General features: G+C 44.7%; 89 protein-coding genes and 1 tRNA gene (1 of these 90 only partly in view). 48 read left to right on the top strand and 42 right to left on the bottom strand.

Translation table 11 applies throughout. From position 1 onward, the window contains the following. The 8 genes from FHS86_RS11170 to nadD form a co-directional block, all read left to right on the top strand. Positions 1–149, top strand: partial view of a discoidin domain-containing protein gene (locus FHS86_RS11170; RefSeq protein WP_429413317.1) — the 3' end only. 1,933 nt of this gene lie to the left of the window's left edge; the window shows 149 of its 2,082 coding nt (coding positions 1,934–2,082); its start codon lies off the left edge, out of view; it ends in the stop codon at positions 147–149. A gap of 10 nt (positions 150–159) precedes the next feature. Next, positions 160–2,583 (top strand): glycoside hydrolase family 2 TIM barrel-domain containing protein, encoded by a 2,424-nt coding sequence (locus tag FHS86_RS11165; protein ID WP_429413315.1) that lies wholly within the window; start codon positions 160–162, stop codon positions 2,581–2,583. Between the two features lie 55 nt (positions 2,584–2,638). Further along, positions 2,639–4,405, top strand: a complete 1,767-nt coding sequence (locus tag FHS86_RS11160) for a glycoside hydrolase family 2 protein (protein WP_429413313.1) — start codon at positions 2,639–2,641, stop codon at positions 4,403–4,405. 148 nt (positions 4,406–4,553) lie between these two features. Beyond that, a complete protein-coding gene (gene amrS / locus FHS86_RS11155) occupies positions 4,554–5,567 on the top strand; it encodes an AmmeMemoRadiSam system radical SAM enzyme (protein WP_429413311.1) in 1,014 nt (337 codons plus the stop codon). Between the two features lie 9 nt (positions 5,568–5,576). After that, positions 5,577–6,416: an AmmeMemoRadiSam system protein B gene (amrB, locus tag FHS86_RS11150; RefSeq protein WP_429413309.1), complete on the top strand. Its 840-nt coding sequence runs from the start codon at positions 5,577–5,579 to the stop codon at positions 6,414–6,416. A gap of 53 nt (positions 6,417–6,469) precedes the next feature. Beyond that, on the top strand, positions 6,470–7,342 hold the full coding sequence (locus FHS86_RS11145; RefSeq protein ID WP_429413307.1) for a YicC/YloC family endoribonuclease: 873 nt from the start codon (positions 6,470–6,472) through the stop codon (positions 7,340–7,342). A 26-nt stretch (positions 7,343–7,368) separates the two neighbouring features. Then, positions 7,369–7,935, top strand: coding sequence for a guanylate kinase (gmk, locus tag FHS86_RS11140; RefSeq protein ID WP_429413305.1), 567 nt, complete (start codon positions 7,369–7,371; stop codon positions 7,933–7,935). A gap of 12 nt (positions 7,936–7,947) precedes the next feature. Next, positions 7,948–8,523 (top strand): nicotinate (nicotinamide) nucleotide adenylyltransferase, encoded by a 576-nt coding sequence (gene nadD / locus FHS86_RS11135; protein ID WP_429413303.1) that lies wholly within the window; start codon positions 7,948–7,950, stop codon positions 8,521–8,523. Between the two features lie 131 nt (positions 8,524–8,654). On the opposite strand, the gene FHS86_RS11130 is transcribed toward nadD, so the two are convergent. Further along, positions 8,655–8,843, bottom strand: coding sequence for a hypothetical protein (locus FHS86_RS11130; RefSeq protein WP_429413301.1), 189 nt, complete (start codon positions 8,841–8,843; stop codon positions 8,655–8,657). A 438-nt stretch (positions 8,844–9,281) separates the two neighbouring features. Here FHS86_RS11130 and FHS86_RS11125 point away from each other — a divergent pair, with 438 nt between their 5' ends. The 12 genes from FHS86_RS11125 to FHS86_RS11070 all read left to right on the top strand — a co-directional run bounded on the left by FHS86_RS11125 (position 9,282) and on the right by FHS86_RS11070 (position 26,299). Beyond that, a complete protein-coding gene (locus FHS86_RS11125) occupies positions 9,282–11,156 on the top strand; it encodes a YgiQ family radical SAM protein (protein ID WP_429413299.1) in 1,875 nt (624 codons plus the stop codon). Positions 11,157–11,341: 185 nt separating this feature from the next. Beyond that, a complete protein-coding gene (locus FHS86_RS11120) occupies positions 11,342–12,985 on the top strand; it encodes an alpha/beta hydrolase (RefSeq protein WP_429413297.1) in 1,644 nt (547 codons plus the stop codon). A gap of 66 nt (positions 12,986–13,051) precedes the next feature. After that, positions 13,052–14,722 carry an ATP-binding protein gene (locus tag FHS86_RS11115; protein ID WP_429413295.1) on the top strand — a complete coding sequence of 557 codons (1,671 nt, stop codon included), beginning with the start codon at positions 13,052–13,054 and terminating at the stop codon, positions 14,720–14,722. A 77-nt stretch (positions 14,723–14,799) separates the two neighbouring features. After that, the gene (locus tag FHS86_RS11110; RefSeq protein WP_429413293.1) at positions 14,800–16,500 is read left to right on the top strand and encodes an ArnT family glycosyltransferase; all 1,701 of its coding nucleotides are present in this window, start codon (positions 14,800–14,802) and stop codon (positions 16,498–16,500) included. Between the two features lie 235 nt (positions 16,501–16,735). Further along, on the top strand, positions 16,736–17,911 hold the full coding sequence (locus FHS86_RS11105; RefSeq protein ID WP_429413291.1) for an AAA family ATPase: 1,176 nt from the start codon (positions 16,736–16,738) through the stop codon (positions 17,909–17,911). Between the two features lie 47 nt (positions 17,912–17,958). Next, complete coding sequence (nifJ, locus tag FHS86_RS11100) at positions 17,959–21,516, top strand: pyruvate:ferredoxin (flavodoxin) oxidoreductase (RefSeq protein WP_429413289.1); 3,558 nt, start codon at positions 17,959–17,961, stop codon at positions 21,514–21,516. Between the two features lie 242 nt (positions 21,517–21,758). Beyond that, positions 21,759–22,811, top strand: a complete 1,053-nt coding sequence (locus FHS86_RS11095; RefSeq protein ID WP_429413287.1) for an acyltransferase family protein — start codon at positions 21,759–21,761, stop codon at positions 22,809–22,811. Positions 22,812–22,882: 71 nt separating this feature from the next. Then, the gene (locus tag FHS86_RS11090) at positions 22,883–23,680 is read left to right on the top strand and encodes an ion transporter (protein ID WP_429413285.1); all 798 of its coding nucleotides are present in this window, start codon (positions 22,883–22,885) and stop codon (positions 23,678–23,680) included. A 97-nt stretch (positions 23,681–23,777) separates the two neighbouring features. Continuing rightward, positions 23,778–24,311, top strand: coding sequence for a hypothetical protein (locus FHS86_RS11085; RefSeq protein ID WP_429413283.1), 534 nt, complete (start codon positions 23,778–23,780; stop codon positions 24,309–24,311). Positions 24,312–24,399: 88 nt separating this feature from the next. Next, positions 24,400–25,179, top strand: coding sequence for a Rossmann-like and DUF2520 domain-containing protein (locus tag FHS86_RS11080; protein WP_429413281.1), 780 nt, complete (start codon positions 24,400–24,402; stop codon positions 25,177–25,179). A gap of 4 nt (positions 25,180–25,183) precedes the next feature. Beyond that, positions 25,184–25,714 carry a KdsC family phosphatase gene (locus FHS86_RS11075; protein WP_429413280.1) on the top strand — a complete coding sequence of 177 codons (531 nt, stop codon included), beginning with the start codon at positions 25,184–25,186 and terminating at the stop codon, positions 25,712–25,714. A gap of 3 nt (positions 25,715–25,717) precedes the next feature. Further along, complete coding sequence (locus FHS86_RS11070; protein ID WP_429413278.1) at positions 25,718–26,299, top strand: Maf family nucleotide pyrophosphatase; 582 nt, start codon at positions 25,718–25,720, stop codon at positions 26,297–26,299. A 40-nt stretch (positions 26,300–26,339) separates the two neighbouring features. On the opposite strand, the gene FHS86_RS11065 is transcribed toward FHS86_RS11070, so the two are convergent. Further along, the gene (locus FHS86_RS11065) at positions 26,340–27,338 is read right to left on the bottom strand and encodes a hypothetical protein (protein WP_429413276.1); all 999 of its coding nucleotides are present in this window, start codon (positions 27,336–27,338) and stop codon (positions 26,340–26,342) included. Between the two features lie 57 nt (positions 27,339–27,395). Here FHS86_RS11065 and FHS86_RS11060 point away from each other — a divergent pair, with 57 nt between their 5' ends. Then, entirely contained in the window at positions 27,396–29,075 is a 1,680-nt protein-coding gene (locus tag FHS86_RS11060; protein WP_429413274.1) for an ArnT family glycosyltransferase, read from the top strand. 122 nt (positions 29,076–29,197) lie between these two features. Here the strand turns inward: FHS86_RS11060 and FHS86_RS11055 are convergent, their stop codons facing one another. Together FHS86_RS11055 and FHS86_RS11050 are read right to left on the bottom strand one after the other, a co-directional pair. After that, complete coding sequence (locus tag FHS86_RS11055) at positions 29,198–30,001, bottom strand: PI-PLC domain-containing protein (RefSeq protein WP_429413272.1); 804 nt, start codon at positions 29,999–30,001, stop codon at positions 29,198–29,200. Between the two features lie 112 nt (positions 30,002–30,113). Continuing rightward, entirely contained in the window at positions 30,114–30,623 is a 510-nt protein-coding gene (locus tag FHS86_RS11050) for a nitroreductase family protein (RefSeq protein ID WP_429413270.1), read from the bottom strand. A gap of 171 nt (positions 30,624–30,794) precedes the next feature. Here FHS86_RS11050 and FHS86_RS11045 point away from each other — a divergent pair, with 171 nt between their 5' ends. After that, a complete protein-coding gene (locus FHS86_RS11045; protein WP_429413268.1) occupies positions 30,795–32,903 on the top strand; it encodes an ATP-binding protein in 2,109 nt (702 codons plus the stop codon). A gap of 241 nt (positions 32,904–33,144) precedes the next feature. Here FHS86_RS11045 and FHS86_RS11040 read toward each other — a convergent pair whose 3' ends face one another. Further along, complete coding sequence (locus FHS86_RS11040; RefSeq protein WP_429413266.1) at positions 33,145–33,591, bottom strand: GNAT family N-acetyltransferase; 447 nt, start codon at positions 33,589–33,591, stop codon at positions 33,145–33,147. 120 nt (positions 33,592–33,711) lie between these two features. Here FHS86_RS11040 and FHS86_RS11035 point away from each other — a divergent pair, with 120 nt between their 5' ends. The 9 genes from FHS86_RS11035 (at position 33,712) to FHS86_RS10995 (ending at position 45,962) form a co-directional block, all read left to right on the top strand. Further along, a complete protein-coding gene (locus FHS86_RS11035) occupies positions 33,712–36,156 on the top strand; it encodes a DUF5686 family protein (protein WP_429413264.1) in 2,445 nt (814 codons plus the stop codon). A gap of 99 nt (positions 36,157–36,255) precedes the next feature. Next, positions 36,256–37,827, top strand: coding sequence for an L-aspartate oxidase (gene nadB, locus FHS86_RS11030; RefSeq protein ID WP_429413262.1), 1,572 nt, complete (start codon positions 36,256–36,258; stop codon positions 37,825–37,827). Then, positions 37,824–38,666, top strand: coding sequence for a carboxylating nicotinate-nucleotide diphosphorylase (gene nadC / locus FHS86_RS11025; RefSeq protein WP_429413261.1), 843 nt, complete (start codon positions 37,824–37,826; stop codon positions 38,664–38,666). Before nadB ends, nadC begins: the two co-directional genes overlap by 4 nt. A gap of 10 nt (positions 38,667–38,676) precedes the next feature. Continuing rightward, complete coding sequence (locus tag FHS86_RS11020; protein WP_429413259.1) at positions 38,677–39,423, top strand: type III pantothenate kinase; 747 nt, start codon at positions 38,677–38,679, stop codon at positions 39,421–39,423. A 48-nt stretch (positions 39,424–39,471) separates the two neighbouring features. Next, positions 39,472–41,076 (top strand): hypothetical protein, encoded by a 1,605-nt coding sequence (locus tag FHS86_RS11015; RefSeq protein WP_429413257.1) that lies wholly within the window; start codon positions 39,472–39,474, stop codon positions 41,074–41,076. Next, a complete protein-coding gene (gene lptC, locus FHS86_RS11010) occupies positions 41,066–41,644 on the top strand; it encodes an LPS export ABC transporter periplasmic protein LptC (protein ID WP_429413255.1) in 579 nt (192 codons plus the stop codon). Before FHS86_RS11015 ends, lptC begins: the two co-directional genes overlap by 11 nt. A gap of 5 nt (positions 41,645–41,649) precedes the next feature. Further along, positions 41,650–42,915, top strand: coding sequence for a hemolysin family protein (locus tag FHS86_RS11005; RefSeq protein ID WP_429413253.1), 1,266 nt, complete (start codon positions 41,650–41,652; stop codon positions 42,913–42,915). 103 nt (positions 42,916–43,018) lie between these two features. Beyond that, positions 43,019–45,133 carry a peptidylprolyl isomerase gene (locus FHS86_RS11000; RefSeq protein ID WP_429413251.1) on the top strand — a complete coding sequence of 705 codons (2,115 nt, stop codon included), beginning with the start codon at positions 43,019–43,021 and terminating at the stop codon, positions 45,131–45,133. Between the two features lie 151 nt (positions 45,134–45,284). Beyond that, a complete protein-coding gene (locus FHS86_RS10995; protein WP_429413249.1) occupies positions 45,285–45,962 on the top strand; it encodes a NigD-like protein in 678 nt (225 codons plus the stop codon). 136 nt (positions 45,963–46,098) lie between these two features. Here FHS86_RS10995 and thrC read toward each other — a convergent pair whose 3' ends face one another. From thrC to bcp, 5 genes are all read right to left on the bottom strand, one after another. Beyond that, complete coding sequence (gene thrC / locus FHS86_RS10990) at positions 46,099–47,394, bottom strand: threonine synthase (RefSeq protein WP_429413247.1); 1,296 nt, start codon at positions 47,392–47,394, stop codon at positions 46,099–46,101. Positions 47,395–47,539: 145 nt separating this feature from the next. Beyond that, the gene (locus FHS86_RS10985) at positions 47,540–48,754 is read right to left on the bottom strand and encodes a cofactor-independent phosphoglycerate mutase (RefSeq protein ID WP_429413245.1); all 1,215 of its coding nucleotides are present in this window, start codon (positions 48,752–48,754) and stop codon (positions 47,540–47,542) included. Positions 48,755–48,989: 235 nt separating this feature from the next. Beyond that, positions 48,990–51,416: a bifunctional aspartate kinase/homoserine dehydrogenase I gene (gene thrA / locus FHS86_RS10980; protein WP_429413243.1), complete on the bottom strand. Its 2,427-nt coding sequence runs from the start codon at positions 51,414–51,416 to the stop codon at positions 48,990–48,992. A gap of 157 nt (positions 51,417–51,573) precedes the next feature. Further along, entirely contained in the window at positions 51,574–52,596 is a 1,023-nt protein-coding gene (gene recA, locus FHS86_RS10975; RefSeq protein ID WP_429413241.1) for a recombinase RecA, read from the bottom strand. A gap of 1 nt (position 52,597) precedes the next feature. Then, on the bottom strand, positions 52,598–53,059 hold the full coding sequence (bcp, locus tag FHS86_RS10970; RefSeq protein ID WP_429413239.1) for a thioredoxin-dependent thiol peroxidase: 462 nt from the start codon (positions 53,057–53,059) through the stop codon (positions 52,598–52,600). 106 nt (positions 53,060–53,165) lie between these two features. Between bcp and FHS86_RS10965 the strand changes: the two genes are divergently transcribed. The 4 genes from FHS86_RS10965 to floA are packed head-to-tail and all read left to right on the top strand — an operon-like array spanning position 53,166 to position 56,352. Beyond that, positions 53,166–54,611 carry an SPOR domain-containing protein gene (locus FHS86_RS10965; protein ID WP_429413237.1) on the top strand — a complete coding sequence of 482 codons (1,446 nt, stop codon included), beginning with the start codon at positions 53,166–53,168 and terminating at the stop codon, positions 54,609–54,611. Then, positions 54,604–54,876: an ATP-dependent Clp protease adaptor ClpS gene (locus FHS86_RS10960; RefSeq protein WP_429413235.1), complete on the top strand. Its 273-nt coding sequence runs from the start codon at positions 54,604–54,606 to the stop codon at positions 54,874–54,876. Before FHS86_RS10965 ends, FHS86_RS10960 begins: the two co-directional genes overlap by 8 nt. A gap of 15 nt (positions 54,877–54,891) precedes the next feature. Continuing rightward, entirely contained in the window at positions 54,892–55,362 is a 471-nt protein-coding gene (locus tag FHS86_RS10955) for an NfeD family protein (protein WP_429413233.1), read from the top strand. 3 nt (positions 55,363–55,365) lie between these two features. Beyond that, positions 55,366–56,352: a flotillin-like protein FloA gene (gene floA / locus FHS86_RS10950; RefSeq protein WP_429413231.1), complete on the top strand. Its 987-nt coding sequence runs from the start codon at positions 55,366–55,368 to the stop codon at positions 56,350–56,352. A 61-nt stretch (positions 56,353–56,413) separates the two neighbouring features. Here floA and FHS86_RS10945 read toward each other — a convergent pair whose 3' ends face one another. From FHS86_RS10945 to FHS86_RS10910, 8 genes are all read right to left on the bottom strand, one after another. Further along, positions 56,414–56,581, bottom strand: a complete 168-nt coding sequence (locus tag FHS86_RS10945) for a hypothetical protein (protein WP_429413229.1) — start codon at positions 56,579–56,581, stop codon at positions 56,414–56,416. After that, on the bottom strand, positions 56,581–59,853 hold the full coding sequence (locus FHS86_RS10940; protein ID WP_429413227.1) for a UvrD-helicase domain-containing protein: 3,273 nt from the start codon (positions 59,851–59,853) through the stop codon (positions 56,581–56,583). Before FHS86_RS10940 ends, FHS86_RS10945 begins: the two co-directional genes overlap by 1 nt. Before the next feature lie 56 nt (positions 59,854–59,909). Continuing rightward, complete coding sequence (locus tag FHS86_RS10935) at positions 59,910–60,797, bottom strand: fructosamine kinase family protein (RefSeq protein WP_429413225.1); 888 nt, start codon at positions 60,795–60,797, stop codon at positions 59,910–59,912. A gap of 194 nt (positions 60,798–60,991) precedes the next feature. Next, on the bottom strand, positions 60,992–61,339 hold the full coding sequence (gene rplT / locus FHS86_RS10930) for a 50S ribosomal protein L20 (RefSeq protein WP_429413223.1): 348 nt from the start codon (positions 61,337–61,339) through the stop codon (positions 60,992–60,994). 96 nt (positions 61,340–61,435) lie between these two features. Beyond that, a complete protein-coding gene (gene rpmI / locus FHS86_RS10925) occupies positions 61,436–61,633 on the bottom strand; it encodes a 50S ribosomal protein L35 (protein WP_429413221.1) in 198 nt (65 codons plus the stop codon). Between the two features lie 28 nt (positions 61,634–61,661). Continuing rightward, the gene (infC, locus tag FHS86_RS10920; RefSeq protein ID WP_429413463.1) at positions 61,662–62,159 is read right to left on the bottom strand and encodes a translation initiation factor IF-3; all 498 of its coding nucleotides are present in this window, start codon (positions 62,157–62,159) and stop codon (positions 61,662–61,664) included. Between the two features lie 91 nt (positions 62,160–62,250). Then, a complete protein-coding gene (thrS, locus tag FHS86_RS10915; protein ID WP_429413219.1) occupies positions 62,251–64,200 on the bottom strand; it encodes a threonine--tRNA ligase in 1,950 nt (649 codons plus the stop codon). 136 nt (positions 64,201–64,336) lie between these two features. After that, a complete protein-coding gene (locus FHS86_RS10910; RefSeq protein WP_429413460.1) occupies positions 64,337–67,522 on the bottom strand; it encodes a two-component regulator propeller domain-containing protein in 3,186 nt (1,061 codons plus the stop codon). A gap of 259 nt (positions 67,523–67,781) precedes the next feature. On the opposite strand from FHS86_RS10910, the gene FHS86_RS10905 reads away from it, so the two are divergent. From FHS86_RS10905 to FHS86_RS10895, 3 genes are all read left to right on the top strand, one after another. After that, positions 67,782–69,986 (top strand): S9 family peptidase, encoded by a 2,205-nt coding sequence (locus tag FHS86_RS10905; RefSeq protein ID WP_429413217.1) that lies wholly within the window; start codon positions 67,782–67,784, stop codon positions 69,984–69,986. Between the two features lie 221 nt (positions 69,987–70,207). After that, positions 70,208–72,448 carry a transglycosylase domain-containing protein gene (locus tag FHS86_RS10900; protein WP_429413215.1) on the top strand — a complete coding sequence of 747 codons (2,241 nt, stop codon included), beginning with the start codon at positions 70,208–70,210 and terminating at the stop codon, positions 72,446–72,448. 95 nt (positions 72,449–72,543) lie between these two features. After that, on the top strand, positions 72,544–73,671 hold the full coding sequence (locus tag FHS86_RS10895; RefSeq protein ID WP_429413213.1) for a glycerate kinase: 1,128 nt from the start codon (positions 72,544–72,546) through the stop codon (positions 73,669–73,671). A gap of 14 nt (positions 73,672–73,685) precedes the next feature. Here the strand turns inward: FHS86_RS10895 and FHS86_RS10890 are convergent, their stop codons facing one another. The 3 genes from FHS86_RS10890 to FHS86_RS10880 all read right to left on the bottom strand — a co-directional run bounded on the left by FHS86_RS10890 (position 73,686) and on the right by FHS86_RS10880 (position 77,476). After that, positions 73,686–74,981: a class II aldolase/adducin family protein gene (locus FHS86_RS10890; RefSeq protein ID WP_429413211.1), complete on the bottom strand. Its 1,296-nt coding sequence runs from the start codon at positions 74,979–74,981 to the stop codon at positions 73,686–73,688. 150 nt (positions 74,982–75,131) lie between these two features. Next, a complete protein-coding gene (locus FHS86_RS10885; RefSeq protein WP_429413209.1) occupies positions 75,132–77,237 on the bottom strand; it encodes an endo-1,4-beta-xylanase in 2,106 nt (701 codons plus the stop codon). A gap of 29 nt (positions 77,238–77,266) precedes the next feature. Then, on the bottom strand, positions 77,267–77,476 hold the full coding sequence (locus tag FHS86_RS10880) for a hypothetical protein (protein WP_429413207.1): 210 nt from the start codon (positions 77,474–77,476) through the stop codon (positions 77,267–77,269). Between the two features lie 232 nt (positions 77,477–77,708). On the opposite strand from FHS86_RS10880, the gene FHS86_RS10875 reads away from it, so the two are divergent. Then, complete coding sequence (locus FHS86_RS10875; protein WP_429413205.1) at positions 77,709–78,824, top strand: helix-turn-helix domain-containing protein; 1,116 nt, start codon at positions 77,709–77,711, stop codon at positions 78,822–78,824. Positions 78,825–78,869: 45 nt separating this feature from the next. Here the strand turns inward: FHS86_RS10875 and FHS86_RS10870 are convergent, their stop codons facing one another. From FHS86_RS10870 to FHS86_RS10830, 9 genes are all read right to left on the bottom strand, one after another. Then, positions 78,870–79,175, bottom strand: coding sequence for a hypothetical protein (locus FHS86_RS10870; protein ID WP_429413203.1), 306 nt, complete (start codon positions 79,173–79,175; stop codon positions 78,870–78,872). Positions 79,176–79,447: 272 nt separating this feature from the next. Next, a complete protein-coding gene (locus FHS86_RS10865) occupies positions 79,448–80,722 on the bottom strand; it encodes a zinc-binding dehydrogenase (protein ID WP_429413201.1) in 1,275 nt (424 codons plus the stop codon). A 214-nt stretch (positions 80,723–80,936) separates the two neighbouring features. Further along, the gene (locus FHS86_RS10860; RefSeq protein WP_429413199.1) at positions 80,937–81,611 is read right to left on the bottom strand and encodes an HAD family hydrolase; all 675 of its coding nucleotides are present in this window, start codon (positions 81,609–81,611) and stop codon (positions 80,937–80,939) included. After that, on the bottom strand, positions 81,608–83,236 hold the full coding sequence (locus tag FHS86_RS10855) for a right-handed parallel beta-helix repeat-containing protein (protein WP_429413197.1): 1,629 nt from the start codon (positions 83,234–83,236) through the stop codon (positions 81,608–81,610). The genes FHS86_RS10860 and FHS86_RS10855 overlap by 4 nt, the downstream gene beginning before the upstream one ends. 182 nt (positions 83,237–83,418) lie before the next feature. Then, the gene (locus tag FHS86_RS10850) at positions 83,419–85,380 is read right to left on the bottom strand and encodes an SDR family NAD(P)-dependent oxidoreductase (protein WP_429413195.1); all 1,962 of its coding nucleotides are present in this window, start codon (positions 85,378–85,380) and stop codon (positions 83,419–83,421) included. 191 nt (positions 85,381–85,571) lie between these two features. After that, positions 85,572–86,792 (bottom strand): PHP domain-containing protein, encoded by a 1,221-nt coding sequence (locus FHS86_RS10845; RefSeq protein WP_429413193.1) that lies wholly within the window; start codon positions 86,790–86,792, stop codon positions 85,572–85,574. A gap of 212 nt (positions 86,793–87,004) precedes the next feature. Then, the gene (locus FHS86_RS10840; RefSeq protein ID WP_429413191.1) at positions 87,005–89,473 is read right to left on the bottom strand and encodes an alpha-ketoacid dehydrogenase subunit alpha/beta; all 2,469 of its coding nucleotides are present in this window, start codon (positions 89,471–89,473) and stop codon (positions 87,005–87,007) included. Positions 89,474–89,588: 115 nt separating this feature from the next. After that, positions 89,589–90,959 (bottom strand): dihydrolipoyl dehydrogenase, encoded by a 1,371-nt coding sequence (lpdA, locus tag FHS86_RS10835; protein WP_429413189.1) that lies wholly within the window; start codon positions 90,957–90,959, stop codon positions 89,589–89,591. Positions 90,960–91,046: 87 nt separating this feature from the next. Further along, positions 91,047–92,360 carry a dihydrolipoamide acetyltransferase family protein gene (locus FHS86_RS10830; protein ID WP_429413187.1) on the bottom strand — a complete coding sequence of 438 codons (1,314 nt, stop codon included), beginning with the start codon at positions 92,358–92,360 and terminating at the stop codon, positions 91,047–91,049. A gap of 301 nt (positions 92,361–92,661) precedes the next feature. On the opposite strand from FHS86_RS10830, the gene FHS86_RS10825 reads away from it, so the two are divergent. Continuing rightward, complete coding sequence (locus FHS86_RS10825) at positions 92,662–93,375, top strand: GntR family transcriptional regulator (protein ID WP_429413185.1); 714 nt, start codon at positions 92,662–92,664, stop codon at positions 93,373–93,375. Positions 93,376–93,535: 160 nt separating this feature from the next. Continuing rightward, positions 93,536–95,119 (top strand): arabinan endo-1,5-alpha-L-arabinosidase, encoded by a 1,584-nt coding sequence (locus FHS86_RS10820; protein ID WP_429413183.1) that lies wholly within the window; start codon positions 93,536–93,538, stop codon positions 95,117–95,119. A 238-nt stretch (positions 95,120–95,357) separates the two neighbouring features. Here FHS86_RS10820 and FHS86_RS10815 read toward each other — a convergent pair whose 3' ends face one another. The 9 genes from FHS86_RS10815 to rhaT form a co-directional block, all read right to left on the bottom strand. After that, positions 95,358–96,470 carry a zinc-dependent alcohol dehydrogenase family protein gene (locus tag FHS86_RS10815; protein ID WP_429413181.1) on the bottom strand — a complete coding sequence of 371 codons (1,113 nt, stop codon included), beginning with the start codon at positions 96,468–96,470 and terminating at the stop codon, positions 95,358–95,360. 288 nt (positions 96,471–96,758) lie between these two features. Then, entirely contained in the window at positions 96,759–97,742 is a 984-nt protein-coding gene (locus FHS86_RS10810) for an aldo/keto reductase (protein ID WP_429413179.1), read from the bottom strand. A 105-nt stretch (positions 97,743–97,847) separates the two neighbouring features. Next, positions 97,848–98,885 (bottom strand): zinc-dependent alcohol dehydrogenase, encoded by a 1,038-nt coding sequence (locus FHS86_RS10805; protein ID WP_429413177.1) that lies wholly within the window; start codon positions 98,883–98,885, stop codon positions 97,848–97,850. A gap of 10 nt (positions 98,886–98,895) precedes the next feature. Continuing rightward, a complete protein-coding gene (fucP, locus tag FHS86_RS10800) occupies positions 98,896–100,194 on the bottom strand; it encodes an L-fucose:H+ symporter permease (RefSeq protein ID WP_429413175.1) in 1,299 nt (432 codons plus the stop codon). Between the two features lie 295 nt (positions 100,195–100,489). Then, complete coding sequence (gene fucU, locus FHS86_RS10795) at positions 100,490–100,930, bottom strand: L-fucose mutarotase (RefSeq protein WP_429413173.1); 441 nt, start codon at positions 100,928–100,930, stop codon at positions 100,490–100,492. Between the two features lie 6 nt (positions 100,931–100,936). Next, complete coding sequence (locus FHS86_RS10790) at positions 100,937–101,947, bottom strand: LacI family DNA-binding transcriptional regulator (protein WP_429413171.1); 1,011 nt, start codon at positions 101,945–101,947, stop codon at positions 100,937–100,939. 122 nt (positions 101,948–102,069) lie between these two features. Continuing rightward, positions 102,070–103,428 carry an FGGY-family carbohydrate kinase gene (locus tag FHS86_RS10785; RefSeq protein ID WP_429413169.1) on the bottom strand — a complete coding sequence of 453 codons (1,359 nt, stop codon included), beginning with the start codon at positions 103,426–103,428 and terminating at the stop codon, positions 102,070–102,072. Positions 103,429–103,471: 43 nt separating this feature from the next. Beyond that, positions 103,472–104,740: an L-rhamnose isomerase gene (locus FHS86_RS10780; RefSeq protein WP_429413167.1), complete on the bottom strand. Its 1,269-nt coding sequence runs from the start codon at positions 104,738–104,740 to the stop codon at positions 103,472–103,474. 23 nt (positions 104,741–104,763) lie between these two features. Next, positions 104,764–105,840 (bottom strand): L-rhamnose/proton symporter RhaT, encoded by a 1,077-nt coding sequence (gene rhaT, locus FHS86_RS10775; RefSeq protein WP_429413165.1) that lies wholly within the window; start codon positions 105,838–105,840, stop codon positions 104,764–104,766. 139 nt (positions 105,841–105,979) lie between these two features. Here rhaT and FHS86_RS10770 point away from each other — a divergent pair, with 139 nt between their 5' ends. Beyond that, positions 105,980–106,867, top strand: a complete 888-nt coding sequence (locus tag FHS86_RS10770; protein WP_429413163.1) for an AraC family transcriptional regulator — start codon at positions 105,980–105,982, stop codon at positions 106,865–106,867. Here the strand turns inward: FHS86_RS10770 and FHS86_RS10765 are convergent. Both FHS86_RS10765 and FHS86_RS10760 read right to left on the bottom strand, forming a co-directional pair. Continuing rightward, positions 106,864–108,258, bottom strand: coding sequence for a rhamnulokinase (locus FHS86_RS10765; RefSeq protein ID WP_429413161.1), 1,395 nt, complete (start codon positions 108,256–108,258; stop codon positions 106,864–106,866). The two genes, FHS86_RS10770 and FHS86_RS10765, sit on opposite strands and share 4 nt — an antisense overlap. A gap of 148 nt (positions 108,259–108,406) precedes the next feature. Beyond that, positions 108,407–110,131 (bottom strand): hypothetical protein, encoded by a 1,725-nt coding sequence (locus tag FHS86_RS10760; protein ID WP_429413159.1) that lies wholly within the window; start codon positions 110,129–110,131, stop codon positions 108,407–108,409. 152 nt (positions 110,132–110,283) lie between these two features. On the opposite strand from FHS86_RS10760, the gene FHS86_RS10755 reads away from it, so the two are divergent. Both FHS86_RS10755 and FHS86_RS10750 read left to right on the top strand, forming a co-directional pair. Next, positions 110,284–111,174, top strand: coding sequence for a helix-turn-helix domain-containing protein (locus tag FHS86_RS10755; RefSeq protein WP_429413157.1), 891 nt, complete (start codon positions 110,284–110,286; stop codon positions 111,172–111,174). A gap of 175 nt (positions 111,175–111,349) precedes the next feature. Further along, positions 111,350–111,433: transfer RNA gene (locus FHS86_RS10750), tRNA-Leu, on the top strand. Positions 111,434–111,646: 213 nt separating this feature from the next. On the opposite strand, the gene FHS86_RS10745 is transcribed toward FHS86_RS10750, so the two are convergent. Beyond that, entirely contained in the window at positions 111,647–111,832 is a 186-nt protein-coding gene (locus FHS86_RS10745) for a hypothetical protein (protein WP_429413156.1), read from the bottom strand. Positions 111,833–112,550: 718 nt separating this feature from the next. On the opposite strand from FHS86_RS10745, the gene FHS86_RS10740 reads away from it, so the two are divergent. The 4 genes from FHS86_RS10740 to FHS86_RS10725 form a co-directional block, all read left to right on the top strand. After that, positions 112,551–112,787 carry a transposase gene (locus tag FHS86_RS10740; RefSeq protein WP_429413154.1) on the top strand — a complete coding sequence of 79 codons (237 nt, stop codon included), beginning with the start codon at positions 112,551–112,553 and terminating at the stop codon, positions 112,785–112,787. 425 nt (positions 112,788–113,212) lie between these two features. Next, entirely contained in the window at positions 113,213–113,404 is a 192-nt protein-coding gene (locus FHS86_RS10735; RefSeq protein ID WP_429413152.1) for a hypothetical protein, read from the top strand. Between the two features lie 145 nt (positions 113,405–113,549). After that, positions 113,550–114,314 carry a fibrobacter succinogenes major paralogous domain-containing protein gene (locus tag FHS86_RS10730; RefSeq protein ID WP_429413150.1) on the top strand — a complete coding sequence of 255 codons (765 nt, stop codon included), beginning with the start codon at positions 113,550–113,552 and terminating at the stop codon, positions 114,312–114,314. Positions 114,315–114,851: 537 nt separating this feature from the next. Continuing rightward, positions 114,852–115,343, top strand: a 492-nt coding sequence (locus tag FHS86_RS10725; protein WP_429413148.1) for an AbiH family protein, incomplete at its 3' end; no start/stop codon positions are given.

Below are 115,343 nucleotides of genomic sequence, written 5' to 3'. Positions count from 1 at the left end.
GCGAGTTTTCGAACATCAAAAACAATCCGGTGTGGCAAATTAAAAATTTCAACCCGGTGAACGCCCGTTACATCAAGTTCCGAGCATTGAAAAACACTTGGGGCGACCAGGTTGCAGGATATGCCGAAGTGGAAGTAATTACTGAATAATTCAAAAAAAATGAAACGAACAACAGTCATTGTAATTTGGATGTGCCTCGTAGCATTCACATCTTGCACAAGCCAGCAAACAGCCAGTGACACCAAAATTTTATTCGATTTCGATTGGAAATTTGCACTGAACGAACAGCCTGGCGCCGAACAGCCTGGTTTCGACGATTCGAACTGGCGCGTGCTCGACGTTCCGCACGATTTCAGCATCGAACAACCCTTCGATTCGGCCTTTGCAACCGGGCCCGGCGGCGCTTATACTTTTGGCGGCATTGGGTGGTATCGGAAACACTTTACAACTGATCCTGGTTTTGTAGACAAAAAGCTCTCGGTACTGTTCGATGGTGCGTACCGCAACAGCGAGGTTTGGATCAACGGCCATCATTTGGGTATTCGTCCCTACGGCTATTCGTCGTTTTATTACGACATCACTTCGTACTTGAACCCTGTTGGCCAAAACAATGTGATGGCGGTGAAGGTGAACACCAGCGAGCAGGACAATTCACGCTGGTACACGGGCGCTGGCATTTACCGCCATGTGTGGCTCATTTCCAAAGAGAAACTCCACATCAACCAATGGGGCGTTTTTGCCCGCACCGTTGAGGCCAACGAGCAGGAAGCCAACATCAATGTGAGCATCGAAGTGAACAACGAACTCGAAACCGACCAACAATGCACGGTGCTGACCAAACTACTCGACTCCAACGGCAAAGTGGTCGCCAAGGCCGAAACCAGGCTCGAGGCAAAAACGAATCAGCAACAGCTAGTAGAACAAAGCATCCTGCTCAAAAAACCAAGCCTCTGGTCGGTTGAACAGCCCAATTTGTACACACTTCAGGTTGAAGTCATCTCCAACAAACAGCTTGTCGATGCCTATTCAACAGCTTTTGGTGTGCGTACCTTTCAATTCGATCCCAACAAAGGCTTCATTTTAAATGGAAAACAGGTAAAATTGAAGGGTGTGAACAACCACCACGACGGCGGACCGTTGGGAGCAGCTGTTTTCAACCATACCCACAAACGGCAACTTTCAATTTTAAAAGAAATGGGTTGCAATGCGCTGCGCATGAGCCACAATCCGCCTGCACCCGAACTGCTTGCATATGCCGACAGCATGGGCTTTGTGGTCATCGACGAAATTTTTGACGAATGGATGGACGGTAAAACACCGCACGGCTATGCCCCTCATTTTGAGGAGTGGTACCAGCGCGATGTGGAAAACTGGATCCGCAGAGACCGCAACCATCCGTCGGTCATTGCGTGGAGCATTGGCAACGAGGTAAAAGAACAGTGGGACGAAGTGAACGGCCCCCGAATTGCCAAAATGATGATCGAAGCTTCGCGTAAACACGATACTACCCGCCCTTTCACCGCCGGCAGCAACGGCATTCCCAGTGTAAACGCGAGTGGCCTGGGCGCTATGCTCGATCTGGTGGGTTACAATTACCACGAAGCACTTTATGCCGATGACCATAAAAAGTATCCCAATCAGGTAATTTATGGCTCCGAAACAGTAATGTACCCCTACCACGATTACAATTGCTGGCAAATGCGCACCTACGAGGAGTGGCTTGCTACACAAACCGAAGACTATATAGCAGGTGAATTCCTTTGGACCGGCTTTGACTACTTGGGCGAGGCAGGCATTGGCGATGTAGGCCACGGTTGCGACTTTTGGAAAACCTGGCCCAACTGGCCCTGGCGCGGTGCCGATTGTGGCGTGATCGACATGTGCGGCCATCCCAAGCCCGGCTACTGGTTCCGAAAGGCTTTGTGGACCGACGAACCCATTATTTATCTGGCCGTTCAAACCGACCCATCGGCACGCAACCGAAACGTTTCGTCGTTCTGGAACTGGCCAAAGGTTGAAGCACACTGGAACCATGCAACCATTGGCGATACGCTGGCCGTGCATGTTTACACCAATGTGCCCGATGTAGAACTTCGCTTGAATGGAAAATCGTTGGGAACCCGCAACTGGGACTTGAAAAATGAAGCATTCCTGTTTTGGGAAGTGCCTTATGAACCCGGAAAATTGGAAGCAATCGGTAAAACAGCCGATGGTAAAACCGTGTCGTTTGCTGTGCAAACAGCTGGCGAGGTTGCAAAAATAGTGCTTACGCCCGACTGCAAAACCATCAAAGCCAATAAGCAGGATTTGAGCTACGTTACGGTGCAACTGCTCGATACCAACGATGTGCCCGTTCCGTTTGCCAACAAGCTGATTGAGTTCGAGGTGAGTGGAGCCGGAAAACTGTTGGCCGTGGGCAATGGCAATCAGCAAAGCCACACGTTCTTCAAGGGGGGCAAAATGGAAACACATTTGGGCAAGTGCCTTGCCATTGTGCAATCGACCGATCAAAAAGGCGAAATCATCCTAAGTGCCAAAAGCGGAATGCTTCCTATTGCAAAAACCAAATTGAAAGCCAAATAAACACCATCACCAATTCAAACGAAAGAAAATGAAGTTCCTGAATTCAATCTTAAAAATGAGGATTCCTGTTCTTTTGACAGCAATAGTTCTTACGGGCAACCTGTTGGCCCAAACTGCCATGATCAATATTGACAACCGCAACACCACCAGCCTCAACGGCAGTTGGCAAGTCATTCTCGATCCAACCGGAGCCGGCGATTACAGGCAGGTGTGGCAGGAACGGAAAGCGCAAAGCAAAACCGAATTCGTGGAATATTCCTTCGACGGCGGTCCCTACTTGCAGGTGCCCGGCGATTTTAACTCACAACGCTGCGACCTGACAAACCTCGAGGGCACGGTGTGGTACAAGAAACCCTTTACCCATGTTGCCCGCGAAGGAAAACGAACCTTCGTTTATTTTGGTGCCGTGAACCACAAGGCCGACGTTTACCTCAATGGCGAAAAGCTGGGCAGCCACGAAGGGGGTTTCACCCCGTTTCAATTCGAACTGACCGGCAAGGTGACAAATGGCACGAACACGCTCATCGTAAGGGCCAACAACAGCCGTCAGGGCAACGCATTGCCGGGATATGGCTACGACTGGTTTAATTACGGGGGCATTACCCGCGACGTTTATCTGGTCGAAACCAGCCAAACATTCATTCACGATTATTTCATCCAACTTAAAAAAGGAAGCCTGAACAGCGTGGAAGGATGGGTGAAACTGAACGGAAACAACCTTTCACAAGAAGTTGTAGTTGAAATTCCAGAGCTAAAGTTGAAGCATCGAAGCAAAACCGACGCTACAGGCAAGGCAAAGCTTGAATTCAAATCGAATTTTGAATTATGGTCGCCCACACAACCGAAGCTTTACACCGTAGTTATTTCGAGCGAAACCGATCAGGTAACCGACGAAATTGGCTTTCGGTGCATCGAAGTAGAGGGGAACAAGGTGCTGCTCAACAAACAACCCCTGTTCCTTAAAGCGGTGAATATGCACGAGGAAAATCCGTACAAAGCAGCCCGCGCCTTTTCTTCCGGCGATAATCAGATTCTGTTGAATGCCGCCAAAGATCTGGGTTGCAATTTACTCCGCTTGTCGCATTATCCCTACAACGAAAAAATGATCAAGCAGGCCGAAAAGATGGGTATGATGGTTTGGAGTGAGTTGCCCATATACCAGCACATCGAATTCTCCGACAGCACAGTTCCCTGCAAAATGGAAACCATGCTGAACGAAATGCTTACACGCGATAAAAACCGCTGCGGGGTAGTGGTTTGGAGTCTTTCCAACGAAACCTATCCCGACACACCCAATCGCAACAAGGCCCTCATTGACCTTACACAAAAGTGCAAGGCATTGGATTCAACCCGCTTGATCGTGCACGTCATCAACACCCAAGGGTATAGCAACAATACCTTCAATGTATGGGATCCGCTGTATAATTATTCCGACCTGATTGCCCTCAATGAGTACATTGGTTGGTACATTCCGTGGAAGGGCAAGCCATCGGAAACTAACTGGAATATAGCATTCCCCGACAAACCTGTTTTTATTTCGGAGTTTGGTGGCGAGGCATTGTATGGAAGTAAAGGACCAACTGATGAAGCGGCTTATTGGACAGAAGAATACCAGGCAAATATTTACAAAGATCAGATAGAAATGTTTACTACCATTCCCAATTTGTGTGGTGTTTGTCCCTGGTTGTTGTTCGACTACCGGTCGTTGGGAAGAATGAACCAGCTATATCAAAACGGCTACAACCGTAAAGGATTGCTATCTGAAAAAGGACAAAAGAAAAAGGCATGGTATGTTATGAATGAATACTTTAACGAAAATTAAGGAAAAATTAGAACCAGAAAACAAAAAAAAATTGATGCGCAACGATAGCGTTTTCTTACCCGACATCTGCCTTTTTTTCAATTAAAATGTCCGAAGTCTTGCATTAATTGGATTCGTGGAATAACTTGAGGCTTTAAAGTGATCATATATGCATGAAGCATCGTTTTATTCCAGGCAGGAAAACAGACAGGTTCAATGCCATTTGTGTCCGCGAAACTGTATTATCGAAGAGGGACGGTTTGGAAACTGTCATGCTCGCCGTAACCGAAACGGGATGTTATCGTCAGAGGTCTATAGCCGAATTTCGGCCTGTCATTCAGACCCCATTGAGAAGAAACCGCTCTATCATTACTATCCGGGAAAAGAAATCTTGTCGGTAGGAACAACGGGCTGCAATCTTCATTGTATTTTTTGTCAAAATCACACCCTTTCGCAATGCGACAACCGCAAGCCGGTAATAATTAAAAATATTACTCCCGGCGAACTGCTGACCCTTGCACGAAAAAAAAAGCACAACATCGGTGTAGCATTCACCTACAATGAGCCCGTCATCAACTACGAATATGTATTAGATACTGCACGACTGATTAAAATGGAAGGCATGCATGCCGTTTTGGTTAGTAATGGCTACATCAATTCCGATCCGCTGGAAATGCTGCTGGAATACATCGATGCGTTCAACATTGATTTAAAAGGTTTTACCAATCGTTTTTATCAGAAATACACAGGAGCAACACTGCAAGCTGTTTTACAAAGCCTGAAAAAAATTGCAAAATCGGACAGGCACCTCGAGCTTACGAACCTGGTAATACCGGGTGCCAACGACGACGACGATGAATTCGACAATATGTGCCGCTGGATTGCCAATGAACTGGGAAAAGATAAAGTACTGCACCTTAGTCGCTTCTTTCCACGTTTTGAGCTCAATCAGTATCCGACACCTCCCGAGTTGTTATTTCACTTTTACGATCTTGCAAAAAAACACCTCGATCATGTGTACCTGGGAAACATGGCCACAGAACTGCACAGCAACACCTATTGTCCACAATGTGAGCAACTCCTTATTGAACGAACCTATTTCAACATTGTGATGAATGGAGTAGACGGCGAAGGAAAATGTCAGCGCTGCGGAACGACTGTATTTAAACACTTTCACCTTTAACTATGGTTTATGGATACTTCGATTCGTCAGGCAGTATTTGCCGGTAAATTTTACCCCTCTGATCCTGAGCAACTTAAATTGTTGATAGAAAGTATTCGTCGTTCCCAAAAGAATCGCTTCGAACTGAGCCTTGCTGAGCAGCAGCTCATAGGAGCCATTGTTCCCCATGCAGGCTATATTTATTCGGGCTACCAGGCCATTCATCCCTACGAAATCATAAAAGCTAGTCAACAGAAAATCGACACCTTTGTAATTGTAAATCCCAATCACAGCGGACAAGGAACAGGCGACTACAACCTATCGGGAGCTTCGGGCTGGAGCACCCCCCTTGGAATTATTTATACCGATGATGAATTGGTGACTGCACTTGACATTGAAATTGATAACCGGGCCCATCAAAACGAGCACGCAGGCGAAGTACTGCTTCCCTTTCTTACTTATATGGTTCCACTACCCTTCCGTGTTGTGCTTATCACCATGAACCGACAAACACCAGCAGCCGCTGCCCAGCTGGCCATTGCCATAAAGAATGCTGCAAAAATCACTTCAAGGAAGTTATTCCTGCTGGCTTCAAGCGACTTTTCACATTTTGAAACGCCTGCAAAAGGCTATCAAAAAGATCAGTATGTACTTGATGAAATACTGGCTCTCGATCCTGCCGGAATTTATCGCCAGGTAAAACAGCATCACGTTACAATGTGTGGCTATGGACCTGTTATGACGCTTGTAGAATATGCAAGAATTACATCACTTAAACCGCAAATAAAGTTGCTTAGCAGGGGACACTCCGGCCAGGTATATCCTTCACCAACGGTTGTCGATTACCTTTCGTTGCTATGCTACGAATAATTATGTTTCGCTAATTCGGCCTAAAAAACTAAATTAGTCCCAAAATTATTGATATGATAAAATCGATGACTGGCTATGGGAAGGCAGAATGTGAATTCCCAAGAAAAAAGATTACTATTGAAATCAAGTCGCTAAACAGTAAACAACTGGATATTAATACACGCCTGCCCAATATTTACAAGGCTAAAGACATTGAAATCAGAAAGTTGATCGCCGAAAAACTGGTAAGGGGAAAGGTTGAAATGTCGCTTTATTTCGAACAAATGGGTGAAGAAACCAATGCCAGCATCAATCAGGCCGTTGTTAAAAACTACTACGAACAACTCATGTCGGTATACAACGACCTTGGTCTTGCCCCCGGCGAAAACATGATTCACACCATTATGCGTATGCCCGATGCCGTTAAAGTCGGATACGATGAACTGGATGAAGAAGAATGGGAAATGATTGCTGACAAAATTAATGAGGCACTCGACAGCCTCAACCAGTTCAGGGAACAGGAAGGCCAGTCGCTCGAAGACGATTTACGCAATCAGGTTGCCATCATCCTTCAACTTAAGGAAGAAGTAACGCCATTTGAAGATGAACGTATTGACAGAATTAAATCAAGAATAAGTGATGCGCTTAAAGACATCAAAAACAACGTTCAAAATGACCCCAACCGATTTGAACAGGAACTGATCTTCTATTTGGAAAAACTCGACATCAACGAAGAAAAGGTACGTTTGAGCAACCATTGTAAATACTTTCTCGAAACACTCGAAGAAGACACGCCCGGTAAAAAGCTTGCTTTCATTTCACAGGAAATTGGTCGTGAAATTAATACCATGGGATCAAAAGCCAATCATGCCGAAATACAAAAACTGGTCATTCGCATGAAAGAGGCACTGGAAAAAATTAAGGAACAATCGCTTAACGCACTTTAAATAAGCATTCAAGAGACGGTATATTCATGTTAGGAAAACTGATCATTTTTTCAGCTCCCTCAGGATCGGGCAAAACAACCATCGTTCAACATTTACTCAGCCTCGGTTTAGGACTGGAGTTTTCGGTATCGGCAACCAGCAGGCCCATACGGGGAAACGAGCAGGACGGGAAAGATTATTATTTTTTAAGTGCCGATGAATTCAGAAATAAAATTGACCGGGATGAATTTCTCGAATGGGAAGAAGTGTACAAGGATCGTTATTACGGTACCTTGAAAAGCGAAGTGGAGCGCATCCGGAAGAAAGGGAAACATGTGATTTTTGATGTTGACGTAGTTGGCGGATCTAATATTAAAGCCTACTACGGTGATGAAGCCTTGTCGGTGTTTGTTCAGCCTCCTTCGATAGAAGAACTGGAGAAACGCCTGCATGCCCGTTCAACCGATGCCCCTGAAGTAATTGCCACCCGGGTTGAAAAAGCAGCCTTTGAACTGACTTTTGCTCCAAAATTTGATGTGATACTGATCAATGACCAACTCGGAGAAGCGCTTCATCAAGCTGAAAATATTGTGAAGACTTTTCTTGATCAATAAAAACAATCGTTTATGAGCAACGTGGGACTTTTTTTTGGTTCATTTAATCCCATCCATATCGGACACATGGCCATTGCCAACTACCTGGTTGAATATGGTCCCATCGACGAATTGTGGTTTGTGGTTACCCCGCACAATCCAATAAAAAAGAAACGCGGCCTGCTCGACGATTACCAGCGTCTTGAACTGGTTAACAGGGCCATTGGCGACGATTTGCGCTTCAAGGCATCTGCTATTGAATTCAATCTTCCTCAACCCAACTATACCATCAATACGCTGACTTATCTGAGTGAAAAATATCCTTCGCGGAAATTTTATTTAATTATTGGATCAGACAATTATGTGACCCTGAAAAAGTGGAAAAATTGGGAAACACTGATTGCCCATTATCATTTTTTGGTTTACCCAAGACCCGGGTTCGATCATGCATCGGTCGATTTTAAAGGTGATTTCCAATCACTTGATGCGCCATTGATCGAAATATCGTCCACCTTTATTCGAAAGGCCATCAAAGAAGGAAAAGACATCAGACACTTCATGCCCCCCGCTGTTTTTAAGTACATCGACGAAATGAGCTTCTATCGTTAAAAAGTTCCTGATTATATTATTCTTCCAATTAGAAGTAAAAAACCCGTAAGACAAAGCCAAACGGGTTGTTGCCTGTAAAAAAAATTACAAGCCAATATCTAATTTGTATGAGAAACCTGACAAAAAATAATCTAGTTGGCCAGTCGTTTCCGGCTTAGTTCGAGTATCATTTCCAAACGGTTTATTGCAATAATATCAATGACACCGTCCTTTTCAACATCGTACATTTCACTTTCAAATAAGCCCAGCTGTTCATCTGAAATTATAAATTCAGAAAAAATCTGCTCATCGGTGGCTGCTAATCGTTCCTTTTCCCCCATCACTCCAATTGTTGATTCGAAAAAAAGGTTGGGAAAATTGATGAAAAACTACTTATCTAAACTAAACCCAAATCTACTTAACCCATAAATAAATCTTCTTTCCCCAACCCAAAAATTGCTTAATCTTCAACCATGAAAAATATGCATCAAAAATAAACTTCTCAAATTAGTGTCCCTATACTAAAAACCCTCAATTTCAACAGGAAAAGCATGTAATCGCCATCAGGGAAAACCCCGAAAAAAACAGTACAGTTACACCTTGACGATCGAATTGCCAGGCAGCAATAAAAAAACACATCATGGCCAGTTAACTAGCACCCGAAAGTAAAAAACAAATATAAAACACTGTTATAGTGATGCTTATAAAATTTAATTGAATTTAAATTAAGAGACCTATTAGTCTGTTTTAATTTACTTATCTTTGCAAAAAACAAGCAATTGAGCAAGGTAAATACATATCGTACCAGTGACTGGTTACCCATATCGGCTAAAGAAGTAAAAGCCCTGGGCTGGGACAGCATTGATGTCATTCTATTCAGTGGCGATGCCTATGTTGACCATCCTTCATTTGGTTCTGCTGTTATCGGGCGGGTGCTTCAAGCCGAAGGACTCAAAGTGGCGATCGTTCCACAACCCAACTGGCGCGATGATTTGCGCGACTTCAAAAAGCTGGGAAAACCGAATTTGTTTTTTGCAGTTACTTCGGGGTGCATGGACAGCATGGTGAACCATTATACTGCCAACAAGCGGTTGCGTTCGAACGATGCCTACACTCCTGATGGCCGATCGGACATGCGACCTGACTATGCCACCACCGTTTATTGTCGTATTTTAAAGGATCTTTTTCCCGATGTTCCGGTAATTATCGGTGGAATTGAAGCCTCATTGCGCCGTGTGACTCACTACGATTATTGGAGCGACGAGCTTAAACCAAGCATACTTCACGACACCAAAGCCGACCTGTTGGTATACGGCATGGGCGAAAAACCGCTTACAGAAATTGTACAAAGAGTAAAAGCCGGAAAAAAGCCCTGCGAAATTACTGATGTTCCACAAACAGCCTGGTTGCAAAAGGATCAGCCACTGGCCCTGCAAAAGCTACCCGAAACGCATACCCTCAATGATCACGAAAGTTGTCTGGCCGATAAAATAAAATATGCCAGCAATTTCCGTCATATCGAAGAACAGTCGAACCGATGGATTGGCGGCCATCTGATACAAAAGGTGTACGACCAATGGCTGGTGATCAATCCACAATTTCCTCCCATGGAAGAAGGTGAACTTGACCGGGTATTTGATCTGCCTTACACCCGGTTGCCACACCCTCGTTACCAAAACAAACGGATACCTGCCTACGAGATGATCCGACATTCGATCAATGCCCACAGGGGATGTTTTGGTGGCTGTTCATTCTGCACCATTTCGGCTCATCAGGGTAAATTCATTGCCAGCCGTTCGAAAGAGTCGATTGCAAAAGAAATTGATGCCATCACCCAAATGCCCGATTTTAAGGGCTACATCAGCGATATTGGCGGACCGTCAGCCAACATGTACAAAATGAAGGGCAAGTATGAAAACATTTGCAAAGCCTGCAAACGACCTTCGTGCATCGATCCGGGAATCTGCAAAAACCTCGACACTTCGCACCTGGCGCTTTCCGAAATTTATGAAATAGCCAACCGTCATCCACTGGTTAAAAAAGCCTTTGTCAGCAGTGGCATCCGTTACGACATGATTTTTACGGAAGGCCATGATAGCCCCGAGAACCTTCAATACATGCGAAATGTAATCCACCATCACGTATCGGGCCGGCTGAAAGTAGCTCCCGAACATACCAGCGACAATGTATTATCGGTGATGCGCAAACCGTCGTTTGAACTCTTTAAGAAATTCAACCGCTTTTTCATAGAAGAAAATCAGAAGGCAGGGCTTAAACAGCAACTGATTCCCTATTTCATTTCGAGCCATCCAGGCAGCGAAAAGGAAGACATGGCCCGGCTGATGCTTGACACCAAAAAGCTGGATTTCAAACTGGAACAGGTACAGGATTTTACTCCCACCCCAATGACAGTGGCAACTGTTATCTACTATGCCGGAGTTCATCCCTACACCCTCAAGCCGGTTTATACTGCGCGTTCGAAAGCCGAGAAACTGGAACAGCGAAAATATTTCTTCTGGTACAAGCCTGAATTCCGCAATCAAATTAAAAATGAATTAAAAACAATGGGGCTTAGTGAGGAAGCAACTCAAAATAAAACACTTACTCAAAATAAAGCAGAGAAAAGAAAAAGAAATACAAAGTTTAAAAAATAGGCATCTCACCTACTCAATACTTCATCAGCCGCTTACTACCACCAGCCGGCTCGCTCATACATAGCACGAAAGGTTACATTCATAAAAATTTATATTTAAAAAACTATTTTCTGTTAATTTTATTTCTTCCGGTTTTCTTCTTTATCGCTTTCTTTATAAATTTGACCAAAGTCAAAACAAAACCAATGTACATCCCAACTACCCAACTAAAACTGATGGCAGTTTTTCTGAGTGTTTTTTTCCTGTTTGCCTGTGAATCAACACAGCCATTACTACCCGAAGCAGGAAGTTATGATGGAAATATTGCCGGTCATCCGATTTTGCTTGTAAGCGACAGCACATCCAATAAGCAGGCATTTGGATACTTCCTTTTTAACAACAACCTTCAACTTGAAAAGGCCTGGAACTTTGTTATCGAACAAAGCGACGGGAAGCTGCATTTTCGTTCAGATACGATTAATGGGATACTCAAACTGAAGGCAGATGAAAAAAAACTAAACGGAAAAATAATTCTGCAAGACCGTGGTTTTTCAATCTTTTTCTGGAAGAAACGAAAGAACTTTAGTCTGCATCAAAGAGCAATGAAATCAATCGAAGCGGGAAATCGATACAAAGAGCAGGTTTTCGACAGCATTCGGATAGAAAAAGACATTGTATATGGCAGGGCAAGGGGATACTGGACCGAAACACCTTATCTTGATGATCCATACATTGAAATCCTGGCGCGCGGCATGGTCAATTTATTCAAAGGGGAGAAAGATCTTGATCTCATGCTCGATTTATATCTTCCTCAAAACGACAGCATCCAAAAACGGCCACTTGTTATGCTGATACACGGTGGTGCATTTTACATAGGTAACAAAAGTTCTCAAACCGTCAGAATGTTGGCCGAAGAGCTGGCTCACTGCGGCTATGTGGTTGCTTCGATCGACTACAGAATGGGTTTCAGATTACGAGCCAGTGATATTGAGCGCAGTGCCTATAAAACGCTTCAGGATGCCCATGCAGCCCTGCGCTATCTTTCACATCATGCTGAAGAGTACCACATCGATCCGCATCATGTTTATTTAGGAGGAACCAGCGCCGGAGGCATTGCCTCCATCAGCCTGGCCTTTATCGACCACGACGAGCGTCCCGAAGCAAGTTTTTCAAGCCGTCGGCACGATGACCTGGGAACAGTTGAAACCTCAGGCAATCAACTCACCGACTCTTTTACAATTAAAGGGGTTGCCAATATGTGGGGGGCCATCGACGACACGGCCCATATCGATGTTGATGAACAAATTCCTGTGATATCCTTTCATGGCACCATCGACCAGATTGTCCCCTTCAATTTTGGACATCCCTTTGCCAATACACTGCGCCTTAACCGCTTAATCATGGATGAAGTTTATGGTTCAAAGGCCATTCATGAACGGCTCAGTGTGCTTGGAATTAAAAACCAACTCAGGGCCTTTGAAAACAAAGGACATGAACCTCAGCTCGATCGATTCAAATCAGTCAATGAATTGCTCGATACCATCGGCAACAACATTATTGGCTTTTATCATGGCTTAACGGCACCTGAAATACTTTATGCCGAAGATCAGCAACTTATTTCGGCAAATAAAGCGCTTGTTCCACTTGATATTGAAATCGAAAATGGCACCCTGGCTCAGCTTGAAATTACCGGAGGTGTGAAGGCTTCGGCCCGGCCCGATGATACACGTATCATATGGCTGAGCAATCGCAACGAACACCGGCTAAAAATAATTGCACAAAATGAAAAAGATGCATGGAGCAGCACAACCCTCGAATTTAAAATAGACTCTACCCTGACTGATAAATAATTGGCAAAAAATGTAATTCGCTTAAACATCCTTTACCTTTGGGTGTTTAGAAGAAAAGTGAGCATTTTGCACAAAAAAGAAGGATATAAGATTTCAGACAAAAAGTTTCTCCTGCTTATTTTTGCAGGTTTTTTTTTACTGATGTTATCTGCAGTGAAATTGCATGCTAACAGGCAGGAAACAGACCACGTCATTAAAGTTGGTGTATACAACAATCACCCTAAACTTTTCATCAACAACAAGGGAAAGCCCGACGGTTTTTTTATCGACATCATCAAGGCCATAGCCAAAGAAAGTATGCTGCAAATAGAGTACGTACCCGGTGAGTGGTCGCAACTTTATGAAATGCTGCTCAAGGGCGAAATTGATATGCTGCCCGATGTTGCCTATTCGCCCGAAAGGGATTCGCTTTTTACCTTCTGCCAGCTACCGGTGATTAATTCGTGGCTCGAGGTATTCACGCCCCCCAAAAAAACCATTCACTCGATGCAAGAATTGAACGGTCTTCATATTGGTGTTTTAAAAGGATCGATTCAGGAAGAACTGCTAAATAATCAATTGGCAGCACAGTTTAATCTTCAATATCAGCTACATACATTCAGTGATTATAAAAGTAATGTTGAAGCGCTCGAAAGAGAATTCATCGATGTGATGATTGCTGACCGTTTCTTTTATTTTTCCGATCTTTTTGGAATAGACCTGCACCCATCAGGAATTGTTCTGAGACCTACCGAATTGTTTTTTGTTTTTTCCAAGGAAAGCGACAAGCAACTGACGGTACTATTCGACACGCAGCTGGCAAATTTGAAAAATAATCCCGGTTCGGCCTATTACCGCTCATTAAGCAAATGGCTCGATCGTCATTATCCATTCATCCTACCACTCTATATCCGCATAATAATACTAGGCATTACCGTGGTTCTGCTTGTTGTACTTATTTTCATGCTCCTGTTAAAACAACAGGTAAAAAAACAAACCAGAGACTTAAGTCAACGTAACGAAGAACTGGAAAAGGCCAAAGAACGTGCTGAGCAAAGCGACCAGCTCAAAACAGTATTTCTCCAGAACATGTCGCACGAAATACGAACGCCAATGAACGGCATTATTGGTTTTCTTGAGTTGTTGGAAGAACCAGATCTTGAAGTAGAGCAAAAAAAGGCCTATATAAAAATCATGAACAAAAGCGGTCAGCGCCTGCTTAACACCATCAACAACATCATCGAAATTTCGCAAATCGAATCGAAACAGGTCAATCTGAATCTTTCTCCGGTAAATGTGAAGGAAGTGATAGAATTTCAATTTTCATTTTTTCAACAGCTTGCAACAGAGAAAGGTCTTGGATTTTCAATAAGTACCCAAACCCAAAATGACGAAGCAATCATCGTTACCGATGAACACCTGCTCAGTAGCATGCTTACCAATTTGATCAGCAATGCCATAAAATATACGGTAAAGGGTGAAATTAAGTTTGGAAACTACATCGATAACAACTCATTGGTTTTCTTTGTAAGCGATACAGGCATTGGCATTCCCGAAGACAGAATGGAAGCCATTTACGACAGCTTTGTTCAAGCCGATCTGAATATTACCCGCTCACACGAAGGTTCGGGGCTCGGACTTTCGATCGTTAAAGCCTATGCCGGGCTGCTAAATGGAAGGCTATGGCTTGAATCGGAGCAGAAAGTAGGAAGTACTTTTTATTTCGCACTGCCCATTAAGCCTCAGGAAAAAAGATAAGGGTGTTTAAGTGCTCAGCTTGCATTGCTGTTGTATTATTCAGTACTTTTGCATTAGAAGAAAAGAAATAATTCAGGGTGAATCAGCAAATAAAAAGCAGAAAATTCGACTTTCAGCAAATGGGGCCTTTGGGGCTTTCTTTGCTTTTTCTGTTTATCAACCTGATACAGGCAGCATTTACCCCCTTGTTGAACGATGAACCTTACTATTGGCTTTGGGCCCAACATCCTGCCTGGGGGTATTTCGACCATCCGCCATTGATTGCCTGGCTAATTAAACCCGGTACCTGGTTAATGAATAATGAATTGGGAATTCGGCTGTTCCCGGTTCTGCTTGGCAGTGCCACCCTTTATATCATCTACGACCTGATCAGAGGAGAAATAAAACAAGCAATCGACAAGCGACTGTTTATTCTCTTAATCAGCAGTGCCGTTTTTATGAACCTGTACACCTTTGTTGCCTTACCCGATAATCCATTGCTTTTTTTCAGTGCCCTGTTTTTATGGCAGTTCCGACGCTATCTTCAGAATAATCGACTCAGTGATTCTCTGCTTTTAGGCGCCGTGATGGCCTTATTGCTTTATTCGAAATACCACGGAATCCTCATCATTGCATTTGCCCTTTTGCCCAATTTGCAGTTATTAAAAAGAAAATCGTTTTACCTGGCAGCACTGATTGCCCTGATCCTTTTTAGCCCTCACATCATCTGGCAGCTAAACAACGAACTACCAACGGTCAGATTTCATCTGTTTGAAAAAGGCAATGTCTTCAGGTTCCGGCATGTGGCCAGTTATGCAGGAGAACAACTTCTGCTCACCGGTCCCCTGCTCCTCTTACTGCTTGCTGTACGCTTTCGTCCCGGTACTCCTTTTTTGAAAACCGTAAAATCTGTCACCCTGGGAATCTTTATCTTTTTTCTGCTGGCCTCTTTCAGAGGAATGGTAAATGCCTACTGGACACTGGCGGCATGGCCCGGCCTTTTACTCTTATCGTATCTGGCCATCATCGCCATAAAACAAAAAAAATACATCTTCAAACTGCTTTGGCTTTGTACCTTCATCATCATAGGCCTCAGAATCAACTTCCTGTTCAACATCGTACCCCTTCCCCACTTCAATAACAGGAATCCCGAACAAATGGCCCTCGAGTTAAACCGCCAAAGCGAATACCCGCTGGTTTTTGTCAACATGTTTGTTGAGCCGGCTGCCTGCCTGTTATACCAACCGGGCAACTGCTATGCCATCAACAATGCCAGTTATAAAAAAACCCACTTCAATTACCTCGAAGGAATGGAACTACCGGTTCAGCATCAAACCATAACACTGGTAAGTGTTGAAGCAATTGATGAAAGCAGCCGGCACATAAAAATAAACAAAGGAAAATCGTATTATCTGACAACCAGGCATAATTTCATCAGCTATCAAACCCGCTGGAACATCAATACGACCCTTCCCCCTTCGCTGCCTCCTGCTGTAAGTCATAAGGTACTGGCCAGGGTCCTTCCGGCTGGCGATCAGTCCAATTGGAATTCGTCGCCACCCAATGAAATTGTATTGACCTTCAACATGAAAAACAGAGATTCAAATTTACTGTATACCAGCTATCTTGAGCTGGATGAATTACCCTCCGATTCGTTCTATTTTAATTTTGCAACTCCTGCTGAGGAAGGCAATTACAAATGCTGGTTTTCGCTTAGCAGCGATACAAGCAGAATATTCAATACCTACAACAGTCAAATATTTAATATCGATATACAAAACCAGTTTTTATCACCCTAAATGATGATCTTGCTGTTCATGTAAAGCAAAGCAAAAAATGTAAAATGAATTAACTACGATTTGCATATTGTTGCAAAGTCGCTTGGGATGCAGTCCCCAGAATTAAAGATAATAAAGTCTTATTTAACAAATTATTTTTACCAATTCCAAATTACATTTTGGGCTTCATTTTGCAATCTCCAGATTACAATTATTGTCTTTTATTCCTAAATTTGTAAGCAGTTTATTCAACGAAATGGAACTGTTTAAAGAGGCACATATTAATCTACTAAAACATTCACGCAGTGTTGTACGGCGCGAATTAATCGATGAAATCGACTGGAGTCATCGTTTAATTGGCATTAAGGGCTTCAGGGGTGTTGGAAAAACCTCTTTCCTGCTCGATTATATTCGCGAGAACTACCCCGATCCCAAAGATTCGCTTTACATCAACCTGAACAGTTTTTATTTCACCGGCCGAAAGATTTCGGGTTTTGCCGATGAGTTTTATAAGCGTGGTGGAAAACTGCTGGTACTCGATCAAATTCATAAGTATCCCGAATGGGCCGAAGAGCTGAAGATTTGTTACGAGCAATTGCCGCAGCTTAAAATTGTTTTCACCGCATCGCCGGTATTGCGCATCACCGAAGGAAACAATTTTTCGGAAGACATGGTGAAGGTATATCACCTTCCGGGACTTTCATTCAGGGAATACCTTAACTTTCAAAGTGGTGAAAATTTCCCAAAGTACTCATTCGACGAACTGATTAACAAGCATGTTCAGATTGCTACCGAAATAAGCACAAAGGTAAAACCGCTGGCTTATTTCAACGATTATTTGAAACAGGGTTTTTATCCTTACTTTCTCGACAGGGGAAGCTACTTTTCCGACGACTTACTGAAACACATTAATCTGGCGCTCGAAATTGATGTAACCTATCTGAATCAGATAGAGTTAAAATACCTTTCAAAGTTGCGCAAACTGTTGTACATTGTAGCCAACGAGGTTCCATTCAGCCCCAATATTAGTAAAATAAGCAATGAAATTGCCACATCGAGGGCTACGGTAATGAATTACTTACGCTACCTGAAGAATGCACGCCTTATTAACATGTTGTACACCAACGGTGACGAAGAACAGCAAAAGAAACCAACAAAGATCTATTTGCACAATACCAACATATTAAACACTGTTGTACCGTCGAATAACGACAATGCCACCTATCGTCAGACTTTTTTCTGCAATCAGGTTGGGATGCGAAACAATTTAAAATCGGGCGACAGTTGTGATTTTAAAGTCAACGACCGTTACCAGTTTAATGTAGGTGGAAAATACCTCGAAGCCAGTGGAAGAACCTATGCTGCTTCCGATCGCATTGAGGTAGGAGAAGGTCGAAAAATACCACTGTGGTTATTTGGATTTTTGTATTAGCAATCAATAGAAACGAAAAACAAGAAATAATAAAAATGCTTTAAGTTATGGCTAAAGAAAAAAAATTTGTTGTATGCGATGGTAACTGGGCTGCAGCACACATGAGCTACATGTTTAGCGAAGTGGCCTGTATCTATCCGATTACGCCTTCATCAAACATGGCAGAATATGTCGATGAATGGGCTGCCAATGGAAAAACCAACATGTTTGGTCGTCCGGTGCGACTGGCCGAAATGCAAAGTGAAGGTGGTGCCTCAGGGGCTGTTCACGGAGCACTCCAGAGTGGAGCATTAACATCAACCTACACTGCATCGCAGGGGCTGTTGCTGATGATCCCGAATATGTACAAAATTGCCGGTGAGTTGTTACCCACTGTATTTCATGTTAGTGCCCGTGCACTTGCCGCTCATGCGCTTTCAATTTTTGGCGATCACAGCGACGTGTATGCCTGTCGTCAAACCGGATTTGCCATGCTGGCTTCTGGCTCGGTACAGGAAGAAATGGACCTGGCAGGTGTAGCCCACCTGGCAACACTCAAATCGAGAGTGCCATTCCTGGCTTTCTTCGACGGTTTCCGTACTTCGCATGAATTACAGAAAATTGAAGTAATTGATCAGGAAAGCATCAAACCACTGGTTGACATGGAGGCGCTCAAAGAATTCCGCCAGCGTGCGCTGAATCCCGAGAACCCCGTAACCCGTGGTACTGCTCAAAACCCCGATATTTTCTTCCAGGCCAAAGAATCGGCCAACAAATTCTACGATGCAGTTCCAGCCATTGTTGAGAACTACATGAAGGAAATCAGCAAAATTACCGGCCGCAATTACGAGCTCTTCGACTATTACGGTGCCGAAGATGCCACCAACATTATTGTTGCCATGGGTTCGGTTACTGAAACCATTAAGGAAGTAATCGACAGCATGATGGCCGAAGGTAAAAAGGTAGGTTTAGTAGCTGTTCACCTGTTCCGTCCCTTCTCGTCGGAGCACCTGATGAAAGCCCTGCCTGCCACCACCAAACGCATTGCCGTACTCGACCGTGCCAAAGAACCCGGATCGGTTGGCGAACCCCTTTACCTCGACATCCGCAACTCAATTGGCGAAGCACTCGAAAACGGAAAAGCTCCGTTTAAAGAATGGCCTGTTATTGTAGGTGGTCGTTACGGATTGGGATCGAAAGACACCACCCCGTCACAAATGATTTCGGTTTACAAAAACCTCGAAATGAACGAGCCTAAAAACAAGTTCACAGTAGGAATTGTCGACGATGTTACCTTCACCTCGCTGCCATTGCTGCCCGAGGTAAAAGTTTCGCCTGCCGACGTGGTGGAAGCTAAATTTTACGGACTGGGTTCCGACGGTACCGTTGGTGCCAACAAAAACTCCATCAAAATTATTGGTGATGCCACCGATAAATATTGCCAGGGTTATTTCGAATACGATTCGAAGAAATCGGGTGGTTTTACCTGTTCTCACCTTCGTTTTGGTGACAGCCCCATTCGTTCAACCTACCTGGTAACTACTTCCGATTTTGTGGCTTGCCACGTTCCTGCCTATCTCAACCTGTACGATGTACTAAAAGGTTTGAAAAAAGGCGGCAGCTTCCTCCTCAATACCATTTGGGATGTGGAAGAGACCAAAGAACATTTGCCAGCCAAAATGAAGAAATACATGGCCGAAAACGACATCAATTTCTATGTCATCAAGGCGACCGAACTGGCTGAAGAAATTGGTCTTGGTAACCGCACCAATACCATCCTTCAGAGTGCATTCTTCAAAATTACCGAAGTGATTCCTTACGACCTGGCAGTTGACCACATGAAAAAGGCCATCGTGAAATCATACGGAATGAAGGGTGAAACCATCGTAAATATGAACTATGCTGCAGTAGATGCAGGTGGTAAAAACGTAATCAAGGTAGAAGTACCAGCCGAATGGGCATCGATCGAAATTGCCGGGGAAGACCAATCAACTAACCGTCCTGAGTTCATTTCTAAAGTAGTCGATGTAATCAATGCCCAAAATGGTAACAGCCTGCCTGTTTCTACATTTGCCAATTACGAAGATGGAACCTTCCCTGCCGGAACCGCTGCTTACGAAAAGCGTGGTATCGCTATTTCGGTACCCGAATGGCAGGAAGACAACTGTATTCAGTGTAACCAGTGTGCTTATGTTTGTCCTCACGCAGCCATTCGTCCTTTCCTCTTAACCGAAGAAGAAGTGGCCAATGCACCTGAAGGAACCGCAACAAAAGCAGCTGCTCCGGTCAAGCAATTCGAAGGACTTCAGTTCCGCATTCAGGTTTCACCACTCGACTGTACTGGTTGTGGAAACTGTGCCGATGTTTGTCCGTCGAAAGAGAAATCGCTGATTATGAAATCGCTTGAGTCGCAAACAGCCGAAATCGAGCGTTACAACTACATGGATGGAAAAGTTGGTTACAAAGAAGTAGTTGACAAATTCAAGACGGTGAAGAATTCACAGTTCGCCCAGCCACTCTTCGAATTCTCGGGAGCCTGCGCCGGTTGTGGAGAAACTCCATACATCAAAACCATTACCCAGTTGTATGGCGAACAAATGATGGTGGCCAATGCTACCGGTTGTTCTTCAATTTACGGAGGATCAGCACCTGCTACTCCTTATTGTAAAAACAAGGAAAGCCAGCAAGGACCGGCATGGGCCAATTCACTCTTCGAAGACAATGCTGAATATGGTTTTGGTATGAGCGAAGGGATCAACGCCCAGCGCGACCGTCTTGAGATGGTCATGAAGGCTGCCCTTGGCAACGGTGCCAGCGATGCTGAAAAAGAAGCCTATGCTGCATGGATTGAATCCAAAGACAATGCTCAGGCTTCGAAAGATGCTTCGAAAAAGGTATTGGCTGCCATTGATGGTATTGAGAGCGAAACTGCTGAGATTATCAGGGAACTGAAACAATACCTGGTTAAAAAGTCAATCTGGATCTTTGGTGGCGACGGATGGGCTTACGACATCGGCTACGGTGGTCTCGACCATGTACTGGCCAGCGGCGAAGATGTAAACGTACTGGTAATGGATACCGAGGTGTATTCAAATACCGGTGGTCAGTCATCGAAAGCAACTCCGGTAGGAGCAGTAGCCAAATTTGCCGCTTCGGGTAAACGCATTCGTAAGAAAGACCTTGGTGCAATGGCCATGAGCTACGGCTATGTGTATGTTGCACAGGTTGCCATGGGTGCCAACAATGCACAGTACTTTAAAGCACTGAAAGAAGCCGAGGAGTATCCCGGACCTTCACTCATCATTGCCTACTCACCCTGTATCAACCACGGTTTACGCTCAGGAATGGGTAAATCGCAACTCGAAGAGAAAAAAGCCGTTGAATGCGGATACTGGCACTTGTACCGTTACAACCCGATGGTTGAAGCTGAAGGCAAGAATCCGTTTACGCTCGACAGCAAAGAGCCCAACTGGGATGAGTTCCAGAACTTCCTGAAGAACGAGGTTCGTTACACTGCCCTGATGAAGGCCTTCCCTGCCGAAGCCCAAGAACTCTTCAAAGCATCGCAGGATAATGCACTGTGGCGTTACAATTTCTACAAACGTCAAACTGAACAACAATGGTAGAAGCAAAGAGCCAAACAGTATTGAAAAATACCAACAGGCAGTAAGCTAAACCAGTTAAAAATAAGCAAAGCCGTACTTCGAAAGAGGTGCGGCTTTTCTATTCTTCATACAAAATGTTGCTGACGTGATTAATAAGCAAAAAAAAATTACTATTTTCATGCCGACTTAAACACCTGAATAAAAGCGAAATATACATTACTGCACACTTTAAAAAAAAGATCCCACGAATAGTCCAAAAGAGAATGCAAACAACAAGCGAAAGAAGAAATGACATTGATTGGATAAGGGTAATTGCAATAGGTTTATTATTAATCTATCATCTTACTTTATCGTTCCAACCCTGGGGCATTTTTTTTCAGTTCATTCAAAGCAAAGAATCAATTGAAGCACTTTGGATCCCCATGTCACTAATCAATGTATGGCGAATTCCCATTCTGTTTTTTGTCTCTGGAATGGGCGTATTCTTTTCAATGCGAAAACGAAATTGGAAATCACTACTATTGGAAAGATCGCGCAGAATATTGCTTCCCTTAACCTTTGGCTACTTTTTTATCGTTCCGGTACATGTTTTCATTTTCCAGAAGTATTATCAGGGTGCTCTAAATTATTCAGCCGGTTTTAGCCATTTATGGTTTTTAGCCAACATTATGATTTATGTTATACTACTCACCCCACTTTTTTTTCTGCTGAAGAGAAACTACAAAAGTTTTATTTTTAAGAACTCAAGAAAATTGTTAGCTTACCGGGCAGGCATCTATTTATTCATCATACCCTTTGTACTTGAGGCATTGCTTGTTCAGCCAGAATCATACAGTCTCTACCTTTTTACGAAACATGGTTTTTTTCTGGGATTGCTGGCTTTCTTTTTCGGTTTCTATTTTGTGGCCCTGGGACAAGAATTTTGGAACACGGTTTCCAAACTGAAATGGTTTAACCTTGTTTTGGCTCTTAGTCTCTTCATTGTTAGGGCAATTGCTTTCGAACTCAAGGCACCTGCTTATTTAATGGCCATTGAATCGATCTTATGGATTTTTACTGTATTCGGACTGGGACACTCCTACCTTAACTTCAAAAACAAAGCAATCAGTTATCTGAGCAAAGCGGCCTACCCCGTTTACATCATCCACATGATATTTCAATACCTCTCCAATTACTTAATTTTCCCACTTAATTTGAATATTGCCGTTAAATACCTGCTGGTTATGATTTTCACATTTGCCGGTTCAATTCTATTTTACGAGCTGATAATTAGAAGAATAAAATTCATTCGACCACTTTTTGGAATGAAATATTGAGATCTGTACCGCTTTGAGTCTGCTTAGATAGCATTTGCAGAATTTAGTTAAGAACAAAAACATAATACCCTATGCGTTTAAAAAAGAACATTATTTACAACCTGGTTGAGAAGGGAGACCATGGATCGCGGGTGAATCTGACCTTCGACTACACTATCATGGTGCTGATTGTATTAAATTTAATTGCGATCATATTTGAAAGTATACCAACAATTTATGATCCCTATCGCAGTTTTTTCAGCTACTTTGAATTGATCTCAGTCATTATTTTTTCACTCGAATACATCTTTCGGATTTATGTTTCCGATATGACTCATCCCTCAGAAAGCAGGCTAAAATCAGCCTTCAAATTTATTTTTTCGAAATATGGTCTGATTGACATTCTTGCCATTATGCCATTTTATCTTCCGTTCGTTACAAATCTGGATTTAAGGTTTATCCGGATTTTGAGACTAATGCGCTTTTTGAGAATTCTAAAAATTAACCGATACAACAAATCACTTAAGCTGATCTGGGATGTAGTGAAAGAAAAAAAGGCCGAATTGGCGGTCACCGGATTTGTAACCCTGATGACACTTCTAATTGCCTCATTTTTGATGTATTATATCGAAGGACCTGCACAACCTGACAAATTTCCAAACATTATCGCCAGTTTTTGGTGGGCCATTGCAACTCTTACCACTGTTGGCTACGGCGATGTATATCCTATAACAGCTTTAGGTAAATTTGTAAGCAGTATAATTGCTGTTCTGGGAATCGGATTGGTTGCCTTACCAACCGGTATGGTGAGTGCCGGATTTGTAGATAAAATAGCCAAAACACGCGACGCAAAAGAAAAATGTCCTCATTGCGGTAAAGAGCTGCATTAATTCATAATACACATAGCAGATACAGCAACCCGATTGATCTTGGCGTCATTTTTAATGAACCAGCGGCCATATGAAATGTTTAACAAAGAAAACAACTATGAGAATCAGATTAAGCATCATTATTCTATTGGGCCTGCTCATAAACGCCTGCGATGAGATTGACAAGTTCACACAATTCGAAATGAGCTATCACACCAGCATGGTGGTTCCTGCTTCTACCGGGCTGAATCTGCCCTTCAACTTTCAGAGCCCTGATATAGAAACCAACGCAGAATCGACCTTCGAAGTGAACAATACCCGTAAAGACCTGATTGAGGAAGTGCTTCTCAAAAAGCTGTCACTCAGCCTTACCCAGCCTGAACAAGGCGATCTTGGTTTTCTGAAATCGATTAAAATTTACCTGTCGGCCGAAGGAGAAGATAAAATTTTGCTGGCATGGAAGGATCCTGTTGATTCCAATGCCGGAAAACTGATCGAACTCGAAACCAGCTCAGCCAACCTTGCAGCTTACATCAAAAAGGAAGCATTCAGCTTAAGTTACACCACCGTAAGTGATGAAGTAATCAACAGTGATCATCACATCGACATCGATGCTGTTTTTAATATCGACGCTAAAATATTGGGGCAGTAGGAAGACAATGCTTTCATTTCATCATTAAAAATTGCCGATGGCCGTGCTTTAACGCACTTGTGCTATCTTTGCAACAAACTCAATGCTTATGGATAAAAAAATTGCCATGATCGGTGCAGGAAACCTGGCCACCAGGGTAGCACTTGAACTTCAGAATAAAGGAGTAGAAATTGTTCAGGTTTACAGCCGCACAGTTACTTCGGCATTAACACTGGCCCGAATGCTGGGCTGTAATTATGTAACCCGGCCTGAAAAAATCATTCCTGAAGCTGATATTTACCTCATTTCGGTGAGCGACATGGCCATGGCTGAACTACTCAGCAAGGTCAATTTCAACAACAAGCTGGTGGCTCACACAGCAGGCAGCATTCCCATGAATGAACTAAAAAAATTCTCAAAAAATTACGGGGTTTTTTATCCTTTACAAACCTTTTCAAAATTCAGGGATGTTAATTTTAACAAGATTCCTTTTTGTATTGAAGCCAACACTCCTGATAATGAGGCCACACTTACCGAACTGGCTCAACTGATTTCAAAAGATGTTCGAAGCATAAACTCGGAACAGCGAAAACAACTTCACCTTGCAGCTGTGTTTGCAAGTAACTATGTCAATCACATGTATGCCATTGCCAGTGAACTGGTTCAGGACAAGGACATGGCCTTCGATATTTTGCTTCCGCTAATTGCCGAAACCGCTTCAAAAGTAAAAAGCATGACACCACGTGCAGCCCAGACAGGCCCGGCACTGCGTATGGATAAAAACATCATGAATGAGCACCTGTCCATGTTGTCGAACAAACCAAAGCTCAAAAAGCTTTACGGTCAGCTAAGCGATAGTATTAAAGATTATTACCAACTTCCAAAATAATTCCATGGCATTTTTTAAAGAAGAACTTCTGAATGTAAAAGCATTTGTATTTGATGTTGACGGCGTGCTGTCGAACGATGTTTCGCCGGTCAACGAGCAGGGTGAGCCCATGCGCACTACCAATGTTAAAGATGGTTTTGCATTGCGCAACGCCATCATCAATGGTTATTTCGTTGCCATCATTACTGGCGGCAAAAACGATAGCATCAGGAAGCGCTATCAAAAGCTGGGTATCCAGCACATTTATCTCGATGCCGGAAACAAAGAAAGCTGTTTCGACGAGATGGCAAAGGAACATGGCATTTCGCCTGCTGAAGTAATGTACATGGGCGACGATCTGCCCGATTACAATGTGATGGTAAAAACGGGGATCCCTACCTGCCCTGCCGATGCGGTAACCGAAATTAAATCGATTTCGAAATACATTTCCGACCGAAAAGGAGGCGAAGGCTGTGTGCGTGATGTGATAGAACAGGTGATGAGGGCGCAGGGAAAATGGATCAATCCCGAAGCCCTGAAAAATGCTTCATTTTAAGTGATGCTGAATAAGCGATTAGAAAAATACAGAATTATACTGGCTTCGAATTCTCCCCGGAGGAAACAGTTGCTAAGCGAGCTGGGACTCCATTTTGAAGTGATTACAGGCGATGTCGATGAAGTTTTTCCCGACTCGATGCCGGTGAGTGAAGTGGCTGAATACCTGGCGCGTATCAAAGCCGAACCCTTCCAACATTCGCTCGACAAAAATATGCTGGTCATAACAGCCGATACCATTGTGAGTGTCGACGATCAGGTTCTGGGCAAACCGGCCAATCACGCCGAGGCGACTGCCATGCTCAGCCTGCTATCGGGACGAGCACATCTGGTTTCTACAGGCGTTCATCTGTTAAGTCAGCATCGTACTGCAGCTTTCACAAGCACCACCACCGTTTGGTTTAAAACACTGGAAAAAGAAGAAATTGAATACTATGTCAGCAATTTCCAGCCCTTTGATAAAGCAGGTGCTTATGGCATTCAGGAATGGATTGGCCACATAGGAGTTCAACGCATCGAGGGGTCTTACTTTAATGTAATGGGGCTGCCGGTGCAGCAACTTTACGAAGCCTTGATGAAGTTTTAAAAGTGAAAAGAGTACTGATGTTTTTAGTTAAAAAAATTGTTTACAGCTCGTTAATCAAATACACCAATCTGAATTGCTGCTGATTGTCCATATCGCCATTGGCAAAATGCAAGGACCACATGAATTGACCTTTAATGCGTTCAAAATTAATGGGTGTAAAGTAAAAACGGGTACGCACATAATTACGCGTATTGTTGATGAATAAATCGCCATGCGAAAATTTGTGTTCACTGCCAATCTTGGCAAAGGCTTCCACACCAAAGCCTCTGTAATCGGCTACCAGCTCGGAATACCACGAACTGTTTATTTCAAATTCAAGGCCATTTCCCCTGTTTCGGTAAGCCGAAGTCAAAAGACCGGTTTTCAATGTCAGCACATCGATGGGCAAAAGCTCCGAGAAATCGTAACCCAGTAAAACAGCACTTCCCATATAATCTTCCATGTTTTCGCCAGGTACACGAACTGTTCGACCTGCATTGTGAAACATGTACCAATATTCTTCAAGCAGAAAATTTTTCCAGCTGCTTTTTGCTGTAAAACCTGCCATGAACTGCTCCCTGCGTGTACTGTCCTGACGGCTTACCCAATCGGCAAAAACATCGACTGCCATGTTCTTTTGGTCATAGCTCACCATCAGTCCGTCGATGGTAGGATGAAAGTATTCCACCTTTTCAGAAATAATAGCATATGGATAATCGATGTTTCCCTTGCGTGGAAAAGCACCCATTTTATAGCCCCATGGTCCCTTCTCAACCGAATAGTACAGCAGGGGCTGCATTTTTTGTTCAAACAACTCGCTTCCATATTCGTAAAAATAACTTAGCCCTGCCCTTAAACGGTGAATTGAATCGACCGAAGTTCCGGCAGTAATCGCAATGCGCGAGCCCAAAATCGATTCAGCCTGGCTATAGGGACTAAAGAACTCCCGGTTATCGGCAATGCCATCGTAGCGTATTCCGTATTCGAATTCCTGGGCTTTTGTTGTGAGCGTTAAAACAATGGCTGCAATGAATAACAGTTTTTTTCGGGTCCTAAACATCGTTTGTATTTCAGTAATGAAATGATTTTTCTAGCTTCGTGCTAAAATTAGCCATTCATGATAAATAATGATATTGATAAGAAAAAAAGTTCGCTACTTTTTTTAGGCGGACTGCTTGTATTTACTGTTTTGAATTTTTTCACAGCCGGCACGCTGGGCATTCATTTCGATGAAGCCTATTACTGGTTATGGTCGAAACAGCCTGCAACAGGCTATTTTGATCATCCTCCCATGATCAGCTGGCTGATTGCCATCGGGCAGCTTGTATTTAAAAATGAGCTGGGCCTGCGTCTGCTTGTTATTGTTATGGCCTCGCTGTCGATGCATCTTTTATGGCAAATGGCCCGTACTTATATCAGACAGCCCCTGCTTTTCTGGGCTTTAATATACTCCGTTCTGCTGATCCACCCTTACACCTTCATCGCCACCCCCGATGCACCACTCTTTTTCTTCACAGTGCTATTTTTCTATGCTTACAGGCAGGTACTCGAGAAGCCGGACATATACAGAATTGCAGCCATTGCTTTTGCTTCGGCCATGCTGCTTTATTCAAAATACCATGGTGTACTGGTGCTTGGTTTTACTTTAATTTCAAACCTTAAACTACTTAAAAACAAGAAATTCTGGATTTATGCTGTCCTGCTTATCGTACTCATGCTTCCCCACCTGTTCTGGCAGATAGAAAATCAATTTGCCTCGTTCAGATATCATTTGATCGACAGTCATAAAACCCATTATCGGCTGAGTGTCACCATCGAATACCTGCTTAACCAATTGCTGCTAACCGGCCCCTGGCTGGGATGGATGTTTCTCTACCTCCTGTATAAAGAGAAACCAGGCAGCTCATGGGAAAAAGCTTTAAAACTGACCGGCACAGGCACTTTTGTATTCTTTCTCATAGCCACCTTTTCGGGCGATTTTGAAGCACACTGGACGTTGCTTGCCTTTGTTCCCTTGTTGCTCATCACCTACCGCTACCTTGCAAGCCACCCTGCTTTGCATCGCTGGATTTATATTGGTGGTGGTGTCAATTTTATGATTTTACTCTTAGTCAGAATCATGGTGCTTACTCCGGTGGCCCCGCAGATGAAAGCTTTCCGTTTTTTTTATGCATGGGATGCCGATGCAGACATGATTCAGGAGGCAGCCGGTGAGCATCCGGTAATTTTTCAGGATAACTGGAACAAAGCAGGCCGTTATGGCTGGTTTACCGGGCAAAGCCAAATCAGTAACCTCAACTCGGCCCTGCACCGCCGCAACCAGTTCGACCTGTGGAACCGCGATGAACAGCTAAAGGGACAAACGGTGGTGGTCGTTTCATCTGACAGCACCCAGTTTGAGACAGCGCAAAAGCTGGAAACGCCCAAAATGGTCTGGTACTTGAAAACCATGCCCAACTTCCATAGTTTTTATGATCTAAGCTTTGACCTGTTGGAATATACACTGGCTGACGGGGTATACAGCTTCGCAGTTCAGTTGAACAATCCCTACCCCGAAAAGATTATTTTTGGAGAGGATGGGCATCGTGCCGTTTTTCAGTTGTACAGGAAAAACAACAGTCGCTGGACATTGGAAACGGAACATGAAATTGAGACACTAAGTCTTTCTCCAAATGGAAGTCAACCCTACTCAGGCCGGTTTTGTTTACCTGACGACTGGCAGCAAAGCGAGCTTTACCTCATGCTTCGGATTGGTGAGCTGAATCCAATACCGGTTAAATACCTGCTAACAAACTAAGCCATCGAAATAATTGGGAAGATAATGCTTTACCCTATGATTACTGTACACCACAGGCACATGAAAAAAGCGCTTGTCTGACAAGAATCAAACAAGCGCTTTCTATTTTGTTGTACAATTAACTATTTCTTGGTTTCCAGAAAACCGTGAAAACGGGTAGCGTCAATTCCACTGATCATATCTACTCCGGCAGTGTACATCACTTCCCAGATGGCCTCATCATCGGGAAGATTGTAAACCCTTACCTTTTTACCTTGATCGTGGGCCTTATTAACAATGTCCTTAAATGATTTGTATTCGTCGAAAGGCATTTTACCTACTCCGTTCCAATCGAGTTCTTCTTCAAAATCGATTCCGATAAGCGGCATCATCTTGTTGTCGTAGTTCTTATCTAAATCGGCAACACTTCCCTGGGCGGCTACAAAACAAACTCTTTCCTGCTGGAAAGTACGCATGGGTGCATTTCCCACAAAGATAACCTTTAGTTTGCCTTCGTGCCACTGAGGTCCCACACGGTAGGTTAACATTTCGTGGTAGGGACTCAGTTGTTCCCATACCTGGTAATAAGTCTTCTTTGGATCGTATTTGATGTTCAGAAAAAGATACATCTCATCATCAAAGTTGGGATGAACCTTGCCCTGATTCTTTTTATACTGGCTGTAAATTGGCAACAAATACGTCGAACGGAGCGTAGGCCGTGTATGATTTGCACTATCGGGCATTTGAGAAGTTACATACACTTCGCCATAGATGTACATAATTTCGGCTTCGTAATGAACCACGCCCTTTGTAAATGTTGGCCAAATTTCCTTATCAGTATTAAATTCCTGCGTTGAAACAAAATTTGGCATCAGCTGAATCTGTGCATTTACCCTTAAACTCCCCAATATTGAGAACAATAATGCAAAAAATAATATTCTCTTCATTCTCTTCTGTTTTTAAAGCTTCCAAATTTAGTAATTTCTTTGGCAAATAAAATTTTTTTTTCAAAAGCACAGTATTCCTCTGACACAGAAACAGTACAATCGCCTGTTCATATCAAATTCTAAGCACCAGTTCGTCGATACCCTTTCGCATCTTTACAGGAATATCAGAACTTGTTGGATATCCCACAGGAACCATTGCAACAGGTATTTCGTCATCGGCAAGTTGCAACACCTGGCTTAATGCTTCCAAATCGAAATTACAAACCCAACAGGTTCCTAGGCCCATTTCGGCAGCCTGGAGCATCAGATGGTCGATGAACAAGGCTGCATCAATGTCGGTATGATCCTTTGAATCGACGGCTCTTTTCCAGCCCATTTTGTGCAATCCTACCACAACAAAAATGAGCGGTGCACTTTTAATCCAGTTACGGTGGTAACAGCTTTTTACTGCATCGAGCTTACTATCCGATTCAACCAGATAGATTCGGTAAGGTTGAAAATTAACTGCCGAAGGTGCTTTTCGGGCCGTGTCTAGCAATTTCTCAATTGCCGCTTCTTCAACTTTTCGTGGGCTAAAATCCCTGACAGCATAACGCTGTTTCACCAGTTCTGAGAATTCCATCGTCGTATTTTTTTAAATTGATATTGTAATTTTCTGTTTTTTCAAATGTACCAACATTGTATCATAAAAATCAATTTTATTAGCTGTTAATTGATATTGCCTCCTCATAAGCTGTACTCCCCATTATTTTTTATTATTTTCGAACGCAGTTAATAATTAAGACGATCAGGAATGCTTAAATTGCCAGGGCTACTCATATTCATCTTCATCATTGCTTCGGCTGCCGGCCAGCAAGCACCTGATTACAAAATCCTTCCCGACTCGGTCGATATTAATGAGCACGAACAATTAATCGAACTCATATCAGTACTTGCGATTGAAGAAAGATATCCTGAAGCAAAACAGGTGCTTGACCTTGCTTCGGAGGAAATCAACAAGCAGGATGATTTGCATAACTGGTGCAGGTTGCAATACTATCTGGCCGATTATTATTTTTACAATGAATCGTATAAAAAGGCCAGCGATTGTTTTGAGCAAATTATACCACTTTTTCGCGAGCTCAACGACACCCTGTTGCTAATCAGTTCGATGAATGGAATGGGACTGATTGCCGAATACCGTCAAAACAACCAGGATGCACTAAAATATTACCTCGACATACTTAAGGTAATCGATCAGATTAAGCATAAAACTGAAGACATTAAGTATGAAGAAATGGCCGTAATGGTAAACATCGCCAATTTGTACAATGCCTCACAAAATTACGAGGAGCTGCTCGAATTCGCCCCCAAGGTCATCAAAATGGCTTTGGAAATAAACGACAGCCTGGCCTTGGGTGCAATGTACAATGCCATGGGGATAGCCTGCAAAGCCCTGGGCAGCTACCAGGATGCCATTGAACACTACCGTAAAACTGCTTCAATTTATCTTGAAAGCAACGATCCACTACGATATTACATTGTATTGAATAATACAGGGGCCTTATACAATGATCTGGAAATGCCCGATTCTGCTTTGTTTTATTACAAACGTTCGCTTTCAGGATTTCAGGAGTATAATTTTTCAAATGGATTAACCAAGACAAAACTTGGTTTGGCCCGAATTTACCTGCAACTCGACCAGCCCGACAGCGCCCGGCAGCTATACCGCCAGGTGGTCGATTCGTCCGAAGTTTATCACCTGTACGATACCGAACTGGATGCCCTCTTCGATTGGTCAGAACTTGAATTCGGGCAGAAAAATTATGAAAAGGCCTATCACTTGCTTTTGAAGTACAACTTCCTTGCAGACAGTGTATTTACACTTGAAAAAGAACAAAGATATGCTGAACTTTTAACGCAATATGAGTCCACATTGCAGGAAAATGAAATTAATCAGCTCAAAACAGAGAAACTGGCGCAGGAATTTGCCCTTGATAAGAATTTATTGCGAATAAAAATTGCCACTGCATTCATTGCCCTGCTGTTATTTACGCTTTATATTACCTTACGATTCAATCATCAACGCAGAAAGGCAAACGAACAGTTGCGTAATAAAAATCAACAAATTGAAAGGCAAAACCAGCATCTTACCAACATGAACAAGCGAATTGCCAACATCAATAAAGAACTTGAAAAATCGAAAGCCAGCCTGTTGGCATCGAACAGTGCCAAGAGCCGCTTTTTCTCCATCCTCGCTCACGATTTACGCAATCCACTGCACAATGTGAGAGGCATGTCATCGCTGCTTTCCGATCGCTATGACGATCTGAGTCCCGAAGAAAGAAGACATTTTGCCGGCGACATTCACCAGTCGTGCGAAAAAGTGAATCGCCTGCTCGAAAACCTGCTCGACTGGAGCCGGACACAAACCGGCAGCATCGAATTCAATCCTGAACAACTTAATCTGTATCATGTAGCTTCTAATGCGGTTGGCGTCCTTCAAAACAGTGCCAACAACAAGGCCATAAGTATTGAAAACCTGATTGATCAAAACATCTTTTTTACTGCTGATAAGGCAATGCTCGAAACCTTATTCAGAAATCTGATCAATAACGGAATTAAATTCACCCCAACCCGGGGAAGCATAAAGCTGGAAGCCAAAGCCGGTCAGGATTCCATTCGGGTAAGCATAGCCGACAACGGGGTGGGCATTCATGAAGAACACCTGAAGCGCATCTTCGATATCGATGCAAACTTTAAAACACCTGGTACGCATAACGAAAGTGGCAGCGGATTGGGTCTTGTTATCTGTAAAGAGCTGATTGCTTATCACCAAGGTAAAATTTGGGCTAAAAGCAAACCCGGAAAAGGATCTGTTTTCTACTTTGAATTACCGCTTGAATCAAAGTCGAAAAGTTGAAATGATTACCATTTTTTCTTCATTGGTTTTACTACCATCTCATTTTTGCACCCGGGACACAAATAAATTTCACACGAAACGCAGGCAAAACAATTGGAACAACTTCTTCTCAAATCATCTTTATCGTAAACCATTCCGCAATGTTCGCACTGAACCAATCGATCAGCCTTTTTTTGTTCTTGTTCATTCATTGTTGTCATGCACTGTTAAAATCCTGTTCACATTCAAAGCATCTGTCGGTTCATAAATGACGAATCAACTCAATACGCGATTCACTTGCAGGTTCTCTTTCTACAAAACCAATGATTGTAAAATTTCGTTTTAGTGCAAAACGCAACATCCCGACATGTCGGTTTCGCGTTTTCATTCTGATGGCATTAAAAAACATTCTTTCCGCCTGTACTACCAGCTCATCGAGCAAGGCAGAAGCAACCCCCATGTTGCGATAAGGTGGCAATACACCTCCCAGCCATGAATAAACCGATCCATCGAAGTAACGATTGTAGGCCAGTTTACAGCCTATGGGTTTCCCCGCAAATTCGGCAAGCAACAAAATAGCCCCGGGTTGATTCAGGCGCCGAAGTAACACGGCTTCATCAAAAGATGCATCCAATTCAGGCAAGTGATTGAGCACCTTCAAAAGCAAATTCAGCTCGCTAATTTCAATTCTCCTGATGCGAATTCCCATAAAACACTTTAAAAATGCTTGTTAATTTCTGGCAAAACTAAACAGTTATTTTTGATTTTTTAACAAGCTCCTCTTTCAATCTAAAATAAAACGGCTTAGTTTAGCTCAAAACCATCGTCGATGAAAACAGGCTTTTTCCTATTGATACTTGCCACGCTGATTTATCAAACGGCCAACTCCCAAACGCGTATTTACATCGAGGGCGTGGTAAGCGATGCATCGAATGGCGATCCCCTGCCCTTCACCAACATCCATTTTGCCGGCAGTCCTTCGGGAACCATTACTTTACCCGATGGAAGCTTTAGTGTAAGCACCGACCTTGTTCCCGACACCATGATTGTTTCGGCTGTTGGTTATGAGAAAAAAATGATTCCTATTCGCAGTTATGAGAATCAAAACATCGATGTTTCCCTCCAGGCGGTTGATATCGAATTACTTGAAGTATTGATTACCCCGGGTGAAAACCCTGCCATCAGAATCATGAAAAATGTAATCGATGAAAAGGAAAACAACAATCCGATGAAAGCCGCTTCGATTGCCTGTAACACCTACACAAAAATTATGGTGAATGCTTTAAATGACCGAAAACCCGATTCGCTTAGCGGAAATAAAAAGGAGGTTCCTGTATATTTTTCTGAAAAACTATCACAAAACCTGATACAGCAAGATCCCTATTTGGAAAAGGGACAAATTTTAGCAGAAAAACAGGATGGCCTTGGTTTTTTAAATGAGTTAAGCATCATCGGCTACTCAAACAATCTCAGCCTGGGTTATAATTTTTACGATAATGTGGTGGAAATCCTCGACAAGCCTTTTATCAGCCCGCTAAACAGCCGTGGCTTTATGTTTTACCGCTACTATCTCGAAGACAGTATCACAAGCTCATTCGGAAAAGAATATCTGATTAGTTTCAAACCGCGTAATGAACGCGACCTGGCTTTTACCGGTCATATGAAGGTAATTGACGATGTATGGAGTTTGAGTGAAATCAGCCTCTCCATACCCGAAACAGCCAATCTTAATTATGTAAATCGATTAAAAATCTATCAAAGTTTTCAGGAAGTAAACGATTCACTTACTTTCTTTCACATCAACGATACCGAGGCAGAACTCAAACTGACCAAAGAACAGGCATTTGCAGGCATTGATTTTACAGCCCGGGTAAAAAAGCGATCGGTCTACAGCGATGTAGTGCTTAACTTTCAAACAGTGAGCGAAGGCAGCGAGACACAGATATGGCAACAGATCGATCCGCGCAAAGAACTGCGTTCAGAAAAAAACATGCTTTCACTGCTCAGGCCTGAGTCACTTTCACAAAATGAAATCAGTGCCTTATCCACCATCGACTCGCTCAATAACGACTGGCGGATCAAGTCGGCCGATGCCCTGTCAAAAATGTTTATTACCGGCTACATACCAGGAAACATCATCGATTTAGGCCCTTTCCTCGAATTGGTAAAATACAATAAGATTGAAGATTATCGCTATACTTTTTCAGCCCGCACCAGTGCCGGGTTTACAAAAAATGTGATGCTTTACGGCCATGTAGGCTATGGTACCGGTGATAATGAATGGAAGTACGGTGGAGGGCTACAATTTAAACCCAAAGCCGATTTACGAAGACTCATCACCCTTGAATACCGCAACGATCTGTCACGCATTGGTGACAACCGCAGCATTTTTCTAATCAAGGAAAATATGATGGTTAGTGGTGAAGACAATGTAATCGCTTCCATCTTCACCAACTCACCGCTCGATAAACTATCGCGCGAAGAGCGTTTCAGCATTGCTTACGAGCATGAATGGAAAACAGGCCTGACCACCTACAGCGGTTTCGACCGGAAAACAATTCATAGTGGAATCTACCTGCCTTTTATTCACGGTGGAAATCCGCTTGAACAGTTCACGATTAATGAAGCCATGCTGGGCCTGCGCTTATCGTGGCAGGAGAATTTCACCGACAATTACTGCCGTCGTTACTATCTTACCACCCGTTACCCAATAATTAATCTGCGAATAAGGGCAGGTCAATACCAGCTTGAACAACTTGAAAATAACTACCTCACAGCACGCGCAGTCATTAATCACGATGTCAATTTTGGCCAGACCAAATTTGAGTATGTCATTGAAACGGGACTCACCCTGGGCGACGTCCCCTTTCCCATGCTCGAAGTAAGTCGTAGCGACCAGTCACTGGGTTATGCCCTGTATTCATTCAATATGGTCAACGAAATGGAGTTTGTATCCGATCGTTTTGCCAGCATCATGGCACAATACCATCTCAACGGCCTGGTGTTTAACCGCCTTCCTTTGCTAAAACAACTGGGCATACGCGAAGTATTCAGTGGTAAAGTACTTTGGAGTCATCTTGGATCCGGACATTCACAAATTCTTCAGCTGCCCGACAATACTTTTGACGCCCGCCTTCCCTATATGGAACTAAGTGCAGGCATAGAAAATTTCTTCCAGTATTTCCGTTTCGATGTAGTTTGGAGAATGAACTATCTCGATCACCCCGGAGTCAATCCGATCGGTATCAGAGCACGTTTCGATGTCAATTTCTAAATTCGCTGCAATTATTTATCAAAATGAAAAATGAAAATCTTATTTTTCCCGACATTTCCTGTTAATATTTATAATTTTGCAACAATCATTAAAAAATAAATGAAATACCTGGAACACGATTTTGTTATAGTTGGAAGTGGTTTGGCTGGTTTAACAGCTGCTTATTATGCATCCAGGTATGGCAATGTTGCAATCATTACCAAAGCCGGACTCGACGTAAGTAACTCATATTATGCACAGGGAGGAATTGCGGCAGCCATTCACCCCGACGACAGCCCTGAAGATCATTTAAACGACACACTGATTGCCGGTAGGGGACTGTGCGAGCACGATGCTGTTGAAATTCTGGTCAGTGAAGGACGCGAAAGAGTGCTCGAACTGATTGAAATGGGCATGCATTTCGACAAGGAAAACGGAGCTTATGTGCTGGGGCTTGAAGGCGGACATTCAAAACGCCGCATACTTCACTCGGGAGGTGCTTCAACCGGCCGCGATCTGACCCGCTTCATGGTCGAGAAAGTAAAAGAATTGCCCAATGTAACAGCTTATGAGCACTATAAGGCGGTTGAGCTATTTGTTGAAAATGGCAAAGCCTGTGGTTTAAAGGCCATCTGTTTCGACGACATGGGCACTTACAATTTCAGAAGCAATGCCTTTATTCTGGCTACGGGAGGGCTTTCAAGGCTTTTTCAGCGAAGCACCAATCCATATACTGCTACCGGCGACGGAATTGCGCTTGCCTGGAACAGCGGTGCCAAACTGGTTGACATGGAATTCATTCAGTTTCATCCTTCAGCCCTGATGATTCCCGGGCAGAATGCATTTTTGCTGAGTGAAGCCATTCGCGGCGAAGGGGCTTACCTGCTCGATAAGAATGGCAAACGCTTTATGCAGGAAATTCATCCCCTGGCCGAACTTGCCCCCCGTGATACCGTAGCCAGTGCCATTTATCAGCAAATGAAAAAGGACAATACAGCCAATGTATACCTTTCGTTGCAGCACCTCGATGCCGAATACATCAAAACCCGTTTTTCGGTCATTTACGACGAAATACGAAGTAAGGGCATCGATATCACCAAAGACAACATTCCCATTGCACCCGCTGCCCATTACATGGTTGGAGGCATACAAACCGGCCTGCATGGTGAAACCAACATCGATGGGCTTTGGGCCTGTGGCGAGGTGGCATCGACCGGAGTAATGGGAGCCAACCGACTGGCCAGCAACTCCTTGCTCGAATGCCTTGTTTTTGGAAAACGCGCAGTAGAACATGCAGCCCCCGGAATTAACAGGGCTAAATGTCACTTCGACACCCGTCCGATTGTTTACGACTATGATCATGTTGATACCTTTTTATATTATAAAAATGCAATCTCCGACATCATGTCGAAATATGTCAGTCTGGTGCGCGAAGGCGAAGAACTCAAAGCAGCTTTGAGCAAACTGAAAGAAATACACGAAAACTTCAGGGAACAAAGTACTGAATACAACTATGCAAAAGTCAACAACATCACCAATATCAGTTTTCTGATTGCCCGCTCTGCCCTGCTTCGCGAAGAGAGCCGGGGTGGCCATGTGCGCAGCGACTTTCCTGATACCCATCCCGAAATGGAATACCACATTGTACAGCAACGCAACAGGGAACCCGAAAAACAAGCAGTAAAAAAATGAACAATACATTCTTACAAGCCATTGAAACCATCATCAATGAAGGTTTTGTTGAAGATATAGGAAGCGGTGATCTGACCAGTGATTTGCTCATTGCTCCTGAAACGAAAACAACCGCGGTACTCATTGCAAAAGCCGATGGAGTAATTGCCGGCTTGCCGGTTGTTGAAGCGGTTTTCAAACGTCTTGACAAGGACGTAAAATTCAGCATTGAGAAAAATGACGGACAAACAGTTCAAACAGGCGAACTGATTGCCAGTATCAGTGGCAGCTATCGTGCACTGCTTACCGGCGAAAGACTGGCGCTTAATTTTCTGCAGCGCATGTCGGGTATTGCAACGGAAACTGCCCGTTATGTAAAAGCTGTTGAAGGATATAAAACAGAAATACTTGACACCCGAAAAACAGCCCCTGGTCTGCGTTTGCTCGACAAATATGCCGTGAAAACAGGTGGAGGAACCAACCATCGCATGGGCCTATACGACATGGTAATGATCAAAGACAATCATATCAGCGTAGCAGGCGGTATCACAAAAGCCATAGAAGCCATCAGGCCTAAAATTGAAGCCGGAATACAAATTGAAGTGGAAACCACCACACTCGACGAAGTAAAAGAAGCACTTGCGGCCCGTGCCGACATCATCATGCTCGACAACATGGACACAGCAAGCATGAAAAAGGCGGTTGAACTCATTGCAGGGCGTGTAAAAGTTGAAGCATCGGGCAATATGACCCTCGAAAGAGTTAAAGAAGTAGCAGCAACCGGCGTCGACTATATTTCTATCGGAGCTTTAACCCACTCGGTAAAAGCCCTGGATATCAGCCAAAAAATTGCAGAATAAAATTCAGAAGATGAATCTGATTATCGACATAGGCAATACCCGTACCAAGATAGCCATCTTCAAAAAAGAGGAAATGCTGGTACGTTTTACTACCGACACCTTAATGCTGTCCGATATCGATCAGTTGCTTAGTGATTACCCCGAAATTCAATGTGCCATCGTATCTTCAGTCAGAACGCACATTGGCTCACTCATTCACCACTTACAGACCAATCTGGGTTTTGTTATCGAACTGAACCACAACACCCCGCTACCTGTTAAGAATTGCTACGAAACGCCCGAAACACTCGGTAAAGACAGGATTGCAGCTGCGGTTGGAGCCAACCATCTTTATCCCAACACCGACCTGCTCATCATCGATGCAGGGACGGCAGTAACCTACGACCATGTAAACAAAAAAAATGAGTATCTTGGCGGCTTCATTACACCCGGACTTGCAATGCGTTTCAGGGCCTTGCACGAATTCACCGACCGTCTGCCACATCTCAAGCCCGGCATGCCCGATGTTCACAGCGGTAGTTCAACCAACGATGCCATTTTGGGCGGTATTCAACTTGGACTTGAAGGAGAACTGATCCGTATCATTAAGCATTTTGCGGATGGCAAAAGTGATTTAATAATTATTTTAACTGGTGGAGATACAAACTATTTTGAAAAATTGCTAAAAAATTACAAATTTGTAGCCCTTGAAATCACACTATTAGGCTTAAACACCATACTAACAACCAATTACACACAATTACAAAACGAACAATAAAATGTTGGCATACAATTTGAACTGCCAAAAGAAAATAAAAAAAGAATTATGAAAGCGATGATCAAAACACTCACTGTTGTCCTACTGCTTTTTATGTCAGTTTCGACATTTGCACAACGTAAAATTACCGGAGTTGTTTACAATAATGGTGAGCCTGCTGCAGGTATACTTGTTGAAGCACATAAATCAAACGACAGCTATTACACCAGTTTCGACGGAAAATACGAGATTGAAGTAAGCCCGAAAAGCAAGTATATCCGTTTCACTTTTCTTGATGAATCAAAGAAACTCGATATTGAGGAAAACAGCAGCGATGTCATCAATTTCAGTTTGGATGGTGGCGAAATCCCCGAAGCAGGTGATGATGCCGGAGCGATTCTGAAAACCCTGGAACAATTGCAAAAAGATCGTGACATGGATTTTCTTAACAACTACTCATTGTATCGTGAATTTTTCAAACAGGACGATTACCGTTCGGCGCTCCCACATTGGAGACTTGTATACCGTACTTACCCCAAATCGACAGAGCAAATCTACATCGATGGTTTAAAAATGATGGAAAGCGCCATGGATCATGCAATGAGTACCAGCAACAAGCAGGCTTATCTCGATACCATGATGATGATCTACGACAAGCGCATGAAACACATGAACAACGTAGGTGAACTAATGGGACGCAAAGCTGCAAAATACCTCGAGACGGTTTTGAAACTCGATATTTCGGAGGATGAATTTATTAAGGATATTAAAACAGGCTTTGGTTTTGCCGAAAAATCAATCAAAGAATCCGGGCTTAAAACAGAACCGGCAGTATTGGTATTGTACATGCAATCGAGCCGTCGCCTGTATTCATTCAACGAATTTGACCAGGCTGCTGTATTGGGTCACTATCAGGAAGTAATGCAGATTCTTGAAGAACAGCTGAAGAATGAAGACCAAAAAGCCAAAGCAGAACAAGCAATTCCGCTGATTGAAAGTATCATCGAAAGCAGCGGTGCACTGAACTGCGATGCCATGGTCGATCTTTATGAACCTAAATTCAAGGAAAATCCGAACGATGTGGAACAAATCAAAAAGATGCTCCGCATGTTTACCAAAAACGATTGCGATAATCAATTGATGGTAAAAATGTCGGAAAAGCTTTACCAACTTGAACCATCGGCTGAAGCTGCCTTTAACATGGCCCGTCAGTTTCTCAAAAAGGAAGATTACACCAAAGCTTTTGAATACTACGAAGAAGCATACAACAGCGCCACCGACAACAACGCAAAAGCTACTTATTATTACGAGGCAGCCGGTTTGGCATTGCAACAAGGCATGCTCACCAAAGCCCGCGATCTGGCCAAACAGGCAGTTGCTGTAAAGAGCGATTATTGCGAAGTATACATGTTACTGGGTGAGATTTATGCTCAGGCAAGTAAAACCTACAGTGAAGAAGACTTCGAAAAAAGTACTGTTTTTTGGTTGGCCGTAGACTATTTCAACAAAGCCGCACGTTATGATAATTGTAAAAGCGATGCCACCAGTAAAGCAAACTTTTATACCAATTATTTCCCTACTAAAGAAGACATCTTCTATTACGGTTTAACCGAAGGCAACAACCACCGGATTAGCGGATGGATAAACGAAACGACAACTGTACGTGCCAAGTAACAGACAAATAACAAAACACAAAATAGTAAGCATTGCAAGCACATGGCTGTTTGCAGTGCTTTTTTTATCGTGCCGGAACAACGATATTGAAAAGATTCGTTCGTTTTCGCACCCACCAGGTGCTCCCGAGGTCGTAGCCGAAAATATCGAAGTGCTGTTTTCCGATTCAGCGGTGGTTCGAAATATTCTGAATGCTCCCAGCCTGAAAATTTATCAGGACGAGGAGGAACCCTATACCGAATTTCCCGAAGGTTTTTCAGTTCAGCAATTTAATAGCGATGAACAAATTACCTCAAGCATCGAAGCCAGCTATGGCAAGCATTATGAAAAGAAACAACTCTGGGAACTCAGGCAAAATGTAGTGGCCGTCACCGAGAGCAATGATACCCTGAAAACCGATCTTTTATTCTGGGACGAAGAAAAAGATCTGATTTATTCCGACCAGTTTGTAAAATTTATTCAGAAAGAACAGATCATTACAGGCATCGGTTTTGAGTCGGACCTGCAAATGAAGCGCTGGCACATAAAAAATGTTAAGGGAACTGTAACTGTTGAAGTTGAAGAATAAGCGACATGACTGAAACAATCATCATTCTTATTACCATCCTACTTTCAGCCTTTTTTTCAGGAATGGAAATTGCCTTTGTCTCAGCCAACCGGCTCTCACTTGAAATGGACAAGAAAGAACCTACCCTTGTAGCCGGCATTCTGAATATTTTTACAACCAATCCGGGACAATACATTGCCACCATGTTGGTGGGAAACAACATTGCCCTGGTTATTTACGGTCTGGCCTTTGCCCGCCTCCTTGAACCCGGACTTGAAATCTACATCAAATCCGATATTCTTGTTTTGTTGGTGCAAACCATTATCTCCACCCTGCTTATTTTATTTACAGCCGAATTTTTACCAAAAACACTGTTTCGCATCAATGCCAACGGGGTGTTGAAAATTCTGGCAATTCCGGTACTGTTTTTCTACATCATTCTGTATCCCGTTTCTCACTTTTCGATGTTTCTCTCCAAACTGGTGATACGGGTTTTTCTTAAAAAGAAAATTTCGAAGGAAGGGGAAAATCATATTTTCTCAAAGGTCGATCTGAACCACTTTGTGAACCGAAACGACCAGAGCCAGACCTATCACGAAAACGAGGAAGATGAAGACAACGAAATTAAATTGTTTAAAAACGCCCTCGATTTCTCGAATGTAAAAGTGCGCGACTGCATGGTACCCCGTACCGAAATTGATGCCATTGAAGAAAGTGCCTCACTCGATGAATTGAAAAACATCTTTATCAAATCAGGCTTTTCAAAAATACTGGTTTATCGCGAATCGGTCGATCATATGATTGGCTACGTACATACGTCCCAAATGTTTAAGCACCCGCAAAGCATTAAAAGCATTGTCAATCCCATTTCAATTGTGCCCGAAACCATGACGGCCAGCAAGTTGCTCAGCCTTTTCACTCAAAAGCGAAAATCGATTGCCGTTGTAGTTGACGAGTTTGGCGGTACTTCAGGTTTAATCACCACCGAAGACATATTGGAAGAAATATTCGGGGAAATTGAAGATGAGCACGACATCGATGAACTCACCATCAAAAATATAAGGGAGGACGAATGGATTTTATCAGCCCGCTACGAAATCAGCTTCCTTAACGAGAAATACAATTTCGGCTTACCTGAAAACGACGACTATGATACCCTCGCCGGTTTAATCATCAATCAGCACGAAAACATTCCTAAAATCAACACCATCATCTCTTTCGATCACTTTGAATTCAGAATATTGAAAGCAAGCGAAATCAGAATTGAGCTGGTATTAATGAAAATACGCTGATCGGGCAGAATAGAAAGCTTGCTACGTTAGGATAAAAACCTAAAATTGTTATCTTCGTAGCTCGAAAATTTAAACCATTTTTTAGTCAAATAAGTAAATACAAATGGCAACATTACAGAAACTCAGAAACCAGGCAGGTTTATTGGTGGCTATCGTGATTTTTGTCGCTTTAGCGGCTTTTATTTTAGGAGATTTACTTCAATCGGGAAGCTCCATCATCAGAGGGCAGCAACTCGAAATAGCAGAAATCGACGGAGAATCGATTGAATATCCCGAATTTCAGGAACGTTTTAATCAAATCGCCAACGTTTACAAGCAAAACAACCAAACCAACAACCTCGACGAAGCTGCTTATCAGCAGGTTCTAAACCAAACATGGGAAACCATGCTGAAGGAATACATCATGAACGACATCTACGATGATTTGGGCATTGAAGTTACTTCAGAAGAAATGTTCGACATGGTACAGGGCAACAACCTGCATCCCATCATCGTTCAGGTATTCGGAAATCCTCAAACAGGCGAAGTCGACAAAAGCCAGATCATCCAGTTCCTCAAATATGTACAGGAAAATCCTGATGTTCCTCAAAAGGAAAGCTGGTTAAATATTGAAAAAGAAGTGTTGAAAGCCAAATTACTGTCGAAATACACCGACATGGTTGGAAAAGCACTCTATGCCAACTCACTTCAGGCGAAGCAAAGCCTCGACGTGAAAGAGAAAGTTGCCGATCTGAGATTCATCCAGAAAAAATTCGTTTCAATACCCGATAGCAGCGTTCAGGTTAGTGAGGCTGAATTGAAAGCTTATTACAACGATCACCTCGACAATTACAAGCAGGAAGCTCAAAAAACAATCAGCTACGTTTCGTTCGACATTGTTCCCTCCGAGCAGGATGAAAAAGACGTAGTAAAATGGATCAACGACATCAAAGACGAATTTGTAAATGCCGATGACAACGTTCAGTTTGTAAATATGAATGCCGATACACGCTTTGAAGATGTTTACGATAAAGCCGATGTGTTGAGCGACGAATTGGCAGAATGGGCTTTCAATGCCGAAACCGGTGAAGTATATGGCCCCTACAAGGAAGGAAACATCTACAAACTGGCTAAGCTCAACGATATCAAAATGTTGCCCGACTCGATAAAAGCCAGTCACATACTCATCAGAGCTGAAAACAACAACGAAGCCCAAATGGCCTTTGCCATTATCGACAGTCTGCAGAATGTGATCAATAACGGAGAAGCCAGTTTCGAACAGGTAGCCCGTGAAAATTCACAGGACGGATCAGCTGCAAGTGGTGGTGATCTTGGCTGGTTTCAGCGTGGTATGATGGTTGCTCCATTCGAACGGGCTGCCTTCCGTGCCGAACTGAACGAAGTGGTAATGGTACAAACGCAGTTTGGCTTCCACCTGATCAAAGTAACCCAGCAGGGTAATAAATCGAAACACGTACAACTGGCAGTACTCGACCGTGAAATTGTTGCCAGCACCAAAACCTATCAGACCATTTATGCCGATGCCAGCCGCTTTGCTGCCAATGCACAGAATCTTGAAGGTTTCAATGAACTGGCTGCCGAAGAAGGCCTTAGCGCACGCATGGCTACCATAAAAGAAAACGACCGTCAAATCACAGGTCTTGGACAGGCACGCAACCTGATTCGTGCTGCCATTCAAAATGCCGATAAGGGTGAGCTAATTGTCGACGAAGCCAAATCGCCTGTTTACGAACTCGACAATCGCTTTGTTATTGCCGCAGTAGTTTCTGAACAGGAAGAGGGTCACCGTGCGTTTGACGCTGTTAAGTCATCGATCGAACTGGCCGTGGTAAAAGAAAAGAAAAAAGAAATGCTGCTGAAGCAGTTCAACGAAGCCAAAGCCGAATCGCTTGAAGCAACAGCCCAAAACCTGGGTCTTTCAGTTGAATCAGCACAGGGATTCAATTTCAATTATGGTTCAGTAAATGCCATTGGATATGAACCGGCAATCAATGGTGCAGCAACTGCACTCGAAGTAAATGAGGTTTCAAATCCCATTGCCGGCCGGAACGGGATTTACATCATCGAGCTGACCAACATTGCAGGTGAAGCCAATACCAGCATTGCCGAAGAAAAAACTTCACTCTACCAGAGTTCAAGTTACAGGGCAAGCTACCAGGCTTACGAAACCATTAAGAAAAATACCGACGTTGAAGACAAGCGTTCGAAGTTTTATTAATCGTCGAAACAAAACATAAAAAAAGGCCGCCTTAAAGCGGCCTTTTTTCGTTTCATATGTTTGGAATGGAAATAATTTTAGCTCCCTAAGCGCAACCAAAAGCAGCATCATTTTGTCTACAATAGCAAAACAGAAAAAGGAGAATTGTAATATGAAACGAACATTATTAATTGTAAGCACCCTGATGCTTTTATTCACAGCCTGTAATCAGGATGAAGATGCCTATTCGCTGGGCGACATCTGGCTTTCGCTTGGTATGCTTGATACCAGTAAAAGCCTGGGTTACGATTTTGTTGTGTATTGCGATAACGGTGATACCTTGTTACCCGCGTCGAATGCCGTTCCCTATTTCGATTTTTCGGAGTATGAAAGGGTACTGGTCAACTACACCATACTTGACGAGGCAGGTGAGTCGGATAAAAAATTCTATGTACGAATCAACAACCTGCATCCCGTACTTTTTAAAGATGTAATTGAATTAACTCCCGAGAACACCGACAGCCTGGGGAACGATCCGGTGGAAATTACAGCGCAATGGATTGGTGGCGGTTTCCTGAATATCGAATTTCGCTATTTTGGAACAGGATCAATCACTCATTACATTAATCTGGCTTACGAAAGAGATACTTCAGGCCAAATCAATCATCCCATTGAGTTATTGATGTTGCACAACGACAACAACGATAGCGAACGTCATGTGCTTAAAGGATTGGTGAGCTTCCGTCTCGACAGCCTGCTCAATGACGAAAGCAGTGAGCTCAATTACCTTATAAAGGCCACCGACTTAAATGGTGAAGAGCAATCGTTCACCGGTACATACAATTATTGATTAAACAAAAGGAGGGAAACAAAGTCGTTTTCCTCCTGTTTTTTTTTGCAAAGAGAGCACTTGTGGCGCTTGTTGATCACCGGCAAAACACAAACAGGTAATACACTGGTTGTCAAAAGAAAATACAAAATTTAGCTTAGCAGTTCAGCAAAAAAGCTTTAAAGTCGCCAAAGTCGGTACTCATGGCAATGCTTTGCTTTTCGCCCTTCATAAAGGCAGCCAGCTTTTCAGGCAGGGGAACGTTGCTTTCGCCAAGCACTTTGGCAACCGTGCCGGTAAATTTGGCCGGATGGGCTGTTTCAAGAAAGATGCCCTCCTCCCCTTCTTTTAAACCTTCGGCCAGGGCCTGGAATCCACAGGCTCCATGAGGATCGAGCAAATAGTTGTATTTTTTGAAAACGGCTGCAATGGTCGCCTCTATTTCGGCATCCGAATAGCGGGCGCCCGAGATGTCAGCCACAATGGCTTCGTGCCTGTTTTCGTAGAGATCAAGAATTCGTACAAAATTGCTGGGATCGCCAACATCCATCGCATTGGCAATGGTTTGTACACTGGGGCGCGGCTGATAGTTACCACTTTTCAGGTATTGAAAAACAATGTCGTTTTCGTTATTGGCAGCAATAAAACGTTTAACCGGTAAACCCATGCGTTTGGCAAACAAACCTGCCGTAAGGTTGCCGTAATTGCCGCTTGGCACCGCAATCACCAGGTCCTTTTCGGGCGATTGCCGTCTGGCATAAGCGTTGAAATAATAAAAAGCCTGAGGTAAAAAACGGGCAACATTGATTGAGTTGGCCGAAGTCAGAATCATCTTTTTCACCAGTTCCTGATCAAGAAAGGCACTTTTTACAAGGCGCTGGCAATCGTCGAAAGTACCATCTACCTCAATGGCGGTTATGTTTTGTCCAAGCGTGGTAAACTGCGCTTCCTGAATATCGCTTACTTTTCCTTTGGGATAAAGCACATACACCCTGATTCCCTCAACCCCCAGAAAGCCATTGGCCACTGCACTGCCCGTATCGCCGCTGGTAGCAACCAGTACATTCACCATTTCGTCGCGCCGATCGAGAAAATGTGCCAGCAAGCGTGCCATAAAACGTGCACCAACATCTTTGAATGCAAGGGTTGGTCCGTGAAATAATTCCAATGATGAAATATTATTACTCAGTGGAACCACCGGGCAATCGAAATTAATTGCATCGTCCACAATACTTTTCAGCTGCCGGCCTTCAATGTCATCACCAAAAAACTTACGGGCCACTTCGAAGGCAATTTCCTGAAAGCTAAGCGATGGAAGGGAATCAAAAAATGCGTCGTTGAAGGGCAGAATTTTCTCGGGCATAAAAAGTCCGTTGTCATCGGCCAAGCCTTTGGTAACGGCTTGCTTCAGATCGACAGCAGGAACTGTTTTTTTGGTACTGTAATATCTCATCGATTTATTTCTTTCTTATCTGATTACGGCAACAAAGATAAAAATTCATCAATAATGCCTTTTCATTTCTTTTAAATTGACAGCGAAATTCAATTATTTCTTCCATTCCGGGACCAGAGTCTACCGCTCGTCTTGAAGCTCTTCTTCAGGAAAGCCCCAGAAGCGCCTTTATAAACTCATTGTTCTTCAACACACCATAGCTTCCCGAAGCGGCACTCACCTCGTCATATCTTTCAACACCGTCGGGTGTTTCACCCGGGCGATAGATAATAAAAGGAATCGGATCGTGGGTATGGGTACGAAGGGCACAGGGAGTCGGATGATCGGGTAAAATACCAATAGCCAGTGCATCATCGAGTTCACCTGCTGCTTCAACAATTGCTTTTACGATGCGCTGATCGAGGTATTCGATGGTTTTTGTTTTAAGGGTAACATCTCCTTCATGGCCGGCTTCATCGCTGGCTTCAATGTGCAGGTACACCAAATCGACTCCCGATTTCAGGGCATTGATGGCTGCTTCGGCTTTGCCTTCATAGTTGGTATCGTACAAACCGGTAGCACCTTCTACTTTCAGCACTTCCATTCCGGCATACACTCCAATTCCCTGAATGAGATCGACTGCCGAAATCACGGCCGATTTCTGAACTCCATACATTTCCTTCAAGGTCGGCATTTGTGGTTTATAACCGGGCGACCAGGGCCAGATGGAATTGGCCGGATCTTTTCCTTCGGCTTTGCGTTTCAGATTAACAGGATGCTCAGCCAGCACTTGATGCGATGCTACAATCAGCTCATTCAACTGACTGGCAGTAGCTTCCGCTTCGACCTCAAGGGCCTGAACCAACAAAGGCCGCCAGGGCGCATCGGGTACATCGTGAGGCGGTGTGCATTTCACCTTTTTATTTCCTCCTTTAATCACCAGCAAATGCCGATAGGAAACTCCCGGATAAAAGGTGACGGTTTCACTTCCCAGTTTTTCATTCAGTGCTTCTATTAACTGGCTTGCTTCTTCGGTTGAGATATGCCCTGCTGAATGATTTTTTATGTTTTCATGCTCGATGCACAACAAATTGCAACGCAACGCCAGATCGCCTTCCTGTATTTCGACGCCCATGCTGGCTGCTTCGAGAACACCACGACCGTCGTACACTTTTTTAACATCGTAGCCCATGACTCCCATGTTGGCTATTTCGCTTCCTGCGGGCATATCGGACGGAACCGTAATGAGCAGTCCGTTGCGTCCTTTTCGGGCCAGTTCATCAATGTATGGGGTATTGGCTGCCATCAGCGGAGTCTTTCCTCCGAGTTCTTCCAATGGCTGGTCGGCCATTCCATCGCCCAGAATAATAATGTGTTTCATATCTTAAGAGTAAAAAGTCATTGGTAAAAAAGTCATTGGTCATTAAGTCATTGGTCATTAAGTTAAATATAGTTAAGTTATTGGTTATTATGCCATTTAACGCAAGGCAACCAGCAAACATTGTCTTGACTTGTGTCTTTTGTCTTTTGTCTTATGTCTTGTATCTTATGTCTTGTATCTTTTGTCTTGTATCTTTTGTCTTGTGTCTTATGTCTTGTATCTTATGTCTTGTATCTTAAATATTCGCAATACGGATAATGTCGGCAAAAACGCCGGCTGCGGTTACATCGGCACCTGCGCCGTAACCTTTGATAAGCATTGGATATTCGTTGTAACGCTCGGTGGTAAACAGGATGATGTTGTTGCTGCCTTCGAGTTCGTAGAAGGGTGAATTGTTGCTCACCACCTGCAAGGAAACCTTTGCCTGGCCTTTATCGAAGGTGGCAATAAAACGCCACTTTTTACCTTCGGCTGCCAAACGGGCCCGGTTTTCTTCGAAATCAGCATCGAGCGCCTTTACTCCTTCCCAGAAATTATCCATGCTGCCTTCGAATAATTCAGCAGGTATAAAGCGTTCCACTTCCACCTGCTTTTCTTCGAGCTCATAGCCGGCTTCGCGGGCCAGGATGAGCAATTTTCGAACCACATCTTTTCCACTCAGGTCGATACGCGGGTCTGGTTCTGAATATCCGGCATCCTTTGCCATACCAATGGCTTTGCTCAATGGAATCTCGCTACTCAGGGTATTGAAGATAAAATTGAGTGTACCCGAAAGGACGGCCTGAATTTTAATAATCTTATCTCCACTGTTGATTAAATCCTTGATGGTGGAGATGACAGGCAAGCCGGCTCCCACATTGGTTTCAAAGAAAAATTTAATGCCATTGCGTATGGCCGAATCCTTCAACAACCGGTAATTGGAATAAGCTGACGACGCGGCCACCTTATTTGCAGCCACAATGGAGATGCGCGCCTCGAGGATGTCGTGGTAATGTGTGGCTAGTTGCTCGCTGGCTGTACAATCGACAAATACCGAATTAAACATATTCAAAGCGATCATATTTTCGGTAAATTCTTTAAATCCTGACACCTGCCCTTTTTCGAGCAAAATTTCTCTGTAAGCATCCAGCTGAATTCCATCACGATTAAAATACATTTTTTTGCTGTTGGCAACGCCCACCAGCTTTATTTTCAACCTTTGTTCTTCGAATAATTTTTGCTGTTGTTGTTGCAGCTGATTCAGGAAATTACCACCTACAGTTCCAATTCCGATCATGAACAAATTTAACTCTTTGTACAGGGTGAGGAAAAATGCTTCATGAACCACATTCAGTGTTTTTCGCAGATCGATGGTTTTTACTACCCACGAAATATTGAGCTCCGAAGCTCCCTGGGCAATGGCACGAATATTAATCCCGTTTTTCCCAAGGGTATTAAAGAGCTTGCCTGCGATGCCCGCACTTTCCTTCATATTTTCACCCACAATGGCCACAATCGAAAGCTCTTCCTCGGCCATGACCCCATTGATTGACCCTGCATTGATTTCGTGTGCAAATTCCCGCTCAAGGGCTGCATACGCTTTGGGTGAATCGGACGAGGGGATGGCCACCGAGATGGAATTCTCGGATGAAGCCTGTGAAATAAGAATTACATTCACCTGCTGACTTGCAAGTGCCGAAAACATACGCATTGAAATGCCGGTTACTCCCACCATGCCGGCACCCTGTAAGGTCAGCAGTGTAATGTTCGATATTGATGAAATCCCTTTGATCAGCCTTTCTTTTCCGGCTTTCTTTTCATAGCCAATCAATGTGCCTTCAGCCTGAGGATCGGTTGTATTTTTGATGCTCACCGGGATTTTTTTCCTGTAAACTGGCAATATCGTAGGCGGATAAATGACTTTGGCTCCGAAATGCGACAGTTCCATGGCCTCGGCATAGGTCAGGTAATCGATGGTGTAAGCTTTGCTGATCACCCGTGGATCGGCTGTCATAAAACCATTCACATCGGTCCATATTTCAAGGGCTTCGGCATCGAGTGCAGAAGCATAAATGGCAGCTGAATAATCGGAACCGCCTCTTCCGAGTGTTGTTGGTTCACCTTCAGGGTTCGAAGCAATGAAACCGGGAGCTACAGCTACGCCCTGAAAATGCTTGAACTCTTTCTTTATCTGCCGGTCGGTGGTATCGAAGTCGACCTCTGCTTTCACAAAATTGCTGTCGGTTCTGATCAGCGCACGACTGTCGATCCAGCGGGCCTCCAGGATGGCTGCAATGATAAGCGATGAAAGCATTTCCCCCATGCCGCCAATGCGGTCGAGTGTTTTATTGGTCAGTTCTCCAACCATCGAAACCCCTTTGATCAGTTGCTCCATTTCGCTCAGGTGCTTCTTCACCTTTTCGATGGTTTCAGCTTTTAGTGCTTCCGGAACCAAAGCATCGATGGTGGTCATGTGGCGGGTCGTGACCTCTGTCATTTGCGTGGTAGAGAAGGTTTTCGTGTTGGCAGCCGTGGAAGCCATGTTCAGAATTAAGTCGGTTATTCCGCCCAGGGCAGAAACTATTACCAATACTTCGCTGTGCTGATCAGCCACAATCTGTTTTACCTTTCGCAGGTTGTCTATGCTTCCTACCGAGGTCCCGCCAAATTTTAAAACCTTCATCTTTTTTCTTTTTTAAATGTTGAATAAATGTCGAATCGCAAATATAAAGCAATCCTGTTTTTTCATGATAAATATCAAGTATTGTTTGTGTAAAAAAAACTTTCCGGTAAAAAACGAGTTTACCGGAAAGTCAGTTATCTATAATTATGAACAATAACTAGACCTCCTCGGGGGCCTTCGTCATGGCTGCGATAATTTTTGTTTCGAGTTCGAGAGCCAGTTCGGGGTTGTCTTTGATGAGATTCTTCACCGACTCACGTCCCTGTCCCAGTTTGGTTTCACCATAACTGAACCACGATCCGCTTTTCTTGATAATGTTGTAATCGACTCCCATGTCAACTATTTCACCTGTTTTTGAAATGCCTTCGCCATACATGATGTCGAATTCGGCTTTTTTGAACGGTGGCGCTACTTTGTTTTTAACAATCTTCACACGGGTATGATTCCCCATTACCTCTTCGCCATCTTTAATTTGTCCAATCCGGCGAATATCAATACGTACCGACGAATAAAACTTCAGTGCATTCCCACCGGTGGTGGTTTCAGGGTTACCAAACATCACGCCGATTTTTTCGCGCAACTGGTTGATAAAGATGACACAGGTTTTGGTACGGTTGATATTGGCAGTGAGTTTACGCAATGCCTGCGACATTAAACGAGCCTGTAGTCCCATGCGGGAATCTCCCATGTCGCCTTCAATTTCGGCTTTCGGAGTCAGCGCAGCTACCGAGTCGATTACAATGATGTCGATTGCTCCCGAACGGATCAGGTTATCGGCAATTTCAAGCGCCTGTTCACCATTATCGGGTTGAGAAATCAGCAATTCATCGATATCGACACCCAGTTTTTTGGCATAGAAGGGATCAAAAGCATGTTCAGCATCAACGATGGCAGCAATGCCGCCGGCTTTCTGGGCTTCAGCAATGGCATGAATGGCCAGGGTTGTTTTACCCGACGATTCTGGTCCATATATTTCAATGATTCGTCCCTTTGGAAAACCACCCACTCCTAAAGCATAATCGAGACCGATTGAGCCCGACGAAATAGCTGGTACATCTTCAACAGCGCGGTCGCCCAAACGCATAATCGACCCTTTCCCGTAGGATTTGTCGATTTTGTCCATGGTTAACTGCAGTGCCTTTAATTTTTCCGAATTGATTTTTTCTTTATTATCACTCATCTTATTCTATTGTACTTAGTATTTGGTTTGTATGATCTTTGGTTTTCACCTTTTCAAAAATTTCTTCAATTATACCTGCTTCATCAATCAGGAATGTAGTACGTAAAACGCCCATGTAGCTTTTTCCGTACATTTTCTTTTCTCCCCAGGCCCCGTATGCTTCGAGTATCTTTTTTTCGGTGTCGGCAATCAGATTGAACTGAAAACCAAACTTATCGGCAAACTTACGATGAGAATCCACACTGTCGGGGCTAACACCAATTACCTCAAAACCCTTATCGAGCCACATCTGGTAATTGTCATTTAAATTACACGATTCGGCGGTGCATCCCGGAGTGTTATCTTTGGGGTAAAAGTATAAAATAACTTTCTTTCCATGGTAATTGCTCAGCGAAATTTCTTCACCATTTTGATTGATCCCGGTAAAAACTGGTGCCTTATCGCCTTTTTTTAATTTTGTCATCTTCTTTATTGATTAAATTATCGCTTGATATTGTTATTTTTACAATTAAGTTTAGAAATAGCAAACATCGTTTGCAAGTTATAAACATTAAAACGCAGAATAATCAATGTTTAAATTGAATATATTACAGGTATTGAACACATTTTTTACAGCAATTGTTTTAATTTCCCTGCCTATTTTATCAACAGCGCAAAGCGAAGAGGCCAGGGCCAGGGATTATTTTGAACAAGGGGACTTCGGCAAGGCACTCCCCTTTTTTCAACAGGAATATACTTTGTATCCTTCCGATGCTTCGGCGCAATACCATTATGGCATCTGTTTAAGCGAAACCGGCCAGTATGGTTCAAAGGCACGTAAACTGTTGTTAGGAGCTGCTCAGGATGCCAATACACCTCACGATGTTTATTTCTATATCGCCAAGAATTACCATGCTGCCGAAAACTTTGAATTGGCCCTGAATTACTATCAACGTTTTCGGGATAAAGCAAAAAAGAAAGAGCGGCGAGGTGTAGAATTTGATCATTTTTATGATGCTTGCCGCGAAGGCATAAATCCTTTCACAGCCAATGTTGTTGAAGAAACCGCTCAACAGGATGAAAACATACTGATCGAAAGTGAGATTCAGTTACTGTCTGAAAGTTCCGATACAGTCAAAGCGAAGCCGGAAACCTTCAGCGACAGCACAGACAGCCATATCAGTGAGGAAGCAAGTGAAGCTCCTGTTAATAACAATAGAGTGGTCGAAACGGATGAATGGCCCGTGGTACCTGCCGTTCTTGCTGATACCAGCTTCAATTTTACCCTGGCACCCAAAATTACTTATCAAATCATCAGTCAGTTTAAAACGGCCAAAGGACAGCATCATTTTATTGAAGGCTGGATGAACAGGGAAAAACTGGCCGCCAATATGAGAACACTCGAAAGTTTTAGAAAACAATACCAGAGAACTGACAATCAGGAGGAACAGGAAAAAATAGCCAAGGAACTGATTGCACTTGAACAGGAAAATTTTGAATTAAAACCTTTGGCCGACGAACACCATTGGCAGGCACGCGAAGCAGAATTGTTGTTCTGGAACACAGCAAGCGATGTTGCGTTAAAAGCACTGAAAGCCGAAAACGACTCCATCAATAACAGTAAGCATCAGCAACTGGTGGTGCAGCCTGTCGAAATTGAACCCGTAATCCCTGCTGAAACAATTCCTGCTGATACTACAGTATCTGAGGTTATTGCAGAAGATAAACCTGTAGTAGCTGAAGAAGAGAAGAATGAATTGATTTACCGTATCCAGATTGGTGCTTTCAGTAAAGGGCTGCCTGAATACATCGACAGGCTGTACAAAAAGCTGGCTGTTTTGCGAAGAATTGATTCCTATACCGACGAGCGCGGAGTAGTTGTTTACACAGTAGGTGAGTTACGCAATTTTGATGATGCCGTAAAATTACAGCAACAAATCAGACAGGAAGGTGTAAAAGATGCCTTTGTTGTTGCATATCATAACGGAAAAAGAATAACTTTGAAGGAAGCCAGAGAAATCACTAAAAATGACTAAGGAGCAACAAAAACAAACAAGCGAAACGATAGAACAAAAAAAGGATCAACATCAACTGATTCTGATCAACGACGATGTTCATACCTTCGATTACGTAATTGATGCCCTGATTGAAATTTGTGATCACACTTTCGAGCAGGCACATCAGTGTGCCATGATTACTCACACGAAAGGCCAGTGCGATATTAAGCGGGGAAATTTCGACCTGTTGAGATCGATGCGCAGGGCCCTTATCGACAGGGAACTGAAAGCCAAAATCAACTGAACTAAAAACTAAACAATGGAAATAATCACCATCTTGCTTTTGTTATTACTGGGAATTTCCCTGTTGATCATCGAGTTTATGCTGATACCCGGGGTAACGGTAGCGGGCATCGGCTCGGTAATTGCTTTTGGAGCCGCAGTTTTCTTTTCTTTCAAATACTGGGGTAGCCTGGCGGGTTTTTTAATGCTGGTAGCCATCATCGTATTTGTACCCATACTGCTCTACCTCCTATTCAAGGGGCGTGCAGTCAAACCCATGATGCTCGATTCGATTATCAACGGAAAGGTAAATAACATTGATGATCAGATGGTACATGTAGGTGATGAAGGCTTCACCATCGGACGTCTTGCCCCTTCGGGAAGAGCTAAAATCAATAATGTATCGGTCGATGCCCGCTCACTTGGCGGCTTTGTCGATCCAAAAACCCATATAAAAGTGATTAAAATTGAAGGAAACACCGTAATTGTAGAACCCATAAAAGAATAAGTTATGATGATTGAACTAACGTCGATCCTGATTGTTGTCGGGATCATTATCCTGCTTTTTATCGTCCTTTATTTTGTACCCATCGGAATCTGGTTCTCGGCACTTGTTTCAGGTGTGAGAATTTCCCTTCTTCAGCTCTTCCTGATGCGTTTCAGAAAAGTCCCACCAGGGATCATTGTTCGTGCCATGATTGAGGCATACAAAGCAGGTTTACAAGCGGTAAAACGCGACGAACTGGAAGCCCACTACCTGGCAGGCGGACATGTCGAAAATGTAGTACATGCACTGGTTTCGGCCGAAAAAGCCAATATCGACCTGAGCTTTAAAATGGCCACTGCCATTGACCTTGCCGGACGCGATGTATTCGAAGCCGTTCAAATGTCGGTTAACCCGAAAGTAATCAACACCCCTCCTGTAACCGCTGTTGCCAAAGATGGTATTCAGCTGATATGCAAGGCCCGTGTTACGGTAAGAGCCAACATCAAACAACTGGTGGGTGGTGCCGGCGAAGAAACTGTTCTCGCCCGTGTAGGTGAAGGCATCGTTTCATCAATTGGTTCAAACCATTCACACAAAGCCGTACTCGAAAATCCTGATTCTATTTCACGGGTAGTACTCGAAAAAGGTCTGGACGCAGGAACTGCATTCGAGATTCTGTCGATCGATATCGCCGACATCGACATCGGCAAAAACATTGGTGCCTATCTGCAAATCGATCAGGCTGAAGCCGATAAAAACATTGCACAGGCCAAGGCTGAAGAGCGCAGGGCCATGGCTGTAGCTACCGAACAGGAAATGAAAGCCAAAGCCCAGGAGGCTCGTGCCAAAGTGATTGAAGCTGAAGTGGAAATTCCGTTGGCCATGGCCGAAGCTTTCCGTAACGGAAGCATGGGCATTATGGATTACATGCGCTATAAAAACATTGATGCCGACACCAAAATGCGCGACAGCATTGCCGGTGAAGGCCGTGGACCTAAAAAGGAAGAATAAACCCTCTGTCTCGATAGCATGTAAAAGCAGTTGTCAAAATCTAATTTTGGCAACTGCTTTTCTATTGCTGTTCAGGGCTCACAGGAAGCAGATCATAACTTCCACATCGGGGACAAACCTCAATGGCATCATCCCCCATGCAGCTTTCAACCGGTTCGTGCTCCAATTCCTGAGCACTCCCCTGCCAGTTGCAGTTCCGGCATTTGAATTGCAAAATATTACTTTCCATTAAGCAAAGTGTTCGATATTAATAATCTGATTGTTCACCAGGTACCACACAAAACCTTCTACCTGCTTGTGCCCCATCTTACGAATTTGGTTCACATAACCTTTTACCTGTTTTATATGAGCAGGCCGTAGCTGATCGCTCGTTTTATAATCAACCACAACAACCTTCCCGTTACCCATCATCACCCTGTCGGGACGCAGCAAACCAAAATCGGGGGTAATGAGCGTGGTTTCATTCAATACTTTCCAGCTCCTGTCGAACCAATGTTCTGCCTGCTGATGGCCAAGCAAGGTTTTCACATCCGATAGCAATTTCTCCTTTTCACCCCCTTCGATGAGGCCGCCCAGCACCATGGTTTCGACTGCCTTTTCCACATCGTCGGCAACAGCTATCCGCGACAGCAGTTCATGCATCAGTTTTCCCTTACTGATTCCCTGCCTGCGTAGCTCTTCCCTGCTATCGATGAAGCCTTCATAGTTTTTTCGTAAGCGCAAAGTATCAGCAAGCTGTGTTTTTCGAACCACCTTACCCGAAAGCGGAGCAATGGTTCCTTTGGCAGCACGATGCTCAGGAGAAGCAAGTGTTCCCCTTTCATATACATTCTCTCCGCATTTCTCAAGTAAAGCTTCGTCTTTGACCAATTGTGACAATAAAGCCCCAACTTCAACCGCTTTTTTAGGTTCTTTGGCTTTGGTATACAGGAAGAGTCCGTCCACAGCACGGGTTAAAGCCACATACAGCACATTCAGGTTATCGATGTACGATAAAAGCGTTTCGGTGTAGTAATCTTCCGAAAAATACGAATCACGTAATTTGCTGCTGTACTTAACCGGCAACAGGGGCAACAGATTAAAAGGGGTATTATGGGTTGAACACCATAAAATGTTTGATTGCCGGGCATCGGTAACAAACGACCAGTCGCAAAAGGGAACCATCACGATGGGGAATTCAAGCCCCTTCGATTTATGGATGGTCATGATCCGGATGGCATCCCGCTCGCCTGCCGTTTGTAGTTTCACTTTATCGCCATGCTGTTCCCACCACTCGATAAACTTGTGCAGATTTCCGCTTTCCTTTCTCGAAAAATCATTAATCACATCCCTGAATGCCTGAATATTGGCCTGCTCGCCCGGTAAAAAGTCAAGATGATATTGTTTGATAAGCAATTCAACAAGGTCGATGAGCGACAGTCCGGCCCAGTAACGGGTAATGTTTCGATATGCTTCGTTGTTAAAAAACGGGAAGTAATCATCACGAACTTCGTCAGAAATAAAGCGGAAACTGCTTTCCTTTTTTTCATCAAAACTTAATTGCTGCTGCTCACCTGTTACCAAACGTCCGGGAACCCTGCCTTCGCGCTTTAACAGAGGCAATATGCCGACAGAGTATTCGTGGATGATGCTTGCCTGAATTACCTGATCATAGGGCGAAATCAGGTAATTCATTAATCCGCACAGGAAGCTGACAAGCGAAGAACTGCCAATGTAAAGGGTATCGTCCGAAACCAGTTCAAAATTATAGGCCGGCTCGTTACGCTTTGCTTTCAGCAGTGCTTCGGCGATTGCCTTGCCTTCTTTGTTTCGCTTTACCAGAATGGCAATATCGCCAGCCCGGTAGCCCTTATCCTGCACCTCCTTGATGGCCTCAATTAAGCGATTACAGGTACTTTGCTGATATTCAGGAGTCGTTCCGTCTTCAACAAAGTGACAACGGATCAAACCCTGTTTGCGACCACTGGCCACCAACTGCTGAGCATCGCTAAATGCCGATGTAATTGTGTTGTGATACACTGCCGGACTGTTATCGCCCAACTGATTGTACTTTTGCTGTAACCAATCGGCCGACCTTGCAAATAAGCGGTTATTAAATAGTACCACCTCTTCGGAACTGCGCCAGTTACTATCGAGTGTTGTTTCAACAACGCTGAATTGTGTAAGTTCTTCCTTTAAACGACGATCGAGCAACTGCCAGTCGCTGTTTCTCCAACGGTAAATCGACTGTTTTACATCGCCTACTACCAAATTTGGATAGTTTTCGGCCAATGAATTAATTACGAGCGGCTTGAAATTTCCCCATTGCGTAAGCGAGGTATCCTGAAATTCATCAATCATGAAATAGCGGTAGTAGTTTCCTGTCTTTTCATAGATAAAAGGAGCATCGTTGTTACCAATGATTCCGTTCAGCAACAGGTTTCCCTCACTGAGCAGCAGGGCATTCTTCTCCCGTCCTACTTCGCGTACCTTGCCCGAAAGCACCGATAAAACCCCAAGGGAGTAAAGGTATTTCTGAATTTCGACTGCACTCAGGTACTTCGGTCTTTCCTTATCCAGAAAATCAACAAGTTCTTTTAGTTTTCCGTTTAAGCCGTTTTGAACACAGGCTTCTATTTCGTTCTTCTTCGTACTTTTTTTAACATACCAGGCTTCGGGCTCATCGATGGCATTTAGTAAGGTCGCCGTAGGTTGAAGTCTGTCGCTTCTGAAAGTGCTCCAATAAGAAAAATAGTTGACAAAAGAATTCTTTCCTCCTTTAAAGTCAGTCAGTTCAAGTCCGGCTTCCGCAATGAGCTGCAGGGCATTGGTTGCCATTTCCTTCAGCCTGTTTTCGAACGAGCTTGTAATTTGAAACAATTTATTTTTCAGTTCGTTTAACTGAGCTCTCTCCGTTTTCGTATCGGTTCGTGAAAAGAGATAACGCTGAAAAGGTTCATTCTGCAATTCACTTCCCAGTTCCAGAATTTTGTCTCTGATCTGCCAGTTTTTGCCTTGTCCCAACTGATCTTCCGACATGGCCAGCAACCATTTGCGCAGTTCCATATCCTCTTCGACCGATAGCAGCAGGCGATCACAGGCTTCGTTTAACACGGCATCCTGATCGAGTTCAATTTCATAAGTCCCATACAAACCGGTTTCGCGGGCAAACGAGCGCAATACCTTTTGAAAAAAACTATCGATGGTACTGACCGCAAAGCGATCGTAATCGTGCAGTATCAAAGCCAGTGCATTTTGTGCATTGCTTTCGATAAGCGCCGGCGCAATTCCTGTTTCCTTGTGAAGCAGTTCAATCATTTGCTTATTTATGCCTGTTCCCACCTGATGCAAATCGCGGATGATACGGGCTTTCATTTCGGCTGTTGCCTTGTTGGTGAAAGTAACAGCCAGAATGTGCCGGTAATTGAACGGATTATCGACCAGTAGTTTGAGGTATTCGAGCACCAGGCGAAATGTTTTTCCCGATCCGGCAGAAGCCTTAAAAATGGTGAGTTGCGACATGGGTTTTCAGTTTCTTTTTTGAATTGAAGCAATGATCAGAAGACAAAGGTATCAAATTAGAGATAGCGTTTCATGATGTCGATGGCCTGGTTTTTATAAAAACCGCCAAACAGCAAATAATGGTTCAGCACATGGTAAAGCTGATAAATCAGGTTGCGATCGCGCCATCCGGCTGGCAGAGGATCTGTTTCGTTGTAGGCCTCGTAAACACGCTGCGAGAAGCCACCAAACATCGTCATGATTCCCAGTTCAAACTCCCGGTCGCAATACGACACACAGGGATCGATCAGGGCAGGTCCTTTGCCTGTATACAGGTAATTACCCGACCATAAATCGCCGTGAATCAACGAAGGTTGAACAGGATGCGACAACAGGGCCGGTACTTTCTGCAAAAATTTCTCAGCAGTTTTCTCATCACTTGCCGACCATGTACGCGAAGCCCTGATATTTTCGAGTAGTTTGCCTATGCGGTTTTGGCTGTAAAAGTCGATCCAGCTCTTTTTAGGACTGTTGTCCTGTAAGCTCGCCCCGCAGTAGTTATTTTGGTGAAAGCCAAATTCAGCACTTCGGTATTGATGCAAGAGCGCCAGACCGCGACCCAGTTGTTCATCATCGTTGCCTCTGTTGCCCGGCTCAAGGTAGCTGGTAAGCAGATATCCCGGCAGCTGACCAATTTTTTCGGCCAGTATGGGCTCAGGGAAAACAAGTACTTCATTCCTCGTTTTGAGTAATTCGTTGAGCGATTCGGCCTCGCGCAGAAAGAGATCATCGGAACCGCTACTGTTCCACTTAAGGAAAAGCGCTCCCTGGTTGGTATCGAGTTTCATAGCATGGCTGATGCATCCTCCACCGATGGTTTGTGTTGATTGAATATTCAGCGGCCGCGAGAATTTCCCGAAATATTTTTCCTGAAGATGCTTCAGTAGTTGCTTTTCAATGTTCATGTTTGAAAATTAAAGAAGATATTTTCAAATAACAAAAAAAAGTCCAGGCGAAGCAGCTCTAAAATTTCATGCTGATAAAAATAAATTCTCACCGCATAGAAAAAAATTTCCTGCTGTATGTCCGGAAAGAGTTAAAGCAAAAGAGGCCGTCCTTTTAAGACAGCCTCCTATATATTTCACCTAAGTAATCGAATTTATTTTGCCACTTTCTGTACAATCGCTTTGAAAGCTTCGGGGTGATTCATTGCTAAATCGGCCAATACTTTACGATTGATCTCAATTTCATTTTGCTTAAGCAAGTTCATGAAAGTTGAGTAGTTCAGACCTTCTTCGCGAACTGCAGCATTGATACGCTGAATCCAGAGGGCCCTGAAATTACCTTTTTTCTTCTTTCTGTCGCGGTAAGCATATTGTAAACCTTTTTCATAGGTATTTTTTGCTACCGTCCAAACGTTTCCACGCGAACCAAAATTTCCTTTGGTTTGCTTCAGCACTTTTTTTCTTCGTGCGCGTGATGCAACGTTGTTTACACTTCTTGGCATAACTTCAAAATTTAGAGTGGTTAGCGTCACGCTTTGTGCGTGCTCTTTCAGGCTAATTCACTCGGTTAATTACTAATTTTACTTTTTTTAAAAGGATTACTTCATAGCAAGCAACTTCTTTACGTTGGTTTCGTCGGCTTTGTCGACTACGCCAAAGTAAGTAAGGTTGCGTTTTTGCTTCGTGCTTTTTTTGGTCAGAATATGACTTTTAAAAGCATGCTTCCTTTTAATTTTACCTGTACCGGTTAGCTTAAAACGTTTTTTAGCCCCGGCATTAGTTTTCATTTTCGGCATTATTCTGCTTTTTTAAATGATTTCCTAATTATTTCTTTTTCTTAGGTGAAATAAATATTGTCATCCGTTTGCCTTCTAACTTAGGCATCTGGTCTAGTGATCCCAGTTCTTCGAGTTCCTGTGCCAGTTTGAGCAACAGGATTTCTCCCTGTTCTTTAAAAAGGATGGATCGTCCTTTAAAGAATACATAGGCTTTCACCTTAGCACCCTCCTGTAAAAATTTTTCGGCATGCCTTAGTTTGAATTGAAAGTCGTGTTCATCGGTATTCGGTCCAAAGCGAATTTCCTTCACCACTACTTTAATTGCTTTGGCCTTCATTTCCTTCTGTTTCTTTTTCTGTTGATAAAGAAACTTCTTGTAATCGATGATTTTACAAACCGGCGGAACTGCTTTTGGTGAAATCTCGACCAGGTCCAATTCCATTTCATCGGCCATTTTCAATGCCTGCTGTGTAGGTACAACACGTGGGTCTTCGATGTTATCTCCTACCAGTCGAACTTCAGGAACTCTGATTTGATAATTGATCCGATAAGAAACATCATCTTTCTTATCTCGTCTACCTCTTGGTGCTCTTGGTGCTATTGCTACGTCCTCCTTATTTAGTTAAACAATCGGGTTACTGATGTATTGAAGCCAGTTGTTCCTGTACTTCATTATTAATAAAACGGGCAAATTCGTCAATGGCCATAGTGCCTTTGTCGCCTTGCCCCTGTCGACGAACAGCTACAGATTCTTCATCTGCTTCTTTTTCACCAACGATTAGCAGGTAAGGGATTCGTTTCAATTCATTATCGCGAATCTTTCTGCCAATCTTTTCGTTACGATCGTCGACAACGCTGCGAATATCGGAAATATTTAAAATATTTGAAACTTTTCGGGCGTAATCGTTGTATTTTTCACTAATTGGTAAAACCACCACCTGCTCAGGAGTTAGCCAAAGCGGAAACTTTCCGGCAGTATGTTCGATGAGCACAGCAACAAAACGCTCCATCGAACCAAAAGGTGCACGGTGGATCATAATGGGGCGGTGCTTTTGGTTATCGGCTCCGGTATATTCGAGTTCGAAGCGCTCAGGCAGGTTGTAATCGACCTGGATGGTTCCCAGCTGCCAGCTTCGTCCTACGGCATCCTTGATCATGAAATCGAGCTTAGGGCCATAAAAAGCGGCTTCTCCTGTTTCGGTTACCGTGCGCAAGCCTTTTTCGGCAGCGGCTTCAATGATGGCTTTTTCTGCCTTCTCCCAGTTTTCATCCGACCCTATGTACTTTTGAGTATTCCTGGGATCACGAAGTGAAATCTGTGCTGTATAGTCGTTGAATTCCAGTGCCTTGAAGATGATGAAAATAATGTCGATTACTTTTTTGAATTCATCTTTCAGCTGGTCGGGTGTACAGAAAATATGAGCATCGTCCTGGGTAAAGCCACGTACACGGGTCAAACCGTGCAGTTCACCGCTTTGTTCATAACGATAAACTGTTCCGAATTCGGCAAAACGTAAGGGCAGATCCTTATAAGAGCGTGGGCGTGCCTTGAAAATCTCACAGTGGTGAGGACAGTTCATTGGCTTCAGCAGGTATTCTTCCCCTTCCTGAGGGGTGTGGATCACCTGAAATGAATCTTTTCCGTATTTTTCGTAATGACCCGATGTTTTGTAAAGGTTCACATTACCAATGTGCGGAGTAATAACCTGTTCGTATCCGAACTGTTTTTGCACCTTACGTAAAAAAGTCTCCAGCTGATCGCGCAATTGTGCTCCCTTGGGCATCCAAAGCGGAAGCCCCATGCCTACTTCCTGCGAAAAGGTAAAGAGGTCCATCTCTTTGCCGATTTTACGGTGGTCGCGCTTCCTGGCTTCCTCAAGTAAGACGAGGTATTCATCGAGCATTTTTGCCTTAGGGAAAGTAATTCCGTAAATGCGGGTCAGCATTTTATTTTTTTCGTCGCCACGCCAATAGGCACCTGCAACGTTTAAAAGCTTGATTGCTTTAATCGGACTGGTATCAGGCAGGTGAGGTCCACGACATAAGTCGGTGAAATTACCCTGGTGATACAGGGTAATGGTACCATCCTCGAGTTCACTGATCAGCTCGATTTTATACGGGTCGCCCTTTGTTTCAAACATTTCAAGCGCCTCGGCTTTCGATACCGGACGACGCACAATTGCATTCTTTTGCCGGGCGAGCTCCAGCATTTTTTTCTCGATTACCGGCAAATCCTTTTCGGCAATTACCTGTCCTTCGGGCAAATCGATGTCGTAATAAAAACCGTTTTCTATGGTTGGTCCGATTCCAAAACGGGTACCGGGATACAATGCTTCGATGGCTTCGGCCATCAGGTGAGCAGACGAATGCCAGAAAGCATGTTTGCCTTCCTTGTCTTCCCATTTGTGCAGATTGATGCGGGCATCGGCATCAATGATGCGGGTCAAATCCCAAATTTCATCATTGACAGTTATCGACAGTACTTCCCTGGCAAGCCGGGGGCTGATGTCGTTGGCAATATCAAAACCGCTAATCGCCTGTTCATATTGCCTGATGCTTCCATCGGGTAAGGTTATATTGATCATTTTCAATGCTTTTTTCAAAATGTCTGCAAAGATAATGAATCTACCATAAATTCAAGATTTTTAACCATAATAATTTATGATTTCAGGCTTCTGAAATTCTGAGAATTAAACAGCGAGTGCGTTGCTTTCCGACTTGCTATTGACTGACATCACTTCCGCCTGGTATCATCACATAAAAAGTGCTTCCTTTTTTAGGTGAGCTTTCAGCCCAGATATCGCCATTGATCCGTTTGACCAGCTCGTAACACAAAGACAAACCAAGTCCACTACCCTTTTCGCCCGAGGTACCTATTCCTGAATGCTTTATTTTTGAAGTAAAAATGTTTTTTACCTGCGCGGGGGCCATACCAACTCCCTCGTCCCTCACCACAACAACAATGTTAGTACCGCGCAATTCACAGCGAATGAAAACCTGCTGATCGGGATAAGAAAACTTCACCGCATTGGATAGCAAATTACGCAGTACCACCCTGATACTGTTGTTGTCGGCATTTACTGTAAGATCTTCGGGAATATCGGGCACGATCGTCACCCCTTTTCGGGATGCAACCTGTTGAAAGTTTTGAACAACCTGACTGACAGTGTGTGCAAGATTCAATTCTTCAAGCTGGATTTGAATATTGTTGGTCTGTGATTTTCCCCAAAGCAATAAATCTTCGAGCAACTCCTGGGTGTCGATAGCGGTTTGAGAAAGAATATCATTGATCTTTTTAAATTCCTTGTCATTGTAGTTCAGCCCATTCTCCTTGATCAGTTGCGTTAACTGAACTATTGATGATACCGGACTGCGCAAATCGTGAGCAAGAATATTGAAAAAACTATTCTTCAAGTCATTGGCCTTCTGAAGTTCCTGTTTCTGGATTTCAAGCTTGTTTTTCTGCTCTATGATTTCCCTGGCCCGCTCCTCTACTTTATTTTCAAGTAGTACTTTTTCCTTTAGCAATTTATTTTCACGCAATCGGATGTAAAACAACACCAGCAACAGCAAAAACAAACCTGCCGTCAATTTAAACAACAGCGTGTCCCAAAAAGGAGGTTCTACAATGATTGCAATGCTTTTACCTTCATTATTCCAAACTCCTTCATTGTTGGAGGCCTTTACATGCAGGGTGTACCTGCCTGGATTCAGGTTGGTATAATTAATTTCCCGTTTTGTTCCTGCCTGATTCCAGTCATTTTCAAAGCCTTCGAGATACCAGGCATAACGATTGTTTTGTGCCCCCACAAAATTAATGGCTGAAACTTCGATTGTGAGCACCTTATCCTTGCGGGACAATACAATTTCATCGGCTACAATGAGGTTCTTTTTTAGCACGCTTTTGTTGTGCACACTAAAGGTCTTGTTGAATATTTTCAAACTGGTAAAATAAACTTTTGGTGGCTGATCGTTGTAGTTTATTTTTTGAGGATCGAAATAGGTTAATCCATCCACACTTCCAAAAAACAGTGTGTTTTTACCATTATTGAACACCGATCGGGGCACAAACTCGTTGGAGATCAGACCATCGTCTTTGGTCAGGTTAAGCACCTCACCGGTTTGGGGCCTTAGGCGGGAAATTCCATGGTAGGTTCCTACCCATATATTGTTTTCGTCGTCGTCGCTTATCGATACAATATTGCGGTTGGTAAAACCAGTACTATAACGTTTGAAACTATTACTTTCGGGCAGGTACAAATCAATTCCCTTCGGTGTTGCAATCCACACCCTGTTCAGGCGATCGACAAAAACATCGTGAATTAAATTTGCTGAAAGGGAACTTGTATCGCCATCGATGTATAAGAAAGAATCAAAATACTGTTTCCCTGGTCTCAATACACTCAGTCCCCAGGCTGTGCCTACCCAAATATTACCCGTTGAATCGCATGCCACGTCGAAGGTAAAATCGTTGGATAGCCCGTGTTCTACCGTGTTATAATGAGTAAATGTCTTTTGCTCCACATCAAAACGATCGAGCCCCTTTCCATGTATAGCAATCCACAAAGCTCCTTCGCGGTCTTCAACCATCGAGCGAACATCGTTTCCTGCCAGCGAGCTGGGATCCGACTCATTGTGGATATAAGTTTCAAACTTCCCGGTTTCGGGTATAAACTGTTGCAGCCCACCCCAGTAGGTGCCTACCCAAATACGATGTTCCGAATCGGTATAAACATCCTGTACCGCACCTTTGCCAAGGCTTTGTTGATTTTCAGGTTCATTCGAATAGCGAAGCGTGGTACCCTTTATCCAATGAAAAATATCCATTCCATTCTGAGGATTGCCCATATACAAATTACCCAACTCATCTTCTGTGATAGCTGAAACATAATCGTGAGTCAGTCTGAAAGGCGAGTTCACGTGTGAATCGAAACGGTCGAAGCCTTTGGGTTTCGGACTAAAACCTACCCCGCCCGGATGATGCAGGCTCCAGTAATTCCCCTGAGAATCCTGAAAAAAACTCCCTACATTCTCTTTCAGTGCATAATCATATTCATTATTGGGATAATAGCCCTGGAAAAAATCCCGGTCGCGAACGTATAATTTTAAACTGGTATAATCGATGAGCCATAAAAAGCCATCACGATCGACATATAGACTTTTAATTCGCGAAGCATATTCATCATCCGAAGGATAATGCTTAAAAGCCCCATCTGCCAGGTTGTATGACAAAATTCCGTCGCCATCGGTTCCAATCCACAAGTGTTGGTTCAATAAAGCCAGCGAGGTAACCTGCCTTGATGAAGAATGATTTTCAGGAATGGCAAGCAACTTGTATTCAAGTGTTTGATTGTTAAAATGGATGACACCTTCGCCGTTGAGTGTGGCTATCAACAGATTACCCTGCCCGTCGATTACAAAGTCGCTGATAGCTCCTTCAGTAATTCTGAAAACTTCATTAAAATAAAGCGAATCGGAAGACAGACGATAAATTGTATTTTCGGTACTCACAAAAAGCTCACCCTGCTTGTTTTCGTAATAGTTTGAGACATGAGGGCTGTTTAAACCCCGAAGATTTGTTTCGCTGGCCACTACATTAACCGAGTCGGTCAGAAGGTCATAACGGCACAAATAAGAATTCAATGTAATCCAGAGATCTCCTTCAGCGTCAGTAAAGATTCGGTAAATGTTTGATTCATTGATTCCATAACTCATCCCCTCATCGGCAAGGTAGCTTTTCATCTGGTAACCATCGTAACGAAATAAACCGTTGTTCGAAGCAAACCACAGAAAACCCAGTGAATCTTCTTCAACATCGTTGATGTAAAGTGATGACAGGTCATTTTGAGCATCAAAATCGACAAAACGCAGGTCAACAGTTTGCGCATACAATGCTAAGATTAACATCAACGCTAACAAGCTTGTTATGAATCTTTTCTCCATAAGAACTAAGTACCCTTTTCCTTAAGGCCTTCATGATAAACTTACCTCCCCTAAAGCAATAATTACCAGCCTTCGTATCACATCTTCAACTCAATGGAAGAAGTTTGGAAACTTACAATAATTTTTTGGGATTAACAAAACACGCAGGCTGCATGTTGTCGGCACCATTTTTTAATGAATAAAAATGTAGTATTTTTCGGAGCATTTTAAAATCTGTTACAATATGACATTTTCCGGAAGATTACTTTTTGCCCTTTTACTTACTTTCATGGGGGTTAATTTGAAAGCAAGTGAAAAACAAGCCTTAAAGCTCGAAGACTTTGTTCCCAATAACATTTTCAAAGCACAAACCGTAGCTGGCGTTAATTCGATGAACGACGGAGTTCACTTTTCATCCTTAGCCGAAGGCAGAAAAATTGTAAAATACAGTTATAAAACCGGTGAAGAATTGGGTGTCATCTTTTCGCTCGACCAGGTGGAAGACTGCCCGGTGAAGTACATCGAAGCCTACTCCTTTAGTAATGATGAACAACGCATTTTAATTCAAACCAATAAAAAGCAAATATACCGTCGATCATATACAGCCGACTTTTATGTTTGGGACCAGTACACCGAAAAATTATATCCGGTTTCGGAATACGGTGCTCAGCAGGTAGCTACTTTTTCGCCCGATGGAGAGCGGGTTGCTTTTGTACGCGACAATAACATCTACATAAAAACAATCCGCTTCGGAACAGAACAGCAGGTAACTTTCGATGGTGAAAAGAACAAAATCATCAACGGTGTACCCGATTGGGTGTATGAGGAAGAATTCAGTTACAACAAGGCACTGGCCTGGTCACCCGACAGCAAGACCCTAGCCTTTGTGCGTTTTGACGAAAGTGAAGTGCCTGAATTTTCGATGCCAGTTTACAAGGGCCTGTCTCCTTCAAAAGAAGAAAACGCGCTGTATCCGGGCTACTACACTTTTAAATATCCCAAAGCAGGTGAAACCAACTCCACCGTTACCGTTCATCTTTACGACATTAAAACCCGTACAACACTGCTGGCCGATACCGGTGAGGAAAGCGACATTTATATTCCCCGCCTGAAATGGACTCCTGACGGAAACGATCTGGCAATTTTCAGATTGAACCGCCTCCAAAACGAATTGAATGTACTCTATGCCAATCCGCATACAGGCGACACGCGTTCTATTCTTACAGAAAAAAACGATCGCTTTATTGATGAATCGTTTCTCGATTTTTTTACCTACCTCGACGACAAAGAACATTTTGTGGTGCTAAGCGAACGCGATGGCTGGGCACACCTGTACCTGTACAAAAACAACGGATTCAAAGTAAAACAACTGACACAGGGCAGTTTTGACGTGACCGATTTCTATGGCTATGATGTTTCAAAAAAACTTTTTTACTACCAGGCTGCTAAAAAAACGCCTTTACAGCGCGAAGTATATTCCCTGCGTCTCGATGGTAAAAAGGAGGAACTACTTTCTGAACGTGAAGGTTTCAACAAAGCCATTTTCAGCAAGGGCTTTCAGTATTTTCTGAATTATTTTTCAAACAGCAACACCCCCATGCAGGTCACGGTTAACAACCGGAACGGTGAAGCCGAAAGGACACTCGAAGACAACAATGAATTAAAAGTTAAACTTCAAAACTACGAATTGCCTCAGCACGATTTTTTCCAGTTCACCACTTCCGAAGGAATCAGCCTGAACGGCTACCTGTTAAAACCATCCAGTTTTGATGCATCAAAGCAATATCCGGTGGTAATAACGCAATACAGCGGGCCCAATTCGCAGGAAGTAAAAGACAGCTGGCAAATCGACTGGCATTATTTTTTGGCTCAGCAAGGCTATGTGGTGGCTGCGGTCGATCCGCGCGGAACTGCTGCACGCGGCGAAGAATTCAGAAAAGCTACCTATATGCAGTTGGGGAAACTCGAATCGGACGACATGGTTGAAGCAGCCCGTTATCTGGCCGCTTTGCCCTATACCGATGCTGAAAACATTGGAATTTGGGGCTGGAGCTATGGCGGCTTTATGACTGCGCTTTCGCTCAATAAAGGAGCTGACTTATTTCAGGCCGGTGTTTCAGTAGCTCCGGTTACCAACTGGCGCTTTTACGACACGGTGTACACCGAACGCTACATGCGCACACCGCAGCAAAATCCTTTTGGTTACGACGATAATTCGCCCATTAATAATGTTAAGGACATTACTGGTCATTTACTGGTCATTCATGGTACTGCCGATGACAACGTTCATGCGCAAAACACCTATGAATATGCCGAGGCGCTGGTGCAGGCAGGCGTGCCTTTCGACATGCATCTCTACACCAACCGTAACCATTCTATCTACGGTGGAAATACCCGCCTTCATCTTTATCAAAAGATTTTTAATTATTTTGAAACACATTTAAAATAGGCTGATTCATTATAATACCTCCGAATGATCCGGGGGTATTTTTTTAAGTAATTTATTCAAACAAGATCGAAGTAATCCTGTATTGTTAAAAAAATTGATCAGAATGAAGCCAACGAGCAATTAAATGCTGTTCTTTCAGTAAAACATAAACTATTTTTACAATCATTTCGTTATTAACAGGTATTCATTCATCTCAAGCCAATAGATACAAATCCTGCTAAATGAATATCAAAACTTACAAAATCGTTCGAAATACCCTGTTTGCCTTTACCGGAATCATTGTACTCTTTTTCCTGTCGCTTACAGGTTTTATTTTACTGGTAGCCAACGGTGCTTTTGGCCCGCTCCCCAAGCGCGAGGCACTGAAAAGTATCACCAATGAAGAAGCATCACTGGTATTCTCATCGGATAAAAAGTTAATAGGAAAGTATTTTGCCGAAAACCGGACCAATATCAAATGGGATGAAATCCCGAGCCATACCATACAAGCCTTAATTGCCACCGAAGACAAACGCTACTACGAGCACGAGGGGTATGACACCCGCAGCTATGTCAGGGTACTACTGCGCACCATTATGCTAAGAGACCGAAGTGGTGGTGGTGGTAGCACCATTACCCAGCAATTAATCAAAAACCTTTATGGCCGGAACAATCATGGTATCTTTACTTTTCCTGTCAACAAAGTCAAGGAAGCCATCATTGCCTCCCGCATTGAACATCAGTATTCAAAAAACGAAATCCTGCTGTTGTATCTCAACTCCGTTCCTTTTGGTGAAGAAGTTTTCGGAATTGAATCGGCAGCAAACCGCTATTTTAATAAGCCTGCAAGCGAATTAAAAGCTGAAGAATCGGCAGTACTAATTGGCATGCTCAAAGCCAATACCTATTACAATCCGAGGATTTATCCCGAGAATGCCATAAAAAGGCGAAATACCGTGCTTCAACTCATGGCTGCCGAAAGTTATCTGGAGCAACAGGAAGCCGATAGTCTGAAAGCACTTCCGCTTGAACTTAACTATGAAAACATTGACCAGCGGGCACCGGCTGCCTACTTTGTGTATCAGGTCAGGAAAAAAGCTGAGGAACTTCTTTTACAAACGAACAAAGAAGACGGTACAGGCTACGACATTGAGAAAGATGGCTTACGCATTTATACCACCCTTCATTACGGCATGCACGAATTGGCAACCCAGGCAGCAAGGTCGCATTTATCGGGCATGCAAAAACTACTCGACAAGGAGCTTGAACAACGTCAGGCCCGCAGAACATGGCAGAATAAGGCTATAAAAGATTCACTGATCGGAGAAAACGATCTGCTTAAAAAAGCCACCGAAGTATTTGACTTCGACAGTATATATACTGCCCAAATGAGCAAAGCCGACAGTCTTTGGCATTATTACAAGATGCTGCACGCTGCTGTTTTGATCACTGAAGCCCAAAGTGGACGGGTTTTGAGCTGGGTTGGTGGTAATAACTTCCAGCATCTGCCCTTCGACATGGTACTTTCGCACCGGCAAATTGCTTCAGCTTTTAAACCGGTACTCTATGCCACCGCGCTTGAAGAAGGTCTTACGCCTTGTACTTATCTAAACAACGAAGTCAATATTTATGAAGAATATGAAGACTGGGAACCTCAGAATTTCGATCTAAGTTCAACACCCGATAGTTCGATTGCGCTTTGGTATGCCCTGGTGCATTCAATGAATCTGCCCAGTGTTGATTTGTATTTCAGAACCGGCCATCATCCCCTGGTAAGCATGTGCAACCGTCTGGGCTTCCCTCCGGTCGTTACTGAAGCTCCATCGCTGGCTTTGGGCACCATCGACCTTTCACTGTACGAGGTGGCACGGGCTTATGGAGCTTTTGCCAACCAGGGACAATTAAGCCCGCTGGTGATGATCGACAAAATCACCACTTCAGGCGGAGAAATAATTTATCAACATCAGGCAAAGTCCCCACAGCAGGCAATGCAAGCTGAAACCAGTGCCACCATCACCGCCATTCTGCAAAAAGCAATCGACGAAGGAACAGGAACAGCCATACGAACCCGTTATGGAATTAAGGCAGAACTGGCAGGAAAAACAGGAACCTCGCAAAACAATTCAAATGCATGGTTCGTAGCATACACTCCTCAGCTGGTTATTGCCAGCTGGGTAGGCGCCCGTTCGCCCGAAATGCATTTTATGAGCAATGCCGGTACAGGATCGGCGCTGGCACTGCCTATTGCCGGCAGGATTGTTTCTGAAATTGAGAAAAACAGTACGCTTCGAAAACAGTATCTTACTTCATTCAGCCAAAGCGAAAACCCTGCTGCCGAACTCGACTGTCCTCCCTACCGAACAAAGGGAATGAAAGGCTTATTCGACCGACTCTTTAACAATGAAGAAAAAGAAGATGAGGACAAGGAAGAGAAAAAAGTGAAGAACTTCTTCAATAAGCTTTTTAAGAAAGGGAAGCGCTAAGAATCACCACCGATTTTCACACTTACATTCTTTCAATTTGTGTAAACCGGTGGTCATCTGTTGATAAAAACAATTTGCATTTTAAACCCATTGCTTTGAAAATACTGATTGCTCCCGATTCATTTAAGGACTGCCTGAGTGCAAGCAAAGTTGCAACTTTTCTGGCTAAAGGCATTGCTTCAGTCAGCCATAAAACAGAAATCAAAACCATGCCATTGTCCGACGGGGGTGAAGGTTTTGTCGATGCCCTGACAACTGCTCTTGGAGCAGAAAAAGTAAGCTGCATGCTTGCTGATCCGCTGCTTCGCCCCATTCAGGCAAGCTACGCCATACACCACAAAAGCCAAACTGCCATCATCGAAATGGCTGCTGCTTCGGGGCTCGAATTACTGCAAGCCGCTGAACGAAATCCGTTGATTACCTCAAGCTATGGTACCGGCCAGCTAATGCGCGATGCCATCAACCGGGGTTGTCGTACCTTAATCATTGGCATTGGCGGCAGCGCAACAAACGACGGAGGAAGCGGGATGGCCCGTGCGCTTGGCTATCAATTCATTGATAAAAACCATCTGCCCCTTAACGATGGAGGTGGCGCACTTCAACAACTTGATGCCATCATCCAAAGTGAGATGTACCCACTCCTTTCAACAATCAGGATCCGGGCAGCTTGCGATGTCAACAATCCGCTGACCGGCCCCAATGGTGCTTCAGTGGTTTATGCCCCGCAAAAAGGAGCCAGTCCAGATCAAGTTGTATTGCTCGATCGAAACCTTCAACATTTGGGAGCCATCATTCTGCGTGATTTGAAAAAAGACATCACCCAAGTCCCGGGAGGTGGAGCAGCCGGAGGCCTGGGTGCAGGACTGGTGGCATTTGCAGGTGCGGAACTGAAACCTGGCTTCGCTCTTGTAAAAAAGCTGATCCACCTCGAAGATGCTGTTTTAGCTGCCGACCTGGTCATTACAGGTGAAGGAAAAATCGATGATCAGAGTCTCAATGGTAAAACACCGGTCGAAGTAGCCCGCCTGGCCCGAAAACACAACAAACAGGTCATTGCAGTGGTCGGAAGCACAGGGAAAAACCACCAGCTGGCAACCAAACTGTTTACTGCTGTTTACTCCCTTTCAGCAAAAACACAGTCAGCAGCCGAAAGCATACAAGATGCCCGCCGACTGCTGACCGAAATAGGTAAAGAAATAGGAACTACCTATTGTATTGAATAAGCTGTTATTCCCTGCTAACTCAGAAATTTCTTTCTCAAATCATCCACTTCTTTTTGCCCTATGGGTACCAATTCGCCCATGGGTGCAGCCATGGTCAGCGATTTGGCACTGAACTCAGCCACTTCAAGGCGGTCGAAAGTTCCCAATAATTTATCGCCGGTAACAATTACCGAATCGTTTTCAATGATCGCTGCAGGTACGCTCTCCGAAATCAAATCAAGCAGGGTGTCATTGTTCTGAAAATGAGATCCAAAAGGAACATTGGGTACATCCTGAAGGAAGATCCAGCTTTCAGGAATGGTACGTACATCAAATTTATCACCCGTTACACCGTAAGCCATCAGGTAGGGCGACTGCGTGAGAATGATGGAATTAATGTGCGGATTTCGGCGGTACAATTCCTGATGCAGCCAGGTAGATCGACTCGGAATTTTACCGGGCTCCCGCTTCCCGTCTCTTATTTGAACCACGTCCTCACGAACGATGTCCCAGCGCGAAACATTGGTGGGTGTAATCAGAAAATCGTTGCCTCTCCACCGCCGTGATACTGTTCCGTAAGAACTGATCATTAAGCCCTGCTGACAGGCACGACGCACAATGCGTACAATTTCCTCCCTGATTTCCCGCTCATCCGAAGGATGTTCCACTACGGCCTGCTCGGGAAGCAAATGCGGAATTTGCGCTTCAAACTCATCGATCTGAGCATCCGACAAAGACTTTACGCGACCAATGGTTTTACCGTTGATGATGGTTCGGGCACTGAACTCAAGGGTTTCGAAACGTTGAAAGGCATCCTGTAAATCGCTGCCTCCTACAACCGTTCCATGATTTTCCATGATAACCGCCTTGAAGTCCTGTCGAAAAACATTGGCAATGCTGTCACCCAGATCGTCGCTGCCCGGTAAGGCATAAGGAGCATAACCAATGGGACCGCAAACATTTTTGGCCTGCGGAATTACGTTGGTATCGGGAATGGTACGAACAATACTGAACGACACCAATGCCGGCGGATGCGCATGAATCACTGCTTTAATATCGGGGCGGATATCATAAATGGCCTTATGAAACGGAAACTCCGACGAGGGCTTGTGCTTCCCGACAATGCTGCCATCGCTCTTAACCAAAACGATGTCGCTCGGACGGAGTGAACCTTTATCGATGGCCGAGGGGGTTACCCAAATATCACCCTGCTCATCAATTACTGAAATATTACCTCCCGAAGTAGTGGTAAGTCCCCTGTTGTATATCCTTCCGATGATTAAGATAATCTGATCGCGGGGATGCATCAATTCAACATCTAATTCATTCATAGCGTTAACAATTAGTGATCGTTAGTAAGTTTCAGAAATAACAAGAATCCTTCTGTCCTTTCCTGAAACAGTAAAACTGAGCACTAATTTAAAAAATAAGGCAGTGAAATACACTGCCTTATTGGTAAAATGAAAAATTATCATCTAAACTTAACGGATAACAAGTCGCGACAAGGCCTGGTTTTGTCCGTTCCGAATTACCACCAGATAAACCCCCTTGTTCAAATCAACATCAAATGTAGCACTTGAAACGGGCACTGCCACACTGCGTTGAAAAACTTCCTGCCCCGCCGTGTTAAACAAAGCAACACTGGTAAATTCATGTTCACTTTGAATGGTAAAGTGATCACTTGCGGGATTAGGGAAGACAGCCAGTTCGCCCATTGTTCCAATTTCTTTAATACCCACCGTTTGATTACTCACTACCAACTCGGCCGTTCCCTTAACTCCTACAGCATCCCACGATGCAACGGTTATCGTTGCGGTTCCGTCGGCCAATGCAGTTACCAGCCCGTTCTGATCGATGGTGGCAATGCCAGCCGGAGCAATGCTCCAGGTAATGTTTTTGATGGTGGCATTGGCCGGAAGTAATTCTGCATTCAAATCGAGCGTTCCATCCTTTTCATCGATGGCCAATTCACCACTTTGGGCCGTAATATTGATCGATTCAACATTTTGCAGCGTATCGTTAACAAATGCTTTCAGCCAGGTAAGCGCAGGACGTTCCCTTCCGTCGGGGGTAATCAGGTAGGCCCCCTGTTCGGTACGCCACAATCCATGACGAAAGCCCCAGAAAGTCACTCCGGCTACTCCGGTATGATTCCAGAAGATAGGGAATACACGCATCATCTCCTTTAGCTGTTCCCGGTCGGTAGGACCATCAATATCAACTTCGGTAAGGTAAATGGGAAGGCCAGTTGCAGCCAGCGCATTCAAATTGTTTCTCAGCACGGTGGCCGAAGTATTTTTTGTAGTGAAAGCATGTGCCTGTTCTCCTATTCCGTCGATCAGATTTTCTTCCTTCAGTAAATTAATCAGCTTCAGGTACTTTTGTGTTTCATTGCTGCTGTTGATCACGCTGTACTCGTTCAAAATCAGCTTCGAGTTGGGAAAATACTGTCGTGCCAGCCTGAATCCTTCAAGCAGCCATTCCCACCCCGATTCACCTGCTCCGCCAAGAGCACCCGAATAATCGACATTGGGCTGGTTAGTACCCCAGGGCACCATGCCGTTGGGGGCATTATGCAAAGGTTCGTTCACCACCTCGATCATGTCGATGTCGGGGTAGCGATTGGCCAGGGCAGCGTACCATTCTTCTATTTCCTCGCGCTGTTGGGCCGAATCGAGCGCTCCGATCCATCCGGGTTGCTGAGCTCCCCACAACATGGTATGCTGCTTGAACAACATGCCATAGCGCTTGGCAACATGATAGGTCGAATCGAGTGTCGTCCAGTTCATTTGATCCCTTGTTCGTTCAACACTTCCCCACTTTCCTGCATTTTCGGGCGTACTCTGATTCCACAGATCGGCAAAGTCCTGCGACTGATTATAATTCCAGGCACTGCCTAAAAATTTGTCACTGTTCATGGCAATGGGCCGAACTTTCGGGACGGCATATGGATCTTCAACACCGGCCTCACCTTTGTCGAGCTGATCGACTGTAAAAAAGAGTTCGGCCTGCGCAAATACCAACTTATCAATCAGCAAGCCATCTTCACGTGCACCAATCTGAAATTGTTGGGTAAGCGAGTCGGGGGCCACATAAAATACCAATGGTGGAGCATCGGCAGCATATTCCGAAATGTTGATCCATTTCCACACCTGACTTCCGGCATCTCCCTTTCCATCAACAATTGCATCAGTCGCAGTATAACCACCGGCTGCCAGTCCGTTTACCCTGATCCAGTCGGCATCGCTCAGCGGATCCTTTATTCCGAATCCGTTTCCATAGAAATAACTGTCATCATCGAAGGTTTGTGCCCCCACATTGATGCGGGCATACAAATCGTAATGCCCCGAAGCGGGAAAAGTTAATTCGTAAGTTACGACCCTTTCAGCACTTCCCGGATTCAAAGCGTTGATCAAAGCCGATGCCGGTGAAATGGCTGTTACCCCATTCATCTCAAGCGTCTGAATTTCGCTTCCCGCAGTACCCCACTCTGCCTCGATCACTAAGGGAAACTGCTGTGCGTGTAGGCTAAGGCCTGCAAACAATACGATTACGCATGTAATGCTAAACTTTCTTTTTCGTTGCATGTATTTGTTTTTTTGCATTTGATTACGAATTATTCTACCACCAGTTTCTGACTGTGCTCAATGGCTTTGCCGATAAATTTAATAACATAAGTGTCGGGAGGCAAATCAGCCCTGAAACTATGGTCCTTCTTACCAATGGTTTCGGTATGCATTACCCGGCCATCACGTTTAATAATTACCATTCTGAAAGGAAACTGGTCCTCCAATCCATCGATATTCAATCCTAATTTAAAAGCCATATTCTTTTCTCTTTGATCGTGAAACGTTATGTAAGCCCTTTGCCAAATATTTTCCAGTAAGCGTTCTTCACCGTGTTACCTGAACTTACCGACTAATCAGGCATCCCGTTTAAAGCTATCAACTGTGTATTAACAAGCAGTACAAAAACACGATTTTTGACCTTTTTTAGCGCGCTCGCTGATCAAAAACGTTATTTTTAACACCTGCATCAAAAATATTTCGACCCTGGGTATGGAGAAGACCATCCATTTTTTGATCATGTACACGATGCTGGTGCTGTCGTTGTTCCTTTTTTACAAGGGACGAAAACACCCGGCCAGTCTGATGCTGGGCATCTACGCCCTGGTAGAAGTGCTGACCAATGGGATCAACAGCATAAACCTGGCAGCCGGTGGTGGTTTCTTTTATCATCATCCCTATACCCATTTTATATGGAAACCGCTGTACTGCCTGTGGGTACCCTTGTTTTACCTGTATTTCAGGCATGAATTATCGTCTGAGTTCAGGCTAAAAAGGAAGCATTTGATTCACTTAATCCCTTTTATAGCCTTTCTCCTGTTCTTCCTTGGGATATGGGTTTTCAAAGGAAATAATTTTATCCGCGACCAGCTTTATATCGAAAATTCAATGGTTTACAATTCGGTGCTGGCAATTGATGTGACCGTTAAAATTCAATACCTCATTTACAATGTTCTCATGATTGGCAGTTTGCTAAAATTTGAGAAAAGCTACAGAGATCAGACAAAGCGGACTTTCACAGCTCAGGTGAATTTGAACTGGCTTCGTTTTATAGCCTATGGCTACGCCTTTGCCTGCCTTTCGAATACCATTGCTTTTTTTGCCAGGCAGCAGGATATGATAGTCGCTGACACCATCAACCTCATAAGTATCAGCTACTTTTTTGTGTTCTTTTTTATAATATTTTTCAATACCATTACCCGAAAAACATTTGATTTTGGCTTGCAGGTTAAAAGTAACACATTAAGCGACAGCGAACTATCCTTATTAATGGAGAAAATTGATCATGTGATGGAGAAAAAGGCGCTCTACCTGCATCCTGAATTAAACCTTCAGAAAATTGCGGCCGAACTCAATGAAAAAGATCGCCAGGTCTCCCATGCTATCAACAGCATCAAAAAACGGAATATCAACGACTACATTAACTATTTCAGGGTGGTTCATGCATGCCGGCTGCTGCAGTCTGATAAGAATAAGCCGGTTTTTGAAATTATGTACGAATCGGGGTTTAACACCAAGGGGGCATTTAATCTGGCCTTTAAAAAGATGACAGGAAAAACTCCGTCACAATACAGGGACGATGCATTTAAAACAAAGGCAAATGATTAAAATTCATCATCGTCTGCCCTCAATTTACAAGAATAGTGACCCTGCCTAATAACTCAATTCAACCGAAGATGTTTTTGTTTCCGTTTTAACCGGAATGAGTTCGTTGCGCTCCAAATCAAGCAAAGCCATGGCCGATGGTTTAAAATGATGCTCACAAACCGGAACCAGGTACCATTCACTGCATCCCGCTTCCACTTTCTGCACATGCACTACATTACTGGCCATGCATTTACAATTGGCTCTCGAACAAAAAGGTGATCCTGTTCCGGATCTTAATTTCCAATATGCAAGCCAGCTTCCATATTCACTGGCCTGGTCATCAACACAACGGAGATTTCGAACTAACATCATTTGTGATCAGGTTTAATTTAAAAATCAAATTACCTTCTCCTCTCCCGATTGAACTTCTCCCCCTAAATACTTACTGAATCGGGTTTCTCGCCTATTTCTTCAGCAAGATAAAGATGCTGTACTTCAATTCCATTTTTTTTGTGTGAATGGTACAAAATTTTGAGTGAATGGTAAGTTTTATTGAGTAAACCGATTTTTCCCATTTTAATTCCTACTAAAAAAAACAGTCCCGATCACAATAAGGGATCGGGACTGTCCATACAGCTTGTCACTTACAGCTGATCGCCGTTTGCAAGCAGATATTCTTCGGCTTCTACACTCCAAAGCCCTTTGTTTGCTGCTACCATCCCGGCCAGTTTGGCGTAAACCGGATTGGTCTTGCCTTTCTCGGCAAAATCGGTCAAGGGAGTCAGGGGCATTTCAAGATGCGTATAAATCAACTTTTTACCACCGGGAATATTAGGCAGATTGAGTGTTGTTTCAGCCACAGCATTCAAACCACCAATGTGGGTTACCAGTCCGGCAGGATCAAGGCCTTTGCTCATAATATCGAGCGCCTCAACCATGTCGTCCATATTTCCGCCCGAGGTGCCAACAATGTGCGTATAGGCATAATGCACATTATAAAAGTTCAATTCGGCTTTTAAATTGGTATTCGACGGTCCTGCAAAGAAATTCAGACAGCCATCAAATGCCAGCACTGCATCCGCCTGTTCAATCACCGGCTTCACAGGTGCAAACACAAACACATCGTCATACCCCTCGCCATTAACAAGCGCTTGCAGGGCATCTACCGGATTTTCAACATTGCCCGTATTCAGATAAACCAGCTCAATGCCTTTTTCTTTGGCCGATTCTACGGTATAAATCTCTGCCGCCCTGTCCAAACGCGCCTGGTCAATGTCGGTCACCACGCAAATCCCTGGCTTTCGGTCGGCACGGTTAATCACATAGTTAATGGCTGCCAGCCCCATGGGACCCACGCCTGCCAAAATCGCCATTTTTCCACCATCCACAATTTCCATATTGTGCAGGTACGATCCGGGCGTTGTATGGTAATTGGCATGCATGGCTCCAATTACGCAGCTAAGCGGCTCGGCCAGCGATGCGGGATAGTAACCCGGACCATCATAAATCAGCAAACAATCCTGTTCGAGCACATCTTTGGGAATAATCACATACGTTGCATCGCCCCCTACATATTGGTAAGAGTAGCCCGGAGCACTCAACACCCCCACCGGTCCGTCTTCGTAATAAATGGCCGGCTGAATCGAATATTTTTGTCCGGGTTTAAACTTGTCCTTCCATTTTGCACCCACTTCAACAATCTCGCCCGCAAATTCATGACCAATAATAATCGGCTGTTCTGCCACATTATCGGGCACACGCTTATGATCGCTTCCTTGTGTTGCCGCCTTGTAGCTCGACATACAAATGCTGTCGCTCACCACTTTGGCCAATATTTCATCATCTTTAATTGCCGGAAGTTCAAACACTTCCATACGCAGATCGTTTTTACCGTACAATCTAACTGCTTTCGTTTTCATTCTATATCCTGTTAAATAGGCATTACTGCCCTTCGTTTATATTGATTATTTGGCGGGCTGATCGGCCTGCGGCTGCAAGTCCCGCTATGGGCGTCATTTGCTCACAGGCGCTGCGGTGGCTCCCTTTGGTCGCCTCCTCGCTGCCGTTCGCAATGTGCCGCCCATAGCGGGAGCTTTTCGCCTCCGTCCGGCCCGGCGCACCAATGCTGCCGTATCAGCTATTTCTTGTTGCTATAAAGTCTCTCAATTCTGCGGCCGAATCTACAATGATTTCACATCCGGCCTGTTCTAATTCATTTTCCTTAGCATAACCCCAGCTCACTCCCAGCAGCTGCATTCCTGCATTTTGTGCCGTTTTCACATCAACAGCCGAATCACCAACAAACAAAACCTCTGCCGGATCGAGTTCCAGTTTTGAGGCAATGTGCAAGGCTCCAGCCGGAGCGGGCTTTTTAGGATATTCATCCATTTGCCCCAAAATGATGTCAAAATGAAAAGCTTTCAACAACTTTGAAGCAATCAGCATGGTTTGGTCATGCGGTTTATTGGTGTTAATGGCCATTGGAATTTTTTCTTCATGTAGCCAATCCAACAGTTCCGAAATCCCTTCAAAAAGCTTGCTTTCATCTACAATATTTTCTTTGTAGCTCACTTTGTACTCTTCAAGAAAGGCATCCACTACTTCTTCCTTTTCAGCCAATTCAGGGGGAAGTGCCAGTTGCACCAGTCGGCGGGCTCCGTTACCGATAAAGCCAACATAATCATTTACCGAATGCCTTGGCAATCCGTGTTTATCAAGAACCTTATTATTGGCATTTGCAATATCTGCAACTGAGTCAAGCAGGGTGCCATCGAGGTCAAATATGATTCCTTTTAATGCTTTCGTCATTTTACTATCATTATTTTTTGAGCAAACGGCTCATGATCCAGGTGGGTAAGCAAACAATAACTGCCACCTGGAAGTTGTAACCCGTTTAAAGAAACAACATGACGACCGACCTTATAGTTTGCATCGGTCAGCTGCTTTATTCTTTTTCCGCTTAGTGCATACAGTCCAATACTTACATGCTGCGAATGTTCCAGTTCAAAAACCACTTCAGCCCGGTCGGTTAACGGATTCGGAAAGATATTAAAAACAGGTTTCCGCTTCATAAATTCCCCAATGCCCGTTTCAACCGATGATTCATAACATCCCAGATCAGGAGCCGTACCATTGAACGAAAATCCAATGTCGATTCCCTGATCAATCAGATCGCTGCCCTCAACAAGCTGCAAAAAGCCGGTTTCGGGCAAGGTCCCATTTTCTGCCCGCGAAGCAGTTAACAAGGCTTCATCGAGGCTTATAAAATCATTCTGATCAGCCTTCAGCTTCAAATCAAAATAATTGTTTTCCAGCTCACAGGCCAACTTATCAATGTTGCTTAGCTCGGCATAAGTCGCACCAAAACCCAGGTTATTCACCATGTGGTGCCCCCAGCCCGGTACATCCACCAGATAAGTTTCCTGGCTGGTACCTTCGCGGTTCAGCATGTTGTAATTGCGTTTGTTGCGATAGGCAGTGTTGTTGTACCACTTGTTTCCTCCCGGATGATGGTTGGCATAAAATCCGCTTTGCTTATTTCCCACAGCCAGGCAAAACCGGATGGTATTTACGGGCACCACGTCGGGCAACCGATCGGGCGAAGTACTGCCATAACCGCCACACTTAAAGCCGTTTCCGTCGCCACGACTAATAAAACCAGGCGAGTAACCATTGTAAAAAGCCTGACAACTGTCGATCAGCACCGGCTCATGCGAGTTGATCAGATCGAAGCCGTCATCGCTGTTGAACCAGGCACGGCATCCCTTGAAAATATTGCCCCGGCTACCCTCGCTCAAATGTGCCCCAAAGCCGTCGACATTCCCGCCCCGGCCATCTTCCGACACCGGATCATAATTTCGGTAAGCATCACAATTCAGGACTAAATTGTATGACCCCTCGAGCAGGTAAACGCCGATGGCCATCCCATCGTGCATCGATACATTTTCGATGATGTTGTAGCTTCCTTTTACTTCGAAGCATTCCGACTGGGTATGGGTTTTAATAGTCACCTGCACACCAACAATTTCAATTCCTCTGATGTGGATGTTCGAAGCGGTAAGATAAAAGGCAATTACCCGTTTACCGGCCGGCTTTATATTGGAAAAATCAAAAACAGGCTGTTCTCCCGGATAGGCAAAATAACAGATCCGCTTGCCTGTGGTTCCGCTTTTATCAAGCACTGTTACGTAGGCCCAGATATCTTTATAAGCTGCAATCTGGCCCTCACGCATGCTGTAGCTTCCTCCTCTGATGTACACCGTATCGCCGGCACCAACACTTTGCTGTGCCCTGCTGATGCTTTCAAAAGGATATTTCAGCGTACCGGTAGCACTGTCGCTGCCGTCGGGAGCAACATAAACCGTTCGCCCGAAACCATGCATGGCCTGCAAAAACAGAAGTACCAACAACAGGTATTTAAACAATAATCTCATGTGTCAATTTTTTCTTATTTTCCGACTGCCCTTTGACCAACCAATATTGGATATTGGATATTCTACATTCAAAATTTAAAAATCCAATAATGAATAAGCAATATCCAATTTCCAATACTTTATGAATGTTAGTGCAGCAACCAGCAACCAGCAACCAGCAACCAGCAACCAGCAACCAGCATCTAGTTCAGCATAATCTGACCGCCACTAACCGGCACTGCCTGTCCGGTTTCGTTTTCCTGCTCGATCACATAGAAAACCGCCCTGGTCACATCGGCCGGTGTACAACCTTTGCCAAGCGGAACCTGTGCTAAATAGAACGCTTTCACATCGTCGACTGTTTTCGCACCAGGCACTTTTCCGGCATTGAGGTATTGAACAAACAAACCATTTTCGGGATCGCTCCACAGCGGGCCTTCGTAAAAATTACCCGGACAAATGGAGTTCACCTTAATGCGGTCGGGCGCCAGTTCAAGCGCAAACGACTGTGTTAAGCCAATTCCGCCAAACTTACCACCGGCATAAGCAAAGTTTTTCCTGCTGCCGGCAAGCCCCGATTTTGAGTTAATCTGTACCACATCGGCATACATTTTATCGTTGTGCGATGTTTGTAATTTCATTACCGGAGTTACCGCTTTAACGCCATAAAAATAAGCGTTATAGTTAATTTTGGTTACCAAATCAAAATTCTCGGGCGTCATTTCGTCCAGACCGCCTGCACGCAGGATTCCGGCATTGCTCACATACACGTCAATACCGCCAAATTCGCAAACGGTTTCATAAACCAGCTTATTCAACGATGGCATTTCGGCCACATTGGTTTTTACAAAAATTGAACGACTGCTATTTTTAATCCCGTTAAACGAAGCTGCCGTTTTTGCTCCCACTTCATCATTCAGGTCGGCCACAACAATGTTGGCGCCATTTTCTTTCATAATACGGGCAATGCCTTCGCCAAACCCCTGTGCAGCGCCGGTAACAATCGCAACCTTGTTCTCTACACGTCCGGCCGAAGCACCTGCCGATACCTTACGTCGGTAATTTTCTACCTCCCAGGTATCAATGAAATTGATCTGTTCTGGAGTCATGAAATGCTGACCGCCAAACGATTCGCTCAGCCAGGAAATTTTCATGGCATCTTCAAAAACTTCTTTAATAATGGTTGACTGTGCGGCATTGTCACCAACCGACAACATGCCAATACCCTTGATAAATACCACTTTGGGAGCATAACCGTTGGCAGACACAAAACTTTCGTATTGCTTTTTAAAAGCTGCAATGGTCAATTCAGGCGAACCAACCTCATCGATATAAATATATTTCGACTTGCAGTAAACAATGCTGTCAGGGTTAAACGGCAATTCAACTTTTTGAAATGCCTGGGCGCTGGCATTGAATTTTTCAACCAATTTCGAATTCGTCACCTTGATAATTTTTAACCCTTCAGTCGAGACCATAGCACGAATTGCAGGTACTACCGCTGTAACATGCTCTGCAACCGGAAGCGCGGTTTCATCAACCGGCGTTTGAATGGCTTTTTCAATATTGGCCATTATGTCATCGTAAATGGCCTTCACTTCATCGGTGGTATCGGCACTTACAAAAATACCATGGTTCTGAAGTAAAATTACCTTTGGATCGTATCCTTTCGCTGCCCTGAAATCTTTTATTTTAGCTTCAACAGCTTTAAAGAGGATGTAGCCGGGGTCGATATAAGGAATATAAACAGCTTCAGCTCCAAATATTTCAAGCACCAATTCTTCAGCTTTGTTGCTGCACATAATTCCATTAACCAGTGTTGGGTGCAAATGAATTACAAACTTGTAGTTAATTGCATTATGAAAAGACGTTTCAACCGATGGACGTTTGTCTTTAGTGATGGTCGCATCTGCTAAATCGTCTTTAATCTGGCGTTCACGTTCAAAGGCATCTTTGCTATATTCATTCTCCGATATTTTTGCCAATTTTTCACGATCCATCACGGCAAAGCCTTCTTCTGTAATGGTCGATAATGCAAAACCACTGGCTTTCACCCACAGTTTATCGTCGGTTTTGAACGAAGTATTACCACCGCCGGCAATCACCATCGCTTTGTCTTTCCCGTAGAATTGGGATATTTCTATTAATGATTGTATTTCTTTCATTTCAAACAAGTAATTAGTCATTGGTCATTGAGTCATTGAGTCATTGAGTCATTGGTTCCCGATGTCGTTACCCTCATCGGGACTGGTCGCTTTAGCTCCCTGCATTAGTTAAAAAGTCGTTAAGTCATTCGCGTTATTATAGCAATAGTTTTCAATTGTTTTCAATCGCTTTCAATTGCCTTCAATTGCCTTCAATTGCCTTCAATCGTTTTCCGAATCACCTCATCACCCAACTTTACATATTCATCGCGCTTTGCAATGTCGGCAACACCATTTTCATCAACATATCCCTTTTTACCTTGGGCTACCAGGTGCTGATGGGCAGCTACAACGCATGCCCCTTTATAGTTCAGTTCAAGCATGGCCGGCGATAATTTTTTATTCTTTTCAACATGCACCTCGATGGGTTCCATAGCCGGCGAATTATGCTCGGTCCCGAAAGTAACCACAAAACCATTGTCCCAAAAAAACTGCGAATACGCTTCGAGTACCGGAGCTGTATTACGGGTTGGAATAAGTTCAATGGAAGCAAAGCCACGCTCTTTCAATATTTTCAGGGCTTTTTCTTTATCACCTTCAAAATCGGTAAACTGCCCGTCGCCAAAGTCGGCCAAAAACGGATAGGTTGGTATTCCGCCGGCATGAAGGATAATCTGGCGCACATCTTCCATTTCGAGAAAAGCGGCCGGACTTTCAGGCACAAAGGCTGCACCCCCTGCTTTTAACAGGTTACCACGTATTTCGTTTTCGATGGCAGCCAAATCGTTCAGACTGCTTTTTAAAACTTTGCCACCAAATACTTTTTCGTAGAAAGCATTTTTTTCTTCATCGATATTAAATGCTTCATCCACCTTCATGCGCAAGGCCGTTGCCAGGTGACGCTCGCGAATACTTCCTTTGGTAAGCTCTTTCTCAACCTTTTTGAAATCAATTGAAAAAGGAGCATCAATCGAATTCAGCAATTCATTCATTTTTTCACACATCATTTCAACATGATGATTTGATTCTGCCTTTACATCGTTGAGCTGTTGCAGGTATGGATCTTTTAAAATTTGCGGAAAAGCCAGGCCCTTACCACTGATGTAGGTACGTCCGGGGTTGTTGGGGTCGTTTACCCGAATACCTTTTGCCTGATCTTCTTTATTCAAACTAATAAACTCGATATTGAACAATGGATAAAGATCGCGTTTTTTGCATTCTTCAGCCCATTCGGCATACCCTTCAGTCGCATAAAAGTCGTTTATACCAAGCACTTTTACCCCTTCGGCTTTGGCCATATCCAGCGCCTGCGGGATACTTTCAAATGCCGAAAATGAGTAGGGCGTGTGCATGTGGGCGTTGACAAAAGCCCCTCCCAGCCCTCCCCAAAATGGAGGGTTCTGGGTTTCCAGGTTATTGTTATTTTCGTTCATCTAAAGATTCATTTTTTCGCCCTTTCAGGGCTTGATATACTAATTCATTCCTGTCTCACAGGGCTTTGCCCTGTGCTGGTGATTGCGCCCCGTTGGGGCTTTTATATTGAATATTGGTTATTCTAAATACCAACAACCAACATTCAATACGTTATAGCTACGAGCTTGCAGCCCTTAAAGTCCTCCCCCTTTGGGGAGGATTTAGGAGGGGCTTACACCCCTGCCTTTGATCTTCTGATTTGCTCGGCATCGGTAAAATTCTGGCCGGGCACGTAATCTTTCAGCGGTACCATTTTTTCGTGGATCGCATCGAGGAACCAGCTGGGTTGTGGGAAGAAAGCATCTTCCAACTCATAAGCCGGGGTAATCCAGTTGCGTGCGCCAACCACCACTGCCGGTGCATCGAGGTAGTCGAATGCCAGTTCGCTGATGTTGCGGGCAAGGTCGTTCAGGAACGATCCGCGGGCATTGGCATCACCCGAAATAATAATGCGGCCGGTTTTCTTAACCGACTCAATTACTGCTTCGTAGTTAAACGGCACCAACGAGCGGGCATCGATTATTTCGGCACTCATTCCATATTTTTCTTCCAGCTCTTTCGCTGCATCGAGTGCACGGTACAAGGTGGCTCCAATGGTGAGGATGGTTACATCCTTTCCTTCTTTTTTCACATCGGGCTCGCCAAACGGAATTTCGTAATACCCTTCGGGCACGCCGCCTTCGTGAAATTGCTCGCCCACATCGTAAATCCGCTGACTTTCGAAGAAAATCACAGGGTCCGTTCCCTGTAAGGCTGCGTTCATCAAACCTTTGGCATCGTAAGGTGTAGCCGGGAAACAAACCTTCAGTCCGGGAATGTGGGCTACCAGCGAAGTCCAGTCCTGCGAGTGCTGTGCTCCGTATTTCGAACCAACCGACATGCGCAATACCACCGGCATTTTCAGCACGTTGCCACTCATGGCCTGCCATTTGGGCAATTGGTTAAACACTTCGTCGCCACAACGGCCCAGGAAATCGGTGTACATAATTTCGGGGATCACACGGCCGCCACACATGGCATAACCAATGGCTGTACCTACAATCGAAGCTTCCGAAATTGGTGAGTTGAACAAACGGTGATAAGGCAGCGCTTCTGTTAATCCACGATAAACGGCAAAAGCCCCACCCCAGTCGCGGTTTTCTTCTCCGTAGGCAATCAGGCTTGGATCCTTATAAAAACGGTCGGCAACGGCTTCGAACAAACCATCGCGCAACTGGTACTGTTTCATTTTTGAGAATGCTTTCCCATCCTTATCAAAAGCAAAACGCTCTTTACGGGCAATTTGCTGTACGCGCGGATTTTCTTCCATCGGATGGTTTACCTCCGGTTTGCCTTCGAGCATGGCATCAATCGAACCATTCGAAAAAATCATCTCGCCAATTTGCTCCGGTTTCTTTTGAATGTCCATTTTTGGCGAAACTTCATCGTTAATCGACAATTTAAACATATCGAGAATGACCGCTTTCACATCGTCCCACACACCATTCAATTGCTCTTCGCTGGCGACTCCGGCATCAACCAGTTGTTTTCCGTAACTAAACACACAGTCCTGTGCCTGCCATGCTTCCACCTCTTCCTTTGAGCGGTACGATGAAGCATCGGATGGAGAGTGCCCCGAGAAACGGTAGGTCAGTACATCGAGCAATACCGGCCCTTTTTTATCTTCAATTACTTTGCGCTTGCGTTTGTAAGCATCAATTACAGCCAGCGGGTTGTAACCGTCAACACGCTCGGCATGCATCTGGTCGGGGTTCACACCGGCACCAATACGCGCGGCAATGCCAAAGCCCATGGTTTCGCCACATGTTTGGCCACCCATTCCGTACTGATTGTTCATGATGTTGAAAATCACGGGAAGACCACCTTTCATCGAATCGTCCCATAACTGGCTGAACTGATCCATGGCTGAGAAGGTGATGCCTTCCCACACCGGACCGCATGCCATCGATGCATCACCAATATTGGCAACTACCAGTCCCGGTTTGCGGTTTACTTTTTTGAATAAGGCAGCCCCCACAGCAATATCGCCACTACCGCCTACAATGGCGTTATTGGGATAAACACCGAATGGTGTAAAGAAAGCATGCATACTTCCACCCAGCCCTTTATTGAAACCGGTTTCGCGTGCAAAAATCTCGGCCAGGGTACCGTAAATCAGAAAGCGGCGTCCCAGTTCTTTTACCGAGCCATTGAAATCTTTTTTCACCACATTCACCACATCGCCATCGAAGAATTCGTCCATAATTTTGGCCAATTCATCGTCACTCAATTTTGACATGGCACTTAAGCCCTTGGCCAGAATTTCGCCATGGCTGCGGTGCGAACCAAAAATAAAGTCGTCAACCGTAAGCGTGTAAGCCATACCAACAGCAGCCGATTCCTGTCCGATCGACAAGTGGGCCGGACCAGGATGGTTATAAGCAACACCATTGTATTCGCCTGTTGTTTTAATCAGGTTCAGCATGGTTTCGAACTCCCGGATGACCACCATGTCGTGGTAAATGCGCACCAACTCTTCATCCGAAAAGTTTTTTCTTTCTTCCTTAACAGTCTTCTGGTATTGGTTAACCGGAATATTTTTCAGTTTGATCTCAGAGGCTTTGCGCACTTCCGAAGGATCGATAAATTGTACTTTTGGCATATCGGTTTATTTATTATTTGCGATTTATTAATTATAATTTGAATGCTGTTGAAAGCGATTGAAAGCAATAGAAATCAATTGTTTTCAACTGCCTCCAATTGCTTCCCATTGCTTTCTAAAAGGAAAACACTGTTTCCTTAAATATTTCACTTACGGTTGGATGCGGGAATACTACTTCCTGCATTTCGTCGAGGGTCATTTCGGCTTCGATGGCGATGCAGGCCCCATAAATCATTTCACTTGATGGGTTCCCTAACATATGCACGCCCAACACTTCGCCATGTTTTGCACCAACCAGCACTTTACACAAGCCGTTTCCGCCTTCGTTTTCGGCAATAAACCGGCCGGCATAAGCCATGGGGAGCGTGGCAATTTTATAGTCGATCTTCTTTTCTTTTGCTGCGTCTTCGGTTAACCCCACCCCAGAAAATTCAGGATTGGTATAAACCACGCCGGGTATGGCATTGTAACGCATACGGTCGGCACGGCCGATTAGGTTGTTAACCACCACTTCGCCTTCGCGGCTGGCTGTGTGGGCTAATAATGAAAATCCGGTAACATCGCCCGCCGCATAAACATTGGGTATATTGGTACGCATTTTTTCGTCCACCTTGATGCCACCTTTAAAAAGCTCAACACCCAGGTTTTCCAGTCCAAAACCTTTGGTCACCGGGCGACGGCCAACACTTACCAATATTTTATCGCCGCTGACGCTGTGTTGCTTTCCGTCTTTTTCAAAAATAACTTCGTTCCCTTTTACTTCAGTGACTTTAGCTGAAAGGTTGAATTCGACCCCCTTTTTGGCATACTGCTCGCGCAACATCTTGCTCATCTCCTTGTCCATGCCGGTAAGGATTTCGGGCAGCATTTCAACAATGCTTACTTTAGTTCCCAGTGAATTGAAAATACTGGCGAATTCCATCCCGATAACACCTCCACCAATTACAACCAGCGATTCGGGTTTTTCTTTCAGTTCAAGAATTTCACGATTGGTTACAATAATATCACCTGAAGAATCGAGTCCCGGTATGGGAGGCACAAAAGCTTCCGATCCGGTGCACACCAACAGGTTTTTAGCTGTAAAAAGCTTTCCTGCTGCAGCAATTTTCACACCTTCGGCCGAACGGCTTTGGATAAATGCTTCGCCGATAACCGTCTCTACTTTATGGGCTTTCATTTTCATGCCCACGCCACCTACGAGCTTCTTTACCACCTTATTTTTACGTGCAATCATCTTTTTAAAATCGAAGGACACGTTTTCGGCTTCTATACCATATTTACTGCCACCAACAGCATTGTCGTACAGTTTGGCACTGTACAGCAAGGTTTTGGTTGGGATGCAGCCTTCGTTCAGGCATACCCCGCCCAGCTCTTTCTTTTCGAAAAGAACCACCTTGAGGCCTTTGGCTCCGGCACGCTCGGCAGCCACATATCCGGCAGGACCGCCACCGATGATGGCTAAATCAAATTTAATTTCAGCTGTCATATTTAAATTCATTTTGAAAACAATAGAAAGCAGTTGAAGGCAATCGAAGACAATTGTTTTCTATTGCTTCCAATCGTTTTCCATAGCTTATAATCCAATTTCCAAATTTTCAATTTCAACAGCCACCTGCTTTACAAAGCGGGTTGCTTCGCCGCCATCGAGGGCGCGGTGGTCGTAGGTAAGGCTGAGCCCGATGTATGGAACAAAGCCATAAACGCCATCGCCAAGATCCTTCGGACGGGGCACGATGGTATTAACACCCAAAATGGCAGCCTGTGGCAGGTTGATAACCGGAGTAAACATTTCAACGCCATAATTGCCAAGGTTTGAAACGGTAAACGAAGCCGCTTCGGGAGAAAGTAAATCGGGGTCGATGTTTCCTTTGCGGCATGCTTCAGCCACCTCTTTAAACTGGCTGGCCAGTCCGGATATTGAAAGATCATCGGCATTTTTAATGGCAGGCACCATTAATCCGCGATCGGTATCAACAGCCAATCCTAAGTGAACTTTGTTAAAGTACTTTACACTTTCGCCCATAAAATGCGCATTCACCTGCGGGAACTTTTTCAGGGCTTTGATGGTAGCGTAACAAACCATGTCGTTCAATGTAATATTGGTAGGATAGCCTTCGGCCATGGCAGCCTTCACCTTTTTACGCAAAGCAAGAATATTTCGGGCATCGGCTCCTAAATGGTGGGTGAGCTGTGCCGAGTTTTGCAGCGAAGCATGCATGGCTTTGGCAATGATTTTACGCATGTTCGACAATGGTTTGATCTCGAAATCGGAACCATAAACCGGGTTTCCGGCAGCCAAATCGCCACCTTTCACCGTTCCAGCCAAACCGCTGCCACTTTCAGCTTTAAGCGTAGTGTCTTCTTTGGCCATTTTTTTTGCCAGCGGACTCAGTTTCGGGCTGTTTTCGGCAGCCACCAGTACATCGCGCTCAATCACACGGCCTTTAGGACCACTGCCTGCAAGCGACGCCGTATCAATTCCTTTGTCCTCTGCTGTTTTTTTAGCACGAGGCGACACAAAACCAGCACCTTCAGTTTTAGCAATTGGCTCCGGTTTTTCATGCTTAACTTCTTTCTTTTCCTCAACCTCAACCTTAGTCTCAGTCTCAGCCTCTTCACCTCCTGGACGAAACTCATCGCTGCTTTCGCCTTCGCTGCCTATCACCAGCACATTTTCCAATACCGGCACTTCGTCGCCTTCGTCGTAGAATACGTCGAGTATGGTTCCTTCAAACTGGGCTTCCTCTTCAAAAGAAGCTTTGTCGGTTTCGTAAGCAAACAACAGATCGCCCACGCTTACCGTGTCGCCTTTCTTTTTATAAAACTCGGTGATGATACAACTCTCTACCGACTGCCCCTGCTTGGGCATAATTACAACATTTGCCATCTATCTTTCAGCTTTATTGATTCAATTTAATTCAACTTTATTGATTCAATTTAATTCAACTTTACAACACAAACCTACGAAGCCAAACTTGTTTATACAAGTTGTTTCAATTAAAAATTTCTACCTTCAAAAACACAGAAGCTTAATCACTGTTTTTCAATCTATTAAATCTACTTATTCATTTAACAAATCCCAACTTGTAAACACATCAATAAAGACAAAATTATATTCTACTCACTTCATTGCTGAAAAGTTTCTTACTTTTGAAGCGCTGTAATTTTTGATCAATACCAATTTAAACATGAGCACTTCCGATTTACCCCTGCATAAACTGATTTACGAACAATTAAGGCGACAAATTAGCGATGGCACTTTTGCCGAGGGTACCCTCCTGCCTTCGGAACATCAGTTGTGCTCGCTGTATCAGAGCACGCGGCCTACCATCCGAAAAGCACTCGACCGGCTTACGTCCGAAGGCTATATTAAAAAGCAGCAGGGCAAGGGAAGCATTGTAAAGGGAGTTCCAAGCGGAATTGGCATCCTTTCGTTTTCGGGGACTACCTCGGCCATTGGTCAGGAAAAGCTGACTACCCGCATCATCAGCGGACCGGAAATCAGAGCGTGGGAAAAAGCATTTTCCTTTAAAATCAGCGAAAAAGAAAAGGCCGTTGGCTGTTATTACCTCGAACGACTGCGACTGGTCAACAACCTTCCTGTTTTTTTCGACATCACCATGGTTCCCAACATTAACCTCCCACGCTTTTCGCAGCGCTCGTTCGAAAACAAATCACTGTTTGATATTCTAAGGAAGAATTACCAGCTGGAAGTAAAGGGAGGTGAACAGAAACTACAGGCCATCAAGGCCGACGAACGACTTCAGCACCATTTCAAAGTCAATGCCGACCACCCGGTACTGCAGCTCGACCGCAAAATGGAAACCAACCGGATCGATTTCTACCTTTACAGCCAGGTATTTTGTAATACCGAAAGCTATACCCTGTACGGGACTTTTTAGGTTGAGGTTAAGGTTGAGGTTGAGGTTGAGGTTGAGAGAGGGACAGATATTAAAGTATAGAAAGTTAATTTACACAATTGTCTACCTAAAAAAGCAGATACTGCAACCACTCCTGCCCGCTCTTTGTTTCTTTTGCAGGACCAATAAAAAAAGAAAAAAAATGAAGTATTCGGCCTACCTGATTCTGTTTCTGTTTTCAATGTTTATGTTTTCGTGCAAGGAAGACGAAGTGATTCCACCCGACAACAAGGAGGATGATGAAAACCCAGGCGAAAATTATACAGCCCCCGACTACCCCGACAACTATGTGGATATAGCCGGATGGAACCAGCGACAGCAATGGAACCTTGCCAATGTGCACGACCCTACAGTGGCAAAGGATGGCGACTACTACTACATGTGCCAGACCGACGCATCGTATGGAAACGCTCACATTGGACATGGCCATTTTCATTTCCGGCGCTCGAAAGATTTGGTTAACTGGGAATACCGTGGAGCGGCATTTTATGACCCGCCGGCATGGGTAAAAGATTCACTCAACAACATGCGCTCACGCGACGGGCTGCCGCCCATCGACCATCCCGACTATGGCTATTGGGCACCTGTTCTCCGCAAAGTCGGCAATCAGTTCCGACTCTATTACAGCATTGTGGTTACGAACCCGATTGTTGGTACCAACACTGATTATTCGTGGACCGAACGCGCCTTTATCGGCCTGGCCGTTACCGACGACCTCGCATCGAACGATTGGGTAGACAAGGGCATGGTGGTTTCATCGGAACCCGACGGGAAGGAAACGTACACCCGCCGCAACGGAAACGACTGGAGTGCCTATTTTCAGTTCAATGCCATCGATCCGTCGTTTATCGAAACACCCGAAGGCGAACACTGGCTGGTTTATGGCTCATGGCATTCGGGCATAGCCGCCGTTCAGCTCGATCCCGAAACCGGCAAACCCTACAGCTGGAACAAACTGAGCGACTACGGAGTCCGCATTGCCGGACGTGGCAACGTGAGCACCAACCGCTGGCAGGCGCTCGAAGGTCCCGAAATTATTTACAACGAAAACACCGGCTACTACTACCTGTTTCTGGCTTACGACGAATTGTCGGTGGCCTACAACACCCGTGTGGCACGGTCGAAAAATATTACCGGCCCCTATTTGGGATTGAACGGCATGAACGTGACCAACGGTGCCGAATGCTGGCCCATGCTGGTTCACCCCTACCGCTTTGACAATCATCCCGGCTGGGTGGGAATATCCCACTGTGCCCTGTTTCAGAATCCCGGGACGGGCGAATGGTTCTATACTTCGCAGGGACGACTCCCCGAAGGTGCTTATGGAAACCCATACGCCAACGCCATCATGATGGGCCATGTACGCAAGGTGGAATGGACTTCCGACGGCTGGCCTGTGGTAATGCCCGAACGTTATGCCGCCGTGCCTCAAACAGCCATCAGCGATTCGATGCTTGTTGGCAACTGGGAACAAATTATTATGGAATACCGCTACCGCGAAATGCAAACTTCGGTCAATTTTACCCTCAACTCCGATTACACCGTTTCAGGAGAACTCTCGGGAAACTGGTCGTACAACGCGGAGCAAAAACTGCTCACCCTGGGCAATTATGAACTCATTGTTCGCAATGGCCTCGACTGGGAAGCAGACCCCCGCACGCCAACCCTGGTGTATTCAGGATTGACGGGCTACGGCAAACCGGTTTGGGGAAAGAAAGTAGAGTAAGTTTACGGAATAATCAGCTTGCCACCCGTAGGAAGCAAGCCTTGTTTTTTTAGTTGGTAGAAGTAAATACCGGGAGTTATTGCTGAAATAGCTAACGTATATTTGTCAAGCCCGCTGATAGCTTTTGAAAGAACAAGGTGACTATTGTTGTCGTACAGCTACAGTTTTTCAACATAAGTTCAAAAAAAATGGCGAACCTTCATGGTCCGCCATTTTTTTATATAACTACTGAAATGTTCTATTTTACTTCTTCGTCGAAAACCACGGCCACCTTGCCGCATTTCCCTTCGTTCATCAGCTCGTAGGCTTTATCAGCCTGCTCAAGGGTAAAGCGGTGCGTTACCAGCTCTTCGGGATGGATGCCCCAGCGAACGAGTCGTTCTACCAGCTCTTCCATGCGCCAGATGTTGGTGACCCACGATCCGTAAATGGTAATCTGGTCGTGAATAATGTCGGGGCTTGGATTGAATTCCACTGTACCGCCTTCACCAATCATTACCATTTTACCCCACTGGCGGGTAGCCCTTATACACAACTGGCGTCCGTGGGTGTTACCAGAGCAGTCGACCGTGCGTTCAAAACCTTTGCCCTGATAAGTTACTGCCTTCACCTTTTCGAGTGTATCGGGGCCCGAAACAAAGACCTCATCGGCCAGTCCCAACTTTTTGGCAATGTCGCAACGTTCCTGCACCGTATCGACGCCCACCAGTTTGTTGGCGCCCATGGCCTTAGCCAGCATGAGCGCTGCCAGGCCAACCGGGCCTAAACCAACGACCAAAACGGCATCGTTGCCCGATACTCCTATTTTCTCGAGCCCTTCGTACACCGTACCAAAACCACAGGCTACCTGTGCCCCGTCGGTATAGGTCAGTTCATCGGGGAGCAGTACACAATCCTTTTCATCGGCCACAATGTAAGGAGCCATGCCCCCGTCGCGCTGCCATCCATATGCTGCACGGTGCGGGCTGCTGCACGAAATCATATAACCACGGCGGCAATCGTTGCAAACACCGCAGCCCGAGATATGGTAAAGGATCACCCGGTCGCCTTCCTTAAAGCGTTTCATGCCCGGTCCGCATTGTACAATCTGACCGCAGGGTTCATGACCGGCAATTTTGTTCTGGTAGGCCTCGGGCCCTTTCCCCAGGTGTTCACGGTAAATGGCACGTATGTCGCTTCCACAAATGGTCGACGATTTGGTACGTACCAACACCTGTCCGTGACCCGGAACAGGTATTTCTACTTCCTTCAATTCAACCGTGCTGTTGCCCGGCAAAAAGGCTGCGGACATTAACCCCCCACCCCCTAAAGGGGGAGTTTGGGTAAGTGCATTATTGTTTTTATTAGTCATAATTGTTTTTATTTTATCGATTACTTATTTAATACAAATTAGCTTTTAACGATATTAATGTCGCCTGGTCAGGAATTCTTTCGCCCCTTTGGGGCTTCTTATGTCTTATTTTAAATACACAGGGCGATGCCCTGCGCTGATGCTTGAAGGCCGTTGGCCTTAACTAAGCGACAATAATTCAGCAATTACAATGATTTCAAATCATCAACAAAAAGATATTTCACAAAACTGCTTGTCATCAGGCGATTTCCTTGAAACTGTTCCCGGACTGGCTGGCGGACTGGCGACTTACTCCCACAAATCTTCCCATCCTTTGGCGCCTTCCCATAAAAATACCTGGCCCTTAATAAGGCGGCATTTTTTGTCGATCGTTGCCAGTTCGTTCATTTCCTGATCCGTAATGGGCTCACCCATCACCCCCTGAAGGTTGCCCAGCATTTTTGACGGAGTAACCGAAAACGGGATCACCACTTCACCCCGTTGAACACCCCATTTGATGCACACCACGGCAGGATGTACTCCCAGCCGTTCGGCAATCTTCACCACGATCGGATCTTCAATATCTACCGTGTCGGCTGCAGTACGGTCACGCTCAGGCCGCTTGGGAGAACCAATGGGCGAATAGCCGATGGGAACCATGTCGTTTTCAACAACAAAGGAAAAAAGCTCGGGCTGTTGAAAATGCGGATGAAGTTCCATCTCGTTCACCACCGGTTTGATGCGGGCATCGCGCAGCAGCAGTTCCAGTTTGGAAATGGTCATGTTCGATGTCCCGATCGATTTTACCAGGCCCATGTCGACGAGCTGCTCCATTTGTCGCCAAACGGCCATGTAGTCCTCATGAATGTAGGGTTTCGAATCGGGATTGCGCGCATCGCCGTCGCAGCCGGGTGCATGAAAATTCGGAAAAGGCCAGTGAACCAGGTACAAATCGAGGTAGTCGAGCTGCAGGTCCTCAAGGCTTTGTTTACACGAAGCAATTACTTCTCCATCGCCGTGCATGTCGTTCCATACCTTGGAGGTAATCCATAGTTCTTCGCGCTTCACCACTTTTTCGTCGAGCAGCTTTTTCAGTGCCTGCCCGATCTCCTTCTCATTCATGTACACCGAAGCACAGTCGATGTGCCGGTAACCGTTTCGTACGGCAAAATCAACTGCCGAAGCAATTTCATCGGCCGTGTAATTGTCGGAACCAAAAGTTCCCAGGCCAATTACCGGAATCTCCATCCCGTTGGCCAGCTTCTTTTTTGGTACTTTGTTTGGATCTATCATATGTTTTAAGTCATTAAAAAGTCATTAAGAAAGAAGTCATTGAAAAAGTCATTAAGTAAGAAGTTATTGGTCATTAAGTTGTTAGACTCTCATTCTTTCATTCTCTCATTCAAACTCAATCATCGCCTTCATCACCCCGTCGCGGTAGTTTTTGACCAGATCGAAGGCTTCGGCTACCCGATCGAAAGCGAAATGGTGGGTAATCATGGCCGAACCGTCAACCAGGCCTTCTTCCATCATTTTCAGGGTATCGTGGGTACAATTGTTCTGCCGTCTGATATTGATGAAGCTCAGCTCTTTGCGACGGGCTACATCGGCACTGAAACTCCAGCGGTCGAACTCCGGAATGCCGATCATCACAATTTTCCCACCGGGTTTGGCTATTTCGATGGCCGTATCAAGGGCTTCCTGATCGCCACTGCACTCAAACACCACGTCGAGGAGTTCGGGTACGCTTTTTTCAATTCCCCTGCGGATACTTTCCTTCAGCGGATTGCCGGTCCAAAAGGCTCCGTTTTGATCGGCCATCTTCCTTCTCTCTTCAATTTTTTCTGAAACAAACAGTTGTTTCACTTCCCTAGCCCGTGCCATTTGCAATACGCTCATTCCGATGGGCCCAAAACCAATGATGCCGCAACGATCGTCGGCTTTCAGGGCTGCCTGACGAACGGCATACAATCCGATGGCCAGCGGTTCGGAAGTGGCACCGTGTTCGGCCAACAGGGGCTCGCTCAGCAAGAGGCATTGTTCTTCGGGCATCACAATGAACTCGGCCAGATTGCCTTCAATCTGGCCCGGACAGCCCAAAAAGCGATTGTTCCGGCAGGTATGGGGCCGGCCGGCCAGGCACTGGTCACAATGCCCGCAGGCCATCGAGGGTTCCACTGCAATCAAATCGCCCACCTTGAGCGAAGTAACAGCCGGACCCACTTCTTCAACAATGCCCGCTCCTTCGTGCCCCACCGCAAAGGGATACTGCACCACCTGACTGCCAATGCGGCCGGTGGCATAATAATGGATGTCGGAGCCACACACGCCCACCGCTTTCATGCGGATTAGCACATCTTTGTCATCCATCAATACAGGACGGGGAGCTTCGATCATTTCAATCCGGTCGATGCCGGTTAAAACTGCTTTCTTCATGCTGCTTTCTTTATAAATTTACCCTGTAACGCTTCATCGAGCGGTATCCGTACCAGGCAATGACCATGAAACAGATCAGCGGCAGTATAAACGAGAAATTAACTGCGGGCATTCCTGCAATGGTTCCAAAGTCGATGATGAAGCCCTGCAAAGGAGGCATCAACGCCCCGCCTACAATGGCCATTACCAGTCCGGCTGCACCCAGCGTGGCATCCTCGCCAATGCCTTCGAGCGCAATACCATAAATGGTGGGAAACATCAGCGACATGAAGGCCGAGGTAGCTACCAGACAGTACAGTCCGGTCATGCCCTGAATGAAGATGGTTCCCGAAATGGTGAGTATACCCCCAATGGCAAAGACCATGAGCAGCCGACGTGAATTGAAATACTTCATGAGCCAGGTGCTGATAAAGCGGAAACTGATGAACATGGCCATGGCCACAATGTTGTATTTTTGCGCTGTTGCCTTGGGAACCCCCAGGTTTTCGGCATAATGAATGATGAAAGTCCAACACATAATCTGAACGCCCACATAGAACACCTGGGCCATAACGCCCTGCATGTACACCTTGTTTTTCAACAGACGTTTCATCGAGTCGATGGCCGAAGAGTTGGGATCGTCGGTGCGGGTTTTGGGCATTTTGGTCACCAAAAATACCACAATCATGCCCAGTACCACCAGCCCCAGAATCACATAGGGATTGCGGATGATGGCCAGATCGTTGGTCCTCACAATGGCTTTCTCGGCCACACTCATGCTGTCGAAAAGCAATTCGCCTGTTGCACTGCGCTTTTCCGAATCAAGCGCAGCCAGGATGACATTCGAGGCCACAAACATGCCCAGAATCGATCCCAGGGGATTGAACGACTGTGCCAGATTCAACCGTCGGGTTGAAGTGACTTCGTCGCCCATCGACAGGATGTAGGGATTGGCCGTAGTTTCCAAAAAGGCCAGTCCGAAGGTGAGAATGTAAAGCGAAGCCAGGAAAAAGCCAAACTGCTCAAAACGGGCTGCCGGATAAAAAAGCAGGGCGCCGGTGGCATACAGTGCCAGTCCGACAATGATGGCCTTCTTGTAACTGAATTTACGCACGAAAAGGGCTGCCGGAATGGCCATGGTGGCATAGCCTCCGTAAAAGGCAAACTGGATCATGGCTGCTTTGGCATTCGATATTTCCATGATGGTGCGAAAAGCCGCCACCATCGGGTTGGTGATGTCGTTGGCAAAGCCCCACAGTGCAAACAAACTCGTTACAATGATGAAGGCCAGCAAATATTTTTTTTCGACTAATACAGGTTTCGTTGTCATAGTGAATGTTTCGTTATGTTGAAGTCATTAAAAGAGTCATTAAGTTATTGGCCATTAAGTTATTGGTTAGTTGGCATTGATTATTAGATATTTAGTAATCAACTTGCTAGTTCGTTCGCTCATTAAAACTACTCTATAGAGTGAATTGAATTACGCTATAGCGTGGTTTGAGCAGGCCTTAGTCATTTAGAAAAAGTCATTGGTCATTGGTCATTTAGGAAAAAGTATAGTGATTAAGCAATAACAAGCATCATTATCCATTGTCAATTATCAATTATTCATTTTCAATTATCCATTATTCATTCCCCAAAGGCGTTACCCCTTTTTTTAGCAGAATGTTGCCGTACTTGGCTGTTTCGCCGGTCATTACCACTGCAAAAGCAGTTTTGGTGCGTTCGTAAAAGGCAAAGCGATCGATCCGTTCGATGGGAGCAGCATCGGGATTGCTTTTCTGAATGCTGTTTACGTAGCTTTTTTGTACTTCCGGGTCGAGGGTATCGCCTTCAACGGCAGCCATCATCACCAGCGGATGGTCGACATAAGAGTCGAGTTCGAACAGGGGTAAAATGGCAGCCAGCAGGTCGGCAATCTTCAGCCCGTCGGCTCTCAGAACCCTGCCGTTAAACGATTCGCCGGGAAAGTGGGCATCGGCCAGCACAATTTCGTCGCCATGCCCCATGCGGGCCAGTACACTCAGTAATTCGGGACTGATTAATGGTGAAATTCCTTTTAACATCTTCTTTTATTTTGAATGAGTTGAATTGATTTCAAATATATCTGCTTTAAAAATCTTTATTTCAGGCTTCTCGTCTGCGCCATTCATGGCCTTCATTAAAAGTTCAAAGGCTTCACCGGCCATTGCTTCTTCAGGCTGTCTGATGCTGATGATTCCGGGATACAGCATGCTTACATCGTTGTTTCCGCCAAAAGCTGCCAGCCCAAACTCGTTGCCCGGAACCAGCGAAGCTTCTTTGAGCTTCATCAACACGGCCAGCATCAGGATGTGGGAATCACAAATCAGGGCATCGGGCCTTGTGCTTTCCTTCATCAGGGCATCGAAAGCCGCTTTCCCGTTTTCAACAGTAAAGCCCCCGGTCAGCGCCACACATTTTTCAAAACCGGGTGTCAGCTTCGACACTGCATTGCGATAACCTTGCTGGCGGTCGTGAAAAACATTGGTCACCGGCGTACCCGACAGGTAGGCAATTCGGCGGAAGCCCTTCCCTACCAGCAGTCCGACTGCTTTCTCCACGATTTCAGCATTATTTAGTACCACCGAAGGCACTTCCAGCTGCTGACTGATCCGGTCGAACAACACCAGGGGAATATGAAATTTCTTTAGCTGTTCAAAGTGCTGCACGTCGGCGGTTTCCATCGACACCGAGGCCATCACTCCGGCTACATTCTGCTGAATCAGTGCTTTTGCAATCTGACGTTCCTGAGCCGCCGATTCGTTCGACTGAAAAACAGAAACCACATAGCCCTGCGCAAAAGCCAGGTTGGTTACCGTGCTTACATAGTTCGAAAAAAAACTGTGATGAATGTTGGGCACTACCACTCCGATGACATTGCTGGCATCGCCCCGCAAATGCAGGGCATTGCGATTGAGCTGATAGCCGTTCTCCCGCGCGTAGGCCAACACCTTCCTGCGGGTTTCGCTGTGTATGCTCTTCTCATCACGCAAGGCGCGCGATACCGTCGAATGATGCATGTTCAACGCTTTGGCAATGTCTTTGATGGTGATTCGCTTCATGCTAAAAAATAAAAACGAAGCAAAAATAAACGTTTATGCACACGTGTGCAACTCTCTGTCAAAAAGAAGGCACTTGTTCTACAACATATTTTTAGTAGCTCTTTAAATTGGCAATGAAAGGCTTACACTTCCCAGCGTTGAAGACCCAGATCGGGCTTTAAGTTACTAAGGCCCAGTGCATCTTCGGCACAAACCATGGCGGCGCCCAGGGCCGAAGCATTGTCGATTTCGCTGGTGTACACTTTTTTATCGGGAAAACGTGCTGCCAGGTATTGCATGAATATCGGGTTACGGGCAAAGCCACCCGAAACAATGAGTGCACTTACATTGTCGTGCTTGGGAACGACCAATTGCAGTGAATGAATGGTTTCGTCGCTTAAATCGAACATCAGCTGATGATAGGCTTCGTTGAAGTCGGCAAAAAGGTTCAGATCGGCGGCTTCATCGAGATAGCCTTCAGGGGTGCCTTTTTTGAAGAATACCTTGCGGCCCGATTTCATTTGCTGCTCCAACAGCGACTTGCTCAACAGCACTTTTTTATAGTCATCGTCAGCAGCTCCAAAATGGGTATTGATCCGTTCAACATTCACATCGTGAATGTGACCCATAAAGTAGCGTGCCGATTTAACCGGCTTTTGGTAAATATTGATGTAGTTCAGACAGTCATTGCGGAGTTCATCGGCGGTAAGTACCTCATCGTTGTAGGGGTTCATGCTGATGCACCAGGTTCCGGTTGAAAGCAGAACAAATTGTTCGTCGCTGCCCATCAGGTAAGGAACGAGTGAGGCCGAACTGTCGTGTATGCCCACGCCCACCTTCAAATGCTTTCCATCCACTTCGGCTTCGACCAGACGGGTATTGCTTACAGGCGCAGGCAGGTCAATCTCTTCGTCGGCCAGCCAGCGATGATAGCTGTTCTGATCGAAATTCCACATATAGGTGTGGCAGCCAATCGAGGTCGATTCGGCCAGCACTTTGTTGGTAAAAAGAAAGGAAAGGTACTGCGGAAAATGAAGGATGGAAGCCGTACGATCAAAGAGCTCACGACGGGTTTCCTTCATCCACAAAATTTGAATTCCTGAATTCAAAAGCAGACCAAGCGAAGGGCTTGCTGTTTGCCGGCAAAACTCCTCTTCACCACCATATTTTTCGAACAGCCGGTGAGCAATGTGCTCTTCCACAGGTTTCAGGTAGTTATAAAGAGGTGTTAAAGGACGGCCCTTTTCATCGAGAAAAACCAGGCTTGCACCGTAGGTCGAAAAATTGACTGCCACCACTTCAAGCGATGGACGTGACAAATAATTCTTCAGACTTTCGATGACCCACTGTTCAATGGAGGCAAGATCATCACACTCAAAACCTTCGTCGTCGGTTATGGTGTTCATTTTTTGTTCCTGCTGTTCCACTACCTGCAGTGCTTCATTAAAAAGTAATACTTTCTTATTGGTTTTTCCGATGTCAAAAACAACAATTCCCTTCATGGTCTGCTTTCAATTAACTTAAACTAACAATCAACTATTCAACTTATCTTTTACTTAATTCTTCTTTTTCGTATTGCTGAATACTGGCAATGTAGGCTTCTCCTACTGCAACCTCGTTTTGCAGACAGTAATAATCCCACACGGCACCAAAGGGTTTTGTTTTCAGCAGTTCCAGCATGGCCAGGCGTTCGAAACCTTTTCCTTCTTCTTCGTATTTTTTCAGTTGGGCACTTGGCTCAAGCAGAGCCAGTAAGAAGGCTTGTTGTGCAGCGCGCGTTCCCACCACATAAGCACCAATGCGGTTAATCGAAGCATCGAAAAAGTCGAGGCCAATATTTACCCTGCTGAAGAAATCGTTGCGGGCCACTTCGGAAGCAATCAGCTGAATCTCGTCGTTCAGGGTCACCACATGGTCCGAATCCCAGCGCATGGGGCGGGTTACGTGCAGCAATACCTCGTCGACAAACTGCAAACAGGCCGAAATTTTATCGCCCACCTGCTCGGTCGGATGAAAGTGGCCGTTATCGAGACAAATCAGTTTGTTGTTCTTAATGGCATAACCCAGGTAGAAATCGTGTGAACCTACGGTCATGGCTTCGGCACCAATTCCAAAGAGCTTGCTTTCTACCGCATCCTTCATGTGTTCACGCGGATAATCGACCGACATGGCTTCGTCGAGCGATTGCTTCAACAGCGCACGGTGACCGTTGCGGTCGATGGGCGTGTCTTTCGATCCGTCGGGAATCCAGGTATTGTGCACACAGGGCGTTCCCAGTTGCTTGCCCATTTCGGCCGCAATGGCACGACAACGGGCGACGTGTTCGACCCAGAATTTACGGTTTTCCTCGTTCTTGCTCGATAGGGTGAAACCATCGTCGGCACGAGGATGTGAGAAACAGGTCGCATTGAAATCGAGACCAATTCCGCGTTCTTTTGCCCAGTCGATCCATCCCTGAAAATGCTCCACGGTAATCTCGTTGCGATCGACCTTCTTACCACCAAACTCACCATAAATGGCATGCAGGTTCAGGCGCTGCTTTCCGGGCAGCAATTCCATCACTTTGTCGAGGTCGCGGCGCATTTGCTCAATGCTTTTGGCTTTTCCGGGATAATTACCGGTTACCTGAATGCCTCCACCTCCCAGGGCAGCATCGGGCGTTTCAAAACCACCCACATCGTCGGTTTGCCAGCAATGAAGCGAAATCACGACTTCATCCATTTTTTTAATTACTGCCTCGGTATCAACTCCCAGGGCAGCATATTGTTCTTTGGCCATTTCGTAGGCCTTTATCACTTGTTCTTTTGTGCTCATGATATGTAATTTTATTGGTTAACTTAATCGAGACTGTTTCCCAAACCAACAATCAGTACCGACACAATGATGGTGGCAATACCGGCGATGATGGTATAGCGGGTTTTCTTTGAAACACCTTTCCATTCCTTATTATAGATACCCCACATGTTGGCAGTAATGATGATGGTTGACATGTGCAGAATCCACGAACTGGCTCCGTTTCCAATTTTACTTTCTCCCATTCCGAAGAAAAAGAATTGCAAAAACCAGGTAGTGCCTGCCAGTGCGGCAAACAGGTAGTTACGAAGCAGGGGTGTTTTCTTATTTACATAATCGGGGTACGATTTGTTTTTAAGGCTCAGGTAGATACACCAGATAAAGTTGGTAGTAAGGCCGCCCCACAAAATAACCACGAAGGTGACGTTGCTGCCAAACAGCTTGCTCGATCCGTCGAAGAGCTGATCGGGCATACTGGCTGCCACATTGGTAATGCTACGGCCTGCTTCGAGTCCAAAATTGAAAAACGAACTCAACACCCCCGAAACGATGGCAACAATCAGTCCCTTCACCAGGGCAAATTCCTTCACACTGCTGCTTTTTTGTTCTTCCGAAAATTCGCGGTCCTTAAGCATTCCGGCACGGCCAGTAATGGCAATACCCAGCAGCGAAACCGCCACACCCACCAACACCAGCAAACCACCAGTCGAACTGATCATTTGTGAAAACGATTCGGCTCCGTTGGCCGATGGATAAAAGTCATAAAAAATAGGAGGAACCAGAGAACCAAAAGCGGCGGTCACACCCAGTATCACCGAATTCCCCAGCGACATGCCCAGGTAACGTACGCCCAGTCCGTAAGTTAAACCACCAATTCCCCACAAAACACCCAGGGTGTAGGTAGCAGTAAGCACCTGACCGGATGCATTACTGATTATTTCCATGAAATTGGGAATGGTAAGATAAGCAGCCAGCGGTGGTACAATCAACCACGAAAAAAGGCCGCCAACCAGCCAATAAGTTTCCCACGACCATTGTTTTACCTTGTTAAAAGGCATGTAGAAACTACCTGAAGCGAAACCACCCAGGGAATGATACAAAATACCAAGTAATGCTTGCATAGTTTAAAAATTAGTTAGCTTGAATACTATTTGATATATTTGACTTCAGTAAAATAAGAGTCAGGAATCAAAAATAGTCTGATAACTAGCAAGAATCAATACACGTTTTGATCCAGCATTTGTATTTTTTGGCACAAGCATGAAAAATTTCTTTCAATACCTAACTACCAGCGAAGAAGAACAGAAATGGGGTCTCGCATTGACGGTCAATGGACGTTCGGAAACAGGTCCCGACGAAGCCTACCCTTCGTCGAAACACCCCAACGGCTACTATTTTACCTGGGAGAACGGACGAATTCTGCATGAATACCAGATCAACTACATTACCGAAGGCAGTGGCATCCTCGAGAACCGCTTTGGCAGCTTTGAACTGAAGAGAGGCACTGTGTTTATTACCTACCCGGGCGAATGGCACCGCTATCGGCCAAAATCCGACAGTGGATGGACCGAGAACTACATCGGCTTTAGCGGAAGCATGGCCGACCGCCTTTTGAACTCAGGTCATTTCAGTCCCAAACAACCATTAATCCACACCGGGGTACGCGAAGAAATCATCGACACCTATCTGAAGATATTCGAGCTGAGCCGCAATGAGAAACCGGGCTTTCAATACATTGCCTCGGGCATGATCGTCAAATTGCTGGGCTACCTTATCTCCTTTGAAAAGGAAAAAGATTTTTCGGGAAAGGAAATTGCCCGCGTCATCGAAGCGGTACGTTTTGAAATCCGGCAGAAGCTGAACCAGGAACCCGATTTTCAGCAAATGGCCGCTAAGCATCACGTCAGTTATTCCTATCTGCGGAAAATGTTCAAAAAATACACAGGCGTTTCACCCGGACAGTACCATCTTCAACTACGCATTATGCGGGCCAAAGAGCTGATTGTGACCACCGAAAAAAGCATCAAGGAAGTGTCTTATGAACTGGGCTTTCAATCCATTCATTATTTTAGCCGGCTCTTTAAGGACAAGACCGGTCTGTCGCCTTTGCAACTGCGAAATCAGCAGAAAAAAGGAAACAGCCTTTAAGCGGATAGCCAGGTACTCACATTGAGTGAACGGCTTACATAAGCACGTGCTTCCTGGCTGTTTCTGAAAAAGCCGGCTGCTTCGGCCTGAATCATCAGGTTCCCCGTGGCCGCACCTTCTGTCGGACCCGCCAGCACCTTTCGTTGTACATCGTTGGCCGTAAGCTGACAAAGCAGTTTCGACTGCGAACCGCCTCCGGTAAGATGAATACAGGAAAACGACCGACCGCGCAAGTGCTCCAGTGCTTCAATTTCATTCCGAAATGACCTGGCCAGACTCTCATACACACAGCGATAATAAGCCGCTTCGTCCCCGGGAAGCTCAAGCCCCCTCGCCACCAGCCACTCATCAATGGCCTCCTTCATACTTTCGGGATTGTAGAAAACAGGATCATTCGAATCAATCAGCACCCCGTCAGGAGCAGCTGCCGCAGCCAGCTCATCGATTTCGGCATACGAATGCCGGTTTCCAAAGTCCTGTCGTAAACGCTGAATGAGCCAAAGCCCCATCAGGTTTTTCAAGGGACGAAAACGCCCTTTGGTAGCACGTTCGTTGGTGATGCCCTGCTCAAAGGCTGCAGCGCCCGAAAGAGGTACATCACTCAGAAAACCGGCAATGCACCAGGTTCCTGTGGCAATAAAGGCAAAATTTTCGTCTTCATAAGGAATGGCATGCACGGCACAGGCCGTATCGTGACCCGCCACTGCATATACCTGCAAGGGTTCGTAACCCGTCACACCATAACTTCCCAACAGGCTGCCCTCGCGAACCAGCGGCAACTTGAAAAGCTTTTCCACACCGAGTTTCGTCAGGATATCACGGTCCCAGCCGGCTTTGTCAACGCCCAGTAGCTGGCTCGTACTGCTCAGCGTTAATTCATTGCACTTTTTTCCCGACAACAAATAATTAATGTAATCGGCCATAAAAAGCAGGGCCGAAGCATTGTTGATCTGCTGCTGCCCTTTCATGCTCTGTAACTGATACAGGGTATTGAAAATGTTGTAGTTGATGCCCGTTCGCCTGAAGGTCTCCTGCTGTGTCATCAGCTTTTCCCATTGCTCCTTCATGCCTTCGGTGCGCCGGTCGCGATAGGCCACCGGATCTTCCATGGCGTGCCCTTCGTTGTCGAGCAATACAAAATCGACACCCCACGAGTCAACACCGACACTGTGCACAGGAACCGAAGATTCGTCCAGGGCCTTTTCCAGCCCCCTGACGATTTCCTTCTCAATTTTCTTCAAATTCCAGCGCTCATGACCGTCGCTCTCTTCTATGAGATTATCAAAGCGGTAAAGCTCTTTCAGGATCAGCTTTTCGCCAAAAATCCCCTGAACAATCCGTATGCTCCCGGCCCCCATGTCGATGGCCAGACATGAATAAATATCCTGCATTTTCTTTTTTTATAAAAAAGTCAAAAAGTCATTGGTCATTGAGTCATTGGTCATTAAGTCATTGACTTTCTGACTCAATGGCTTTTTCCTTAATGACTTTTTCCTTGATGACTTTTTCCTTGATGACTTAATGACTTTTTCCTTCTTCCTACATTCCTTTAGCTCTTAACTTTTTGGCTTCGTATTCGCCGCCATTAATAAGGTGCATAAGTGGCTGCGGCCGATCAATGCCTTCGATGAAGGACGGACGTGCCTGCCATGGTGCCACCGACACCACATTGGCCAGGTCCATCCAGAACTGGAGTACCGAAGGTTTCAGTCCCCAGGTCATGTGAAAATGGTTGGCCGGTGCGTATTGTTTGTACTCAGTCATGGTGGCATACTTAGGAACAATCCAGCTGTGCGGCCAGGTCACGTTCGAGCTGTTGGCCACAAAATCGGCCAGTTTCTCAGGCAGGTCCACTGTTTCGGCTTCGTCCCACACCAGGCTAAACATGCCATTCAAATGACTGTAGGTTAAGCGGCTGGCAATGCCCTGAATGCCTCCGGGCGAAATGAAATTCACACTGTTACCACCACCGGGGAAATATGCAGCATCGGCATCGGGCATGGTGATACGCTTCAGCAGCGCAGCGGGTGAAGTTCCGGGAAGTCCGGCCCAGTTCAAGCTGGCCGATCCCGAGTTATCGCCGTCGACGATGCCCTTGCGGGCCCACAGCTCATCGCCTTTTACATCGATGCCCAGCGCTTTGGCACGTGCCACCAGTTCGGCTGGCTCCCACACCTTGCGGAAATCCATAAACAGGGGAGGATTGCCACCGGTCATCCAGGTTTTAAACAACATGGTGAGCGTGCCCTGCATGTCGGCCTCGGTACCGAAAGGCATTACTGCCTTGGGGCCGTTGTGATCGAAGGTTGAATTGAAGAGCGATTCGGCCATGTCGCAAATGGGCAGCGGATTACCTCTGCGGTCGCTACCCCACTCCAGCTGGTTCATAAAGGCACCTCCCACGGCATTCAGGTCGGTAAGCAGGTCGCGGATAATCAGGTACATGGCCAGCGACTGATTGAGCTTTTCACTTCCTCCGGCCGCCGGAATATCGATGCTTTGCACGTTTTGTTCGAGCCAGGCCCTCAGGGCTTTCAGTTCTTCCTTGTTGTAATCGCCCTTGAGCAGTTTGTCCGAAAGCAGTTTCATGTCCAGACGGGTGACCTCAACACCAAAGGTATTCCGGGTGGCGTTTACATGGGTCAGGGCTGTTTCCATGCCCATCGAATCGTGACCGAAACAAACCACACGACGGCCCTTCAAACCCACAAAAGTGATGGCCGCAAAAAGCCAGTCGATAAGGCTATCGATGGTGGCGGCGCTGATGTTGGGTTTTAAACCATGGTCGTCCCAGTTCCCAATATTCAGGTGCGAAAGAATTCCCTGCTGGGCAAAAGCACCATTCACGGCATGGGCAAACACCACGCCCGGCTTGGGAGCACTGTTTCCACAGGTAATGTTTAAAGGAGTGCCTTTGGGGAAATGCGCCATCAAACTCATGAGGGTAAGTTGAGGGAAAGCCCAGGTATCGGGCGTACAAACCACCACATTCACCCCTTCGGACTTAAACTGACGGGCCACCAGGTCGGCCTGCTGCTCGCCGTCGATGAGCACCGGTGTCCACACCACATTGACTTTTTCGCCGGTGGGCGTTTTTACTTTTGCCTGCACTTCGTTGGCAATCATTTCAATAATGTTGACCGTGCGTGTGCGTGCCTCCTCGTCGATGCGCGGATCGCAGGTGGCACATACTCCTATTGTTACCGAAGCAGCCGATCCCTGATCGAACTGCCCGCTAATGCGTTTTGCCTGTTCTGTATTCATTGTTATCAATTTTAAGTGTACTGTTTAAAAATGCTTCCTGCCAATAATTACCCTGCCGGGAAGCGAATGTTCAAATTTAGCAGCCTTTGTGTTTGTTCCGGGGTATCAAATTAATTATTTTGTGTCCGAAACTAACATCATTTGCTGCAGGCATGAAAAACAACAAGGAATTAAAGCTTGATCCTTCGGAAGTTAAACAGGAATTCAGGACACCCCATCCGGTGATTCATTGTTGTCGGTACTGGAAACTCAGCGAATGGGAATACAGCAATTTGTCGGCTCCCTTCTGGCGCTTATACTACAACAGACTGCCGGGGGCAGGCATCAGTCACCGCCGCGAAACGGTCCGGCTGGATGCTTCGGTGCTGGTGCTCATACCACCCAATACGCCCTATTCGACAGCCCTGAAAAATACCCGTAGTGAAAGCATCAAAGGACGGCGAATTGAAAGTGAAGAAGCATTGGAAAGCATCGGACGCAAGGGCATGGTCGATCATTTTTTTGTCCATTTCAACCTGGGCTTTCAGTTCGATCATGTGCTTCCGCGCATTTATGTATTTGCAACCGACGAGCAGCTGAAAAAAGAGTTGGAACAACTAATCGAACAGGTACTCAACACCAGCCATCATTTCGGGCCGGAGCAAAGTCTGCTTATCAGCAGCTTCCTGCTTTCGCTGGCCATGCGCATGCCCGCATCGGCCTGGGAAGGTAAAACCAGCGATGCCCGCATTTTAAAGGTGGTAGACTACATTGATGCCCACTACTACAATTCGCTGGGCAACGACGAACTGGCAGCCCTGGTTGCCATGGCTCCCAATTCTTTTCTGCGTTTGTTCAAAACGGCCCTGGGCACCACCATTCAGCGCTACCTGCAACAGGTACGCATCGAAAAGGCCATTATGGCCATGCACAACACGCCCGACAGCATCGAAACCATTGCCTTTCAGTGTGGCTTTAACGACCGGCACCATTTTTCAAAAGTTTTTAAAAAGATCATCGGCCTTCCTCCCGGCCAGTACCGAAAAGAAAAGATTTATCAGTAGCACGAAGCTGAAAGAAAAACAGGCAAAAAGTCCTAAAACAAAAGCAATCAAAGTGCTGGAGCCGGCGGCTGAAGCGACTTGCTAAAAAAGTAAAAAAATTGTGTTCATGTTAAATGAAAATATTTATATTTGCGGCCACAAAGCGATTACGATTGCTTTTCCTGAATAAACAAATGCCCAGTTGGCGGAATTGGTAGACGCGCTAGTTTCAGGGACTAGTATCCGTACGGATGTGAAGGTTCGAGTCCTTTACTGGGCACAAAAAGCTGCGAAGTTCGCGGCTTTTTTTATGTCCAAAAAGGTAAAAGAATGACGCGAAGGGATCAAGGATCAAAGCTATTTTGGCTTTTTGCGGATCCTTCGCTTCCAGGTCTGCCGGAGCTAGTCCCCACGCTGTCAGCTTCATTCCCCTCTTTTCAAAATGAAGTTCCCACTTTGTCGGATTCATTACTGATTCTGCCGGAGCTAGTCCTCACGCTGTCTGCTTCGTTCCCCACTTTTCAGAATGAGGTCCCCACTTTGTCGGATTCATTACTAATTCTGCCGGAGCAAGTCCCCACACTGTCAGCTTCGTTCCCCTCTTTTCAAAATGAAGTCCCCACTTTGTCGGATTCATTACTAAGTCTGCCGGAGTGAGTCCCCACGCTGTCAGCTTCATTCCCCTCTTTTCAAAATGAAGTCCCCACTTTGTCGGATGTGGCAACTATTTTGTCGGATGTAGATGTGTTGTTCGGGTTTGGGGAATGGGCCTTGGGTAGATCGGTACCAGCGGCTGGTTAGCCACAAAGGACACGGAGGAAACCACAAAGGACACGAAGGATGAAACGGGCAGGGAGCAGGGAGTGGCGATTCGTAGATTTCAACCTGAAAGGTAGAAAGCGGAACCCTTCTCCCCCTTCGTTACGCTAAAGCCAGATGAGGAGGAGTTTGGGGCTATTAAAAAGATTGATGGAAATAGATGGATGATTAACGATTAACGATTGATGATTAACGATTAACGATCAACGATTGATGATTAACGATTAACGAAAGGATTTCCCTTTTTCGCAGGCAGTACCATTTTTGATGGAAGATTAAAAGAGTCATTGAGGAAAAGGAAGATGGAAGATGGAAAATTAAAAAAGAGTCATTGAGTCATTGGTCAATGAGTCATTTCTGCTGATTCGTATCGTGTTGGGAGGCGCGAGCTCCAACTCGCGCACTTTTTTGAAAAACCATTCGAACACCTTTGCCCCATGCTCCCCTTCTCTCCCTCGTTTGCAACGAGGGATTTGCACTATCTCGTTTTTAACTGCCTGTCCCGAGCATCGGGAAGAAGCAAGCAACAAGCCCGAACTGCATTTGGCAAATGTTCCTATCTTTAAATCAAAAATGCCATGTCCTCAGAAAATTATATCATTCATGACCAGCACGCGGCACATTCCCTTACGTTTACAGTAATTGATTGGATAGACATCTTTACGCGTGCAAGCTACAAAATCGAGATTGCCAACGCGCTTGAATATTGCCAAAAGAACAAAGGGTTGAGCTTGTATGCTTATTGTTTAATGACCAATCATCTGCACTTGGTTTGCCAAACAGATGAGCCTTTCAACTTAAGCGAATTTGTTTGAGATTTTAAGAAACATACCGCCAAGACCATTCTAAAAAAGATTTGGGACGAGCCCGAAAGCCGCCGAAGTTGGATACTAGGTGCATTGCGCCAAGCGGGCAAGTACGATAAGCGAATTACCAATTATAAGTTTTGGCAAGAAGGATGCCATCCAATACAGTTACACTACAATGAGATGATAGACCAACGGATAAACTATGTACATGAAAACCCGGTTAGAGCAATGATAGTTGAAAAAGCCGAAGATTACCTTTTTAGTTCTGCACGAAATTATGCATCTTTAGGTGGTATAATCGAGGTTGAAGTGATCAAGTAGTTTTTTCACGCTTCGCGTGATAAGGTGTTCCCGCCTTGCGGGACAGGCAGTCACAGACGACTTTTGCCTTACCCCTCGTTACGCTAAAGCTAAACAAGGGGGAGGAGGAATTGACACATTCAATTGATAGTAAAAAATTATTATCTCCTCATGCTGATAATGAAATAAGTGATGAAAATGGATTGAAATTAGTTTTAGAAACAATCGATTCAATTATTGGTGAATACAATTCTACTGTTAAATCTTTAGAGGAATCGGATGAAAATTATGATAGTATCGTCGAAGATGATCCTTTAGTTTAAAAAACTAAGAATTATTTTCACCCTTGCTTGTCGGGATGTTCGCAGCGGCTGGTGGCGTTTAGCTCCGCTAATTCCAATTACAACCCGCTTTGTGGGAGATTCCCCTTAAAAAAGAGTATACGTTGATAATAAAAACTTTACAATTATGAAAAAAGCAATACTTGTAATTCATTTATTTCTTATAACTAATACGATCCTATCATCATGTAGTGAAGATGGAGAATCTTCATATTATGATTATGACAGTGAATATGGAGAATTTACTGATTCCAGAGATGGACATATTTATAAAACAATTAAGATTGGAGAGCAAATATGGATGGCTGAAAACTTAGCTGCCACCAAGTACAATGACAGCACTGCAATACCAAATGTAACAGATGGCTCAAACTGGGTAACATTATCAACGCCAGCTTACTGCTGGTATGATAATGAGAAAGAAACATACAGTAATACTGGTGTTCTTTACAATTGGTTTGTAGTTGAAACAGGCAAGTTGTGCCCTACTGGCTGGCATGTGCCTACCCATAGTGAGTGGTTGACATTAGAGGATTACCTTGCTAATAACGACTATAACTATGATGGTTCTATCGGAGACGCCCGAGAAAAAATTTCAAAAGCGATGGCAGCAACAAATGAGTGGAAAACATCAATGGTTGAAGGAGCCCCAGGTAATATCGATTATACGGAATATCAAAACAAAAGTGGGTTTACAGCCCTTCCTGGTGGTTCTCGCAGCGGTTCAACCGGGAGCTTCGCAAATTCAGATGAAGCCGGCTATTGGTGGTCTAGTACTGGTTATTCAAATTTGGCATGGTGTCGATACATCGTTTATGATAAACCAAATGTTGCTTGGGCTACCCCTATTCAAAAAACCGGACTTAGTGTTCGTTGCATAAAAGATAAATGAGTTATTTAACAATTTAATTTAAAGTATAGGGATAAAACACGTTTGTGATTATTTAACCCCCAGGTTCTTCGGGATGTGTCGTAAGTTTGCAGCGGCTGGTGCGGTTTGCAATCCGCGGCTTACAGGCTCGCCCGAGATATATGTCGGGGTGTGAACCCGTTTTTAAATATTTTCCTTATTTTCAGGCTATGTTAAAGAATGAAATGATAAAACCTTTGTCAGGAAGCACGGATTTCAATCGCAACGCAAGCGAAGCTAAATGTGCACTGGCAATTTGAACTTACATTGTGCAAACCCGGATGAGCAGGTCAAAATATCAAGACGCAAGACAAGGGTTATTGCAATAGTTTTCTTATGTACTCATGCATTCAGCCATAAAGAAACCTTATTCCTGTGTTTTAAACCTTAGTAGTCAATGCAGCAATCCTTTTTACCAAACCTTATTAACCTTATTAGAGGGAACGGCTGCAAACTAATGAACCTGAAAATCCTATGAGTACATTAAAAAATAAGGTAAATAAGATTGAATGATACTAGATGTTGCTGGCTACTAAGGTTGGCCCGGAAAAGAAGGTTTATTTATTCGATTTAGGAAATGCAGATATAGTTCTGGGACATGGTATTGATCGAGCAAATTTTGAGGAAGAAAAGGAATTGCCTCCTGACGATTTACCAGTTGAAGAGTTCGCAGATTGGTATGAACAAAATGATAATTGGGATTATTCATACGATACTGGCAAGGAGAGTATAATTCAATATTTTACCAACTCATATAAAGCAACAGAATCAATTATCAAAGAGCACGAGGTGTTTTTCAAAAATTTAAAAAGTATAAATAGGGTCTTTGTTTTAGGACATTCACTTGCTGATGTTGATATTGAATATTTCGAAAAAATTAGAGCTAATATTTCACCTAATGCAAAATGGATAGTTTCATTTTTTGGAGCGGCAGAAAAAGACTCACATGAATTAAAATTAGCTAGTTTAGGAGTTCACTCTGATGATATTGAACTTGTACAAATGTCACAA

It is taken from the genome of Roseimarinus sediminis (assembly GCF_050433125.1).
GTDB classification, from domain to species: domain Bacteria; phylum Bacteroidota; class Bacteroidia; order Bacteroidales; family Prolixibacteraceae; genus Roseimarinus; species Roseimarinus sediminis.
Note: the sequence above shows the minus strand (reverse complement) of the source record. Positions and strands in the feature narration are given on the sequence as shown.

Bases quoted from the DNA above. Each gene is read 5' to 3' on its own strand.
- FHS86_RS11105 (WP_429413291.1), top strand. From the start codon at position 16,736: ATGGAACTGTTTAAAGAGGCACATATTAATCTACTAAAACATTCACGC.
- nadB (WP_429413262.1), top strand. From the start codon at position 36,256: ATGAAATACCTGGAACACGATTTTGTTATAGTTGGAAGTGGTTTGGCT.
- FHS86_RS10885 (WP_429413209.1), bottom strand. From the start codon at position 77,237: ATGCAACGAAAAAGAAAGTTTAGCATTACATGCGTAATCGTATTGTTT.
- fucU (WP_429413173.1), bottom strand. From the start codon at position 100,930: ATGTTAAAAGGAATTTCACCATTAATCAGTCCCGAATTACTGAGTGTA.
- FHS86_RS10965 (WP_429413237.1), top strand. From the start codon at position 53,166: ATGTTTAAATTGAATATATTACAGGTATTGAACACATTTTTTACAGCA.
- lpdA (WP_429413189.1), bottom strand. From the start codon at position 90,959: ATGACAGCTGAAATTAAATTTGATTTAGCCATCATCGGTGGCGGTCCT.
- rpmI (WP_429413221.1), bottom strand. From the start codon at position 61,633: ATGCCGAAAATGAAAACTAATGCCGGGGCTAAAAAACGTTTTAAGCTA.
- thrA (WP_429413243.1), bottom strand. From the start codon at position 51,416: ATGAAGGTTTTAAAATTTGGCGGGACCTCGGTAGGAAGCATAGACAAC.
- FHS86_RS10855 (WP_429413197.1), bottom strand. From the start codon at position 83,236: ATGAGATTATTGTTTAAATACCTGTTGTTGGTACTTCTGTTTTTGCAG.
- FHS86_RS10985 (WP_429413245.1), bottom strand. From the start codon at position 48,754: ATGAAACACATTATTATTCTGGGCGATGGAATGGCCGACCAGCCATTG.
- FHS86_RS10845 (WP_429413193.1), bottom strand. From the start codon at position 86,792: ATGAACGAAAATAACAATAACCTGGAAACCCAGAACCCTCCATTTTGG.
- FHS86_RS11015 (WP_429413257.1), top strand. From the start codon at position 39,472: ATGAAAGCGATGATCAAAACACTCACTGTTGTCCTACTGCTTTTTATG.
- FHS86_RS11040 (WP_429413266.1), bottom strand. From the start codon at position 33,591: ATGGGAATTCGCATCAGGAGAATTGAAATTAGCGAGCTGAATTTGCTT.
- FHS86_RS10785 (WP_429413169.1), bottom strand. From the start codon at position 103,428: ATGAAGGGAATTGTTGTTTTTGACATCGGAAAAACCAATAAGAAAGTA.
- FHS86_RS10945 (WP_429413229.1), bottom strand. From the start codon at position 56,581: ATGGAAAGTAATATTTTGCAATTCAAATGCCGGAACTGCAACTGGCAG.
- FHS86_RS10995 (WP_429413249.1), top strand. From the start codon at position 45,285: ATGAAACGAACATTATTAATTGTAAGCACCCTGATGCTTTTATTCACA.
- FHS86_RS10880 (WP_429413207.1), bottom strand. From the start codon at position 77,476: ATGGCTTTTAAATTAGGATTGAATATCGATGGATTGGAGGACCAGTTT.
- FHS86_RS11130 (WP_429413301.1), bottom strand. From the start codon at position 8,843: ATGGGGGAAAAGGAACGATTAGCAGCCACCGATGAGCAGATTTTTTCT.
- FHS86_RS10830 (WP_429413187.1), bottom strand. From the start codon at position 92,360: ATGGCAAATGTTGTAATTATGCCCAAGCAGGGGCAGTCGGTAGAGAGT.
- nadC (WP_429413261.1), top strand. From the start codon at position 37,824: ATGAACAATACATTCTTACAAGCCATTGAAACCATCATCAATGAAGGT.
- thrC (WP_429413247.1), bottom strand. From the start codon at position 47,394: ATGAGATATTACAGTACCAAAAAAACAGTTCCTGCTGTCGATCTGAAG.
- FHS86_RS11065 (WP_429413276.1), bottom strand. From the start codon at position 27,338: ATGTTTAGGACCCGAAAAAAACTGTTATTCATTGCAGCCATTGTTTTA.
- FHS86_RS11085 (WP_429413283.1), top strand. From the start codon at position 23,778: ATGAGAATCAGATTAAGCATCATTATTCTATTGGGCCTGCTCATAAAC.
- FHS86_RS11080 (WP_429413281.1), top strand. From the start codon at position 24,400: ATGGATAAAAAAATTGCCATGATCGGTGCAGGAAACCTGGCCACCAGG.
- FHS86_RS11070 (WP_429413278.1), top strand. From the start codon at position 25,718: ATGCTGAATAAGCGATTAGAAAAATACAGAATTATACTGGCTTCGAAT.
- FHS86_RS10875 (WP_429413205.1), top strand. From the start codon at position 77,709: ATGGAGAAGACCATCCATTTTTTGATCATGTACACGATGCTGGTGCTG.
- gmk (WP_429413305.1), top strand. From the start codon at position 7,369: ATGTTAGGAAAACTGATCATTTTTTCAGCTCCCTCAGGATCGGGCAAA.
- FHS86_RS10810 (WP_429413179.1), bottom strand. From the start codon at position 97,742: ATGATAGATCCAAACAAAGTACCAAAAAAGAAGCTGGCCAACGGGATG.
- FHS86_RS11075 (WP_429413280.1), top strand. From the start codon at position 25,184: ATGGCATTTTTTAAAGAAGAACTTCTGAATGTAAAAGCATTTGTATTT.
- FHS86_RS10780 (WP_429413167.1), bottom strand. From the start codon at position 104,740: ATGAGCACAAAAGAACAAGTGATAAAGGCCTACGAAATGGCCAAAGAA.
- rplT (WP_429413223.1), bottom strand. From the start codon at position 61,339: ATGCCAAGAAGTGTAAACAACGTTGCATCACGCGCACGAAGAAAAAAA.
- FHS86_RS10765 (WP_429413161.1), bottom strand. From the start codon at position 108,258: ATGCAGGATATTTATTCATGTCTGGCCATCGACATGGGGGCCGGGAGC.
- FHS86_RS10760 (WP_429413159.1), bottom strand. From the start codon at position 110,131: ATGAATACAGAACAGGCAAAACGCATTAGCGGGCAGTTCGATCAGGGA.
- FHS86_RS10790 (WP_429413171.1), bottom strand. From the start codon at position 101,947: ATGAAGCGAATCACCATCAAAGACATTGCCAAAGCGTTGAACATGCAT.
- FHS86_RS10840 (WP_429413191.1), bottom strand. From the start codon at position 89,473: ATGCCAAAAGTACAATTTATCGATCCTTCGGAAGTGCGCAAAGCCTCT.
- rhaT (WP_429413165.1), bottom strand. From the start codon at position 105,840: ATGCAAGCATTACTTGGTATTTTGTATCATTCCCTGGGTGGTTTCGCT.
- FHS86_RS10850 (WP_429413195.1), bottom strand. From the start codon at position 85,380: ATGAAAGAAATACAATCATTAATAGAAATATCCCAATTCTACGGGAAA.
- FHS86_RS11160 (WP_429413313.1), top strand. From the start codon at position 2,639: ATGAGGATTCCTGTTCTTTTGACAGCAATAGTTCTTACGGGCAACCTG.
- FHS86_RS11020 (WP_429413259.1), top strand. From the start codon at position 38,677: ATGAATCTGATTATCGACATAGGCAATACCCGTACCAAGATAGCCATC.
- FHS86_RS10935 (WP_429413225.1), bottom strand. From the start codon at position 60,797: ATGAACATTGAAAAGCAACTACTGAAGCATCTTCAGGAAAAATATTTC.
- recA (WP_429413241.1), bottom strand. From the start codon at position 52,596: ATGAGTGATAATAAAGAAAAAATCAATTCGGAAAAATTAAAGGCACTG.
- FHS86_RS11120 (WP_429413297.1), top strand. From the start codon at position 11,342: ATGTACATCCCAACTACCCAACTAAAACTGATGGCAGTTTTTCTGAGT.
- FHS86_RS10730 (WP_429413150.1), top strand. From the start codon at position 113,550: ATGAAAAAAGCAATACTTGTAATTCATTTATTTCTTATAACTAATACG.
- FHS86_RS11055 (WP_429413272.1), bottom strand. From the start codon at position 30,001: ATGAAGAGAATATTATTTTTTGCATTATTGTTCTCAATATTGGGGAGT.
- amrS (WP_429413311.1), top strand. From the start codon at position 4,554: ATGCATGAAGCATCGTTTTATTCCAGGCAGGAAAACAGACAGGTTCAA.
- FHS86_RS10755 (WP_429413157.1), top strand. From the start codon at position 110,284: ATGAAAAACAACAAGGAATTAAAGCTTGATCCTTCGGAAGTTAAACAG.
- FHS86_RS10905 (WP_429413217.1), top strand. From the start codon at position 67,782: ATGACATTTTCCGGAAGATTACTTTTTGCCCTTTTACTTACTTTCATG.
- FHS86_RS11090 (WP_429413285.1), top strand. From the start codon at position 22,883: ATGCGTTTAAAAAAGAACATTATTTACAACCTGGTTGAGAAGGGAGAC.
- FHS86_RS11035 (WP_429413264.1), top strand. From the start codon at position 33,712: ATGAAAACAGGCTTTTTCCTATTGATACTTGCCACGCTGATTTATCAA.
- FHS86_RS11005 (WP_429413253.1), top strand. From the start codon at position 41,650: ATGACTGAAACAATCATCATTCTTATTACCATCCTACTTTCAGCCTTT.
- nadD (WP_429413303.1), top strand. From the start codon at position 7,948: ATGAGCAACGTGGGACTTTTTTTTGGTTCATTTAATCCCATCCATATC.
- fucP (WP_429413175.1), bottom strand. From the start codon at position 100,194: ATGACAACGAAACCTGTATTAGTCGAAAAAAAATATTTGCTGGCCTTC.
- FHS86_RS10955 (WP_429413233.1), top strand. From the start codon at position 54,892: ATGGAAATAATCACCATCTTGCTTTTGTTATTACTGGGAATTTCCCTG.
- floA (WP_429413231.1), top strand. From the start codon at position 55,366: ATGATGATTGAACTAACGTCGATCCTGATTGTTGTCGGGATCATTATC.
- FHS86_RS10825 (WP_429413185.1), top strand. From the start codon at position 92,662: ATGAGCACTTCCGATTTACCCCTGCATAAACTGATTTACGAACAATTA.
- FHS86_RS10820 (WP_429413183.1), top strand. From the start codon at position 93,536: ATGAAGTATTCGGCCTACCTGATTCTGTTTCTGTTTTCAATGTTTATG.
- FHS86_RS10815 (WP_429413181.1), bottom strand. From the start codon at position 96,470: ATGACTAATAAAAACAATAATGCACTTACCCAAACTCCCCCTTTAGGG.
- FHS86_RS10960 (WP_429413235.1), top strand. From the start codon at position 54,604: ATGACTAAGGAGCAACAAAAACAAACAAGCGAAACGATAGAACAAAAA.
- FHS86_RS11165 (WP_429413315.1), top strand. From the start codon at position 160: ATGAAACGAACAACAGTCATTGTAATTTGGATGTGCCTCGTAGCATTC.
- FHS86_RS10740 (WP_429413154.1), top strand. From the start codon at position 112,551: ATGTCCTCAGAAAATTATATCATTCATGACCAGCACGCGGCACATTCC.
- FHS86_RS10770 (WP_429413163.1), top strand. From the start codon at position 105,980: ATGAAAAATTTCTTTCAATACCTAACTACCAGCGAAGAAGAACAGAAA.
- thrS (WP_429413219.1), bottom strand. From the start codon at position 64,200: ATGATCAATATAACCTTACCCGATGGAAGCATCAGGCAATATGAACAG.
- FHS86_RS11145 (WP_429413307.1), top strand. From the start codon at position 6,470: ATGATAAAATCGATGACTGGCTATGGGAAGGCAGAATGTGAATTCCCA.
- FHS86_RS10940 (WP_429413227.1), bottom strand. From the start codon at position 59,853: ATGTCGCAACTCACCATTTTTAAGGCTTCTGCCGGATCGGGAAAAACA.
- FHS86_RS10745 (WP_429413156.1), bottom strand. From the start codon at position 111,832: ATGAAGCTGACAGCGTGGGGACTCACTCCGGCAGACTTAGTAATGAAT.
- FHS86_RS11060 (WP_429413274.1), top strand. From the start codon at position 27,396: ATGATAAATAATGATATTGATAAGAAAAAAAGTTCGCTACTTTTTTTA.
- FHS86_RS10865 (WP_429413201.1), bottom strand. From the start codon at position 80,722: ATGAAAACGAAAGCAGTTAGATTGTACGGTAAAAACGATCTGCGTATG.
- FHS86_RS10910 (WP_429413460.1), bottom strand. From the start codon at position 67,522: ATGTTAATCTTAGCATTGTATGCGCAAACTGTTGACCTGCGTTTTGTC.
- FHS86_RS10900 (WP_429413215.1), top strand. From the start codon at position 70,208: ATGAATATCAAAACTTACAAAATCGTTCGAAATACCCTGTTTGCCTTT.
- FHS86_RS11050 (WP_429413270.1), bottom strand. From the start codon at position 30,623: ATGGAATTCTCAGAACTGGTGAAACAGCGTTATGCTGTCAGGGATTTT.
- FHS86_RS10890 (WP_429413211.1), bottom strand. From the start codon at position 74,981: ATGAATGAATTAGATGTTGAATTGATGCATCCCCGCGATCAGATTATC.
- amrB (WP_429413309.1), top strand. From the start codon at position 5,577: ATGGATACTTCGATTCGTCAGGCAGTATTTGCCGGTAAATTTTACCCC.
- FHS86_RS10805 (WP_429413177.1), bottom strand. From the start codon at position 98,885: ATGAAGAAAGCAGTTTTAACCGGCATCGACCGGATTGAAATGATCGAA.
- FHS86_RS10870 (WP_429413203.1), bottom strand. From the start codon at position 79,175: ATGATGTTAGTTCGAAATCTCCGTTGTGTTGATGACCAGGCCAGTGAA.
- FHS86_RS10860 (WP_429413199.1), bottom strand. From the start codon at position 81,611: ATGACGAAAGCATTAAAAGGAATCATATTTGACCTCGATGGCACCCTG.
- FHS86_RS11000 (WP_429413251.1), top strand. From the start codon at position 43,019: ATGGCAACATTACAGAAACTCAGAAACCAGGCAGGTTTATTGGTGGCT.
- bcp (WP_429413239.1), bottom strand. From the start codon at position 53,059: ATGACAAAATTAAAAAAAGGCGATAAGGCACCAGTTTTTACCGGGATC.
- nifJ (WP_429413289.1), top strand. From the start codon at position 17,959: ATGGCTAAAGAAAAAAAATTTGTTGTATGCGATGGTAACTGGGCTGCA.
- FHS86_RS11045 (WP_429413268.1), top strand. From the start codon at position 30,795: ATGCTTAAATTGCCAGGGCTACTCATATTCATCTTCATCATTGCTTCG.
- FHS86_RS11095 (WP_429413287.1), top strand. From the start codon at position 21,759: ATGCAAACAACAAGCGAAAGAAGAAATGACATTGATTGGATAAGGGTA.